Below are 115,343 nucleotides of genomic sequence, written 5' to 3'. Positions count from 1 at the left end.
GGCGACCGCGACCATGATCTCGTTGGCGCGCGGTGCGTCGTTGATCTGCACTTCCATGCCGTCGAAGTGACTGCGCACGAAGGCAGCATCCTTGTGCCCGAGTGGAATATCCAGCGTCGTGCCCGGACCGCTACGCTTCTTCGAGGATGGGATCAGAGCAGCGCCCTTGCCCAGCACTTTGCGCACCGGCGCGCCCATCTTGGGGTGGAGGATGGCGGCGGCATGCTCCAGCTCGCCGTTCTCGCCGACGGCGGCTGCCTTGCCGTAGCTCTGCGCCTTGGCGCCATCGATGCCGAGCGCGGCCACCGCACGCTTCGACAAGAGCTCACCCAGCTCCTCGCCGATCGCGATCAGCGGCGAAAGATCCTCGACATATTTTCCGGCGAACGGATTCTCGATGACGGCAATCGCAGCCGCACGCCGGGTCGGCGGCGACACCTGCCGGCCCATCTCCATCTGCGTCTCTTCGACGACGGTGACGATCTTGCGGATGATCGCGCTCATGATTGTGTCCTCAGGCTCTTCCCTGTTCAGGCGTGAACCGCGTTCTCCAGCTGACGCGGGCGCGTTTCCTGCCGTTCAATATCTTTCGGTCCGATGACAAGCATATCACCACAAAGCTGCAACACGGCACCCTCGATCAGTCCGCGATCGAACAATTGCCGTGCACGTTCCGCGCCAGATTCGAGCGCGACGGCGATCTCATCGTGAGACAACTCGCCGACATCGCGGGTGACGAGGCGCACGCCCAGATCGGAGTCGGGTTGAAGCTCGTTCGCAGGCTTCCGGATGATGGCGGGATGCCCGGGCAGATCGACGGCATTCGCGATCACCGTCGCCGCCGCATCGGCCTGCGATGCAGTCGCCGCAAGCACCGTCACGGCATCGGCGATGCCGAGCGAAAAGCTGCGGCCGTGGCGTCCGCTGGTCGCGACGCCACGCCACGGGTCATCCGCATCGATCCTCATCGTCCGCATCACGCCGTCGCGGTCGGGCCGGTCCATCAGGCCGACGGAAAAATGCGTGCCTTCAGCGAGATGAAGCGCGATGTCGCCACCGTTGTTGACGTAAGCGCGATCAAGCGTCGCAGCGCGCAGCATCGCGTCCAGAATCTCCTCGGCCACGCTGCCGGCAACAGCCGCCATCGGCGTGATGAAGCAATCAGCGGCATAGGGCGCGACAGCGGCGTGCATACGACGCGCGACGGTGCCGGTCAGCGAAGTCCGCGTCGCAGCATCCGCACGCAGTTCAGTCAGTTCCGCGCATAGCTCGTCGAGAAGCCCGGTGAACCGGCGCGCCGCAGCCTCATAGGCCGCGCGCACCTCGTCCGCACGTCCCCTCGCCTCCACGATCAGATCAATCGGTCCATCCTGCAAATGCAGCCGCCGGCCATCAGACAGCAATGCGATTTGCGGACGCCTCGTCATGTCCGGCGCCCCGGAATCGGGTGACGCCAGGGCAACTGGCGGACATCGTCGCCGTTCTGCACCTCGGAGAGCGGCTTCACATAATCCATGTGGCCGCCGAGCGCGGCGTAGTCGGACAGCTTCATCGTGAACTCGATCGGCGCGACCAGCGCCGGCGTCGGCACATAACCGAACGCGCCTGACGGCATCTGCGTCACGTCGACCATGTAGGTGATGCCGCCGCCGGGCCAGACATAGACCGGCGCGCCGCCGCTGGTGACGCGCGTCAGCGCATCCTTCACCGAACGCGTCAGTCGCACCGGATTGTCGGTGACACCGGCACGCAGCGAGCCGCCGGCGCCGGCCATGAACAGCACGGTGCACAACGCGGGCTCGCAGTTTTCCTGGATGCGCTCGACCGAGAACTTCAACTCGGCCGGCATCTCTGTCTCGATCGGCTTCAAGGCTTCGTCGAGCACGTAATACGACGAATGCTCGCCCGTGGTGGAGACCATCAGCATGGTCAGACCGGGTCTCGCTTCCTTGGCATCGAACGGCCCCAGGATCGCCAGCGGATCGGAAATGTTGGTGCCGCCCCACCCCGTGCCGGGATCGGCGACCTGGAAATAGCGGCCCGGCGTCGAGCGCCGGCCCTTCATCTTGATGCCGGTGTCGGCGATGTCGAGAAGCTTGCCGGCCTGATGCTCCGAGAGCACCCCGGTGATGTGGTCGTCGACAACGACGACCTCGTCGACCTTGCCGTGCCATTGCTTGGCGAACATGCCGATCGTCGCCGAGCCACAGCCGACGCGCATGCGCTCTTCTTTCATGCCGTTGACGATCGGCGGCTGCCCGGCCTGCACCACCACGGTGGCGCCACCGTCAATGGTGAGCTCGACCGCCTTGCAATTGGCGAGATCCATCAGCGTGTCGCAGGTGACGCGGCCTTCCTTCTTGGAGCCACCGGTGAGATGATGCACGCCGCCGAGCGACAGCATCTGCGAGCCGTATTCGCTGGTCGTGACGTGGCCGACCGCCTCGCCCTGTGCGCGGACGGTCGCGGTCTCCGGACCAAGATAGCGGTCGGTGTCGATTTTCACCTTGATCCCGCAATAGGAGAAGATGCCCTCGGTGACCACGGTCACCATGTCGACGCCGTCGACCTCAGCGGAGACGATGAACGGCGCCGGCTTGTAGTCGGGATAGGTCGTGCCTGCGCCGATCGCGGTCACGAAGGTCGAGGGTTCGTGGACGATCTTGCCGTCCCAGTCTTCGGTGCGACTGAAGGGAACGAGCTTGCCGCCGTGCGAGACCGTGCGCTCCAGGATCACATGCGGATCGACACGGACGAGCTTGCCGTCCTGATTGGCGTAGCGGTCGCAGGCGCCCGCTGCGCCCGGCTTGATGTAGCACATCACCGGACAAGCATCGCAGCGGATCTTGTCGATGACGGCGCTCGTCGTTTCAGTCACCATGTCGGAGCCGGCGGCCAGTGCGGTTATCATTCGTATACGAACAATGTTGCGCGCGGTCCCCTGGCGCTGTCAAGCGGCGGTGCAGCGCAAAAGATGCGGCTGCCGCATAAAACCTCATTTGCCTATCGGCTCTGTCCACAAAGAAGGCAACCACGCTGCAGTGCGGGATGCACCGCTTGCACGTTTGTGTACAAACGGTATCGTTCGCCACGCAGAGTTACGCGCGCTTGGGAACGAGGATGACGCAGACACCGATCCGCCTCACCGTGAACGGCAGGATCCACGAAGTCACGGCAGAGCGCCTGACGCCGCTGCTCTATGTGCTGCGCAACGATCTTGCGCTCAACGGCCCAAAATATGGTTGCGGCCTCGGCGAATGCGGCACCTGCACTGTCCTGATCGACGGAGTCGCGGCGCGCTCCTGCGTCATTCCGGTGAGCGGCTGCGCCGGCCGCGACATCGTGACGCTCGAAGGGCTTGGCACCCGCGACAAGCCTGATGTGGTGCAACAGGCCTTCATCGACGAGCAGGCCGCACAATGCGGCTATTGCCTCAACGGCATGATCATGACCACCAAGGCGCTGCTCGCGGTCAATCCGCGGCCCACCGAACAGGAGGCGCTGGCGGCGCTGCGCTACAATCTCTGCCGCTGCGGCACCCATGTCGAGATCCTGCGCGCGGTGATGCGCGCATCCGGCCAGCTCACCGAGGCCGCGGACTGATGGCCTCCCCTGTTTCGAACGGAGATGAGCGGCCGTCGGGTTCGCTCGTCGTCGCCCGCACCGTGGACGAGGTCACATCCGAGACCTTCGTCCGCATCACCGCGGACGGGGCGGTCACGGCCTATAACGGCCATGTCGATCTCGGTACCGGCATCCGCACCGCCCTTGGCCAGATCGTCGCCGAAGAGCTCGACGTCTCCTTTGCGCGCGTCGTGGTCGTGCTCGGCGACACGTCGGTGGTGCCGAACCAGGGCGCGACGATCGCCAGCGAAACCATCCAGATCACCGCCGTGCCCCTGCGCAAGGCCGCGGCGCAGGCGAGGCACTTCCTGATTGAACGCGCGGCCGAGCAGCTGGAGCTGCCGGCCTCCGAGTTGCGGATCGAGGACGGCCTCGTGCGCGGGCGCGACAATCGCAGCGTCAGCTATGGCGAGCTGATCGGCCGCGAAGAGCTCCGGCTCGAGCTTGCCGACGATGTCGCAGTCAAACCTGTCGGCGACTACGCGATCGTCGGCCAGTCGACGCCGCGCGTGGATCTGCCCGCCAAGGCCACGGGCGAGCTGACCTTCGTGCACGACATCCGCTTGCCGGACATGCTGCACGGCCGCGTGGTGCGGCCGCCCTATGCCGGCGTCGATGCCGGACCGTTCGTCGGCACCAGCCTGCTCGCGGTCGATGAATCCTCGGTGCGCGACATTCCCGGCCTCATCGCCGTGGTGCGCATCGGCGACTTCGTCGGCATCGTCGCCGAACGCGAGGAGAATGCGATCCGCGCGGCAGAGCGGCTCGAGGTGAGCTGGAAGCCGACGCCAACCCTCACCGACCTTGCCGACGTCGAAACCGCGTTGCGCGCCAATCCATCGACACCGCGCACGCTGATCGACAAGGGCGACGTCGACAAGGCGATATCGGGCGCTGCCAGGCCGATGCAGCGCAGTTATCTCTGGCCGTATCAGATGCACGCCTCGATCGGCCCGTCCTGTGCCGTCGCCGATTATAGCGACGGCAATATCCGCGTCTGGTCGGGCACGCAGAACCCTCACGTGCTGCGCGGCGATCTCGCGCTCCTGATCGAACGTCCCGAGAGCGAAATCGAGGTGATCCGGCTCGAAGCCGCAGGCTGCTACGGCCGCAACTGTGCCGACGACGTCACCGCCGACGCGCTGCTGCTGTCACGCGCGGTCGGCCGGCCCGTGCGCGTGCAATTGACACGCGAGCAGGAGCACGCCTGGGAGCCCAAAGGTACCGCGCAGCTCATCGACGTCAACGGCGGGCTCGATGCCGACGGCGGCATTGCCGGTTACGATCTCGCCACGCGCTATCCCTCGAACGCCGCGCCAACTCTGGCGCTGCTGCTGACCGGCCGCATCTCGCCCGAGTCCGCCGTGCTTCAGATGGGCGACCGCACCGCGATCCCGCCCTACGACTACGACCACATGCGTGTCGTCGCCCACGACATGCCGCCGATCGTGCGCGCCTCCTGGTTCCGCGGCGTCTCGGCACTGCCGAACACCTTTGCGCATGAATCCTATATCGACGAGGCCGCGACCGAGGCCGGCGTCGATCCAATCGAATATCGCCTTCGCTATCTGAAAGACGAGCGGGCGATCGACCTGGTCAATGCAGTGGCCGAGCGTGCGGGTTGGACGCCGCGGCCGGTCCGCGAGGAGAAGAACGGCGAAGTCGTGCACGGGCGCGGCTTTGCCTACGCGCTTTATGTCCACAGCAAGTTTCCCGGCTATGGCGCGGCGTGGTCGGCCTGGGTCGCCGACGTCGCGGTGAACAAGACGACCGGCGATGTCAGCGTCACGCGCGTCGTCGCGGGACAGGACTCCGGCCTGATGATCAATCCGGACGGCGTGCGCCACCAGATCCATGGCAACGTCATCCAGTCCACCAGCCGCGCGCTGATGGAGGAGGTTTCGTTCGAGCGCGGCGCGGTGGCGGCACGCGAATGGGGCGCCTATCCGATCATTCCCTTCCCCGACGTGCCCAAGATCGACGTGCTGATGCTGCCGCGTCAGGATCAGCCGCCGCTCGGCGTCGGCGAATCCGCCTCGGTGCCGAGCGCGGCGGCAATCGCCAACGCGATCTTCGATGCTACCGGCGTGCGTTTTCGCGAGCCGCCGTTCACGCCTGAGCGCATCCTGAAAGGGCTGCACGGCGATGCACCGGCGACACCACAGGCCCTGCCCGCTCCTGCGGCGCCCAAACCGTCTCGCATCTGGGAAAATCCCTTCGCCAAACGCGCCGGCATTGTCGCAACGATCGCGGCCGTCTGCACCGCCGCGGTCGGAATTGGCGCTGCGTTATTGCCGGGGCGCGCCATCGCGCCAATCGCGCCACCGGATGCATCGGTCTACTCCGCGGCAACGATTGCGCGCGGAGAGCTGCTCGCTGCGCTCGGCAATTGCGCGGAGTGCCACACCTCGACCGGCGGTGCGCTCAACGCCGGCGGTCGCGCGCTTCAGACGCCGTTCGGCACGATCTACGCGACCAACATCACGCCCGACGTCGAGACCGGCATCGGCGCCTGGTCCTATCCGGCCTTCGAGCGCGCCATGCGCGACGGGTTGCATCGCGACGGGCGGCAGCTCTACCCCGCCTTCCCCTACACGCATTTTGCGAAGACCAGCGACGCCGACTTGCAGGCGCTCTACGCCTACCTGATGGCCCAACCCGCGGTGCGCGCGACACCGCCGGCGAATGCGCTCGCATTTCCGTTCAATCTTCGCCCGCTGCTCGCGGGTTGGAACGCGCTGTTCCACCAGACGCGCGAGTTCAAGCCCGATCCCGCCAAGTCCGAGCTTTGGAATCGCGGCGCCTACCTGGTCGAGAGCCTCGGCCATTGCAGCGCCTGCCATTCGCCACGCAACGCGCTCGGCGCCGAGCAGCGCGAAGCCTATCTTGCCGGCGGCTTTGCCGAGGGCTGGGAGGCGCCGGCGCTAACCTCACTCTCGCAGGCACCGATCCCGTGGAGCGAGGATGAGCTTTTCGCCTATTTGCGCACCGGCCATTCGCGCTATCACGGCGTCGCGGCCGGCCCGATGGCGCCGATCGTCCGGGACCTCAAGGCCCTGCCCGACCAGGACATCCGTGCGATGGCGGTCTACCTCAACTCGTTCAACGACGCTGCCGCCGATGCGCCTGCTCTCGCAGCGAGGCTCGAGAGCGCAACGCAGGTCACCGTCGCCTCCTCCACAGGCGCGCGGTTGTACCTGGGCGCCTGTGCCGTGTGCCACGAGGTCGGCGGCCTGCCGCTGTTCGGCACCCGCCCCTCGCTCGCGCTGAACAGCAACCTGCACAGCGGAACGGCGGACAATCTCGTGCAGGTGATCCTGCATGGCATTACTGACCCCGCCTCCAGCGACCTCGGCTACATGCCCGCATTCAACGCCAGCATGAGCGACGCGCAGATCGAGGAGCTCGTCACGTTCCTGCGCAGGCAGTTCGCGCCGGACAAGCCGGCATGGACCGGCGTCCGCGAAACGATCGCGCGGGTGCGTGGGTCGACGCACTGAGGTAAGACGAAGGAAGGCGTATAGCTCGCCTGCGGCCATCCTTCGAGACGCCCGCCTACGGCGGGCCCTCAGGATGAGGACGGAATGCTTGGCAGCAGTTCAATAAGGCAAAGCTGCCGCTTAGCCTCATCCCGAGGAGACCGCGAAGCGGTCGTCTCGAAGGACGAGGCGCTTGCCCAGACCTCGCCCAGCTCACCTGCTTTAACTCACCCGTGCTTCATCTCCACCGGCGGCGTGCCATGGGTGTGGAACGACTCGATCGTCTTCAGGCCCCAGGCCTGGCCCTTCTTGCGCTCCTCTTCGGTCCACACGATCGGCTTCCAATCCGGCGCGAGGATGAGGCGCGCGCCGGCATTGGCGACTTCGACGCGGTTGCCGCCGGGCTCGTAGACATAGAGGAAGAAAGTCTGCTGGATCGCGTGCTTGTGCGGGCCGGTCTCGATATGGACGCCGTTCTCCAGGAAGATGTCGGCAGCGCGCAGAATCTCCTCGCGGCTGTCGAGCGCATAGGTGACGTGGTGGAAGCGGCCGGGCACGCCGGAATGATCGAGGGAATAGGCGAAGTCGTAGCTCTTGTTCGACATCGTCAGCCACATCGCCGCTTCCCGGCCATCATTGAGCACGATCTGCTCGGTGAGACGGCAGCCGAGATAGGTCTCGAAGAACTCGCGGTTGGCCTTGATGTCGACGGCGAGGCAGTTGAGATGGTCGAGACGGCGGACATTGACGCCGCGGGCCGGAAAGCGCTGCGCCTGGTTCTTCAGCGCGGGCCTGAGCTCCGGCGGCGCCTGATACCATTCGGTCTCGTAATAGAGCTCGACGATGTGGCCATCGGGATCGCGGCAGCGGAAGGTCGGCCCCTGCCCCATGTCGCCGTCGATCCAGCCGATGTCGAAGCCGGATCCTTTCAGCGCGGCAACGCGTCGCTCCAGCGCCTGCTGGCTGCGCGCGCGCAACGCCATGTGGCCCATGCCCGAGCTCTTCGACGCCGTGAGCTTGAGCGAATAGCGCTCGTAGTCGTCCCAGCCGCGCAAGTAGACCGACTCGCCCCGTCGTCCGCTGACGGTCATGCCCATGACATCGACGAAGAATTTCAGGCTCTCGTCAGGCTTCGGCGTCAGCAGCTCCATGTGGCCGAGATGGGCGAGATCGAGGATTGGTTCAGGCTGCATGATTTCCTCCCAGGGACGTCGCTACGGTCCGCCTCGCCGGACGGCGCGATTGAACGCGGGGCACAACGACGCGCGCCCCGCACGGCGCCGATGGCAGCGATTTCATTTGTACTAATGTACAAATGATTAGGTCCCGTCAACAAATCAAGCCGCCATGCCCCCTGTAATGGCAACCGGCAGGGGCCGGCGGGTCTTTCAAACCGGCGGTCGCCCGCCTGAATGGTAAAGCCTTCCTTAAGGCCGGCCCGACGCATCGGCCCGGAAAAGCAGCAATTCCCGGCGATTCCGCCCACAAGTATGCATCAGACCAAACCTGTTGGCCGAATTACCGCTGATTTAACGGAGCGGGCGCGCCCGGCGTTTAACCCTTTGTCCAGCGACGGCCGCGCATAGTCCGGAGCAAATCCCTTAGCTCTTGCCGGGTTCATTCATCGTGACATCCTTTGGACGCGTGATTTCGGTTCGCGGATCGCTCGCCCGGGTCGGGCTATTGGCGGCAAGCCAGATGCCGATCTCGGAGGTTCGGGCGACCGTCGGCCGTTTCGTCAGCATTCGCTGCGCCAGCTCCGTCATCGTTGCGATGATCACCGAGGTCTCCTGCGAGAATCTGTCGAGCTCGGACGGCTACATCGCCATCGCCTCGGTCGACCTGCTCGGCGAGATCCTCAACGCCGCGGACAAGGCCAAATTCCAGCGCGGCGTCACCAACTATCCGACCATCGGCGATGCCGTCGACCTGATCACCAGCCAGGAGCTGCGCACGATCTACGCGCCGACCGGATCGGATCAGATCAATGTGGGCTTCCTCCAGCAGGACCGCTCCGTCGTCGCCTATGTCGATGTCGAGGAAATGCTGTCCAAGCATTTTGCGGTGCTGGGCTCGACCGGCGTCGGCAAATCGACCGGCGTCTCGCTCCTGCTCAACGAGATCCTGAAGGCCCGGCCGAACCTGCGCATCTTCCTGCTCGACGTGCACAACGAATATGGCCGCTGCTTCGGCGACCGCGCGCTGGTGCTCAACCCGCGGAACCTGAAGCTGCCGTTCTGGCTGTTCAACTTCGAGGAAATCATCGACGTGCTGTTCGGCGGCCGCGCCGGCGTACCCGAGGAGCTCGACATCCTCGCCGAGGTGATCCCGCTCGCCAAGGGCGTCTACACCCAGTACCAGAACGCCGACCGCATCGGCCTCAAGCGCATCGATCCCAAGCAGATCGGCTACACGGTCGACACGCCGGTGCCCTATCGCCTGGTCGACCTGTTGTCGCTGATCGACGAGCGCATGGGCAAGCTCGAAAACCGCTCATCGCGCATCATCTATCACAAGCTGATCTCGCGCATCGAGGCCGTGCGCAACGACCCGCGCTACGCCTTCATGTTCGACAACGCCAATGTCGGCGGCGACACCATGGCCGAGGTGATCAGCCATCTGTTCCGCCTGCCGGCCAACGGCAAGCCGATGACGGTGATGCAGCTCGCCGGCTTCCCGGCCGAAGTCATCGATTCCGTCGTCTCGGTGCTGTGCCGCATGGCCTTCGACTTCGGCCTGTGGAGCGACGGCGTCTCGCCCTTGCTGTTCGTCTGCGAGGAAGCGCATCGCTATGCCTCCGCCGACCGCAACGTCGGCTTCGGGCCGACCCGCAAGGCGGTGTCGCGCATCGCCAAGGAGGGGCGCAAATACGGCGTCTATCTCGGCCTCATCACCCAGCGCCCTGCAGAGCTCGACGCCACCATCATCTCCCAGTGCAACACGCTGTTCACGATGCGTCTCGCCAACGACCGCGACCAGGCGCTGCTGCGCGCCGCAGTGTCGGACGCGGCCGCGAACCTGCTCTCCTTCGTACCCTCGCTCGGCACGCGTGAAGTGCTGGCCTTCGGCGAAGGCGTCGCCCTGCCGACGCGCCTGCGCTTCAAGGAGGTGCCTCCGCACCAATTGCCGCGCGGCGAGGCCACCATCAGCAGCGTGCCGTCCGTCACCTCCGGCCACGACATGCATTTCGTCAGCGCCGTGCTCGAGCGCTGGCGCGGCGCCACCTCGCAGCGCGACGTGCCCAACGACCCCGTGTTCTCGGCCCCGCCGGCGAAGATGATGTCCAGCGTCGATGCCCCGATGCTGCAACCATCGATGGGACTCGATCCGGACCGCTTCTCGCTGTTGAAGAAGCCGCTGCGCTAAGCTTCGCTCCATCCGCATCGTCATTGCGACGGAAGATCGGGCGTCGTTCATGGCTGGCGCTTCCGTCGCAGCCAACTCGGCCCACCAGATTGAGCCCGCCCCCCGCATCGACTATGGTTACCGGCCCCAAGCCGGAACCATGCCCATGACAAGAGCCGTGCAACGCTTCCCCGCACCCGCCCTCGATACGCTGCCCGACGACATCCGCACGCGGCTTCTCGCCGTGCAGGAGAAGAGCGGCTTCGTGCCGAACGTGTTCTTGACGCTGGCCTATCGTCCCGACGAGTTCCGCGCCTTCTTCGCCTATCACGACGCGCTGATGGAGAAGGACGGCGGCCTCACCAAGGCCGAGCGCGAGATGATCGTGGTGGCGACTTCGGCGGCGAACCAGTGCCAATATTGCGTGATCGCCCACGGAGCGATCCTGCGCATCCGCGCCAAGAACCCGCTGATTGCCGATCAGGTCGCGGTGAACTACCGTAAGGCCGACATCAGCCCGCGGCAGAAGGCGATGCTCGACTTCGCGATGAAGGTCTCGACTGACGCGCAGCGGATTTCCGAGGACGATTTCGCCACGCTCCAGCCGCACGGCTTCAGCGACGACGACATCTGGGACATCGCCGCGATCGCCGCCTTCTTCGCGTTGTCGAACCGGCTGGCGAATTTCACCGGCATGCGCCCGAACGAGGAGTTCTACCTGATGGGACGACTACCGAAGACGTGACGGGCAAGACATGACCGAGCTGGACTGGCCCGAAATCCTGCTTCGCCTCGGCGCGGCGACCCTCGCCGGCGGCGCGATCGGCCTCAACCGCGACCTGCACGGCAAGCCGATCGGGCTGAAGACGCTCGGCATCGTCGGGCTCTCCACCGCAACCGTCGTGCTGCTCGCAGTCCAGTTCACCGAGCCCGGCAAGATGACCGATGCGACGAGCCGTGTGATCCAGGGCATCCTGACCGGCATCGGCTTTCTCGGTGCCGGAGTCATCGTCCACGAGAGCGACCGCTTTCGCGTGCGGGGCCTGACCAGCGCGGCCTGCACCTTTCTCGCCGCCTGTCTCGGCATTGCCTGCGGCGCCGGACAATGGAAGGTCGTCCTGCTCGCGCTGGCTGTCGCCTTCGTGCTGCTCACGATCGGCCGCCGCATCGAGCGCTGGCTGCATCGCGCGCTCGGCGGCAAAGAGGATCCGCACCGGCCGGAGACCACGCCGCCTGCGGGTCCCCGCAATAGCGGCTAGTGATCATACGCCGCGCAATCGCCTCGGAGGCGAGCGCGTGCAAGGCTCCATCGGATCGAAGGGTTCTGGCGAGCACTGCATCTGCCTCAACCCGATCGCCTTGCCGCTCACGTCTTCCGCCGCAGGCTCCAGAGACTTCCAGCGCCCAGAATGGCGGTCACGAGCAGAATCGCAACGAAGGTCTGGATGATCGTGAAATTCAGGGCATCGCGCGCAACGAACAGCGCGGTGACCGCGCCGGCGATGATGAAGAGGATGCGAAAGATGATGCTCATGGCCATGTCTCCAGTCAGCATGACCTTGAGCCCACCTCGCCCTCGACATCGGGACGCAACGCTGCTTCGGCAATCATGCAGGCGGACCATAGCCGCCGGCGGCCGCCGCAAATTTGCGGAAGATCAAGCGTGTCCGGGCCGCCAAGCCGCTAGCGTTTTGTCATCAGCTCGAGCGCCGGGGCGAAACGATCGGCAAATGTCAATGTCTTGGCGTGGTGAACTGCGGCAAACGATGCCGAAATCCCTGCTGAGGCGACGGCGAGCAAGGCAATGGCAAAAACCAGACGGCGCATTCCGGCCTCCTGTGTAAGCTCGATACCCCAAAGAGATGGGGTGGCCCTGTTTCAGGACCGCTTCATGGAGACGGGGAAGTGATTTCGCTCAAGCGACCGTGATGTGGTGCGGTTACTGGTGCCGCTGGGCGCCACGGCCCTAATCATCGTCCGCCGGACCGCACCAGCCGGGCAGATAGATGGCATTCTTGCTTCTGGCCGCGGCCATCGCCTTCTCGATCGCCCTGTCGAAATCGGACTCCACCACCTTGCGCGAGACCTGTCGGCGCAGGAAATCGGCCCACAGAAATTCGGAGAACGGCGTGGTGTCTTTGGCGAAGCCGCCCATGCGGCGCAATTCGCCGGCAAGGCTGCGAAACGGATCGTCCTTGAGGTCGGCGACCGATTTCGGCAGGTCGCGGAACGATCGCCGCTCGCCCTTGGCGTCGTAGGGATAGGCCCAGCGCTTGTTGTCCATGACGCCCCAGAAGGCCTTGCGCTCGACCATCCTGAGTTCGCCGACGATGGTCACCAACACCTCCTTGACGCCTTCATCGTGCAGCGCGCGGCCGAGATGATGATGATCGATCACGTAGTAGCGCGAATCGGGGCCGTAGACGACGGGGATCATGTGCTTGCCGAGCAGATCAGCCTGCTTCTTCTCGTCGTGCTCGCGCCAGCGCTTGCGCTTCTCCCTGACCTCGCGCATGCCGACCGTCATCTGCGTCGGCCGGAGCGACAGGATCGGGACAGGATGCACTCGCGGCTCACGCGTATTGGTCATGATCGACAGGTCCTCAGATGGTCCGGCTTCCCGCGACTATGCCATGGGCCCCGCGGCGAAAAAATGCGTTCGGAAAGGACGCCGAGATCACAAGTCGGTACTGACGGGACGAAGGGACGAACTCCGTGGCCGTTGTGATCCCTGTCGTTGCGGCGCAACCCGCTCCACCGCCGCGACGGCCGGTTCCCGGAGAGTCCCACACCGGCCCATGCACAAATAGTGCAAATGCACAAATGCACGCGAGCATTGAGAAGATTTTCTGCAACGCGCGCGTCACGTATGCTATCTAAATCGCTGCTTCGGAGTGATCCACGCCCCATGAACAACCAGCGGCCCATAAGCTCGGATGACGAGCACCGGGTGCTCCAGTTCAGGCCGCGCACCTCGCCTCCCACGGCGGCCCAGCGCGGCAACGGCACCGTACAACCGTTGCGCGTCGCTCCCGAACGGCTGGACCTGTCGCGCTACGAGCGGCCCCGCGCCGAACCCGACAATTTCCGACAGCGCATGCTTGCCAACATCGCGGCGCTGGCCTTCACCATCGCGCTGACCGCGATCGGGATCTGGCTCGCGGTCAGCATCGCCGACCTGCGCCGGACCCAGGATTGCGTGCTGATGGGTCGCCGCGACTGCGTCAAGATCACGACGCCGCATATTTAGGGACCGGCCCGCCGCTGGCCGCCCGGCGGAAGGGTCCCGGTGGGCATCCCCAGGCCTGTCCCTTTGCGATCCCCTTGGCCTGCCCGGCTCCATTGAACTCAGGGCGGCGCTCCGATATACGGGCTTTCGACCCGGCCAGAGGGGGGTTTGAGGGCGTCATTCGGGGCGCGATGCCCACCCACCGTGCCACTCTGGACAATCTGACAAATACCCGCAATATATCAAAGGCTTAGTGATGTCCTCCACATTCGATCAGGTCGCCACGATCATCGCTGAAACCTGCGACATCCCGCGCGACACGATCACGCCCGATAGCCACGCCATCGATGACCTCGGCATCGACAGCCTCGATTTTCTGGACATCGCGTTCGCGATCGACAAGCAGTTCGGCATCAAGCTGCCGCTGGAGAAGTGGACTCAGGAGGTCAACGACGGCAAGGCGACCACCGAGCAGTATTTCGTGCTGAAGAACCTGTGCGCCCGCATCGACGAACTGGTTGCGGCCAAGGGCGCGAGCGCCTAAGGGCGCAGTCATGCAACTCGAATACTTCCACATGATCGACCGCATCGTCGACCTCAAGGTCGACGAGAAGACGATCGTCGTCGAAGCGCAGGTCCCGAAGGAAAGCACCATCTTCGAGGGGCACTTCCCGGGCTATCCCTTGATGCCCGGCGTGCTGCTGATCGAATCGATGGCGCAGGCCTCGGGCTGGCTTCAACTCGGCGTGTTCAAGTTCGAGCGTATGCCGATCCTGGCCGCCGTGAAGGAGGCCAAGGTCCGCGGCTCGGTCTTCCCCGGCGATCTCATGAGCATCGAGGCGCGCCTCACCCATGAAGGCTCCGGCTATGCGATGACCGAAGCCAAGATCAGAGTCGGCGGCAAGCTGCGCGCCAATTCGGCGCTCACCTTCACGCTGATCCCCTTCCCCAATGCGGATATGCGCTCGCACATGGACGCGATCGCCAAGCGCGTCGGATTTCCGCAACAGGCCGTATCGACATGATTGACACTCCCGCTTCGAAGCCTGGCCAGACCGAGGTCTGGATCACCGGCATTGGGCTCGCCACCTCGCTCGGCGAGGGTCTGGACGCCCACTGGGCCGCGCTTCAGGAGAAGCGCATCAATGTCGACGAGAAGGGCTTTGCGCCCTACATCGTGCATCCGCTGATGCCCGTTGCCTTCGACAGCCAGATCCCGAAGAAGGGCGATCAGCGCCAGATGGAAGCCTGGCAGCGCATCGGCACCTATGCCGCGGGTCTTGCGCTCGATTCCGCCGGCATCAAGGGCAACAAGGACATCCTGTCGAAGATCGACATGGTCGTCGCCGCCGGCGGCGGAGAGCGCGATCTCAACGTCGACAGCGGCGTGCTGACGGCCGAGGCCAAGGGCGCCAACGCACCCGGCTTCCTCAACGAGCGCTTGATGAGCGATCTCAGGCCGACGCTGTTTTTGGCCCAGCTCTCCAACCTGCTCGCGGGCAACATCGCCATCGTGCACGGCCTGGGTGGCACTTCGCGCACCTTCATGGGCGAAGAGGTCGCCGGCGCCGATGCCGCCCGCATTGCGCTTGCGCGCATCGCCTCGGGCGAGAGCGATATCGCGCTGATCGGCGGCTCGCACAATGGCGAGCGCAAGGACCTGTTGGTCCTCTACGAATTCGGCGACTTCAACCTCAAGAACAAGTTCGCTCCCGTGTGGGCGCGCAAGGACCACGCCGGCTTCGCGCTCGGCTCCGCCGGCGCCTTCCTGGTGCTGGAATCGAAGACGCATGCGCAAGCGCGCGGCGCAAAGCCGTTCGCCAAATTGTCGAGCGTCGTCGCGGACCTCGCCAAACGCAAGCGGCCCGGCGACATGGCCGCGACGCTGGAGAAGCTGTGGGCCAAGCTGCCGAAGCGCGAGGGCAAGGGCGCCATCATCACCGGAGCGACCGGTGCGGAGCCCGCGACCTCGGAAGAGCGCGGCTTCCTGAAGAGCCATGCCGACTTTCCGGTGCGCTCGACCGGCACGGTGTTCGGCCACGCCATGGAGACGCAATTCCCGCTCGGAATTGCGCTCGCTGCACTGTCGATCTCGCGTGGTGCGCTGTTCCCGCCGAACGATTCGACCGGCACCGAGATTGAAATGCAGGGGGCGCCCACCCAGATTGTGGTGGTGGGAGCTGGACACTGGCGCGGCGAAGGCATGGCGCTGGTTGAAGCAGTTTAGTTAGCTCAAGCGGGGATCGACATGACTGCAGCACGCGACAAATTCGGGCGCCCCGTCGTCGTCGTCACCGGCATGGGCATCTTGACGTCGCTCGGTGCCGGCAAGGCCGACAATTGGGCGAAGCTCGTCGCCGGCGAATCCGGCATCCGCACCATCACGCGTTTTCCGATCGACGGCCTGAAGACCACGATGGCGGGCACGGTCGATTTCGTCAGCGTCGATCCGTTCTCCTCCACCGCCCTGTCCGAACGGATGGCCGAGATCGCGACGCAGGAAGCGCTGGAGCAGGCCGGCATCGGCGCCAAGGCCGATTTCCCCGGTCCCCTTTTTCTTGCCGTTGCGCCGGTCGAGGTGGAATGGCCGCAGCGTCGCGAACTGGGTCGCGCCGTCGGCCAGCTCGACATCAACTATGACGATTTGCTGCGCATTTCCGGCGGCGGCAAGTACAGCGCCTACCATCATCGCTTCATGTTCGGCTCGGTTGCCGCGTCTCTCGCCGAGACGTTCGGCACCAAGGGTTCGCCGATCTCGCTGTCCACGGCCTGCGCCTCGGGTGCGACCTCGATCCAGCTCGGCGTCGAGGCGATCCGCCGCGGCGAGACCGATGCCGCACTGTGCGTCGCGACCGACGGCACCGTGAACCCGGAAGCGCTGGTGCGATTCTCGCTGCTGTCGGCGCTGTCGACCCAAAACGATCCGCCGCAGGCGGCCTCCCGTCCCTTCTCCAAGAATCGCGATGGTTTTGTGATGGCCGAAGGCGCCGGCGCGCTGGTGCTCGAAAGCTACGAGGCGGCGACTGCACGCGGCGCGAAGATCCTCGGCGTGATTGCCGGCTGCGGCGAGCTCACCGATTCCTTCCATCGCACCCGCTCCTCGCCCGACGGCAAGCCGATCATCGGCTGCATGAACAAGACGCTGGCCGATGCCGGCATGACGCCGGACCAGATCGACCACATCAACGCGCACGGCACCTCGACACCCGAAAACGACAAGATGGAGTTCAACACGACATCGGCCGTGTTCGGCGAGCTCGCGCAGAAGATTCCGGTCACCTCCAACAAGTCGATGGTCGGCCACACCATCTCGGCCGCCGGCGGGGTGGAGGCGATCTTCTCGCTGCTGACGCTCGAGCATCAGCGCATTCCGCCGACGATCAACTACGACATTCCTGATCCCGCGATCCTGTTCAACGTCGTCGGCAACAAGGCGCGCGACGCCCGCGTGACCGCGGTGATGTCGAATTCGTTCGGCTTCGGCGGTCAGAACGCCTCGCTGATCCTGACCCGCGAACCGGTCTGACCGGACGCATGTCGCTGCTTCCTGCGAGCATGAAGGCCCGCGCGCGGGAGGCTGCCAAATCACTCGGCGGAAGCCTGATCGGCGCAGCGACGGTCGCGATGCTGCGCACCACGCGCTATTTCGATCCGGTCAAGACCTCGGACTTTTTCGCGCGCGCCGTGAAGCTGATCGGCCCGCGCCTGCGCGAGCACCGCATCGGCCGCGCCAATCTCACCGCCGCCTTTCCGGAGAAATCGCCGGAAGAGATCGAACGGATCCTGATGGGGGTCTGGGAAAATCTCGGCCGCGTCGGCGCCGAGTTCGCCCACATGGACCACGTCTGGGACTACGATCGCGACCATCCGGAGAAGAGCCGGATCGAGATTCCCCAACGCAGCATCGAGCTGTTCGACCGGATCCGCGACGACGGCAAGCCGGCGCTGATCTTCGCGGCGCATCTGGCCAATTGGGAATTGCCGGCGCTCGCCGGCGTCGCTCATGGACTGGATACCGCGATCCTCTATCGCCGCCCGAACATCGCCTCGGCCGACCGCATCATCCAGGAGATGCGGCAGGTCAATATGGGCACGCTGATCCCGGCGGGCCGCGACGCGCCGCTGCGGCTGGCGCAGGCGCTCAAGGACGGCAAGCACGTCGCGATGCTGATCGACCAGTATCTCACCGGCGGCGTCGAGGTCACCTTCTTCGGCCGCAAGACCCGCGCCAACCCCATGCTGGCGCGGCTCTTGCGCCAGATCGAATGCCCGATCCACGGCGTCCGCATCATCCGCCTGCCCGGCGGCCGCTTCCGCGGCGAGCTGACCGAAGAGATCAAGCCGGTGCGCGATGCCGACGGCAGGATCGACATCCAGGGCACCACGCAGGCGATCACCAGCGTCGTGGAAAGCTGGGTGCGCGAGCATCCGGAGCAGTGGCTGTGGCTGCACCGAAGGTGGCGGTAAGCGCTCAGCAAGCGTGCGTGAGGAGTGGCAGCCGCTTCCTACTCCTCATTGTCATGCCCCGCGAAGGGGCATCCAGTACGCCGCGGCTTCTCCGTATTCGTCAGGCTCTCTGGGATAACTGGGCGATGACGGCGGAGTATCAGGAAAGCGCGCTCCGAACCTCTCCCGCCCTCACTGCTCCGGCAATCCTGCGTCGACCTCGGCCTGAACGACGCGCTCCCAGGCTGCGATACAGACCGGACTTGCGTTCTTCATCGGCGGCGAGACGTTGAGCCTGGTCGAACCGGGCCGCAGTCTCAGTCCCTCCGCAATCGCCGCGCTCGCCTCCTCGCGCCGGCCCGATCGCTGATAGGCGGCGGCGAGCAGAAAGTGCGAGCGGCCGGTCCCCGGTGTGATCGCGATCGAGCGTTGCAGCCAAGGCACCGCCTCCTCGAAGCGCTCCATCAAGGCATACGCCAGTCCTGCGCCGAGCAGCCAGGTCCAGCGCGAGGCCGCGGGCGTATCGTAATGATCGGCCTGCTGGAAGGTCGCGAGCGCGTCGTCGAAGCGGCCGAGATAGATCTGCCCCAGGCCGATCAGATAGAGCGCCGACCCGTTCCACGGATCGAAGCTCAAGGCCTTGGCGCAGGTGACGAGACTTTCCACGAAATGGTTGGTCGCGCTGAGGAAGCGGCAATAGGCCTCGAGTACCGGAATGGAATTCGGCTTCAAACGCAGCGCCTGCTCGAGCGTCGCATTGGCCCTCGCCTCGACCGCGGCCGCCTCCTCCGGGCTGAACCAGACCATCTGGATGCCGCGCATCTGGAGCGATGAGAGCGCGACCGCGAGATCGACATTATCAGGGTCGTCGTCCAGCGCCTTTTGCAGCATGGTCTGCGCCGCGCCGAAGCGCTCGCGCGTGGTCTGGTTGATCGAGGCGAGCGCCTGCTCGACGGCGACCTTGTCGCCGCCCGCGGACGATGCCCGGCTTGCGGACGGCGAGGCGCTGGGCTCCAGCAGTTCGTTGAGGCGGCGCGCCAGCACATGCCCCACGCCGGCGACGAGGCGTGACTGCTGGAGCTCCGCGACCTCGTCGGCGCCGACCGAAGCCGTCGCGACCGATTGAACCTCGCCGCTGCCGGTCCCGATGATGCGGGCTCGCAAGGTCCAGGCCTGATCGCCGCGCTGGAGCTCGCCGCGGATCTCGTAGTCGGGCGATGCGACCGGCAGGGCGACGCTCTCGACCCCTGCCGTCGCGCGCGGCGCGACCACGCTGATGTTCTGGATCCTGGCAAAGCCATCGGTCAGGCGGCCGGTGACCTCGGCTGCCACGGCTGCACCGCGCGGATCGTTGCTCTCGTTAACGATTGCCATCACGGCGATCCGCGGCGGCACGCGCTTGAACAGGAAGTCGGGCCTCAGCACCGGGGCTGCGACCGCAAGCCCGATGATGACGGCGCAGAACGCAGCAACACCACCAATCACAGCCGGACCGCGCAGGTTGAAGACAGAGCGCGGTGTTAGCGCTTGTGCAGGCGCCGCCTTGTCCTCCGCCGGGACCGCTGGCCCGGCCACAACCGCAGCCACCATCTCGGCAAGAGCCGCGCTCACCTCCGGCTCGGTCACGACGTTCGCCGTCAACGAATAGCCGCCGCCGGAGGCGAGCTTGATCAGCTGCCGCCGCTCGTCGCCGAGCGCGGTGCGAAGCTCGCGGATGCATTGGAACAGGCTGTCCTCGCCGACATGGACGTTCGGCCAGACCGCCTCCATTAGCGCCTGCTTGCTCAGCACCCGGCCGCCGCTAGTGGCGAACAGCCGAAGCATCTCGAAGGTCTTGGGCCGGAGCTTGATCGGCGCGCCATCGGCCCCGCGCAGCTCCGCGCGCTGCTGGTCCAGCTCGAAGCCGGCGAAACGAAGCAAGCTATCCCCCAAAGCGTCTCCTAGGGCGGCTCATATAGCGGAAGTCTGCCGAAATAGCCCGAAAATCGGGTCTGAAACGCAAATATCAGAAACTTTCAGAAACTAGCCAAGCCCTTATCAGGACACCACTCCCGCCCGGTGCGATCAATCCGATCGAGGACTCGTGATTGTGCGCCGGGGGAAGTGGTGAGGACGGGGAAAGATTGTTTCAAACCGAGCGACCACCTGCGCGCCGCGCTGCTGACGTCATCGGCGCTGGCCCTGGCCTGGGCGCTGCCGGCCGCGCCAGCCCGTGCGCAGGATGCCACCTGGCTGGCCTCGCCGGGGTCGGGGGCCTACAGCATCGGCGCCAACTGGGACACCGGCACAGTTCCGACCGGAACGGCGTATTTCGGTGCGACGAACACCAACAACCTATGGGTCAGCTACGTCCCGACAATTGGCGGCTGGACGTTCACCACTGGCGCACCGGCCTATACGGTCACCAACAATAACTCGGGTATTGGGTTCAACGGCGCCGGCATTGTCGTCAATGGCGGGAGCGTCACCATCGACAACGCCTTTCAATCCAACCTGTCTTTCCACAACTCCAGCACGGCCGGCAGCGCCGTCATCGTCAATGAGAACAGCAGCTACACGAATTTCTACGACACCAGCTCGGCCGGCAGTGCCTCCATCACCAACTCTGGCTCCGGCCTGTTTTTCCGCGACTCCAGCACCGCCGGCAGCGCCTCCATCATCAACGATTCCGGCATCTTTCAATTTTTCAACGCCAGCTCGGCGGGAACCGCCACGATCACCAACAGCGGCGGCCTGTATTTCTTCGACAACAGCACCGCCGGCAGCGCCTCCATCACCGCCAGCGGCGGTGTGTATTTCTTCAGCAGCAGCACGGCCGGTAACGCCGCCATCACGATCAACTACCACCTGTATTTCAGCGATAACAGCACGGCCGGCAGTGCCGCCATCCTCAACAATGTCGGAGGCTTGGTCGATTTCTCGAACACGACGGGACTCAGCGGCGACCACAAGATCAGCGCCGGCTCGATCGCGGGCGCGGGCTCCTACGATCTCGGTGCCAACGAGCTGACCGTCGGCTCCAACAACCTCTCGACCGACGTGAGCGGCGTCATCGCAGGCACCGGCGGCTCGCTGGTGAAGACCGGAACCGGCACGCTGAAGCTGTCGGGCAGCAACACGTTCACGGGCGGCGTCACGCTCAATGCGGGCACGCTGGGGCTTGCCAACAACAATGCGCTCGGCACCGGCGTGCTGACGACCTACGGTGGAACCGTCGCCTATGCCGATGGGGTCACCATCGGCAATGCGATCGCCCTTCGCGGCAGCACGACGCTCGATGTCGCCGCCGGCAGCGCAACGCAGGCCGGCGTCATTGGGCAAACCGGCGGCGCGTTCGGCCTCGTCAAAACTGGCACGGGCACGCTGACCCTGTCCGGCGACAACACATTCACGGGCGGCGTTACACTCAACGCGGGCACGCTGGGGCTCGCCCACAACAATGCGCTCGGCGCGAGCGTGCTGACGACATATGGCGGGACTATTGCCTATGCAGATGGCGTCACCATCGGCAATGCGATCGACCTTCGCGGCAGCACGACGCTCGATGTCGCCACCGGCGGCGCGACCCAGGCCGGCGCCATTGGAGAAACCGGCGGCGCGTCCGGCACCGTCAAGACTGGCGCCGGCACGCTGATCCTCAGCGGCGCCAACACCTACACCGGCGGCACCACCATCAACGCGGGCACATTGCAGCTCGGCAGCTCCAGCGGTGTCGGATCAATTGTGGGAACCGTCGCCATCGGCGCCGGCGGCACATTCGACGTCGTCAACGCCGGCACGAGCGGCATCACGGGCATCGCGAACGGCGGGACCACGAACTTCCGCAACAGCAACAGTGCCGGCAGCGCCACCATCACCAACGCTGGCACCCTGAACTTCAACGACACGAGCACCGCTGGGGCCGCCATCATCACCAACAGCGCCGCCGGCAACGTCTACTTCAGCAATTCGAGTTCGGCGGGCAGCGCGACCATCATCAGCGACAACAACTACCTGTATTTCAACGATACCAGCACTGCGAGCAGCGCGAACATCACCAACAGCGGCAACAGCAGAACCATTTTCTTCGGAAACGCCACGGCCAGCAGCGCAACGATCACCAACAATGCCCCCCTGTTTTTCTACGACAGCAGCACGGCCGGCAACGCAACGATCACCAACAACAATTGGCTATCCTTCAACACGAACAGCACAGCGGGAAGCGCCGCTATTGCCAACAATAGCTGGCTGTATTTCTACAACAGCAGCACGGCTGGCAGCGCGACCATCACCAACACCAATTTGCTGGTTTTCCGCGACGACTCTACCGCCGGCAACGCCTCCATCACCAACAGCAATACCATCAATTTTGTCGTCAGCAGCACGGCCGGCAACGCAGGCATCACCAACAATGCCGGCGGAACGACTTCTTTCCAGGACAATTCGACCGCCGGCAGTGCGCAGCTGATCAACAACGGGGCCGGCGCAGTCTTCGACTTCTCCGGCAGCGCCGGCCCGAACGGCGACCACAAGCTCGGCGCCGGCTCGATCGCCGGCAACGGCACCTTCTATCTCGGCGCCAACCAGCTCACGGTCGGCAGCAACAATCTGTCGACCACCGTCAGCGGCACGATCGCGGACGGCGGCGCGAGCGGCGGCACCGGCGCTTCGCTGGTGAAATCAGGCAACGGCACGCTGAGCCTGACAGGCGCCAACACCTATACCGGCGGCACCACCTTCGCCGGCGGAACGGTCAGCGTTTCCTCCGATGCCAATCTGGGCGACGCGGCGGGGGGCCTGACCTTCAAAGGCGGGACCTTGCAGGTCGCCGGTACGGCGTTCAACACCACCGCACGCGCCGTCACCCTGGGTGCCGGCGGCGGCACGTTCGACATTGCTGACGCCGCCAACGATTTCGTCATTAGTCAGAGCATCAGCGGCGGCGCGCTGACCAAGTCCGGCGACGGTACGCTGACCTTGACCGGCGCGGCAAGCTTTTCCGGTGCGACGGTGTCTGCCGGCACGCTGGTGTTCGACGGCAACGCGACGGCCGGCAATGCGGCCATCACCAACAACGCGGAGCTGGTCTTCGCCACCAGCGCCACGGCCGGCAACGCCACCATCACCAACACCAATCAGTTGACGTTCTATGGCAACACCACAGCCGGCAACGCTGTTATCTCCAACAGCGGCAATGTGCTGTTCGACGGCAATTCGACGCCGGGCAGCGCGCAGCTCATCAACATCGCATCCAGCGCCGTCATCAACTTCTTCACCCCCGGCCCGAGCAGCGACGGCAAACTCACCGCCGGCTCGATCGCCGGCAACGGCCGCTTCGACCTCAATGGCGCAGAACTGACGGCTGGCAGCAACAATCTGTCGACCATTGTGACCGGCGTGCTCACCGGTGACGGGAGCATCACCGGCACATCCCTGATCAAGGTCGGCAACGGCAAGCTGACCCTGTCGGGCGTCAACACCTACACCGGCGCGACCACCGTCGACGGCGGCACGCTCGTGGTGAACGGTTCGATCGCTTCGTCAATCGGCATCACCGTGAACGCGGGCGGCATTCTCGGCGGCACCGGCATCGTCGGCAACACAACCATCGCGAGCGGTGGCACGCTCGCGCCCGGCAATTCCATCGGCACCCTCACCGTAAGCGGCAATCTGGCGTTCACCGCCGGCAGCTTCTACCGGGTCGAGGTCTCCACGACCGCAGCCGACCGCACCAACATTTCGGGCACGGCAACGCTCACCGGAGCCACCGTGCAGGCAAGGGCGATCCCCGGCAGCTTCCGCGGCCAGACCTTCACGCTTCTGAACGCGACCGGCGGACTCGGCGGAACACAGTTCGCCGGGCTGACCATCACCGGCAGCTTCAGCCCTGCCGCAATCCGCGCCTCACCTACGACCTCGACAACGTCTATCTCGTGCTCGATCCCGGCAAGATCGAGCTGCCCGCTGGCACGAGCGGCAACCAGACCAGCGTCGCCGGCGGCATCAACAACGCGGTCGAGAGCGGTGCGACGCCGCCCGTCGGCTTCGATACACTGCTCAACATGAGCGGCGCGCAGCTCAACCGGGCCCTCAGCGAGGTCTCGGGCCAACCCGGCGCCGCCACCACGCAAGCCACGTTCAACGCCATGCAGCAGTTTCTGGGCATGCTCGATCCGGTCGGCGGCAGCATGGACAGCGAGCGCGGCATGAGCGGTAGCACGTTGGGCTACGCCAACACCGCGCAGGGCGACGCCAGGGTGCGCGAAGCCTACGCCGCGGTGACGCCGCGCGAAGCCAGCGGCGATGTCATCGACCGGCGCTGGGGCGTGTGGGCCTCCGGCTATGGCGGCGCGAGCACATTGAACGGCAACGCCGCGGCCGGTTCGAGCACCACCACCAGCCGCATCTACGGCACCGTGGTCGGCGCCGATTATCGCGTCTCCCCGAACACGCTGGTCGGTTTCGCGCTGGGCGGCGCCGGCTACAATTTCTCGCTGTCGGACAGTCTCGGCAGCGGCCGCGCCGACGTCTTCCAGGCCGGCCTCTATGCCCGTCACAACTTTGGCCCCGCCTATCTCTCGGCGGCCCTCGCCTATGGCTGGCAGGACGTCACCACCGATCGCACCGTGACGGTGTCAGGCACCGACAGGCTCACCGCGAACTTCAGCGCGAGTACCTTCTCGGGCCGCTTGGAAGCCGGCTGGCGCTTCGCACCAATGCCCGCGTCCAGCTTCGGCGTGACGCCCTACGCGGCGGTGCAGGCCACCACCTTCCACCTCCCCGGCTATGGCGAGACCGCCATCGTCGGCAGCAACCAGTTCGCTCTTTCATATACCTCGCAGGACACGACCAACGTCCGCACCGAGGTCGGCGCCCGCACCGACAAGCGCTTTCTCGTCAACGACGGCCTGCTCACTCTGCGCGGCCGGCTCGCCTGGGCGCACGATTCCAATACCAGCCGCCTCGTCAGCGCCGCCTTCCAGACGCTGCCCGGCGCGGCCTTCACGGTCAACGGCGCGCAGCCTGCCGCAGACTCGGCGCTCGTCGGTGGCCGCGCCGAAATGACATGGCGGAATGGTCTCTCGCTGGCTGGCGCCGTCGAGGGTGAATTCTCACGCAGCACGCAGACCTACACCGGCAAAGGTACGGTGCGTTACGCGTGGTAGGTGGTGAAGACCCGCCACGTTTTCGCTGCGCGCCAAGCGTTTCAAAAGTTACTGTGCATGAGATTGTTTTGCAGAATCTCAGTGCCAGAGCCGGTTTCCGGAACGTCTACCGCCCCGTCTTCACCTTGGTCCAGAGCCGGTTGATGATCCGCTGCGTCGCCGGCTCGCGCGCGGTGATAACGAACAGCTTTGCGAGCGTCGCCTCGTCCGGATAGATGTTCTTGTCACCCAGGATCTTCGGATCGACCAGCTTCTGGCTCGCAACGTTGCCGTTGGCGTAGGACAGGAAGTCCGAGTTCTTGGCGGCGACATCAGGGCGATAGAGATAATTGATCAGTGCGTAGGCTTCGGCGACGTTCTTGGCGTCGGCGGGGATCGCGAGATTGTCGAAGAACATCTGCGCGCCCTCCTTCGGGATCGCGTAGCCGATCTCGATGCCGGCCTTCGCTTCGGCGGCGCGGGCACGGGCCTGCATGATGTCGCCGGACCAGCCGACCACGAAGCAGATCTCGCCGGTCGCGAGCGCGCTTAAGTATTCGGACGAATGAAACTTGCGCACGGAGGGGCGGACCTTTGCGACGACGTCCGCGGCCTTCTCCAGGTCCGCCTGCTTGGTCGAGTTCGGATCGAGCCCGAGATAGTTCAGCGCCGCGGGAAAGATGTCGTCGGCGGAGTCGAGCATATGCACGCCGCAGTCTTTGAACTTGGCGAGGTTCTCCGGCTTGAAGACGATGTCCCAGCTGTCGATCTTGGCGTCAGGCCCGAGGATCTGCTTCACCTTGGCGACGTTGTAGCCGATGCCCGTGGTGCCCCACATGTAGTTGGCGGCGTAGACGTTGCCGGGATCGTAGGTGGCGAGGCGCTGGGTCACCACCGGCCAGGCATTGGCGAGGTTCGGCAGCTTCGACTTGTCGAGCTTCTGGAAGATATTGGCCTTGATCTGGCGCTGCAGGAAATAGGCGGTGGGGACCACGACGTCATAGCCGGACTTGCCGGCCATCAGGCGCGTCTCCAGCGTCTCGTTGGCATCGAACGTGTCGTAGACCACCTTGATGCCGGTCTCCTTGGTGAAGGCCTCCAGGACGTCTGGCGCCATATAGTTGGACCAGTTGTAGAAGTTGACGACCCGCTCCTCGGCCCTTGCGGGGACGATGAGCAACGTCAGCGCTGCGGCGAATGCAAAACCAAGGCAAAGCCAGGAAAAGCAAATCCTGGAGCGGCTGACGCTCGTCATCTCGATTCTACCTCTTGCGCCCGCGCACCGCGTCGGACAGCCGCTCCAGGGCGGTGTCGAGCGTCTCGTCCTTCTTGGCGAAGCAGAAGCGCACCACGGAGGTTACCGGGTCCTGCTCGTAGAAGGCCGAGACCGGGATCGCCGCAACCTTGTAGTCTTTCACGATGCGCCAGCAGAATTCCGTGTCGCTCTCGTTCAGCCCGAGCGGTGACAGGTCGACGGTGAGGAAGTAGGTGCCTTGCGACTTCAGCACCGGGAAGCCGAGGCTCTCCAGCCCCCTGGTCAGGCGGTCCCTGCTCCGCGTCAGATCCTTGCGCATCGACAGGAAATAGTCGTCGGACTTGCCGAGCCCGTAGGCGACGGCGGCCTGCAGGTTCGGCGCGGTGGTGAAGGTCAGGAACTGGTGCACCTTGGCAGCGACGCGCAGCAAGGGCGGTGCGGCGCAGACGAAGCCGATCTTCCAGCCGGTGAGCGAGAAGATCTTGCCGGCCGAGCCGACCTTGATGGTGCGCTCGCGCATGCCGGGAATGGTGATCAGCGGGACGTGCTTGTGCTCGTCGAAGGTGACGTGCTCCCAGACCTCGTCGCAGATCGCGATGACGTCGAACTCCTGGCAGTAGCGCGCGAGCAGCTCGAGGTCCTCGCGCGGATAGACCACCGCGGACGGATTCAAGGGATTGTTGAACAGCACCGCCTTGGTCTTTGAATTGAAGACACTTTTCAGCATGTCCTCATTCAGCCGCCAGTGCGGCGGCTCGAGACGGACCAGGCGCGGAATGCCGCCCGCCTGGCGGATGATGGGCAAATAGGAATCATAGACCGGCTGGAAGCAGACCACCTCGTCGCCGGGCTGGACCACCGCGAGGATCGCCGAGGTCAGCGCCTCGGTGCCGCCGGAGGTGACCATCACTTCGCTCATCGGATCGAGCGTGAGGCCGTGCCAGTGGCGATAATGGGTCGCGATTGCCTGGCGCAGCTCCGGCAGGCCCATCATCGACGGGTACTGGTTGTAGCCGTTCAGCGAGGCCTCGGCCGCGGCGCGGCGGATGTCCTCGGGACCGGGATCGTCGGGAAAGCCCTGCCCGAGATTGATGGCATTGTTGTCGCGGGCCGCCTGCGACATCGCCTCGAAGATGGTGACGGGAAGGTCGGCAAAGACCTTGTTCAGGGACGAGCTTTTGGACATCGGGCCGATCAGCCACCGACCTTGCTGGGGAGCCCCGCCGCCTTCCAGCCCAGCATGCCGCCGGCCAGATGCTTGTCGTAAGGAAGGCCCGCCGCCTGGGCCGCCAGCGAGGCCGTCACGGAGCGTTTTCCCGAGCGGCAGGCGAACACGACCTCCTTGCCGGCGGGATCGGGAATCGCCTTGGGATCGAAGGTCGAGAGCGGAACCACGACGCCGTAAGGGTAAGCCTCGGCTTGAACCTCGTTCGGTTCGCGAACGTCGACGAGCAGATAGCGCCCTTCCGCGATACCCTTGGAAACCTCGTCCGGGGTCAGATCCTGTACTTGATTCGCCACATCATCCTCCAACGTCGCAGGCGCATGCCGGGGCGACCCCGGCGGGCGGCAACCTCGCCTCTCGGGAGGCGAAAATCAAGCGCTACAAAGGCTTGAGCCGCGCGGCGCAAGTTAAAGCTAAATCGCAGCGGCTTGAAAGTCCGCCGCGAATCCCCGCCCTAGATGGTCACCTGCGTGCCGACCTCGACCACGCGGCCGGACGGGATCTGGAAATAGTCGGTGGCGTCGTTGGCGGAGCGGCTGAGCGAGATGAACAGCCGGTCCTGCCACCGCGGCATGCCGGAATGGACGGCGGGCTTCAGCGCCCGGCGCGACAGGAAGAACGAGGTCGACATGATGTCGAACTGCCAGCCCAGCTTGCGGGCGATCGCCAGCGCCTTCGGCACGTTGGGCGATTCCATGAAGCCGAACTTCAGCGTCACCTTGGAGAAGGTCGGTGATATCTGCTCCAGCCTGACCCGCTCGGACGGATCGATGCGCGGGGTCTGCGCGGTCTCGATGGTGAGAATGACGTTCTTCTCGTGCAGCACCTTGTAGTGCTTCAGACTATGCATCAGCGCGGTCGGCGCGCTGATTGGGTCCGAGGTGAGGAATACCGCGGTTCCCGGCACCCGCTGCGGCGGCCGCTTCTCCAGCATGGCGACGAGGTCGGCGAGCGGGAACTCGAGCTTGCGCGACTTCTCGAACAAGAGCCGGCTGCCGCGCCGCCACGTGTACATCAGGATGATCATGAGCGCGCCGAGCGCCAGCGGCACCCAGCCGCCCTCGAACACCTTGAGCAGGTTGGCGGAGAGGAAGGTCAGGTCGAGGAACAGGAATGGCGCAATGAGAGCGGCGGCGGCGAATGGCGACCACCGCCAGACCTTCCAGATCACGACAAAGCCCATCATGGCCGTGACCACCATGGTGCCGGTGACCGAGATGCCGTAGGCCGAGGCCAGGGCACTGGAGGAGCGGAACATGAGCACCAGCAGCACCACCGCAACCAGCAGCAACTGGTTGATGCGTGGGATGAAGATCTGGCCGGAATGGGCTTCCGACGTATGGCGAATTTCAAAGCGCGGCAGCAGGCCGAGCTGGATCGCCTGCCGCGTCAGCGAATAGGCGCCGGTGATGACCGCCTGGCTTGCGATCACGGTCGCCATGGTCGCGAGCACGACCATGCAGCCGCGGACAAAACCTTGCGGAAAGAGCTGGAAGAACGGGCTGACGATCGCGCCGGGATCGGCGAGCACCAGCGCCCCCTGCCCCAGATAGTTCAGCGCCAGCGACGGCAGCACGATGGACAGCCAGGCGGTCTGAATCGGCCGCTTGCCGAAATGGCCGAGGTCGGCATAGAGCGCCTCGGCACCGGTGACGGCCAGGAACACCGCGCCCAGCGTCACGAAGCCGATCAGGCCGTGGTGGAGCATGAAGGACACGGCATAGAGCGGGTTCAGCGCGTACAGTACCTGCGGCTGCATGATGATCGGATGGATCGCCGCCGCAGCGAGGACTGCGAACCAGACGCACATGATCGGACCGAAGAAGGCGGCAACGCGGGCGGTGCCGCGGGATTGCACGGCGAACAGAGCGACCAGGATCACCACGGTCAGCGGAACGATGTAAGGCTCGAACTTCAGGGTGACGTCCTTCATGCCCTCGATCGCCGACAGCACCGAGAGCGCCGGCGTGATCACGGCATCGCCGTAGAACAAGGCTCCGGAAATGATGCCGAGCAGCACGATGGTCGTGCTGCCGGCGCCGGCGCCCACCGCACGCTGGGCCAGCGCCATCAGCGCCAGCGTGCCGCCCTCGCCGTTGTTGTCGGCGCGGAGCAGGATCACGACATATTTGAGCGTCACCACGATGATGAGCGCCCACAGGATCAGGGAGAGCACGCCGAGCACGGCCGCAGCCGTCGGCAGGCCGTCGTGCCCGGAAGCCGCCGTCACCGCCTCGCGGAACGCGTAGAGCGGGCTGGTGCCGATATCGCCATAGACGACGCCGATGCTGCCGAGCGTCAGCGCACCGAAACCGGCGGTGGTGTGGGCCTCACCATGCCCATTGACCGCCGCCGTTTCCGGGGCGGTAATCGCTGCGTCGTTTGTCATGGGAGAGCCCAGTGGCCTCTAAAAATGCTTCACTGCACAACGGCGGAGGAGCGCGCGGCTTATAGTCCTGCGCTGTCGGCATAGCCTAGCCCGTTTTCGGGCCCTAGTCATGCAAATCTGCATGACTCGCGTAGTTGCGGTTAGATGGTGACTTGGGTTCCAACTTCAACCACCCGCCCGGTGGGAATCTGGAAATAGTCGGTGGCGTCATTGGCGGAACGGCTGAGCGCGATGAACAAATGGTCCTGCCACAGCGGCATGCCCGACTGCGCCGAGGCCTTCAGCGATCTCCGCGACACGAAGAACGACGTCGACATGATGTCGAACTGCCAGCCCTGTTTGCGCGCGATGGCGAGCGCCTTCGGCACGTTCGGCTGCTCCATATAGCCGAAGCGCAGACGGACCTTGGAGAACTTGTCGCTGATCTTCTCCATCCTGAACCGCTCCGACAGATCGACCCGCGGCGTATGCGCGGTCTCGATGGTCAGGATCACGTTGTGCTCGTGCAGCACCTTGTTGTGCTTGAGATTGTGCAGCAGCGCGGTCGGTACGAAGGCGGGATCGCTGGTGAGGAACACCGCCGTACCCTTGACGATATGCGGCGGCCGCTTCTCCAGGCTCCGGATCAGATCGTCCAACGGCACCTCGATCCGTCGCGTCTTCTGGATCAGAATTGCGGAGCCCTTGCGCCAGGTCCAGATCGTCCCCGCCATGACGACGCCGAACAGCAGCGGCACCCAGGCGCCTTCGAGCAACTTGAGCAGGTTGGCGCTGAAGAAGCTCAAATCGACGATAACGAAGGGGACGATCACGGCTGCGGCCGTCGCCGCGCGCCAGTTCCACAACTTCCAGATCACGACAAAGCCCATGATGCCGTCGGCGACCATGGTGGTGGAGACCGCAATGCCGTAGGCCGAGGCCAGATTGCTGGGGGTGTGGAACAGCAGCACCAGCAGCATCACACCGATCAGCAGCAGGCGGTTCACGCGCGGCAGATAGATCTGGCCCGCGTGGGATTCGGAGGTGTAACGCACCTCGAAACGCGGCAGGAGCCCGAGTTGCACGGCCTGGTAGACCAGCGAATAGGCGCCGGTGATCACCGCCTGGCTCGCGATCACGGTTGCGGCAGTCGCAAGTCCGACCAGCGGCAGCACCAGGCTCTCGGGCACCATGCGGTAAAAGGAGTGTTCGATCGCGCTGGGATCGGACAGCACCAGTGCACCCTGCCCGAAATAGTTGATCAGGAGCGCGGGCAGCACGAAGAACATCCAGGCCGACTGGATCGGCTTGCGGCCGAAATGGCCGAGATCGGCATAAAGCGCCTCGCCGCCCGTCACCGCCAGGAACACGGCGCCGAGCGTCACGAGGCCGATCACGCCGTGCGACAGTACGAACTGCACCGCGTAATACGGATTGATTGCCGCCAGCACGGAAGGGTCGTCGGCGATGTGGACGGCCCCCATCACGGCGATGACGGTGAACCAGACCACCATCACCGGACCGAAGGCCGAGGCGACCAGTGCGGTTCCCTTGCTCTGGACAGCGAACAGCAGCACCAGAATGAGGACGGTGAGCGGCACGACATAGTGCTCGAGCGCGGGGGTCGCGAGCTTGAGGCCCTGAACCGCCGAGAGGACCGAGATCGCCGGCGTGATCATGGAATCGCCGATGAACATGGAGGCGCCGACCACACCGAGCGCGAGCAGGACCCAGCTTCGCCGCCCGAGCGCGCGCTGGCCGAGGGCCATCAGCGACAGCGTGCCGCCCTCCCCGTTGTTGTCGGCGCGCAGCAGCAGCAGGACGTATTTGGCGGTGACGACGATCAGCAGCGCCCACAGGATCAGCGAGAGCACGCCCAGCACGATGACCCGCGAGACCGGTTCGCCGTGGGCCGCGCCCTTGACGGCCTCGTGGAATGCGTAAAGCGGCGAGGTGCCGATATCCCCGAAGACGACGCCGATGCTCCCGAGCGTAAGGGCCCAAAAGCCTGATGTGACCGGCTGCCCATCCTGGGTCTCGGTCGATGTGATGCTCGCCGTCATGGGGGTGAGAAACGCTTCGTCCCTGAATTTGATCCGGCGCCTTTTGACGCTTCCGTCGCGCCTGTCAATCGGCCCAGCACCATAGCAGGCGCCGCGACAGAAGCTGTGACGCCGTGGCAACGTTCATCGCCAGCGCGACGACATGCCTCAGGTAGAATGGTAGCGCAAGGGGGTTACGGCTTCAGATTCGGCGGCAGCGGCGGATCCTCACGCATCAGGGTGATGGTCACCCGACGGTTGGCCGCGAGCGAGGGATCGTCCGGAAACAGCGGCTGGGTATCCGCCTTGCCCGAGACGGCGAAAATATGCGACGGCGGCAGGCCTTCGCGTTCGAGGATCTGGCGCACGGCGTTGGCGCGGTCGGCCGACAGATCGAAGGCGCCGTAGTCGCTGCGGGTCGGTACAAATCCTGCCGCGGTGTGGCCCGCGATGGACACGCGCAGCGGCGTGGCCTTGAGCGGGATCGCAAGCTTCTCGACCAGGCGCCGGGTACGGTCATAGGGCACCTTGGAGCCGTCGGCGAACATCGAGCGGCCGTCCTGGTCGACGATCTCCAGGTTGAGGCCCTGCTTGGTCTCCTCGAACATGATGTGCTTGGACATCTCGGTCAGTTCCGGCATGTCCTGCAACGCTTGGCGCAGCGAGGCCGCGGCCAGCGCGAAGTTGCGGTCGACCTTGATCTTCGCGCCGGACGTCTTGTCGCGGTCTTCCTGGTCCGGCGTCGGCGTGTTGGAGGCGTCCTCGGGCTGGATGTGATCGACATTCTTCAGCCGCGGGCGTGTCGGCAGGCCGTCAGACTCGACGATGCCGGAGTAGCGCGCTTCGCTCTGAACGCCGAACGCCTCGCGCATCGAGCCCGCGACGATCTTCAGCTTGTTGGCGTCCTGCGTGGAGAACGCAACCAGCATCACGAAAAACGCCAGCAGCAGCGCCATCAGGTCGGCGAAGGTCACGAACCAGCCGTGACCGCCGCCGTGAGCATCGCCGCGCTTCTTCTTGGCCATCTCTCAAATCCCGGCGGCGGCCTTAGGCCGGCACCGGCTCTCCCTCGGTGTGACGATGCTTCTCCGGCAGGTAGGCCAGCAGCATTTCGCGCACGAGTGTCGGGCTCTTGGAGTCCCGGATCATCAGGATGCCGTCGATGATCAACGTTCGGTTCGTTTCTTCGTCGAGCAACTTGCCATGCAGCTTGTCGGCAATCGGCAAGCAGATCAGGTTGGCGACAACGGCGCCATACAGCGTCGCAAGCAGCGCGGTGGCCATGAATGGGCCGAGCTTGGAAGGGTCCGACATGTTGGAGAACATCTGCACCATGCCGAGCAGCGTGCCGATCATGCCGAATGCCGGGGCGCAGTCGCCGACGGCGCGATAGATCTTGCTGCCTTCGTCGAGGTGCATCAGGAAGTTGTCGCGGTCGCGCTCCAGATTGTCGCGAATGAAGTCGAGGTCGTAACCGTCCGCAACGTAGCGGATTCCCTTGGCAAGGAACGGCTCGTCAGTCTCGACCTTTTCCAGCCCGACCGGACCCTGCTTGCGGGCGATTTCGGCGATGCGGGCGAGTTCGTCGACGAGGTCGTGGGCCGAAAGGCGGCTCAGGGTGAAGGCAAACTTTGCGCCCAGCGGTACTCCGTGCACCATCGCCGACAATGGAAAGCGGATCATCGTTGCGGCGAACGAGCCGCCGAAGATGACGATCACGGCGTGGATGTCGTAAAACATCCCGAAGCTGCCGCCCATCAAGATCAGCGTCGATACAACAGTGGCGCCCGCGACAAGGCCGACAAGTGTTGCGATATCCATTATCGACTCCAACGCGTACGCGACAACGGCCATCCTGGCCGCTGGTGCGGCCCGACCCCGAACCGCACCGCAAACCCTAGAGCGCCGCCCTTAAAGCCGCGTAAAGGTTAAGTCTGGACAGTGTGCTGCATGCCGCAGCGCCGCTGCGATTGCCGTCCGGCGATAGGAACTTCAACACTTCGCTAACCATTGGCGGGGCGCGCCACGACGTCACATCGGCTGCGGCCCTCCGCCACATCGTGGCCAGGGATCGATTGGTGTCTGGTAGTGGGTGCGGTATGCTCGATCGCGGGAGCCATCGCGATGTTGACGCTTTTCGGTGTTCTCACCGCGCTTCCCGCGGTGCTGGCGCTCCACCTGCTGGAGCCGGAACTCGTCCTGCCGGCTTTCAGCCTCGTGCTCTTTGCCGAGGCCGCCTTCGCGGTGATGGCAGCGCGCTTGATTCACCTCCCGGACAATGCGGAGGACATCACGCTGTGGGACCTTGCCGGCGGCTTCACCCTGATCGGATGCGCCGCCGCAGTGTTCGGCGAGCCGGATCAGGCGGTCCTGTTTCTGACGGAACAAGGCGACCCACGGCCATCGTCGCGGCCGTAGGTCGTTCAATCGCCGTCTAGTGAATCTCCGCCGAACGCTTCAGCGCGGCCTTCAGCTTCTCCAGCGAGAAGTCGGGGCTGCGGGCGATCTCCAGGATCGGCGTCTCGCGGCGGCCGCACAGTTCGGCGGCTTCCGGCAGCTTTGCGGCGACGTCGAGCGGGATCACGATGGCACCGTGCCGGTCGGCGTGGATGAGATCATCGGACTTCACGGTCATGCCGGCGACGCGCACTTCGCCGCCAAAGCTTTCCGCATGCACCCATGCATGCGACGGGCCGATCGAGCCGGCCAGCGCCTGGAAGCCCGGGGCCCATTGCGGGATGTCGCGGATCGAGCCGTCGGTGATGACGCCGAGGCAGCCGAGCGCCTTGTGCACGTTGCTCTGCACCTCGCCCCAGAACGCACCGTAGCCGACGTCGGGACCGTCGATGTCCTGGATCACCGAGATGCGCGGGCCATGGCCGGTGCCGACATATTCGTAGTAGTCGATGCGGCGCCTGGACTGCTCCTCGGCCGGGAGCGATGATTTCAGCACCGAGCGGATCGCAACCGTGCGGGCATAGCCGACGATCGGCGGCAGGTCGGGGAACGGACAGACCAGTTGCTTTGTGGTGTAGCCGATCAGACGCCGCTCGGGCGCCACGATCTCCATGGCATTGCAGATCGTCGGCGTGTCATAACGGCCCAGCGCCTCGAGGACGGAAGCGGGCAGCGGCCCGGTCGCGGAATTGGTCACGGCGTTCTCTCCCAGATGGGCGGCTGTTGATTGCGCGATGCCGCCGGCACATGGGCGATATAGCCGAGATCGGGCCTCGACCCAACTCAGGCAGGCCTCATGGCAGATATCCGCGAGGAGCGCTCAGTGCAGACGTCCGGGCCGGTCGTCCTCGTGCGCCGGCTCCGACGGATTCGACAGCGTCGGCGCCGAAGTCGGTGACGGGACCTCGCCTCCCGCCGGCGCGGCGGCTTCCATCGCACGCGCCTGGTCGCGATAGGATTTGTAGCCGAGCGGCAGGCAGAGCAGATAGAGCACCGTGCCGATCGACAGCACGTGCCAGGGATAGGCGATCAAGAGCGCGATGAAGACGATCACGGCGACGAAGGCCGGCAGCACCAGCTCCGGTGGCACGCGCATGCGCTTGGTCTTGCCCGAGAACACCGGCAAGCGCGACACCATGAGAAACGCGATCAGAAGCGTATAGGCCGCCGTCACCGCCGCAGGGGTGCGGCCGAGCTCGAGGAACGCGATGTAGATCGGCAGCAGCACCGTGATGGCGCCAGCGGGCGCCGGCACGCCGGTGAAGAAATTGGCCGCGAAGGCCGGCTTGTTCGGATCATCCATAGTGGCGTTGAAACGCGCGAGCCGCAGGCCGCCGGAGATCGCGAATACCATCGCGGCGATCCAGCCGGCATTGCCGAGCTCGTGCAGCTGCCAAAAGTACAGCATCAGGCCGGGCGCCACCCCGAAATTGACGAAATCGGCGAGGCTGTCGAGCTCGGCGCCGAACTTGGACTGGCCCTTGATCATGCGCGCGATGCGACCGTCGATGCCGTCGAGCGCGGCCGCGAACACGATGGCGTAGACGGCGAGCGTCATCCGCCCCTCGATCGACAGCCGGATCGAGGTCAGGCCGGCGCAGATCGCCAGCAGCGTGATGACGTTGGGCACCAGCATCCGCACCGGGATCGGTCGAAACCGCCGGCGGCGCACATCGGGATCTCTCAAGTCATAGGGCGTCATGGCTCGTCCTTATCTTAAGGCGAGATATAGCAAGCCCTGTTCCGCTCCGCCATTGCTGCGGAAGGCCCCTTTGGACCGACTATTGGTCAATTGGCACGGAAGGCGCGGCTCGGGTCTTCGCCGGCAAGGTCGGCCAGGATCGTCTCTCCGGCGATCGCGGTCTGCCCTTCGGAGACCAGCGCCTTGGTGCCCACGGGCAGATAGACGTCGAGGCGGGAGCCGAAGCGGATCAGGCCGAAGCGCTCGCCGGCACCGATCGCCTGCCCCTCCTTGACGAAGCAGACGATGCGCTTGGCGACGAGGCCTGCGATCTGGACCACGCCGATCCGCGCCGTCGGCGTCGTGATGACCAGCGAGTTGCGCTCATTGTCCTCGCTCGCCTTGTCGAGCTCGGCGTTGATGAAGAGGCCGGGCCGATAGGCGATGCGATCCACCCTGCCCGCCACGGGCGCGCGGTTCACGTGGCAGTTGAACACGCTCATGAACACCGAGATGCGCGGCAGCGGCCGGTCGCCAAGCCCGAGCTCGGCCGGCGGCAGCGCCATGGTGATCATCGAGACGCGGCCGTCGGCGGGCGACACAACCAGCCCGTCACGCACGGGTGTCACGCGGACGGGGTCGCGGAAGAACAGCGCGCACCAGACGGTCAGGATCGTGCCGATCCATCCCAGCGGCGACCACAGCCAGAACAGGACCAGGCTTGCCAGCGCGAAGCCGCCGATGAAGGGATAGCCCTCCTTGTGGATCGGCGGGATCTGGCGCTGGATCGAATCGAGAATGGACATCGCTATCTGCCGCTCGGGGTTAATGGCGCGGGTCGTCGCGCGCGCTTGTTTAGGCCAGAGTTGGGACCGGAGACAAGGTCAGTCGACCGCTGCAGGCGTCGTCAGGATGTCATCGACCGGCGGCGGCTCCCGGTTGGGCGCCGCGCTGGTGTCGGCCATCTTGGCCAGTTTCTCGCGTGCCGCCTCGGCCTCGCGCTGCCTGTTCCACATGCTGGCATAGAGGCCGCCCTGCGCGAGCAGTTTGGCGTGGGTGCCGCGCTCGGCGATGCGGCCCTGGTCCAGCACGATGATCTCGTCGGCGCCGACGATGGTCGAAAGCCGATGCGCGATCACCAGCGAGGTGCGGTTCTTCGCCACGCGGTCGAGCGCACCCTGGATCTCGTGCTCGGTGTGGGTGTCGAGCGCCGAGGTCGCTTCGTCCAGCACCAGGATCGGCGGCGCCTTGAGAACCGTACGCGCGATCGCGACGCGCTGCTTCTCGCCGCCCGACAGCTTCAGGCCGCGCTCGCCGACCTGGGTGTCGTAGCCCCTCGGCGCCATGCGGATGAAGTGATCGATCTGAGCCAGCCGCGCCGCCTCCTCGACCTCGGTATCGGTCGCATCCCAGCGGCCGTACCGGATGTTGTAGCGGATGGTGTCGTTGAACAGCACGGTGTCCTGCGGCACCATGCCGATCGATGCCCGCAAGCTCGCCTGCGTGACGTCGCGGATGTCCTGGCCGTCGATCAGGATCTTGCCGCCGGAGACGTCATACAGGCGGAACAGCAGCCGCGAGATGGTCGACTTGCCTGCGCCCGACGGGCCGACGATGGCGACGGTCTTGCCGGCCGGCACCTCGAAGCTGATGCCCTTCAGGATCGGGCGCGACGGCTCATAGGCAAAGCGCACGTCCTCGAAGCGCACGATGCCGGCGGAGATGACCAGCGGCTTCGCGCCAGGCGCATCCTTGATCTCGGCCTCGCGGCCCAGCACATTGAACATCTTCTCGATGTCGATGATCGCCTGCTTGATCTCGCGATAGACCATGCCCATGAAGTTCAGGGGCTGGTAGAGCTGGATCATCATCGCGTTGACCAGCACGAAATCGCCGACGGTGTTGGTGCCGTTGCGCACGCCGATCGCGCACATCAGCATGGTCGCGGTCAGGCCCAGCGTGAAGATCACGGCCTGGCCGGTGTTGAGCACCGCGAGCGACGTATAGGTGCGGACGCTCGCCTCCTCGTAGCGCTCCACCGATTTGTCGTAGCGCTGCGCCTCGCGCGCCTCGGCACTGAAATATTTGACGGTCTCGTAATTGAGCAGCGAGTCGATCGCCTTGGTGTTCGCCTCGGTGTCGGAATCGTTCATCTTGCGACGGATGCCGATCCGCCACTCGGTCGCGATGTAGGTGTAGTACATGTAGAGCATGACCGTGATCAGGGTCACGACCACGTAACGCCAGTCGAACTGCCAGAGCAGCACCGCCATCAGCAGCGAGACCTCGACGATTGTCGGGATCAGCTGCAGGATCACCATGCGCACGATGACCTCGATGCCCTCGCGGCCGCGCTCGAGCACGCGCGTCAGGCCGCCGGTCTTGCGCTCGAGGTGAAAGCGCAGCGACAGCTCGTGCATGTGAATGAAGGTGATGGTGGCGAGCTTGCGCACCGCATGCATGGCGACACGGGCGAAGATCCCGTCGCGCCACTGCGTCAGCACCGCCATCAGGATGCGCATCGCGCCGTAGCTCGCGGTGAGCAACAGCGGCGAGGCGATCACCCAGAGATGCCAGTTGTCGGCCTGCACCGGCGCGGTGTTGGCGCCGGTCAGCGCATCCGTCGCCCATTTGAAGCTGAACGGCACGGCCAGCGTGATCAGCTTGGCGGCGAGCAGCAGCACCAGGGACCAGACCACCCGCATCTTCAGATCGGAGCGATCGCCCGGCCAGATATAGGGCCACAGATGCGCCAGCGTGCCCATCAGCGTGGCCCGCTCCAGCGGTCCTCCGGCGGGAGGATCAGGAACGTCGGCGCCGTCGAGCGATTGAGGTCGGTCCATCAAGAAACCTGAAAGCCCGCCGGATGCGGGCGCAACTGCGATTAACGATTTTCGTCCGTCATATAGAGCCTTCCCGATGCCCGCGCACCCCGCCAGATGGCGAATCTTCGATTGTTTATCGTCATTTACCGGTAGATTCCCGGGAGTATCGAATCACCGATTGGGCTTGACGCCTGTTCGCTGCAATGCATCATGGCACCAATGAGCACGATCAAAACCGTCTGCGTCTATTGCGGCTCCGGCCCTGGAACCAATCCCCGCTTCGCCGAAGGCGCCAAGGCGTTCGGCAAGGCGCTCGCCGAGAACAACATCCGCTTGGTCTATGGCGGCGGCTCGCTCGGCCTGATGGGCGCGGTCGCGACCTCCGTGCTCGACCACGGCGGCACCGTCACCGGCATCATTCCCGACTTCCTGCGGATGCGCGAGAACGCGCTGACGCGCGTGCAGGAGATGATCGTCACTCCCGACATGCACGAGCGCAAGCGCTTGATGTTCGAGCGCTCCGACGCCTTCGTGGCCTTGCCGGGCGGCGTCGGCACGCTGGAGGAGCTGGTCGAGCAGATGACCTGGAAGCAGCTCGGCCGTCACGCCAAGCCGGTGCTGCTTGCCAACATCGACAATTTCTGGGAGCCGCTGTTCTCGCTGCTGTCGCACATGCGTCAGACCGAGTTCATCCGCGCGGGCCTTTCGATCGACGTCCTCAAGGCCGATCGCGTCGAGGACATTCTGCCGAAGCTGAAGGCGGCAGTTGCCCAGCTGGCCGAAGCGGAAAAGCAGCTCGCCCCGGAAATGGCGCGCAAGCTGTAAGGCCCTACTCTGCCGGAAACGTCACGGCCTCGATCCGGTTGCCGTCGGGATCGGTGACGAAGGCTGCGTAGTAGCGCACGCGGTCGTGCGGGCGAATGCCGGGCGCGCCGTCGGAGCCACCGCCGGCCGACAGCGCTGCGGCGTGAAACGCATCGACCTCGGCCGTGGTTCTCGCCCGCAGGCAGATGTGCACGCCGCTCTCCGGGGCCACGGGCGGCATGGCCTCGCGCAAATTGATCCAGAACTCCGGATAGGCCTTGCCGAAGCCAACTGTCCGCGGCCGCGTGACGAGGCGCGTGAGGCCGAGCGATGCGAGCGTTGCCTCGTAGAATCTTGCGGCGCGTTCGAGATCGCTGACCCCGACGGAGATGTGGTCGATCATGGTCCTGCCCGTCCCCTATCGCTCGTAGCCCGGATGAGCGAAGCGACATCCGGGAAAGTCTATCGGTGCGGCATATACCGTCCCGGATATCGCTTCGCTCATCCGGGCTACATCTTTCTTACGCCGGCGCACCCGATTTCACGAGCTTGTAGATCACCGAATCCATCAACGCCTGGAAGGAGGCGTCGATGATGTTCGGGGAGACGCCGACCGTGGTCCAGCGCTCGCCGTTCTCGTCCTCGCTCTCGATCAGGACGCGCGTGACCGCGCCGGTGCCGCCGTTGAGGATACGGACGCGATAGTCGATCAGCGTCAGGCCCTCGATGTATTTCTGGTACTTGCCGAGGTCCTTGCGCAGGGCAACGTCGAGCGCATTGACGGGGCCGTTGCCTTCGGCCGCCGAGATCAGATGCTCGCCGGCGACGTCGACCTTGACCACCGCGAGCGCCACGGTGACCCGCTCCCCCAGCGCGTTGTAGCGCTGCTCGACATTGACGTCGAACTGCTCGACCTCGAAATAGTGCGGCACCTTGCCGAGCGTGCGGCGCGCCAAGAGCTCGAACGACGCATTGGCGGATTCGTAGGCATAGCCCGCCGCCTCGCGCGCCTTCAACTCCTCGACGAGGCGCGTCAGCTTCGGATCGCTCTTCTCGTAAGGGATGCCGGCGCGATCGAGCTCGGCGATGACATTGGAGCGGCCGGCCTGATCGGACACCAGCACCTTGCGGTGGTTGCCGACCAGCTCCGGCAACACATGCTCGTAGGTCTGCGGATCCTTCAGCACGGCGGAGGCATGGATGCCGGTCTTGGTGACGAAGGCGCTCTCGCCGACATAGGCGGCATGCCGGTTCGGCACGCGGTTGAGCATGTCGTCGAGCGTGCGCGAGACCTTGACGAGCGTTGCGAGCCTCTCCGCGGTAACGCCGATCTCGAAGGCGTCGGAAAACTCCTTCTTCAATTTCAGCGTCGGGATCAGCGAGCAGAGATTGGCATTGCCGCAGCGCTCGCCGAGACCGTTCAGCGTGCCCTGGATCTGCCGCGCGCCGGCGCGCACCGCGGCCAGCGAATTGGCCACCGCCTGCTCGGTGTCGTTATGGGCGTGGATGCCGACGTGATCACCGGGGATGTGCTTCGTCACCTCGGTGACGATGGCCTCGATCTCATCAGGCATGGTGCCGCCGTTGGTGTCGCACAGCACCACCCAGCGCGCGCCCGCCTCATAGGCCGCCTTGGCGCAGGCCAGCGCGAAGCTCGGGTCTTCCTTGTAGCCGTCGAAGAAGTGTTCGCAGTCGAGCATCACCTCGCGACCGGCGGCCTTCGCGGCTGCGACGCTGTCGCGGATCGAGGCGAGGTTCTCCTCCTTCGTCGTCTCCAGCGCGACGCGCACCTGATAGGCCGAGGATTTTGCCACGAAGCAGATCGCGTCCGCCTTCGCCTCCAGCAGCCCGGCGACGCCAGGATCGTTCGAGACCGACCGCCCGGCCCGCCGCGTCATGCCGAACGCGGTGAACCGCGCATGATTGAGCTTCGGCTTGGTCGCGAAGAATTCGCTGTCGAGCGGATTGGCGCCGGGATAGCCCCCCTCGACATAGTCGATGCCGAGATCATCGAGCATCGCCGCGATGACCTGCTTGTCGGCCAGCGTGAAATCGACGCCGTTGGTCTGCGCGCCGTCGCGCAGCGTGGTGTCGAACAGATAGAGGCGCTCTTTCTTTGCCGAGCTCATCGCGAGCGTCCGTTCTTGTTACCTCCCCCCTTGTGGGGGAGGTCGGCGTCACGCAGTGACGCCGGGAGGGGGGTGCCACACGGGCGGTCTGAGCGCGAGGCTACCCCCCTCCCCAACTCTCCCCCACAAGGGGGGAGGGAGCGGAGAGAGGCTCGCGCCTGGTGAACAAGCTCCTTGCTCATTGCGGCGCTCCCAGCGTCTTCTTCATGGTCGTGTTGGCGAGCCATTCGTCGTTGATGGTGACGCTGTTGCGCTGCTGGGCGGTATAGCCGCGCTTGGCAAAGAAGCCCTGCGCGGTGTCGCTGGCATCGACCGAGAGGCTCGCCGCACCGCGGCTGCCTGCGAGCTTCTCCAGCGCGTCGACCAGCATGGTCGCGATACCCTGCCCTGCCACGGCCGGATGAACGTAGAGCATGCGGATGTGATCGTTGCCGCGCAGCGATGCGAAGCCGACCGGCGAGCCCTCGAGCGTCGCGATCAGGGTCAGGTCGGACGCAAGCTGCTTGCCGAACTCTTCGTCTTCAGCCGCCTGCATCCAGGCTTCCTGTTGCGCCTCGCTATAGTCATCGCCGGTCAGCTCCTCGATGCTGGCGGTGAAGATCGCAGCGAGCACCGGCAGGTCGTCAGGCAGGAAGGGCCGCAGGGCGGGCTTTGGCAAACTCTGTCCCATCGTCTTCACCACATCCCATAGAGCTTGAGCACCAGCGCCAGGGCGCCGGCGAGCAGCGCGATCTTCAGCGCGATGTAATAGAGCCAGTGCCGCGGGAAAGGCGTGTCGGGCCGCTTCATCGCGCGATCTCCCAGGTCGTGCCTTCCTTGGAGTCCTTGATGGCAACGCCCATCGCGGCAAGCAGATCGCGGATGCGGTCGGATTCCCTGAAGTCCTTGCGGCTACGGGCGGCCGTCCGCTCCGCGATCAGGCGCTCGATTTCCGTGGCATCGACGCCGCTCGCCTGCTGCTTGCGCCCTTCCCATTGCGCCGCGCTCTCGGCCAGGAATCCGAGCAGCCGCAACGAGCCCGACAATGCAGCGGCATCGCCACGCAGGCCGTGCAGCGCCGCGATCGCCTGCGGCGTGTTGAGGTCATCGAGCAGCGGCTCGATCACGGACGCGGCCGGCTTGCCGGGCGCGACATCGGCCGCGACGCGATACCAGTCATCGAGCGTCTTGGCACTCTCCTCCAGCGACTTCATGGTCCAGTCGATCGGCGAACGATACTGCGTCTTCAGCATGTTCAGCCGAAGCACCTCGCCCGGCCAGTCCGCCAGCAGCTCATGGATGGTGATGAAGTTGCCGAGGCTCTTCGACATCTTCTCACCCTCGACCTGGAGGAAGCCGTTGTGCATCCAGGTGTTCGCCATGCGCTCGCGATGGAAGGCGCAGCAGGTCTGCGCCACCTCGTTCTCGTGATGCGGAAACACGAGATCGATGCCGCCGCCGTGAATGTCGAAATGCTCGCCGAGATGCTTCCAGGCCATGGCCGAGCACTCGATATGCCAGCCGGGGCGGCCCTGCGCGGCGATGCCGGCCGGCGACGGCCATGAGGGCTCGCCGGGCTTGGACGGCTTCCACAACACGAAGTCGGTGTTGTCCTTCTTGTAAGGCGCGACATCGACGCGGGCGCCGGCGATCATCTCGTCCAGCGAGCGGTTGGACAGCGCGCCGTAGCGCGGCAGCACCGAGTTGGCGGCGTTCATCGCCTGCGGCGAGAACAGCACATGGTCCTCGGCGACGTAGGCAAAGCCACCGGCGACCAGCCGCTCGATGAGCTCGCGCATCTCGCCGATATGCTCGGTCGCACGCGGCTCGACGGTCGGCCGCAAGCAGCCAAGCGCATCGACGTCGGCATGAAACTGCCTGCCGGTCTGTTCGGTGACCTTGCGAATGGCCTCGTTCAGCGGCAGGCCGGGGAAATCCCGCGCGGCGCGGTCGTTGATCTTGTCGTCGACGTCGGTGATGTTGCGGACATATTTGACATGCGCTTCGCCGTAGAGGTGGCGCAGCAGCCGAAACAGCACGTCGAACACGATCACCGGCCGCGCATTGCCGATATGGGCGAAGTCATAGACGGTCGGTCCGCAGACATACATGCGGACGCTGTTCGCATCGAGCGGCACAAAGGTCCGCTTTTCCCGGCTCAGCGTATCGTAAAGACGCAATTCCATGGCAACCCATCCCTCTCGGCCGGGCGTCCAAGGCTCTCAATCCATTTGAGAAAAGACGGCTCCAGCCAGCGAATCGCTAGCTCGTAATCTCGCGGCAAATGGCGCAGATGGCGAGGAGACCGTTCATGGGGCGACATATGGGCTATGAGGCGGCCCCACGTCAAGAGAGCCGCGAAAACGCCGTTTTATCTCCGCAAAGCGCACGGCTCGCCCTGATGGTTCACGATCCCCTAACCATTTGAGGCCATTCTGGAACCGGCGGTTCCTTCTTTTTCTTGACCCGGTATTTTCATGCGATCTGCACTCGCGCTCATTTTCAGCGCCTCGATCCTTGCGGCATCCAGCGCGTTCGCCGACACCCGCGTCTTCATTATCGCCAATCAGGCAGATGGCTACGGCAGCGGCCAGTGCCTGGCCAAGGGCGAGACCTGCGGCGCCTCCATTGCACGCACCTATTGCCAGTCACGAGATTTTGCCCAGGCATCAAGCTACCGCCGGGTCGATCCCGACGAAATTACCGGCTCTGTCCCCAAAACCGGCGCAAACTGCTCTCATGGCCGTTGCGACGAATATGTTGCAATCACCTGCCAGCGCTGAATTCGCTCGGAGCTGGCGGACCTTAGGCCCAATCATTGGCCCCTGAAACGACGTGACGATGCCGCAGGAAGCGGCTATTGGAGGGCGCGCTTCGGCCCCCCAAGAGTCACTTGGAACGTCACATTGGGCCGTGACCTCGCTAGAATGGCGGATATGCCTGAATTGTTGTCCCTGCCCCGTGCCCGCTTCTCCCTTGCCTGCACCGTGCTCCTGAGCGCGGTCGTGCTCGCCACCGGCGCTTTCGCGCAGGCCGGACCGCCCGGGCCGCCGCCTCAGCCCGGCCAGAACGGGCTGGGACCGAACCCGATGTGCGTGCGGCTGGAAGGCCAGCTCGCCGCGCTCGATCGTGGCGGCGGCGGTGACCCCGCGCGCGAAGAGCAGATCCGCCGCTATCAGGATTCCCAGGCCAAGCAGCAGGCCGAGCTCGACCGCGTCACCATGCAGGCCAAGCGCATGGGCTGCGATTCCTCCGGCTTCTTCTCGCTGTTCAACGGCCAGTCGGCGCAATGCGGCCCGGTCAACACCCAGATCCAGCAGATGCGCGCCAATCTGGACCAGATCACCGTCAATCTCGAGCGGCTGCGCGGCGGCGGTCCCGGCGGCTCCAGCCCGGAGCGCGACAACCAGCGTCGCTCGGTGCTGATGGCACTGGCGCAGAACAATTGCGGCCCGCAATATGCCAATGCCGCGCAGTCACAAGGCGGCGGCAACTTCCTGACCAATCTGTTCGGCGGCGGCAACAACCCGAACAATCCGCAGGCCGTGCCGCCCTCCGATCTCGGGCCGCAATCCGGCACCTACCGCACCGTCTGCGTGCGCACCTGCGACGGCGCCTATTTCCCGATCTCCTTTGCCACCGTTCCGGCGCGCTTCCCCGACGACGAGAAAACCTGCAAGGCGCTGTGCCCGGCTGCCGAGGCCGTGCTCTACACCCATCGCAATCCCGGTGAAGACATGAATTCGGCGATCTCCATCGGCGGCCAGCCCTACACCGCGCTGCCGACCGCATTCAAATTCCGCAGCGAGTTCAACCCGTCCTGCTCCTGCAAGGCGGCGGGCCAAACCTGGGCGGATGCGTTGAAATCGGCCGACGACAAGGCCGCGGCCGAGCAACAGGGCGACATCATCGTCACCGAAGAGAGCGCCAGGAAGATGCAGCAGCAGCGTCTCAACAAGGGCACGCCTGCGAACGCGAAGAAGGGCGCAGCTCCCGCGCCGACGACGGCGAATGCGCCGGCCGCGGCACCGCCGGCGGATACAGGCACCGCTGCGAGCTCCGAGAACAAGCCGATCCGCTCGGTTGGTCCCACGTTCCTGCCGCAGCAGCAGAAGTAATCACGTTTCGATGAGGTCAGGTCCCTCGGCTCGAGCGTTCCTTCTCCCCTTGTGGGAGAAGGTGGCGCGAAGCGCCGGATGAGGGGTTCTCTCCGCGCTCACACGTGGACATGAGAGCTCGCGGAGACAACCCCTCACCCGACCGAGTTCGTTGCAGCGGCGGTGCTGCCCTCTCCCACAAGGGGCGAGGGCGCAATAATGCCCATCTCGCTCGCGGCCACGACAATCCGATCCTACCCCTCGAACGCGTCGATCGATGCCTGGCTCCCGCGTGACACCAGCGTCTCGTCCGCCGCAGGCACCTGCTCGCCCTTGTCGCGAAAACGGTTGGTGATGGGATAGCGGCGGTCACGGCCGAAGTTCCTGGCCGTCACCTTCACGCCCGGCGCGGCCTGGCGGCGCTTGTATTCGGCGACGTTGAGGAGATGGTCGATGCGGGTGACGACCTCGCGGTCGAAGCCGGCGGCGATGATCTGCTCCAGCGGCTGCTCGCGTTCGACCAGGCGCTCCAGGATGGCGTCGAGCACGTCATAGGGCGGCAGCGAGTCCTGGTCGGTCTGGTTCTCGCGCAGCTCCGCGGTCGGCGGGCGCGTGATGATGTCGGGCGGGATGACCTCGCCCGCAGGGCCGAGCGCGCCTTCCGGCTTCCAGCCGTTGCGCAGCGCCGCCAGGCGAAACACCTGCGTCTTGTAGATGTCCTTGATCGGGTTGAAGCCGCCATTCATGTCGCCATAGAGCGTGGCGTAGCCGACCGACATTTCCGACTTGTTGCCCGTCGTCACCACCATCAGGCCGGTCTTGTTGGAGATCGCCATCAGCAGCGTGCCGCGGGTGCGGGCCTGGAGATTCTCTTCGGTGATATCAGGCGGCAGATTCTTGAAGATGCCGGACAGGATGGCATCGAAGCCGTTCACAGCTTCGGCGATCGGCAAAACCTCGTAGCGGATGCCGAGATGGCCGGCGAGCTCGCCGGCATCGGCGATCGAATGTGGCGCGGTGTAGCGATAGGGCAGCATCACGCCATGCACCTGGTCGGCGCCGAGCGCGTCGACCGCGATCGCCGCGCACAGAGCGGAATCGATGCCGCCGGAAATCCCGAGCAGCACGCCGGGAAAGCCGTTCTTGGTGACATAGTCGCGCAAGCCCAGCACGCAGGCGGCGTAGTCGGCCTTGTCGCCCTCGGGCAGTTCGGCGATCGGGCCGGTGCAGCGCCAGTCGTCGCCGTTACGGGTGAATCGCAGAGTGACGACGCTCTCCTCGAAGGCCGGCAGTTGCGCCGCAAGCGAGAGATCGCCGTTGAGCGCAAAGGAGGCGCCGTCGAACACCAGCTCGTCCTGGCCGCAAGCCTGGTTCAGGTAGACCAGCGGAAGTCCGCTCTCGGTCACGCGCGCGACCGCGACCGACAGGCGCACGTCATTCTTGTCCCGGGCATAGGGCGAGCCGTTCGGCACGAGGATGATCTCGGCGCCGGTCTCCGCCAGCGTCTCGACCACGTTCTCGTAATCCTCGGACTCCTCCAGCCAGATGTCCTCGCAGATCGGCACACCGATGCGCACACCGCGCACGGTGACGGGCCCTGCGGCAGGGCCGCGCGCAAACAGCCGCTTCTCGTCGAACACGCCGTAGTTCGGCAGGTTGCACTTGAAGCGCAAGCTCGCGATGCGGCCGCCGTCGAGCAGCGCGCAGGCATTGTAGAGCCTGCCCTCCTCGACCCAGGGCGTGCCGACCAGCATGGCCGGACCACCGTCCGCGGTTTCGCGCGCGAGGCTTTCGATCGCGGCGCGGCACGCGGCCTGGAAGGCCGGCTTCTGCACCAGGTCCTCCGGCGGATAGCCGGCGATGAACAATTCCGGAAACAGCACGAGATCGGCGCCATCGGACTTGGCCTGCGCACGCGCGGCACGCGCCTTGGCGGCATTGCCCTCGATATCGCCCAGGGTCGGGTTGAGCTGGGCGAGCGTGACCGCGAATTCATTGAGACGTTCGGTCATCGAGCTCTCTCCGGCACCTCTCCCGAAGGGAGAGGTCGAATTGCATCGAAGGTGAAGAGACCTCGGACATCCACGCGCAATGGACCTTCTCCGCGAGCTACAGGAACCCCAATCGCTCGATGATGGCGATGATCCAGAACGCGCCTGCCATCAGCAGCGCAACGCCGACCGCGGCCGAGCCCATGTCCTTGACGCGCCCGATCTGCTTGTCGTGGTCCATCGTCAGCCGATCGGCGAGCTTCTCGATCGCGGTGTTGAGCAGCTCGACGACCAGCACGAACGCGACGGAACAGACCAGCTCGACCGCGCGCATCGCGGTCGCGCCGATGAACCAGGCGAGCGGCACTGACAGCAGGAGCGCAAAGATCTCCTCACGGACGGCCTGCTCCGATCGGAACGCAAAGGCCAGACCGTTCCGGGAATTGATCGTGGCCTTCCAGATCCGCAGCAAGGTTTTAGAGCCCCGCTGCGACCGGAATCGGCTGTGCCTTGCCGGCGCGCTCCTGCTTGAGGAGCTCCGCGATCAGGAAAGCCATGTCGATGGATTGCTCGGCATTGAGACGGGGATCGCAGACCGTGTGGTAGCGGTCGTTGAGGTCCTCGTCCGTGATCGCGCGGGCGCCGCCGAGACATTCGGTGACGTTCTGGCCGGTCATCTCCAGATGCACGCCGCCGGCATGGGTGCCTTCGGCCGCGTGGATCGCGAAGAACGACTTCACCTCGGACAGGATGCGGTCGAACGGCCGCGTCTTGTAGCCCGACGTGGAGGTGATGGTGTTGCCGTGCATGGGATCGCACGACCAGACCACGACCCGGCCCTCGCGCTTCACGGCGCGGATCATGTTCGGCAGGTGCTCGCCGATCTTGTCCGAGCCGAAGCGGCCGATCAGCGTCAACCGGCCCGGCTCGTTGTCGGGATTGAGCACGTCGATCAGCTTCAAGAGCTCGTCGGCCTTCAGCGAGGGGCCGCATTTGAGCCCGATCGGGTTCTTGATGCCGCGGAAATATTCGACATGGCCGTGATCGAGCTGACGGGTGCGGTCGCCGATCCAGATCATGTGGCCCGAGGTCGCGTACCAGTCGCCGGTCGTGGAATCGACGCGGGTCATGGCCTGCTCGTAGCCGAGCAGCAACGCCTCGTGACTGGTGTAGAAATCGGTGGCACGCAGTTCGGGATGGCTTTCGAGATCGAGGCCGCAGGCACGCATGAAGTTGAGCGCGTCCGAGATGCGGTCGGCCAATTCCTTGTAGCGGCGGGACTGCGGCGAGTCCTTGAGGAATCCGAGCATCCATTGATGCACGCTGCCGAGATTGGCGAAGCCGCCGGTGGCGAAGGCGCGGAGCAGGTTCAGCGTCGCCGCCGACTGGCGATAGGCCATCAGCTGGCGCTGCGGATCCGGCACGCGCGCTTCCCTGGTGAAGGCAATGTCGTTGACGATGTCGCCGCGATAGCTCGGCAGCTCGACGCCGTTCACCTTCTCGGTCGGCGATGACCGCGGCTTTGCGAATTGGCCGGCAATGCGGCCGACCTTCACCACGGGGACTGCGCCGGCGTAGGTCAGCACCACCGCCATCTGCAGCAGCACGCGGAAGAAGTCGCGGATGTTGTTGGCGCCGTGCTCGGCAAAGCTCTCGGCACAGTCACCGCCCTGGAGCAGGAAGGCGTCGCCGGCCGCAACGCGCCCCAGGGCCTTCTTCAGATTGCGCGCCTCGCCGGCGAACACCAGCGGCGGAAAGGTCGCAAGCTGCGCCTCGACGTCGGCCAAAGCCTTGGCGTCGGGATATTCGGGCACCTGTAGCACCGGCTTGCTGCGCCAGGACTCGGGCGTCCATCGCTCGGACATTGCAATCTCTCCGTGAAGCAAAAAGCACAACCTGATCTGTGGGTTGCGAGGGCCGCCTTATACACAGGCTGGCTTCCGACCGCCAGTTGTAAATCCATTTCGTACCGCAAACCCTTGCGGCCAAAGCCGAATTCGCATTTGTTTGGCGCCGGCAAGAAATAGGCAGGACACAAACCGCCCATGGACGCGGCACTGGACGACGTTTTCATCGACGAGATCAGCTTCCCCGCGACCGACGGCTATGCGCTGACCGGCACCCTGTTCCTGCCGCGCGGCGCCAAGCGCCATGCCGTCCTGATCAATTCGGCGACCGCCGTGCCACGCAAGATCTATCGCGGCTTTGCCTCATACCTCGCCCATCGCGGCTGCGCGGTGCTGACCTACGACTATCGCGGCATCGGGGACTCCCGGCTGCCGGCGATGGTCGGCTACAACCGGCCCAAATCGCTGGCCGGCTTCAAGGCCTCGATGTCCGACTGGGCCGAACTCGACGTCACCGCCGCGGTCAGCTGGATGCGCGAGCGCTACAACACCCTGCCGCTTGCCTATGTCGGCCATTCCTTCGGCGGCCAGGCGCTCGGACTGATTGCGAACAACAGCGAAATCTCGCGCGCCGCGTTCGTGGCCTCGCAGGCTGCGACGTGGCGATTGATGACCTCCCCGGAAAAATACCGCGTCGTCGCCTTCATGAACCTGATTGGGGTACCGCTGGCCCACGCGCTGGGCTACGCGCCGGGCTGGGCCGGCGTCGGCGAGGATTTGCCCAAGGGCGTCTTCCTGCAATGGGCCGAATGGGTCTCGAGCCCCTGCTACCTCTTCGATTCCAAACTGCCGGCGCTGGAGAACTTTGCGAGGTTCAAGGGCGAGCTGCGCGCGCTGTGCTTCTCCGACGATCCCTGGGCCACGCGGCCTGCGGTCGAGTTGCTCACGAGCGGATTCACGGCGATCAGACCGGAGGTGCTCGACGTCAAACCGTCCGACGTCGGCGCCAAGGCGATCGGCCATTTCGGCTTCTTCCGCCCCGATCACCGCCACACGCTGTGGCGCGGCGTCGCCGAATGGATTCAGGGAGAATGAGGCTGCGTCATCGGATGATCGTCGTCAGAGACGAGTAGCGCCTGTTCGGCTTGGCTTCGCCCGGCGCGAACTGCGCGAAGGCGTCGCTGACGCGCACCGCCGGCGGCGTATCACCGGCGAAGCGGAATTCCATCGGCCGCGGCGCGTAGAAGCTGGCGCGGTAATATGAGTCGTCGAAGCGTGCCTCGCCGACGCCGAACAATGCGTCGCAGACGAACAGGAGCGCGTAGACTCCTGCGACCGCTGCGATGATCTCCTTGAGAATTGACATGCCGATGCCCTGCCCTTTTGCGGGCAGGATGCAGATCGGTTCCAAAATCGAGGTTTAAGACTCAGCGGTTCTTGTCCGCTGGGTTTGCCGCCGCTGAACGGATAGCAGACAATTTTATCGATCCGGAGGCCGAACGCCCGCTGCAGTCGGCGGCTTTACTGCCGCGCGCTGAGAAGGCAGGCTGCAAGTTCGGTCCGGTTGTGCACGCCGAAGCGCCGGCACAGATTCGCGACGTGCTCCTTCACGGTCTGGTCGGAAATCCCCATTTCGCGGGCTATCTCCTTGTTGGTCTGGCCACGGCAAACCCGGATGGCGACATCCGCCGAGCGCGGCGGCAGCGATGCCGACAGCATCCCGGCCGTCTGGGGCTGAGGGCCCGGGCTACGATCGGCTTGCAGCTCCCCCGCATTCATCATGTTGGTCAGCGCCAGCGAGCCGGCGCGGCATAGCATCTCCATGCGCAATCGTGCCCGCGGCGTATAGGGTGCGCCCGTCTCCGTCGTCGCAGTGAAGAGCACGCCGATGATCTTCCGGCCGCACCACAGCGGCCCACCCATATTGTAGGCGAAGCCCCATTCATGCAGCATCTCGAAGCTCGGGCTGTGCCGCCATTGCTGCGGGCCGATCACGGTTTCGCCGTCGACCGCGCAGCCGCGGGTCATGATGCAGTCGAGCACGGGGTCGTGCTTCCAGAAGCCGGCCTTGTAATTGTCGAGCAGACCATCGGCGACGTGGCGGCTATAGACCAGCGCGGGCTCGATCCCGTCGAGCAGATAGAGACCGACGGTCGGCGATCCCGTAAGTTCGGTGATTGCTGAGCAACAGGCCGCGCCCAGTGCACGCACCGAACGGCTCTCGGCGATGGACATCAAACGATCCGCCAGCTGGCCCTCAGGCAGACGGTCAAACTGCTCCTGCTCGGCCCTCACCGCCACTCCTCGCGCGACGTGCGCCATTTCGTTTTGTTATAGGCTTAAAACTTCTTCTTCACCCGTTCTCCGGTCAAGCGAAAAGAAGCGGCAGAACCGTGCTTCTCCGGCTCAGCTTTACGGCACAGCAGCAACGGCGATCCCCCCATGATGGGGGATTGCCGGTCTGCCCGCTTCATCCCTAGCATTCGCCCATCGTGATCGCGTGACGACATCACGCGGTTCCGACGGGGTCACGTCACCATCGCGAACTGTGCTCACCCGCGCGCCAACGGCCTTGGCGCGCGACGGCTGAGCTTTGCCGACGGACGCCGTTCCCGCGGTCCCGATCCTTCCCGCCGATCGCGCGGCGGAGCAACAGCTTGACGTGGAGATACCGACCATGAGCCTTTCCATGCAACGCGCCGCCAGGCCTTCCACGACGCCCTCAGTGGCCGAGTTCCACGCACGCCTCGACGCCGTGCTGCCGCTGGTCGAGTCCCGCGCGGCCGAGGCCGAGGCGCAGGGCTATCTCACCGACGACGTCGTCACCGCGCTTCGCAAGGCCGGCATCTACACGATGCTGTTTCCCCGCGAGGTCGGTGGCGCAGAGCTTCTGCCATACGACGCCATGACCGTGATCGAGCGCCTTGCCTATACGCATGCATCCGCCGGATGGTGTGCGATCGGCAACAACATGGAAGGCACGACGCTCGCCATCTATGTCGAGGACCAGGGCATCAATAAGGTCTTCGCAAAAGGCGCCGACATCACCATCGCCGGCAACGGAGTCCCGCGGGGCTTCGCCCGTCCGGTCGACGGCGGCTACATGATCCGCGGCAACTGGGCCTATGGCAGCGGCATCCAGCATGCCGAATGGGTCCATTCCGGCTGCTTCGTCACCGACGCCTCCGGCAAGGACATGGTGTTCGGTCCCAACGGACAGCCCAAGATCGTCGTCACCCACCATCCGCGGGCAACCATCAAGCTGATGGGCAATTGGGACGTGCTCGGCCTGCGCGCCACCGGAAGCTTCGACTACACGCTCAGCGAGGGCGACGAGCTGTTCGTGCCGACACACATGACCTACGATTTCGACATCGGCGCGCCGCGTCGCGGCGGGGTGCAGGGCGCGCTGGGGCTCGCGGGCTATAGCGCCTGGTCGCACTCGAGCTGGGCAGTCGGGGTCGGCCGCCGCATGCTCGACGAACTCGTGAAGGTCATCGTCCCGCGCCAGGATCCCTTCGGCAAGTCGTGCGAGAGCGCCAGCTTCAAGTTCCAGTTCGCGCAGGCCGAGGCTCGTTTTCGCGCGGCACGTGCGCTGGTACACGAAACCTGGAAGGAGGTCTCGGAGACCTGCGCCGACGGCAAAAGTCCCTCGCTGGCGCAGATGACGATGATCAAGCTGTCGCTGCGCCACATCCACGACGTCCTGTCCGACGTCTCGACCTTCGCGCACCGTGCAGCCCGGGGCGCCTCGCTTCACAACACGCCGATGCAGCGCTTCTATCGCGACATCCACTCAGGCACCCAGCACATCCTGATGGCCGACCAGATCGTCGAGGAATGCGGTCGTGCGCTGCTCGGCCTTCCCGGGCCGGACGCGCAATGGACAGTGTTCGGGGTGACTGGCTGAGCGCGCAGGAGAGTCGGCGTGAACGGATCCCGCATCGTTGGCTTCTGCGGCAACAGCTGGCGCCCGGCAAAATCGCGCGTGCTCGTTGAAGCCGTTGCGGCCGATCTCCTGACACAACACGCGCTCAAGACCGACATCCTCGACCTCGTCGATGCCGGCCAAGGCATCGCCGCGTTTACCCGCAACGGGCTCGACGACCGCGCGCGCGACCTCGTCGAGGCGATCGAGCATGCCGATGGCCTGGTGATCGGTTGCCCGGTGTTCCAGGGCTCGTATCCCGGCTTGTTCAAGCATGTCTTTGACCTGATCAAGCCCGGCGTGCTGCGCAATCGCCCGGTGCTGCTGACAGCGGTCGGCGGCGGGCTGCGCCACTCGCTGGTGGTCGAGCATCAGCTGCGTCCATTGTTCGGGTTCTTCGAGGCCTGCACGGTGTCGACCGCGATCTATGCGAGCAGCGACGAACTGGCGTCGGACAGACCCCTGGCGCCGATGATTGCCGCTCGCCTCGCCAACGCCGTGGAACAATTCGCAGCGCTCGTCGGCGACCGCCGGGCCAACGCCGCATGACCCCTCTTCCGCTGCGGTGCCCAGACAGGCTGCCTTCAACCGGAGACATCCATCATGCTTGAGACCGCCAAACCCTCGCCCGACCTGACTGGCTTTGCTCGCGCGGAATACGACATCAACGGCGTGCGCACCGTCGTTCACACCATCGGAAGCGGCCCCCCGCTGGTGTTCCTGCACGGTACCGGAACGTTTACCGGCTTTGAGATGGCGCGCGACTGGGCGAAGCGGCACACCATCATCATTCCTTATCAGGCCGGTTTCGGCGACTCCGGCGATGCGGTCTGGATCGATACGATCGAGGATCATGTCCTGCAGACTACGGACTTGCTCGACAAGCTGGGGCTCGCGAAGTTCGATCTTGCCGGATTTTCGCTCGGCGGGTGGCTCGCCGCCGAGTTCGCCATCCGCCAGCCGCATCGCGTCCGCAAGCTGGTGCTGGTCGCGCCCGCCGGCCTTGTGGTTGCGAGCGCGCCGGCCCCTGGCCTGTTCGAAATCGCGCCACAGGATCTGCCGGCCTATCTCGCGAACGATCCTTCAAACGCGCTCCGTTACTTTCCCAAGTCGCCGGATCCTGCATTCGATGCCCGCCTCGGGCGCGAAGTGACCGGCTTCGCCAAGCTGATCCGCAACGATCCACAAGGAAATCCGAAGCTCGCGCACTGGCTGCACCGGATCACAATGCCGACGCTGGTCTTGTGGGGCGCCTCGGATCGCCTGCGACCAACGGCGCAAGCCGAAGCCTGGAAGGCGGGGCTGCCCGATGCGCGCGTGACGCTGGTGCCGGATACCGGACATCTTGTGTTCGAGGAAACGCCCTCCGCTGCGCACCACGTCACCGACTTTCTTGCCTAGTAGCTCAGACACAGAGGACACCACCATGATCGAGATGCCGCCGGGCGTAACCCCTGCCAAGGACGGTTTTGGGAACATCGTCTGGAACATTCTGGGCCAGACATACACGCTCAAGCAACACTCCGAGGCGTCGATGGCCTGGCATGCCGTGTTCCCCCACGGCACCTTCGTGCCGCCGCACGTTCATCCGACCCAGGACGAGTTCGTCTACGTGCTGAGCGGCCGCTACGATCTCTGGCTCGACGGCAAGGACTTGGTGGCGACCGCCGGGGACCTCGTGCGCATGCCCAAAGGCATTCCCCACGGCATCTTCAACAAGTCCGGCGAAACCGCGACCAGCCTGTTCTGGGTTGCGCCGACGCGATCGCTCAAGGAGCTGTTCGAGCGCATCCACAACCTGCCCGATCCGCAGGAAGTCGTTCGGCGTGCCGCCGAGCACGAGGTCAATTTCCTGCCGCCCCCGGCCTGATGCTCGTCTCCCGCCGAAAGCCGAAAGCTCCAACCGCGAGGATCGATCGTGACGACCAACTGGACGACCATTTCCGAGAGCGACCGCCGACGGATTGCCGCCTGGCAAAAGGGCATGCTGGCTCTTGCCATTTTCTGCGAGATATTCCTCGCGGCCGACTGGTACGCCTTCGCGGCCGTGCTGCCGTTCGTCTCCGAGAGCCTGAAACTCAATCCCGCCGAGGCAGGTCTGGCGCAGGGTATCTTCGCACTGACCTATGGCGTCGGCATGGTGGTGTGGTCACCGGTGAGCCGCTCCATGACGGCGCGCAACATGCTGCTGATTGGCCTTGCTGGCACCGGTCTCGGGATGATGCTTCAGGTGTTCGTCCAGACCTATACCCAGCTCGTGCTGCTGCGGCTCCTCATCGGCTTCTTCGACGCCGGCATTTTCATCGGCAACATGAAGCTGATCTTCGGCTGGTTTCCGCAGAGCCGGCGCGGCTCTGTGGTCGGAATCATCCTTGCGGCCTACAGCCTCGCCATCACATTGGATTTCGCACTCGGCATTCCCCTGACCATTGCGACCGGATGGCGGACCTTCTTCGCAGTACTGGCGGTCGGCACCTTGATCGTCGCCGCGATCGACGCCCTCGTCGTTCGCAATAGCCCGCGCGAGATCGGCATCGCCGACTTCACCTGGGGCAATGAGACGCCTCAGAAGCACCTGCCTCTTGGCGAAATCTTCCGCTCGAAATGGATCGCGGTCGGTGGTTTCGGCATCGTGGCCTGTACCTTCGCAATCGCCGGCTCGGCCACCTGGGTGGTGCCCGCTTTCATCGCCGTGCAGCACATGCCGCCGGAAGCCGGCGCCATAATAGGCACCGTGATGGGGTTGTCGCAGGTTCTGTTCCTGGTGATCGGCGGCTACATGTCCGACCGGCTCGGCAAGCCGTTCATGATCAAGCTCACCGCGGGGCTCGCCTTCCTGACCGCCCTGATGTTCCTCTGGAGTGTCGTCACGCCGATGCCGTTCGGGATGCTCGTGCTGTTCGCAGCCCTCAGCGGCATCGCGCTGCTCGGCGGCGGTGCGATCTTCGCGCTGCTCAGCGAAAAATACTCCGACGCGCTTGCACCGGCGGCGATCGGCTATGCGGAGGTATTCGGCATCTTGTCGGCTTTCGTGGCGCCCTGGATGATGGGAGCCATCATCAACGCCTCTTCCGGCGCGTTCACCGGGGCTTTCGTCGCCTTCGCCGTGATCGAGTTGATCATCGTCGGCCTCCTGCTGATCCTCGCCCGCGAGGACGTCAGGCAGGGAGCGGTCGTCGGCAGTCCAGCCGAATGAATAGCTTGGAGCGGACGGGACCGTACCCCGCGAGCTCCCGGGCAGAAACCATGAACGGACGCCGGCACCTCCCGTCAGAGGGTCGCCCCCTCAGCCGTGGCCGGCCTCCTTGCGATGGCCGCTCTCGCTGAGACGGTCGACCCAGGCGATGCCGATCGCCGAGACGATGAAGGTCATGTGGATCAGGACCTGCCACATCACGCCGGTCTCGGTGAAATTGCTGCGGGTGGTGCCGAGATTGCCGGCCTCGATGAAGGTCCTGAGCAGCGAGATCGAGGAGATGCCGATGATCGCCATCGCGAGCTTGATCTTGAGCACGCTGGCATTGACGTGACCGAGCCATTCCGGCTCGTCGGGATGGCCGCTCAGGTTCAGCCGTGAAACGAAGGTCTCGTAGCCGCCCACGATCACCATGATCAGCAGGTTCGAGATCATGACGACGTCGATCAGCCCGAGCACGACCAGCATGATCTGCTGCTCGCTGGCGTCGAACGAGTGCGCGACCAGGTGCCAGAGCTCCTTCAGGAACAACAGCACATAGACGGCCTGGGCAACGATGAGGCCGACATAGAGCGGCAATTGGAGCCAGCGCGAGCCGAAGATCAGCTTCGGAAGCAGGCCGACCGGCGGCAGTGGCGCGGCCGGCGCCGAAGGTGCCTTGGGTTCAGACGTCATTGATCACTCCGGGTTGCAAGCAGCATGCGCCTCAGAGACTCGCGATGACAGGCGCGAGCTCGAGCGAGCCCCGATAGATCATCTCGAAGGCGACGTAAATGATGATGGCAAGGCCGACATAGGCGACCCAGCGCTGCTTCTGGAGCACGCGGCCGAGCAGATCGGCGGCGACACCCATCATCGCGACGGACAGCAACAGGCCGAAGGCGAGGATGTAGGGATGCTCGCGCGCGGCGCCCGCGACCGCGAGCACATTGTCGAGCGACATCGAGACGTCGGCGGCGACGATCTGCACCGCCGCCTGACCGAAGGTCTTTCGCTGTGCCGGCGCGGCATCCGCGCCGCCGCCATGGCTGAACGCGAGCTGCTCCGAATGCGTGGACTGCTCGCGCAGTTCGCGCCACATCTTCCAGCAGACCCAGAGCAGCAGCACGCCGCCGGCGAGCAGCAGTCCGATGACCTGCAGGAGCTGGGTCGCGACGCCGGCGAAGGCGATACGCAGCACGGTGGCGGCGGCGATGCCGACGATGATGGCGCGGCGGCGCTGCTGAGCCGGCAGGCCCGCCGCGGCGAGGCCGATGACGACGGCGTTGTCGCCGGCGAGCACGAGATCGATCAGGACGACTTGAAACAGCGCGGTCAGCGCCTCGGCGGTGATGAATTCAGTCATGTTTGATCATTTTTCGATGTCGACGGATCGAGCCAATGCGGCTTGCGGCGCTCGATCCAGTCGAAGACCTTCGAACGGGAGGAGCGCAGCGCCGGCACGTCCTCGGCGAGCAGCGCGAGGCCGAGCGGCAGCATCCAGACGCCGAGCAGCGGCAGGAAGGAGAGCACGCCGCCGGCGACCAGCAGCGTCCCCGAGGGGATCCTGACCCAGCGGCTGGACGGCTTGAGCAGATAGGTGAAGGTGTCGCCCATGCGCGTCGGCAGGCGGTCGACGAGCTTGGCCAGGCGCGGGTCTCCACCGGCGATCTCGCCGGTGGTGCCCACGGCTTCGGTGGTGCGCTCGTCCGAAACTGTGCTCATGCTTACTCCTTCAGGGCGGCCTGGAGCGTGGCGTCCGCTGCACTGGGCACGACCGGCTTCGCGCGCGGCAGCACCAGCGTCAGCAAGCGCAACAACTTGATCGCCTGGACTTCGTGGGGATGGACGTCCTCATCTGCGGCAGCAACGCGCTCCGACAGCTCCATCAAATGGGACGAGAGCGGCAGATTCGAAACCGGCCGCAGCGTGTCGATCACGACGTTGGCAAAATCCGGCTCCTCGAGCCGTTCGGCGAGTTCATCGAACATCGCATAGAGCCGTTCGTCCGAAATGTGCGGCGCCAGCTTGCGGTCCCTGATGAAACGGATCACCTCGTCGCGCTCGACCGGCGAGACGCGCCGGTCGGCAACCGCAACCAGCGCGCCCACGATCACCAACGCGACCGCCGCCTGCTCGTTCAGGCTCGACGGCTCCGTGATCTCGATTTCCATCGGATTTGAAGTTCTGGCGTCAGACATCGTAGCTCCCTTAACTTGCGAAATGGCCGCACGGAGCTGCGATCGGGACGAATAGTCGGAGAGAACGAACAAAGGCCCGACGATCGGCCGATCCATCGCATTCGCGCGGGACAGGTCATCCGACATCACGAGGTTTGCCGACATGGTCGGCGTCCTCGCCAGAGGGGCCCGGATTCTTGTTCTGCTCAGAGATAAAGGTGGCTCTGTCGGAATCAAGGCAATATGACTGCGACCAGCCGCCGCATCGGTTCCATAGCGATGAAACCGCGTCCGCGGCGCGTTGCAACGCTCTTCGCGTTGTGGCGCAGCGCCGGGATCCGGAAGGCGATACGCTCCGCCTATCGCGCAAGCGGCGGCGACATCGCAACCGTGTCACGATTGATTGCTACATATATCTTGGGAATGAGCGTCTGCTCTGCCATAGCGCTCGCGCAAGCTTCGGCAGCGAAAATGTCGTCCTTGAATCCGATGAGCGCGGAGAAGCGCATGAATCGCACCACATCCTGCACCGGCTGCGGCCATGCGCTCGTCCCGATGCTGACGGCCAAAGGCCGCGTGGAACCGAGCTGTCTCTGGTGCGAAGGCCTCGACGCCCGCGCGCTGGACATGGCGAAGTGGGCGGATAGCCCGTTCGGCAAGCCCGAGCGGGGCGTCCGTCAGTCGTTCGAATGAACGGCTTGAGACACTGAGCCGCCGGACATTTGCCTGTTGTCGCCGCGAGCTGCCCGGCTGCATGCCCTCGCAGGACATGCCGACAAATTAGACAAGATGCGTCGCTCCACCGAACTTGCGGACCTCCGTGGAAAGGTCAGGCAGGTCGGCGAACCCGTTGTCTAACCTCTGGTGCAATCTCGCTTTTCTTACGCGGCGCGTGCGGGCGGAGAGCCTGCGCGCGCACTGCGCGGCGACTGGCCCAAAATTCGCAAGACAGCATCTGGCCCAATTCCCTGCCCGCCCACGAATAGAGAGCGGAAAGTTGCGTGCGCCCAGCTCCGGGATGGACGGCCCCAGATCGGAGAATGCCATGAACGTGCATGCTGCCGGAGATCTCAAATTCACCGGTCTCACCCATCCGAACGGCGCGCGGCTGCGTCTCAACGACCAGGACTTCGTGGCGATCGATCGCGACCGGGATGCGAAATTCGAGGCGACGTACCGGCCGCAGGCCCTCTACAACCGCGCCAACGAAGGCTTTCACGCCAACAACGAGACCTTCCTGCTGCACGAGGTCGCGACCAATCTGCCGATCTACCGGCCCGACACCGGCCCCACCGATTTCCACCTTCATCTTCCGCCGGGCGGCTTTCAGCTCGTGCTGGTCACCTCGGGCGCGTTCACCTTCGACTATGATGGGCGCTTCTACAATGTCGGCCCCGGCGCGGTGATGCTGCAAAGCGCGATCGTCCATCGCCAGCTCTTTTACACCTGGTCGGGACTGTCGACCGAAGAGAACCTGAAGACGCCGCAGACCGTGGTGCCCGACCCGATCTCGATGGGCTATTCGGGCAAGTTCCTCGAAGCCTTCATCACCGATCCGACGACGTTTCCGAACCCGACCATCGTCGGTCCGGACCAGATCAACGAGGCCGAGACGCCGCGCGTGGCCTGGAGCCACCCTCTGCACGACCGGCCGGCCGATGCCGGCTTCTGGCTTCAGGATCCCCTGGCGCTGGACGCGCTGTTCAGGCCGCTCACCGATGGCTCGGTCAAATCGACCATGCCGGTCCACGTGCGCGATATCGGCATCGAGATTCCGAGCGGCCATCTCGTCGCTGGCCACATCATCGCAACCGACCCACGCGGTCAGTCGCTGCTGCCGAAGAGCACGTCGATCGCCGCCGACGCGAGCTGTTTCGCCAAGGGCGAGGTCGTGATCTATCGCGTCATTCGCGGCACGGCCGAATTCAAGAGAAAGACCGGCGAGAGCTTCGAACTGTCGGTCGGCGATGTGGTGACGGCGGGCAGGGATTCCATCAGCCTCACGGCTGTCGGCGAAAACACCCAGGTGCTGCGGCTCGGCCTGCTCAAGGGCATGAACGAGCTGCGCAGCTGGACGCCGACGCAGCGTGACGAGATCGACGGCCTCGCCGGTCAGATCATCACCCACAAGGACGTCCGTCCCCTGCGCACCGAAGGCAAGCCGGTCGGGTATCTCTACGGCTGAGCGGCCGAGCTTACTCCGCCGCCTGACGCACGTGGCGCGCGGTCGGCGTGCGCATCGTGACGAGCTCTTCGGCCGCGGTCGGATGCAGCGCGATGGTCGCGTCGAAATCCGCCTTGGTCGCCTTCATCTTCACCGCGATCGCGACAGCTTGCGTGATCTCGGCGGCGGCATCGCCGACGATGTGGCAGCCGAGCACGCGATCTGTTGAGCCGTCGACCACGAGCTTCATCAGCATGCGGGTGTCGCGGCCCGACATCGTCGCCTTGATGGGGCGGAACGTCGTCTTGTAGATGTCGACGTGGCCGAACTGCGCGCGCGCCTCGGTTTCCGTCAGACCGACCGTGCCGACCTCCGGCTGCGAGAACACGGCGGTCGGGATGTTGGCGTGATCGACCCTGACCTCGCGCTTGCCGAACACGGTGTCGGCGAAGGCATGGCCCTCGCGGATCGCGACCGGCGTCAGGTTGAAGCGGTGGGTGACGTCGCCGATCGCATAGATGCTGTCGACCGAGCTCCTGGAGAAATGGTCGACGGCGATGCCGCCATTGTTCGGGTTGATGGCGACGCCGGCCTTCTCCAGCCCGAGATTGGCGACGTTGGGATGGCGGCCGATGGCGAACATCACCTGGTCGGAGCCGATGCTCGATCCGTTCGACAGATGGGTGGTGAAGCTCTCGCCGTGGCGATCGACCTTGGTCACCGTGCAGCCGGTGAGAATGGTGATGCCCTGCTTCTCCATCTCGCTACGGACATGGGTCCGGACATCCTCGTCAAAACCGCGAAGGATGTTGTCGCCGCGATAGATCACGGTGACGTCGGAGCCGAAGCCGGCGAAGATGCCGGCGAATTCCAGCGCGATGTAGCCGCCGCCCTGGATCACGATCCGCTTCGGCAGCCGCGCAAGGTGAAACGCCTCGTTGGAGGAGATCACGTGCTCGATGCCGGGAATCGCGGCGCCGTGGTTGGGCGCGCCGCCGGTGGCGATCAGGATGTATTTTGCGGTGATCTTCCTGTCGTTCTCGAGCAGGCGGACGGTGTGCTTGTCCTCGATCACCGCGCGGCTCTTGACGATCTGCGCGCCCGACTTCTCGACATTCGTCGTATAGGCCGCCTCCAGCCGCGCGATCTCCTTGTCCTTGTTGGCGATCAGCGTCGGCCAGTCGAAGCTGGCGGGCGGAACGGTCCAGCCGAAACCCGCGGCGTCCTCGAGGTCCTGACGAAAATGCGAGCCGATCACGAACAGCTTCTTCGGCACGCAGCCGCGGATCACGCAGGTGCCGCCCATGCGGTACTCTTCCGCGATCATCACGCGGGCGCCGTGCCCGGCCGCGATGCGGGCGGCACGCACGCCGCCCGAACCACCACCGATGACGAAGAGGTCGACGTCGAATTCAGCCATGGTCCACTCCGACCTCTTTCAACAATCTCTGATCAAATAGGATCGATCAGATCTCCTTGCCACGCTTGCGCATCTCGGCACGGAAGGCGCCCATCACGGTCTCGGAGAAGTTCTGGGCCCAGGAGTTCATGAAGGCCATGCTCAGCCCGATGGCGCGCGGCTCGGCCTCGATCAGCTTCTTGCCAAGCGGCGACTTGTAGAAGGTGACGAGATCCTTCAGCTCCTGCTCGGTGAACTCGCTGGCATAGATCTGGGCCATGCCTTCGCCGATCTCGTTCTGGCGGCCGTTGAGCTGCTGGGCCACGATCGGGGCAACCTCGTTGAGGTCCTTCTGGTAGTTGAGGTTCTGCTGGATCAGCGCGATCTTGGTCTTCTCGACGACGCCGGGCACGGCGCCCTGATACATCGCCGTGGCGTTCTTGATCTGCAGGATCTCCTTGGCCGCTGCGATCGCCGCCGGCGAGGATTTCGGCTGAGCCGGTGCCGCGGCGGCCTTGGGGGCCGGCGCCGGCTGCTGCGCCATGGCCGGGGCGGCCGACAGGGCCAGTCCCACAGCGAGAGTCGCGGCCGGCAAGAATTTCAACACGTTCTTCATTCCAGATCTCCTTTCGGCTTGCGCCGTTCAATTACGCGAATTCCTTCGCCGCCCGCCAGTACGGCCGAGCTGGCCAAGCCGATGAACAAACCATGCTCGACCACCCCGGGGATGGCGCTCAACGCCTTGGCGAGACCGGGGGGATTCACAATACGTCCGAGCTGGGCATCGACGATCCAGTGGCCACCATCGGTGACGAAAACGTGGCCGCCCTTGTCCTTGCGGACCGCCATTTGCCCGGAAACGCCGCATTCGGCAAATGCCTTTTCGATCGCGCGGCGCGTTGCTCCGAGCCCGAACGGGATAACCTCGACCGGCAGCGGAAACTTGCCGAGCGTCGGCACCCATTTGGTGTCGTCCGCAATCACGATCATGCGATCCGAGGCGGCGGCCACAATCTTCTCGCGCAGCAGCGCACCGCCGCCGCCCTTGATCAGATTGAGCTCGGGATCGATCTCGTCGGCGCCGTCGACGGTGATGTCGAGATGGTCGATCTCATCCAAGGTCGTGAGCGGCACGCCGCAACGTTCCGCATCAGCGCGCGTGGCTTCGGAGGTCGGCACGCCGATCACCTTGAGCCCGGCGGCGACGCGCTCACCGAGCAGCTCGACGAAATGTTTGGCGGTCGAGCCGGTGCCGAGCCCGAGCTGCATGCCGTCGCGCACCTCCTCGAGGGCGCGCGCAGCAGCCTGCCGCTTCAACTGGTCCATATTCACGTGTGCGCCTGCCCTGGATTCGGAGGATGAGCCGCCGATCGCGGCCGCTTTCGGCGGCCTATGTAGCCTCGTTTTCCTCGCGGGAACAGGCCTATAAGGTGATCTTATGGGCCCGCCCCTTGCGTGGATGCGACCGGGCCGGTAGCGCTTGGACCATGACCTCCCCTCACACCATCGTCTTCGATCTCGACGGCACGCTTGTGGATACGGCGCCCGACCTGATCACCGCGCTGAACTACGTGCTCGACCGCGAAGGCCTGCCGCCCGTGCCGATAGCCTCCGCCCGCAACATGATCGGCGCCGGCGCCCGCAAGCTGATCGAGCGGGGGCTGGAGGCCGAGGGCCGCACTGTCACCCCCAAAGACATGGACCGGATGACCGCAGATTTCATCGCCTATTACGCCGACCATATCGCGGTCGAATCCCGCCCCTTTGAGGGGCTCGAAGCCGCACTCGACCAGTTCGCGGCGCGAGGCCATCGCCTCGCGGTCTGCACCAACAAGCTGGAATGGCTGTCGAGGCGGCTGCTCGACCAGCTCGACCTCAGCCGCCGTTTCGCGGCGATCTGCGGGGCGGACACTTTTGGTGTCCAGAAGCCCGATCCGACCATTTTCCGCGAGACCGTGGCCCGGGCCGGCGGAGACGTGAAGGCCAGCATCATGGTCGGCGATGCCGGTACCGACGTCGGGGTCGCCCGGCGGGCCGGAGTGCCCGTGATCGGGGTCAGCTTCGGCTACACCGACGTGCCGATCGCCGAGTTGAAGCCGGACCGGCTGATCCATCACATGCGCGATCTGCCGGCGGCCGCGATCAGCCTGATGACGGCTTCACCCGTCGCAACCGGCTGATACAACTCGGTTATTCTCGCGACGCCCTGCGTTAACCATCAATTATCTATGCGCCACGCGCCAATTGCCTGCCCCAAACGACACTCCTAAGGTCGCCCCGGGGATGTGGCGGTTCGTCGCAATAGAAGTGGATGGTTCATGCGTCGTGTCATCGCGATTGCGCTAGCGGGAGCGAGCCTGGGTGGCTGTTCCTCGATGTCCTGGGACATGTTCAAATCAGCACCGCCGACCGTCCAGGTCAGGCTCGAATCCAATCCGCCCGGTGCTGACGCCACCACCTCACTCGGTCAGGGCTGCAAGACCCCCTGCTCGGTCTCAGTTCCCGCGCCCGATGCACCCTTCACGGTCGCTTTCGCCCTGCCCAAGTACCAGCCGGCGAGCGTCCCGGTGAATGTGGTCAAGAATCCTGGCGATTTCACCACACCCGCCTCCGTCACCACCGATCCGAATCCGGTGTTTGCGGAACTCCAGACGGCGGTCCCGCCGAAACCGGTCCGCAAGCCGCACCGGACGAAAAAGCCCAAACCAGCCGCGCCCGCCGCAGCACCGGCCGATGCGGCACCCGTAGCGGCCTCGCCGTTCCCCGATCCGAATGCGGACAAGCGCTGATCTGCCTCTACCACCCGATTGTCCTAGCCGCGTCCGATGCTTAGATTGCTTTCTCAGCACCGCTGAAGCAAAGGTGCGCCCGTCGCCGTAAGTGACAAGGCATTTGGTATGAACGGACTTTCTGCGAGCCCCCGTGCCGCGCTGTCGGGCGCGATGACCGATCCGTTCGGGCGGACCATCAGCTATCTGCGCGTCTCGGTCACCGACCGCTGCGATCTGCGCTGTTTCTACTGCATGTCGGAAGACATGACGTTCCTGCCCAAGGCCGACCTCCTGACGCTGGAGGAACTCGACCGGCTCTGCACGGCCTTCATCGCCAAGGGCGTGAAGAAGCTGCGGCTCACCGGCGGCGAGCCGCTGGTCCGCCGCAACGTGATGACGCTGGTGCGCTCGCTGTCGCGGCATCTTTCGACCGGCGCATTGAACGAGCTGACGCTGACCACCAACGGCACCCAGCTTGCAAAGCACGCGCGCGAGCTCGCCGATTGCGGCGTCCGCCGCATCAACGTCTCCCTCGACACGCTCGACCCCAGGAAGTTTCGCGAGATCACCCGCTGGGGCGAGATCGACAAGGTGCTCGAGGGGATCGAGGCCGCGCGCGCCGCAGGCCTTGCGGTGAAGATCAACGCCGTCGCCCTGAAGAACCTCAACGAGGACGAGCTGCCGGAACTGATGCGCTGGGCCCACGGCAAGGGCATGGGCCTGACGCTGATCGAGGTCATGCCGATGGGCGAGATCGGATCGGGTCGGATCGACCAGTATCTGCCCCTGTCGCTGGTGCGCGCCCGCCTCGCCCAGCAATTCACGCTGACGGATCTGCCCGAGAGCACCGGCGGTCCGGCCCGCTATGTCAGCGTCGCCGAGACCGGCGGCAAGCTCGGTTTCATCACGCCGATGACCCATAATTTCTGCGAATCCTGCAACCGGGTGCGCATCACCTGCACGGGGACGCTGCACACCTGCCTCGGCCACGAGGACGCCTCCGATCTGCGCAAACCTCTGCGTGCATCGAGCGATGACCTGCTGCTTGCGGATGCGATCGACCGCGCCATCGGGCTGAAGCCCAAGGGGCACGATTTCATCATCGATCGCCGCCACGACCGCCCCAGCGTGTCCAGGCACATGAGCGTCACCGGCGGCTGACACCGTCGGATTACGGGCCTTATTCCCCTTAACTACCAACAAACTTCCAATTGACTGCCGGCACGCCCGCTGGTTTGGTGCCTGCTGCCTCAAGCCGTTGCGGCGAGACAAGCCGCGCGCCGCGTCGGCGTAATCAAGACGGCTGGGGTGAAATCGGGGGAGGACCTATCGTTGCAAGCGCTCCTTAAGCTGAGCCAAGGGATCGACGCGTTCACACGCTGGACGGGCAAGCGCCTCGCGTGGTTGATCGTGCTCGCCGTGATCATCTCGGCGGTCAATGCAATCATCCGCAAGACGTTCGATACGTCCTCGAATTCATGGCTCGAGCTGCAATGGGTGCTGTTCAGCATCGTCTTCCTGCTCTGCGCGCCCTGGACGCTGCTCGACAACGAACACATCCGCATCGACATCGTGAGCAACGCGCTGCCCAAGAAGGCTCGCAGCGTGATCGACCTGGTCGGTCACGTTTTCTTCCTCTTTCCGATTTGCATCGTCATGATCATTACCGGAGTGCCGTTCTTCCAGCGCTCCTTCCACATCAACGAGCAATCCGGCAACGCCGGCGGCCTGCCGCAATGGCCCGCCAAAGCCCTGATCATGATCGCGTTCGCTTTCCTGCTCGTGCAAGGCATCTCCGAGCTGATCAAGCGCATTGCGGTGATGCGCGGATTGATACCGGACCCGCATGAATCGCAAGTATCGGCGCTGGAGGCGGAAGTCGAGCATCTCGTCGAAGCGATCGAGAAGAAGTAGCCGTTGGCGACGGTGTAGGGGAAATCATGACCGCATTCATCATCGCCAATATGGCGCCCATCATGTTCGCGTCGCTGGTCGTCGTGCTGCTGCTCGGCTATCCCGCGGCATTCTCGCTCGGCGCCGTCGGCCTGTTCTACGCCGTGGTCGGCGTCGAGCTCGGCCAGTTTCACCCCGACTTCCTCCAGGCCCTCCCCGAGCGCGTCTACGGCGTGATGAACAACGACACGCTGCTCGCCATCCCGTTCTTCACCTTCATGGGGCTGGTGCTGGAGCGGTCGGGCATGGCCGAGGACCTGCTCGACACCATCGGCCAGTTGTTCGGCACCATCCGCGGCGGCCTCGCCTATGCCGTGATCTTCGTCGGCGCCCTGCTCGCCGCGACGACGGGCGTGGTGGCAGCTTCCGTGATCTCGATGGGTCTGATCTCGCTGCCGATCATGCTGCGCTATGGCTATGATCGCCGCGTGGCATCGGGCGTCATCGCCGCGTCCGGCACGCTCGCGCAGATCATTCCGCCCTCGCTCGTCCTGATCGTGATGGCCGACCAGCTCGGCAAGTCGGTCGGCGACATGTACGAGGGCGCCTTCATCCCCGGCCTCGTGCTCGCGGGTCTCTACGCCCTCTACGCCTTCCTCGTCAGCGTGATCTTCCCGGCGGCAGCACCCGGCCTGCCGAAGGACGCCATCGGTTTCCGCGAAGACAATGGCGACCGCGGCCTGGTCTCGCTCGGCATGCTGTTCCTCGCGAGCTGCGTGTTCGGATGGTTCATGATGCGCAATTCCGAGACGCATGGCGCCGATTACGTCGTGCTCAGCATGTTCTACGGCATCGTCTTCGCGTTCGCCGTCGCCGTGGTGAACTGGGCGATCGACAAGCTGACCGGCTTCCGCTTCCTCTCGAAAATGGCGCAGCAGACAACTTTCGTCATGGTGCCGCCGCTGTTCCTGATCTTCCTGGTGCTGGGCACCATCTTCATCGGCATCGCGACCCCGACCGAAGGCGGCGCGATGGGTGCCGCCGGCGCCCTCCTCCTCGGCGCCGCGAAGCGGCGGTTGAGCTGGGACCTGATCCGGCAAGCCACGGAATCGACCGCCAAGCTGTCGGCTTTCGTCGTGTTCATCCTGGTCGGCGCCCGCATCTTTTCGCTCACTTTCTATGGCGTCAACGGACACGTCTGGGTCGAGCACCTGCTCACCTCCCTGCCCGGCGGCCAGATCGGCTTCCTGATCTTCGTCAACGCGCTTGTTTTCGTGCTGGCCTTCTTCCTCGACTTCTTCGAGCTGGCCTTCATCGTGATCCCGCTGCTCGGACCTGCCGCCGAGCACCTCGGCATCGACCTGATCTGGTTCGGCGTCATTCTCGGCGTCAACATGCAGACCTCGTTCATGCATCCGCCGTTCGGTTTCGCGCTGTTCTATCTGCGATCGGTCGCGCCGAAGGAGCGATACACCGATCGCCTCACCGGCAAACGGATGGACCCTGTCACCACCGGCCAGATCTATTGGGGCGCGGTCCCATTCGTCGTCATCCAGATCATCATGGTCGGACTGGTGATCGCATTCCCCGCGATGGTGATGCACTACAAGGGCGTCCAGTCGAACATCGACCCCAGCACGATCAAGATCGAGGTGCCGCAAATCGAGCTGCCGCCGCTGGATCTCGGCCCGCCGCAGAAGTAGCAAAGGATGGCGGGACGCCTCTTCCCCTCCCCTGGAGGATGATCACGCCGCCTTCTCCGCCGGCCGAAACCGCAGCGTGAACTCCGCGCCGGCGCCGGGGAGGTTTGCCACCGCAACCGTGGCCGCGTGATCGTCCGCCACCGCGCGCACGATCGAGAGTCCCAGTCCCGCGCCGTCGCTGCGCCGGCGGTCGGCGCGCCAGAAGCGCTGGAAGATCAGCTCGCGCTCGGCTTCCGCGATGCCCGGGCCGCAATCGCGCACGCGCACCGAACCGTCGTCGCGCACCTCGACCTCGACGCAGGTGTCCTTCGCGGTGAACTTGATGGCGTTTTCGGCGAGGTTGAAGATCGCACGCTGCAGCATCTCCGAATTGCCGCGGATCATGACCGGTGCGTCGGTCCCCTTCAGAGCGATGTCCTTGTGCTGCGCGATCGCGAACGGGGCGATCGAACCGACCACCTCGGCGCAGACCGCGCGCAAATCCGCGGTCTCCCCGGGATCGAGCACCAATGTGTCGAGCTCGGCGATCTCCAGCAACTGGGCGACGAGGCGGCTCATGGCCTCGATGTCGGCAAGCAGCGCCTGCCGTGCGGCGCGGTCGTCGAGCGTCTCGATCCGGGTGCGCAGGATCGCGAGCGGCGTGCGCAGCTGATGGGCGGCATCCGCCGTGAACTGCCGCTGCACGCGAAAGCCGCCCTCGAGGCGATCGAGCGCCTGGTTCACGGCTGTGACCAGCGGCATGATCTCGCGCGGGATCTGCGCCGTCGGCAGGCGGATATCGGTACGCGCCGGGCCGATATTGCTGGCCTCCTCCGAGGCCCTCCACAGCGGCGCAATCGCGCGGCGGAAGATGATGATGTCGGTGGCGAGCAGGACCAGGAGGATCGGGATGGTGATCCACCCCACCCGCCGGAAGAAGTTCGAGACGATGTCGTCGATGATGACGTCGCGGTGCGCGAGGTCCTCGGCAACCTGGATGCGGACCGTCTTGCCGGCAATATCGCGGGTGACGCCTGCGCCGGAGATCGTCTCGGAGAAGCGCGATGCGGCCGCAGCGGCTGAGCGACGGTGCGAGGAGAACAGCAGCCGCCCGTCAGCGTCGCGAATGTCGAACTGGTAGCGGCCGTAAGCGTCCGAATAGAGGCCCTTCAGGCTGTCGGGCAGGTTGAAGCTCAACGTGCCGTCCGGCTGCGCGACGATACGCTCCGCCAGCACCTCGGCCTGCGCGCGCATGGCGTCTCGATGCAGCTGATCGATCTCGGAATTGAGCAGCCAGAACAGCACCAGCGGCAGGAAGATCGCGACCACCGCGACCGCGACGATGTGCAGGAACACGATGCGCGAGATCAGCGATCTGAACGTGAGCGATCTGGCATGGCCCCCGGCGGGCACGCTATTTCTCCTCGGTCATGAGATAGCCGACGCCCCGGATGGTGTGGATCACCACCCTGGCGCCGTGTTCAGCCAGCTGCTTGCGCAGCCGCGAGACGTAGACTTCCACCGCGTTGGAGGCGACCTCGCCTTCAAGCCCGAAGATGTGGTCCTCGACGTTTTTCTTCGGCACCACCCGCCCCTGCCGGCGCAACAGGATCTCAAGCACCGAGCTCTCGCGCGCGGAGATGATCCGCGGCTCGTCGTCGATGAAGATCTGGCGGCTCTCGGTGTCGTAGACGAGGTTGGCGAGGCTGAGCGAGCGGCCGAGCAACTGGCCGGGCCGGCGCAGGATGGCCTCCAGCCGCGCCACCAGCTCCTCCATCGCAAACGGCTTTGCGAGATAGTCGTCGGCGCCGCTGCGCAGGCCGGTCACGCGGTCCTGCAGGCCGCCGCGGGCCGTCAGCACCAGGACCGGCAGCGGCTCCATCTGCCGGCGCAGCTCGCGCAGCACCGACAGGCCGTCGTCGTCGGGCAGGCCGAGGTCGAGGATCATCGCGGCATAGTTGACGCAGCTCACCGCCTCGCGCGCCTCGGCCGCGCTGCCGACGATGTCGCTCTCATAGCCGGCCGCGGCCAGCCCGGCAGCAACGAGCCGCGACAGCTCAGCATTGTCCTCGACGATCAGAAGGCGCATCGATATTCCGGTGTCACCGCACGGCTCGCGCCGAAATCTTCGCCGCTCTTTTCCAGCATTCCGGACGGCCGGGCCAGCGAAAAAATGCGCGGTGAGCCGATCGCCCCGATGTCAGGCTCGTGTAAGCCGATCGGACTCGCGCTGACGAGGGCCTGGAACGGCGGGCCGGCATCCGGCGCTGGATCGAATACTCCCTGCTCGATCTAAGCGTCGCCTTCGACGCGCGCAAACGGATTGCCGTATACGGAATAGGCCAGCCAGGTCAGTTCCTTCCGGCTCTTGGCTGCCTCGCGAGCCGTTCGGACGGCTTCCACCAGCACGTTTCCGTCCTTGAGCGAGCGATAGAACGCCTCGGCAAAACTGTAGGCGAGCTTGTCGTCCACCGACCAGAGCGCCCCGACCAGCGCGCCCGCGCCGAGTTCGGAATACGGCCGCAGGAATGCATCGACAAAACCGGCGACACCTCCGCCGATACCGCGTCCCGAGCGCCCGGTCTGGCAGGCATTGATGAAAATGGTCGGTCTCGGTCCGCTTTCCGCGAACCGGGCAAAAGCCTTGACCTGATCCGCCGATAGCGAATCCTGCGCAAAGCTGCCGTCCACCGTGGACCCCGTCATCAACAGGTCGGCCGTCATGACCGCCCGCTGCGCCGCTTCGCCGTGGCAGGCAAAGTGCAGAACGTCGCACTCCCTTGCATTGTGCTGGAGGAAGCCCGTCACCGAGATGCTGTCGGCCGGGACCTCGCGGGGATTGCCGAACAGCTTGGCCAGCATCTCGCGTTCGGCGCCGGCGCCTTCGAGCTGCAGGGCGGGATCGAGATAGGCCGGGATCACGTAGTTGACGCGATCGCTGCGCATCGCAAGTTTCGGACCGGGCCATGGCGTGCTGTGCAGCCAGCGGACCAGCCCCCATTCGGCGAGGAATCCCTTGCCGGCCTGCCCGGACTTCCGATCATTGATGTAAAGCAGCTCCCAGGGAATGAACGGCTCCTCCGAGATGACCTGGATCGCACGGATCGCGTCGCGATGGGTCCACAACGCCTCGCGGACCTTGTCCGGCAACAACTCGTTCGCCATGACAATTCCGTTTGCCTGGAGGCGCGCCAGGAACTGGTCATACAACCGGTTGGTCGCGAGCCAGGACGTCTCGATGCCCTTGAAGATCTCCGCAACGTAGACGTCGCGCGAGAAGCCGCCGGGAAGAGTGCGCGATTCCGAAACTGCAATGTTGGGATCGACGCAGGCAAGGTCGAAGCGCAGCGTCACCTTGCCGCTCTCCACGATCTCGTAGATCCTCAACACCGCCGGCTCGTGCGGGCGTGCCGCCATGGCCAGTCCGACCTGGCTCCGGCGCAAGGTCTTGCTGTCTGCATCGACGAATACGGGAGCCAAGGTGAAGGACGCCAGAATGCGCGGACCCTGCCGCGCTTCGACGAGGATGTCCGCTGCGCCCTCTGCGGTACCTTCCACGACGAACCGCAGCGCCTCCGCCCGTCGTTCCCGCGGCGTGTCGATCTCTGCGCTGGATTCGCCGAGGACCCGGCAGTTTCTGCGCGCGATGACTTCAACGACGATGGCGCGGGACGCATCGATGTTGACCGGGGTATCCGAGGCGCTGGACGTTTGCGTTTCCGCAGCCTGGATCCTCTCGCGCGAAACCGTGACAAACAGCGGGACCGGCTTCCTGGGCGGCGGATGAGACTCGATCTCTGCCGCAAAATAGCACGCGGCGGTCCTTGGATCAGGAGAAGGTGCCAAGGGCGCCATCTCGGCAGCGACAGACGCCTGGCTCGGCACGGGCGATGCAGCCGCAGGAGCCGCACGTGTTGGCACTCGTCGCAGCGTCGTTGTGTCCGACATCGAGTCTACTTCGAGGCTCTCCAGATGGGGAGAGGGCAAGACGGCTCCCAGCGAGTGTTCACCGCGGGACGCCGCTCGCCGCGTCGCCCGGCGCGATACTGTCCGCTGCAGGTCAAATTGCTCGCCGAGGCGAGCTGCGCCGACACCCAGCCATTCACTCAACTTCAGCGGAACGACATCCGCCGCAAAGTAAGTGGTGTGAAAGACGTCGTCCGTATTGCCGAAGGCAAAGGTCGCGTCGCTGGCAAGGCGCGAGCCGCGGGTCCCGAACGAGGTCATCGACGAGGTATCCACCACCAGATCGTTGTCGAGCCGGAACAGGCGATTTGTCACGCGATCGGCAATGAACTCGGCGAACTCCCTCGTCACCCCCTTGCTGGGTTCGACCTGCGCGACGAAATTCGAAGTGATCGCATAATAGGTCGCGAGCTTGTCGAGAGGACCGGCCGCCCCGTTCAATTCCCTGACGAGGTCGCTCGTGGGCCGCATCGCGGCAAGTCCCGGCACCCTTTGCTCGTCGATGGCGACTTCCGAAAACGCCTGGACGAAGCGACCGACGGTCTTGATCCCCTGCGCCACGATGGGGCTCAACGCAGCCCCGCCCGCCAAGTATGAAACCGCACGGACGCCGGCCATGATCCCGTTGGTGTAGAGATCGATCATCGCCGCCCAGTTCTCGGGCTCGGCAAGATGCGTCCCGGCGTTCGTGCAGCCGACGAAGACGGCCTTGCCGAGCCGGATGTCCGGTCGTTGCTCCGCAAGCCGATTTTCCACCACGCGATAGACAAGTCCGCCACGGCTGTGGACGATCGCGTCGATCGACGACCTTTCCGGGATTCCCAGTTCCTGCAACGCCGCAACAAGAGCGTCCGCATTCTGGCCGGGCGTTGCGGTCAGGGTCTTGTGGTCGAAGCCGAGCACGGCGTCGTAGTGCTGGTTGGCTCTCGAAAGAAATGCCTTCCCGCTCTCGGAACCGGCAAGCTGCGCGAAGCCACCCGCGGTCGATGAGAACGTGCCGTGCACCATGAGCAGGATCTTGAGCGGGCGATCTTGCGGCAAGCGCGGCCGCTCCGATCGCGACGGGGTCCATGCTGCCGGATCGAGCCCGGTCATCATCACGATCCCCTCCTCCCGGTCTCCCTCGATATAGTCGGTCGCCGCATCGACGGCCGTTCTGGCGACGAACTTCAGCACATAGGCGCGGACCGGATCGATCAGCTTGTCGGAGACCCAGTCGAGAACCGGGCCACGCTTGCCGCGTGCCGTGGAGATTCCACGGGTGCCGCTGGTTTCCGCCGTCAGCGGGAACACCAGAACCTGTCTGCCGCCGCGTTGCCGCGATGGACGGGCAACCTGCTGCGGGTAGCTCCAGGCATAGACGCCGCCTGCCCCTTCGATCAGCACCATCGCCCGTTCGGACGGGCCGACCTCGACCTCGATCTGCGTCGGCGTCTGCGCGTCCCGTCGCAGGGCGCGCGTACCGGGGCGCGTCGGCGCCATCTCAACTTCGGCCGCGATCGTGAAGTCGGACGCCGACAACGCCCTCTTGAGGTCATCGGCGCCCCTCATCTGGCTGGCGGAGGCCCGGCGCAATCCCCGGCGGGAAGCGTTGTCCTGAACCAACCTGACCTCGACATCGTCGGGACTTTGAACCACGATCCCGTTTGCTATCTCGATTGCAGCCATGTCCTTCCCCCTGTGCAGATGCGTTCTTCGTTACGTCCTTCACATGTCGCGGGGCGCGTGCCCCCTCCGACAGCGCGAGGTCAAGGCTTGACAGTCGACTGCGACGCAGGCGCGGCCCAACCGAGCAGGTTGCCATCGAGCGCCGACGACTTCCGGATCAGCTTGTTGGATTCGATGTAGGCTTCCGCCGTCGAGGGCACGAGGTATCCGACCACGAAGCCGAGAATTCCGAAGGACGCGACGATGCCGGCGTACCACGACAACGGGATACTCGGCATTTCCAGACCAAAGGCCCTGGTAACCAATACGAAGCTGACGAGAAGGCTGAACATCAGCGACGCCATGACCACCGCATGGGCCGCGCCGTCCTTCAGTCTCGCCTCGTGATAATCCAGCCGATCCGCCCTCAGCCGCACGTCGAGAAGAATGCTCAGGACCAGCGTGTTGACCAGGAAGATCAGGGAGAACAGCGAGCTCGCCGCAAACGGATGATTCTTCGCCAGCCAGCCGTCAGCGATCGGAATCGTGCTGTAAGTCAACCATAGTATGAAGTTGCCCGCCAGATACGAGCACGCCCCGAAGACCACGTAAGAGCTCCAGGGCAACGCGTATAGCGAGGGGCGCGCGAAGTTCGTCGCGGCCTTCGGATAGATTGCAAAGAAGATCGAGATCGTCAGCGCTACCGCGTGCGCGAGGGACGAGAGGCCTCCGGCCAGCGAACCAACCGCAAACTTCTTCGGCAGATCGAGGAAGAACAGCGGCGCGACAGAGACCGCGAAGTCGAGGACGAAGATCGTCACCAGGGGTGCAAACGGCAGTGGCTGGGGCAGAACGGTCTGATACCCGAAGCTGGATATCAGCTCCGTCCGGGAATCGCGCCTGTCGACTACCGACAAGGTCGCCTCGGCCAGACGACGCTGGTATGCGACCCGCAAATCCTCACACTCTTCCGCAATGAAATCGGAGATCTCGAGCACCAGCTCCCGCGCGTCGACATCCGACACCATGATGTCTTCCGTCAGCAAGAGGGCCCGCGCCGACCGTCGCAGCATGCGCCGATACTGCCTCTCCAGCTCGTCAAAAGCGGCTTTCCGCGCGCGGAAGAACTTCTCGAAGCGCGGGTTGCCGCGCAGATCGACGAAACTGGTGTGAAGCGAAGCCACCTGCATGATCATGGCCGTCGCGCCGACGGCAAGCACTTCGTCATCCTGATTGAGCGCCTTCTCGATCAGCCTCGCGGGAACGCCATATCCTTCGAGCTCGCGCTGCAACTCCGGCTTTGCCCGCTCCGTCACCCGGATGGGCGAACGCGCGATGGCCACGATGACGGTCTCCACGGCCTGCGGGTAGCGCGCCAGCGTCTGCATCATGGTTCTCAGCAGTCCGATCACCCGAGATAGAATCGGCAGGTGCGGCGCCAGCACCATGAACGCGATCGTCGCCGGTACGGCAACGAGTAGGCCGGCGTCCCGTCCGGGATAGAGCTGATTGGTCAGCCAGCGGACTTGGATGACCATGAACACATAGAAGACCACGGCGATCGTGACGTAGGCGAGGACCGCGAAATAGTAGCGGTCGCGCATTACGGCATAGCGGATCTCCACGGTTTCGAAAGGAGCGTGAAAGTCGATCGCGCTGACGATGCAGATCGCGATCGCACCGAGGCCGAGAGCAACGACGGACGGGTCAAAGCCGTACATTGATGAACATCCGCTAGGGTCCAGCCCGGTCCACGAAGATTTCACCATCGAGGCCGCGCATGTAGAGAACCGGAGAAATCCATTCGGCGAAGTGGCGCGCCTTCAATTCGGCCCTCGTATGCGCCAGGGCGGCCTGAATCGAGACGTTGTCGGCGAGATAAGTGTAGAACGTATCGGCGAACGCGAGCCCCATGTTGTCGCTGATCTCGAACTGCATGGCGATCACCGCAGGGACGCCGCCCTGAATGAGCTCGGCAGCGGTGCTCGAGAACAGGGAACCGTCGGATTGCGCTCCGCTGCAGGAGTTCAGCACGACGAGGCTCGGCGTTTGGCCGGGCTGGGTGAGGAACACTCTCAACGTATCGGCGTACAGCCGAGTCCCGCTCGATCCGCCCTCTTCCTGCACCACGATGAAGCCCATCTGCCGATCCGGATCGTGTCCGCCGTGACCGATAAAGTGAAACAGATCCCACCGTTTGCCATCATCTCCCCTCAGGAAACGACGGTTGAGATCGCGCGCCTTTGCCGAAGGAATCCAGGACAGCTTCAGTCTCTTGCCGTCGTTCAGTTCGTTCAGCGCCCTCTTGATCGCGACCTGCTCGGCGTCGACCTCGATCTCATCCAGGGGGAATCCGTTCAGAACCTTGACCCTCGCCGCCATGCCCAACACCCGTATCGGCCTTGCCGCGCTCATCCGACGTTCTTCGCCATAGTCGTCGACGGCACGCGTGAACGGTGTGCTCTGGGAGGTCGTCACATAGAAGCGGTGCTTCTTGTCGTACATCGTTTCCCAGGGCACGTAGGCGAGCGCTGGATCGTTGACTCGCAAGCGGATCAGGAACGGCTCGTCGTCTCTTCGCGCTGCCTGGAAACATTCCTGATAGAGTTCGAGGATCTTTCGCTGAAAGATGAAGTCGAACAGTTGCGAACCGATTTCCTGGACAATTCGCTCGTCCGATCCCGAGGTCAGAGCTCCGGCAGCATCACGGATGGCGGGTCTTGCTTCATGGCCGTCATTTGCCGCGGCCGCATCCGGGTTTCGCGGGCGTAGCGCGGCCTCGGCGCTGCGCGCGGCAGGGCTCTGGAGAATCGCTTCCTGCAGCGGTCTCAGGTTCTGGCGAAAACTCGGCTTGAGCTTCTCGACCTCGATCTCGCGGCTCGACGAATTGTATTCCGCAACGATGCGGCAATGGTCTTCGCCACAATCTTCAATGGTCAGATTGAAAACGACCTTCGCCACGACGCAATCCTCAGCCGCGCACTGTCAGCGCAAAAGGCGCCTTGCAAGAAAGTCCCTGGCGGCCAGCAAGGCCCACACGGCATATGGAGGGCATCGCGCCGCGGTATTCCCGCGCTCCGCACCTGAGAAGCGGTGCAGGCCGCAACCCGAAATTTTGGCAGCCGGCTTTCTGCCGGCCCAGGACGCACACGCCGAGTTCGGGCGGGCTTTCGTCTTGGCCTGCGCGGCCCTTGTCGCAGCGGCGCACCGCACGGCATCGGTCGGCGCAATCAAGGAAAGCTCGCTAGCTTCCCGTAATTTCTAGCGAATTTCTCTCGACGTGACTGTGAACCGCTTCACACCTCTCGCTTTGGTGATCACTGTGAAGGACCGGCAGCGGCTCCATCTGCCGGCGCAGCACCGACAGGGCAGTTGTCATTGCATTCCCGATAACGGTGGCTGGGCTGCTCGGCGCGCCCACGAAAAAAGTGGGCCTGGACAAGATCAAGATCCCGGGCATCGAGTTGCCACCGCCACTCCATTTCGGCCAGCCGAAGAATTGACCCCGGAACATTCGCTTCTGCACGTGGTTGAATCCGGGCTGAGGATCAGCGCCTGGAGGAGCCGGATGCCTTACTTCCCTTCTGGCCAAGACCAAGACTTCCGCATCTGCAAGGTGCTTGCCGACGTCTTTTGCGCGATCTTGCTCGGCACCTTCTCCATCGTCTTTTTCGGCTGGCTCGGCGGCATTGTCGCCGTCGTGATCCTCGAAGCCGGCCTGCTCGGGCTCGATTGGCTCATGCCAAGCACGAAAGACGCGGCGGGCGTCGTTCGCTGACGGTTTTGCCCAATGCTTGGAAACCGGCCGGTAGCGGACCTCGACAAGAGCAAGCTCGGCCGCTGAAGCTAGCCTCGTCCGGTGAAGTGCGCCTGAAACGCCGCTCTGAGCTCATCCAGCTGGTCGTTCGTCGCCCCTGACCGTGCGTCGGCCCTGTTCGCAGGCACGTCCATGTATGCGATCGGCTGAGCGAACTGGCACGCCGTGAAGTCGTATCTCTTGCCTCCGATCCGGTTGTAGAAATGATCGCCGGCCGGAAGAGGCGTCTTCAGCAAGACACCACCGAAGAGTTCGTGAACGAGCAGCGACGTGACGTTGCATTGCCCTGCCGCCGGATTGCTCGTCGTCCATTGGCTGCTCGTCGATGACGACCATGCCTTGCGCAACGCGTCCTGGACTTGATCGGGGTCGAAGCTCAGTGGATTTTCTCGGGTGCGGCCCCGAGGCCGAATTCGGATTATGCGACAATGAGCTTCTACCACTGTTTTGCCCGACGCATCAAGCAGCTTCCGTATTTCCGCAAGCATTGGCGTTACGCCGCCAAGTCATTGATAACGCTCTCTCCGTCTACTGTGCATGGGGTTGTTTTCGATGTTTTTGTTCTGGACGACCTTCGAGCGCTGCAACGACAACGCCCCGGAGCCTTCGCTCCGGGGCGCTGCCTGCGACGGATAGCGCGATCAGCTCTGCGAGCGCCGCGCCATGAAGATGTCGTAGCCGACCTCGGCGACCTGGAACCATGAGTAGCCGTCGCTCGTGAACTTGGCGAGCGAGTCGTGCACCTTCTTGAAGTTGGGGTTGGTCGCGGCGACTTCGGCGTGCAGCTCCTTGGCGGCCTTGTAGCAGGCATCCATGATCGACGGCGAGAAAGCATGCAGCTTGGTGCCGCCCGCGAGCAGCTTCTTCAGCGCCAGCGGATTGGCATTGTCATAGCGTGCCATCATGTAGTTGTTGGCGTAGTGGCCGGCCTGCTCCAGCACGCTCTGGTAATATTTCGGCAGCGCGTTCCACTTGTCGAGGTTGACGAAGGCCATCAGCATCGGTCCGCCTTCCCACCAGCCGGGATAGTAGTAGTGCGGCGCGATCTTGTAGAAGCCGAGCTTCTCGTCGTCATAGGGGCCGACCCATTCGGCGGCATCGATGGTGCCCTTCTCCAGCGCGGGGTAGATGTCGCCGCCGGCGAGTTGCTGCGGCACGACGCCGAGCTTCTGGAGCACGCGGCCGGTGAAACCACCAATGCGGAATTTCATGCCCTTGAGATCGTCGGGCGTGTTGACCTCTTTCCTGAACCAGCCGCCCATCTGGCAGCCGGTGTTGCCCGCGAGCAGCGAGACGACGTTGTAGCTCTTGTAGAATTCGTTGAGCACGTCGCGGCCGCCGCCCAGCATGTACCAGGCCTGGTTGATGCGCATGTTGGGACCGAACGGCACGGCCGAGCCGAAGGTGAAGGTCGGGTCCTTGCCGAAATAATAGTAGGACGCCGTGTGGCCGATTTCGCAGGTGCCGTTCTGCACGGCGTCGAGCACCTGGAGGCCCGGCACGATCTCGCCGGCCGCGAAGATCTGGATCTGGAATTTGTTGTCGGTCGCCTCCGCGACCATCTTGCACATCATCTCGGCGCCGCCAAACAGCGTGTCGAGCGATTTCGGCCAGCTCGTCGGCATGCGCCATTTGATTTCCGGCATCGACTGCGCGATCGCGGGAGCCGCGAGCGTGGCGGCGCCGGCCGCACCAAGTCCTGTGACCTTGATGAAGTCTCTTCTCTTCATGATTTCCTGCCCTGATGTACCAGTGATTGTGGGCCTTCTTGTCGAGGCTTGCCGCCAGCATGACGCAAGCCACGGCCGAATGCCATCCCGATCGCACTGCGGCAAAGAAAAAGCCCGGCCTCGCGAGCGAGGCCGGGCGATTTGGTCCTGCGACTTGAGCCGCAGATCAGCCGCGCGTGCGCGAGCGGATCATGAAGCTGTCGTAGGTATATTCAGCGACCTGCCACCACAGATATTCGTCGGAGCGGTAGGCCTGCATTGCGTCGATCGACTTCTTGAAGTCGGCGTTCTTGGCCGAAATCTCGGCCCACAGCTCGTTGGTCGACTTGAGGCAGGCTTCCAGCACTTCGTTGGTGAACGGGCGAAGCTGGGTGCCGCCGGCGACCAGGCGCTTCAGCGCGGCCGGGTTCTGCATGTCGTAACGCGCAGCCATCCAGGTGTTGGCGTTGGCCGTCGCGTTGGTGAGGATCGCCTGGTAGCTCTTCGGCAGCGCATTGAACTTTTCCAGGTTGGCGAAGGCATGGACGGTCGGACCGCCTTCCCAGAAGCCAGGATAGTAGTAGTACTTGGCGACCTTGGCGAAGCCGAGCTTCTCGTCATCGTAGGGGCCGACCCATTCGGCCGCGTCGATGGTGCCCTTCTCCAGCGCCGGATAGATGTCGCCGCCGGCGAGCTGCTGCGGCACCACGCCGACCTTCTGGAGCACCTGGCCGGCGATGCCGCCGATGCGCATCTTGAGGCCGGACAGGTCGGCAACGGTCTTGATCTCCTTGCGGAACCAGCCGCCCATCTGGGTGCCGGTGTTGCCGCAGGGGAAGCCGATCACGTTCGACTTCTTGAAGAACTCGTTGGCGAGCTCGTTGCCGCCGCCCTGATAGAGCCAGGAATTCTGCTGGCGCGCATTGAGGCCGAACGGCACCGAGGCGAAGATCGCAAAGGTCGGGTCCTTGCCGACGTAGTAGTAGGAGACGGTGTGGCACATGTCGACAGTGCCATTCGAGGTCGCATCGAGCGCCTGGAGGCCGGGCACGATTTCGCCGGCGGCGAACACCTGGATCTGGAACTTGTTGTCAGTCATCTCGGCGACGTACTTCGCCACCTGCTCGGCGCCGCCATAGATGGTGTCGAGCGACTTCGGGAAGCTCGAAGTCAGGCGCCACTTCACCTCGGGCGAGGACTGCGCGATCGCCGGCGAGGCCACTGCGGTCGCCGCCGCGCCTGCTGCCGACACTTTCAGAAAATCACGACGCTTCATCTTCAGGTCTCTCCTTGCTGGGGCGTTTCCCCTTAACTTCTCTTGTGCCGCCGCTCATCCCGGCGACGCGTCGATGTCGCGTCGAACCGAAGGGGCTTGACTGCCGTGCGCCTTTAACACGGACCGCGCGGTTACGGAACGCGACAATGGCATGACGGGGCTCTACAAAAGTCGCATGTCCCAGGGGCCCGCCGCCGGCCGGTTCAGGCTGCGGCAATGACGCCCTTCAGCTGGTCCCGGACCTGCCCTGCGATGGCGCGGTAGATCGCCGCATGAGGGCCGTCCGGCTCGCTGTCGACCACGGGATTACCGGCATCCGAAGTGGCACGAATCGCCATGTGCAGGGGGATCTCGCCCAGGAATGGCACCTTGAGCTTTTCGGCCTCGTGCCGCGCCCCGCCATGGCCGAAAATGTCCGACTTGGTCCCGCAATGCGGGCACTGGAAGTAGCTCATATTCTCGACGATGCCGAGGACGGGCACGTTGACCTTCTTGAACATGGCAAGGCCCCGCCGCGCATCGATCAGGGACAGGTCCTGGGGGGTCGAGACGATCACGGCGCCCTTGAGCGGCACGTTTTGGGCCAGCGTGAGCTGGGCATCGCCGGTGCCCGGCGGCATGTCGACGACCAGCACGTCGAGCTTGCCCCATTCGACGTCGCGCAGCATCTGCGTCACCGCCGACATCACCATCGGACCGCGCCAGATCATCGCGGTCTCTTCCTCGACCAGGAAGCCGATCGACATGATGGCGAGGCCGAAACGCCGAAGCGGAATCATCTTGCGTTCGCCGTTCAGCTCCGGCTTATCGCGCAGACCGGTCAGGCGCGGCACCGACGGGCCATAGATGTCGGCATCGAGCAGCCCGACCTTGAGGCCGAGGTCGCGCAGGCCCAGCGCCAGATTGAGCGCGGTGGTCGACTTGCCGACGCCGCCCTTGCCGGAGGCGACCGCAATCACGGCTGCAACGCCCGGGATTTCCGATTGCCGCGCCATCGGCGACTGGCCGCCCTGCGGCGGCTTGTGGGCATGGGCCGGCTGCACGCCAGGCGTGCCGCGGCTCGGCTGCGGCGGTGGCGGCGGCGCGGAGCCCGGCTTGCGCTCGGCGGTCAGCGCCACCATGACGGTGGTGACGCCGGGGATGGCACGCACCGCGGCCTCCGCTTCGGCGCGGATGGATTCCCAGGCCCTTGCCTCGGCAGCATCGACATTGATCGAGAAGAACACCTTGCCGTCGGACGCGCTGATCGCGCTCAGCACATTGGCATTGGCGAGCGCGACCCCGCGGGGCGACTTGATCCTGGCGAGGCTGTCGAGAACCTGTTGTTGCGTCACGCTCAAAGTGCATCTCCTGGACGGAGCCTGATCCGGACCCGGAGGGCCGCGCCAGCGCAAAGCGGGAAGCGGCTTTCCGGCAAGGCCAGGCTCGAGACTTTAGGATGCCCCATTAGAGCGGAAACGCCCAAAAGGCTACTGCCTGCCGATATCGTCAGCCTTTTCCGCGGGCGCCGCCCCCTGCTCCCTGGAGGCCTCGTAATTCAGCTCGATCATGACGCCGTTGGGGTCGTGGACGAAGATCTGCCAGAGATCGCCGCCGGGCACCTGGCGGGCCTCGAACTTCATCCCCTTGGATGCCAGCCGCTGTTTCATGCCGTCAAAGCCGCGACTGACGAAGGCGACGTGGTGGACGACGCCGGAATCCGGCTTTTGTGGCTCGGCGGTCGCAGAAATGTCGACGAGGTGCACCACCGGTTTACCCTCGCTGTACATCCAGGCGCCCGGGAAGGCGAAATTCGGCCGTGCGCCTTTTTCCAGGCCCAGGACGTCCGCGTAGAAGCGGACGGTCTCGGCCAGATTCCGGGTCCGGATGTTGAAATGATCGAGGACGCCAACGCTCACGCCGCCCATGCTCTCGCTCCCTTTTTTGAAGTCCTTGGGTCCGCCATCCTAGCACAGGGGGCCGCCAAACGAAGCCGTTGCCCTCCGGCCTCAAGGGTTTATGGTGCGCCTCCAATCCGCCCTCACCGCGGAACCCAGGCGCCCCTCGCCTGGCAAGAACCGTAAAACCCAAACTACGGACAAGGTACCACAGATGGCTAAAGTCGCTTTCCTCGGTCTCGGCGTGATGGGCTTCCCCATGGCCGGACACCTCGTGAAAAAAGGGGGCCATGAGGTCACCGTCTACAACCGCACCGCGGCCAAGGCGAAGGAATGGGCGGACAAGTTCGGCGGCAAGACCGCAGCGACCCCGAAGGCCGCCGCCGAGGGCCAGGATTTCGTGATGTGCTGCGTCGGCAACGACAACGATCTGCGTGCGGTCACGATCGGCCCCGACGGCGCGTTCGCCGGCATGAAGAAAGGGGCGACCTTCGTCGACCACACCACCGCCTCCGCCGAGGTCGCGCGTGAGCTGGACGCAGCTGCCACCAAGGCTGGCTTCAAATTCGTCGACGCCCCGGTCTCCGGCGGCCAGGCCGGCGCCGAGAACGGCGTGCTGACGGTGATGTGCGGTGGCGCGCAGGACGCGTATTCGGGTGCCGAGCCGATCATCACAGGCGCCTATGCGCGGATGTGCAAACTGCTCGGGCCCGCCGGAAGCGGCCAGCTGACGAAGATGGTCAACCAGATCTGCATCGCCGGTCTGGTGCAGGGTCTTTCCGAGGGTATCCACTTCGCCAAGAAGAGCGGCCTCGACGTCGCCGCAGTGATCGAGACCATCTCGAAAGGGGCCGCGCAGTCCTGGCAGATGGAAAATCGCTACAAGACCATGAACGAGGACAAGTACGATTTCGGCTTCGCGGTCGAATGGATGCGCAAGGACCTCTCGATCGCGATCGCTGAAGCCCGCCGCAACGGCGCCAACCTGCCTGTCACCGCGCTGGTCGACCAGTTCTATTCCGAGGTCGAGAAGATGGGCGGCAAGCGCTGGGATACGTCGAGCCTGCTCGCACGCCTGCAACGCTGAGGCTCTGTGGCGGCCTCGTCTACGTCCAGGGCCGTACAACATCGTATGTCGTCGCGACCCGGCCGCGGCGACGTTCAAAACGCGCTAACCGAGATTATCATAAACTACTGGGGTTGCTTAGCGTGATCGCCGCCATCCTCCTCGTTGCCTGCGCCGGCGTCGCGCCGGAGCTCCGACCCGGAATCGCCGGGATCGCCGCGGGTGGTGCCTGCCGGCGAGGATCCCGCCTCATTGCTCGCCTGCTCCCGGTCGCGCTCCTGATCCTGCTTGCATCACCGTCGCAGGCGCTCGCCGCATCGCTCGACGGGGCGAGCATTCGGCCGCAATGGGCGCTCCCCTTCGCCGGCATGCTGCTGTCGATCGCGATATTTCCGCTGGCGGCGCCTCACTTCTGGGAGCACCACCAGGGCAAGATTGCTGCAATGTGGGCGGCCCTGATCGTGCTGCCGCTAGCCGTCTGGTACGGCCCGCTTCCAACCGTCCAGACACTCGTCCATACCGCGCTGCTCGAATACATCCCCTTCATTCTGCTGCTCCTCGCTCTGTTCACTGTGGCCGGCGGAATCGTGGTGCGCGGCAATCTTCACGGCTCCCCGGTTCTGAATACGCTGCTGCTCGCTCTGGGCACTCTGATTGCGAGCGTCATCGGCACGACCGGCGCGTCGATGGTCATGATCCGGCCGGTCCTCCGCGCCAATGACGACCGGCGGCACAACGCGCACGTCGTCATCTTCTTCATCTTTCTGGTGTCCAACATCGGCGGCTCGCTCTCACCCCTGGGAGATCCGCCGTTGTTCCTGGGGTTCCTGCGCGGCGTGGACTTCTTCTGGACGACGACGCACCTGTTCCCCCAGACCACGTTCGTGGCCTGGATTCTGCTCGCCCTGTTCTTTTGCATCGATACTTATCTTTATCGCAAGGAAGGCCGCGTCAAACCGGACCCAACTCCGGACAATCCCTTGCGGATCAGCGGCGGCCTCAACTTCGCTCTGATGGGAGTCATCATTGCCGCGATCCTCTTGAGCGCCAAGCTCGACCTCGGCGGATTTGAGGTTCTCGGCACGCACCTCCAGCTGCAGAATCTTCTGCGCGATGCCGTAATGATCGGCGTCGTGTTCGCATCTCTTGCCGTCACGCCGAAGGAGGACCACGACGCGAACGGCTTCTCTTGGGGCCCCATGATCGAAGTGGCTAAGCTGTTCGCCGCCATCTTCATCACCATCATTCCCGTGCTTGCGATCCTCAACGCCGGCAAATCCGGCGCGTTTGCCTTCGTCGTGAACATGGTCACCAACGCCGACGGCACGCCGAACAATGCCGCCTATTTCTGGTTGAGCGGCCTGCTCTCATCCTTTCTCGACAATGCGCCGACCTATCTGGTCTTCTTTGAGCTTGCTGGAGGCGACGCCAAGCATCTGATGACGAACGGCGCCGTCACCCTGGCCGCGATCTCCACAGGTGCGGTGTTCATGGGCGCAAACTCTTACATCGGCAACGCGCCCAACTTCATGGTGTACGCGATCGCGCGAGCGGGCGGCGTCGCAATGCCGGGCTTCTTCGGGTACATGGCCTGGACCTCCGTCCTGCTGCTGCCTGTGTTCGCGTTGGTCACGCTCGTTTTCTTCAGGTGAAGGGGCTGCGGGTTCCGCGAGCCGAGGTCGGAACCGGGCATTGGATTAACGCCGGGTTAACGTAATTCTTTAGCTCCTTAAGTCAGCTCTTAAGGATTTCTTGCCAGAGATAGACAACGCAGAAGTCCCGCGCCCGGCGTGGGCAGGAATTGTGTTGTTTGATGAGTAACCCCGCTGAAAAGCCCGAGGTTGTGCAGCTGCCGGCCGAGCCGGTGAGCGCGCCATCGGCGAGCAGCCGAAGGGCTGCGGCGCAGCGGGTGCGCGAGGCGCGGGACAAGTTAACGTCGACCAGCGGAACCCGGCCGGCTTTCGACGCCGAGATGCTGCGGCAATACGCCCAGACGCGGCTGTCCGCCTCCTATGTCGTGATGCTGCTGGTGGTTGCCACCGGCGTGCTGTTCGGGCTGTGGATGCAGCCGGTCCCGGCCGCGGCCTGGACCGTCGGCATGCTCTGCATCCACAGCGCCATGATCCGCAGTTGCCGGCGCTTCCTGACCGAGCCCGCCTCGCCCGCGGCGACGCGCGCGTGGCGGACGCGCTTCGTCGTGCTCGACCTGCTCTATGGCCTGTGCTGGATGGCGATCCTGATCCATCCCGTGCTCGACATGGTCACGGAAACGCTGATGATGTTCCTGATGCTGCTGGTGATCGCAGTATCGAGCATGCTCGCCGCCAACCTGCCGATCGCAGCCCTTGCCGCCACGGCGCCGGTCGCGGTCGCGATGGCGCTGAGCTTTGCGGTGACCGGTTCGCTGGACAACTACATCCTGGCCGCACTTGCGCTTGCGGCCGAAGGCTATTTCGTCCTGCTGGCGCACCGCCTCCACTCCTCGACCTTCGCCACGCTGGAAGCGCGCGCAGAGAAGGACGCGCTGATCGGCGAGCTGGAACAGGCCAAGGCGATCTCCGACGAAGCGCGCCACCGTGCCGAAGCCGCCAACGTCGCCAAGTCGCGCTTTCTCGCGCAGATGAGCCACGAGCTGCGCACGCCGCTGAATGCCATCCTCGGCTTCTCGGAGGTGATGAAGAGCGAGATTTTCGGCGCGCATCAGGTCGCCGTCTACAAGGAATATTCCGCCGACATCCATAATTCCGGCGTGCACCTGCTCAACCTCATCAACGAGATCCTCGATCTGTCGCGGATCGAGGCCGGCCGCTACGAACTCAACGAGGAAGCGGTGTCGCTGGTCGGCATCGTCGCCGACTGCCATCATTTGATGAAGCTGCGTGCCTCGAGCCGTGGCATCACCATCCACGAAGTGTTCGAGCAGGCCATGCCGCGGCTCTGGGCCGACGAGCGCGCGATCCGGCAGGTCGTGCTCAATCTGCTCTCCAACTCGATCAAGTTCACCCCGCAGGGCGGCGAGATCTGGCTCAAGGCGGGATGGACCGCCTCGGGCGGGCAATATCTCTCGGTGAAGGATTCCGGCTCCGGCATCCCCGAGGACGAGATTCCGGTCGTGCTCGCCTCGTTCGGCCAGGGCTCCAATTCGATCAAGTCGGCTGAACAGGGCGCCGGCCTCGGCCTGCCGATCGCCAAGAATCTGATCGACCTGCATGGCGGCACGTTCACGCTGAAATCGAAGCTGCGGATCGGCACCGAGGTGATCGTCACCTTCCCGCCGGAGCGTGTGATGAGTGCGCTTGCCCCGCTGTCGGATGATTCTCCGCCGCTCCAGCCGGAGAATTCCGGCCTGCCCGACGAGAAACGCCGGCCGCGCCACAAGCCGATCATGAGTGCGGGCACAGGCTCTTAACGAGATGCTTGCAGAGATGTCCGACGATCCCTCAGAATGTCCGAATGAGCAAAGAAACACCGTGCGTCGCCGTCTGCATGATCGATCCCAAGACCAGGCTGTGCTTCGGGTGCGGCCGGACCTTGCCCGAGATCGCGCGCTGGCATGCCATGGAAAGCGCGGACCGGCTCGCGATCATGGCCCTCTTGCCGGCGCGCATGACGGAAGCTGGACTTGCGCCGATCGCGGGATCGCCGAAACGCATCTGATCCGCCCGTGGGCCGTCGGGGGCACGCGATGATCCGCTTCCTGCTCGTTCTGGTCATGCTCGCCGGCACGGCAGGTGCCGTGGTCGCCTATGGCGACGCCGACCAAATCGCGCGGGCCAGCCACAAGGTCTCGCACATTTTCCGCGGACAGACCCCCTCCCCTGCGCCGGCCGTACAGATCCCGCGCGGCCAGGGCGGCGAATTCACGTTGCGTGCGAAGATCAATGGCGTCACCGCGCCGATGGTGATCGATACCGGCGCGACATCGGTGGTGTTGACCTGGGAAACCGCGAAAGCAATCGGGCTGCCGCTCGAGATGCTCGAATATGACGTCGACCTGGAGACCGCGGGCGGCCACACCAAGGCGGCCCGGCTCACGCTCGACCGTCTCGCCGTCGGCCATCTCGTGGAGAAGTCGGTGCCGGCCCTCGTCGTACAGCGCGGCCAGATGAAGACCAATCTGCTCGGCATGAGTTTCCTCGACCGCCTCGAGAGCTGGGGGGTGCGCGCCGACACGTTGATGCTCACCGGGTATCCGGAACTCCAGCGTGGACATCGCCGCTCGCGCATGGCAGTCGACTAGCTGACCTACGCCGCCTCCGCCGGCGCGCGCGCGGCGACGTGCGCAATCGCATCGCGCAACACCTCGAGGCCAGCGCCCGGCTTCACCCCTTGCTCGGCCAGATGACGGCGGAAGGCCCGCGCACCCGGCACGGCATGGAATGCGCCGACGAAATGCCGCGTGATCGCATGCAGTCGCGTTCCGCGGACGAGCTGCTGCTCGATGTAGGGCATCATCGCCCCGAGCGCATCCTGCATGGTCGCATGCGGCGCCGCTTCGCCGAAGATCTCCCGATCCACGGAGAGCAGCCGCCACGGCTCCTGATAGGCAGCGCGGCCGAGCATCACGCCGTCGACGTGTTCGAGATGTGCTTTCGCGTCTTCGATGCCGGGAATGCCGCCGTTGATGATGACGGTCACACCAGGCATTGCGCGCTTGAGGCGATAGACGCGGTCATAATCGAGCGGGGGAACGTCGCGATTCTCCTTCGGAGACAATCCGTTGAGCCAAGCCTTGCGGGCATGCACGATCAGCGCGTCGCAACCGGAGGCGACCACCGCATGTGCAAGCGCATCGAGCGCGACCTCCGGGTCCTGCTCATCGATGCCGATGCGGCACTTCACGGTGACGGGAATCGCGACGGAGCGTTTCATCGCGTCGACGCACCTCGCCACCAGATCCGGCTCCGCCATGAGGCAGGCGCCGAAGCGGCCATCCTTTACGCGATCGGACGGACAGCCGACATTGAGGTTGATCTCGTCATAGCCAAACGCCTCGCCGATCCGCGCAGCCTCGGCCAGTTCGCGTGGATCTGAGCCGCCGAGTTGAAGCGCCACCGGATGCTCGCACCGATCGAACCCAAGCAGCCGTTGCCGATCGCCATGGATGACGGCGCCCGTGGTGAGCATCTCCGTATACAGCAGCGCCCGCCGCGTCAGGTGACGATGGAACACCCGGCAATGCCGGTCCGTCCAGTCCATCATGGGTGCAACAGAAAAGAGATAGTCTTGCGATTTCAACTATCATCCTCTTCGCAGTGGCCCGGTTATACTACTTCCGCGAAAATAGTATAGCCACCGGCGATCACCATGCTGCCTATGACTAGCGATACTGGTATCGCGTTCTCCCTAATCCATCCGAGAAAATGAGATGCCTCCACGCCGGGTCATTCGCTGCGCATTGGCGCCATTATGGTGGAACCACTACCCAAAAGGCAGTGTCGGTTTGCAACGGACCGGATTTCGACACCCCCAACGAGGACTAGCCGCTCACACTGACATCTGCTCCCAGATTGCCGGCTGGCCGGTCGTCATTGAATGTAGTGCACTCGCGAACGGATTACCGGACATACGCTTTAGCATCGATTTGCGCTCAATTGCGTCCCTTAACTGCCTTGAGTCCTATCGAGCGATCTAGTGTCGAGCTTCGTCGACCAGACGCCACGCTTGAAGCTCCCGACGTGCAGCGCCACAGCCCCTCGGCCACGAACCGCTGTAAGTCGTGGTTAATACCACCAACAGCCCCAAGGATGCGCCATGGGACCTATGAACCGCAGGCAAATGCTTCAGGCATCCACCACCGCGGCATTAACGGGAGCTTCACTCGTGACAGGATTGCAGGCGCAGGCTTCCGATGACATGCAACAAGCAGACGGACTCACTGTTGCCGCCGAGACTAGGCGCATGATCTGGAATGCGGTCGCGGTTGATGGCGATCGCATCTTTGTCGCCGGCCCGCGCTGGGCCGGCGCCAGCGGACCGGCCGTCGCACTGATTGATGGCAAGGACGCTTTGATCCCCTATCCCGACGCGTCATGGAACGCGTGGCAGCCCGGCGCCGACGTGAGCAACGCCTTTGTTAACGTGAATGCGATCCGGCGCGACGACCGCGGTGGTCTATGGATCATCGACACAGGCTCGCCAAGCTTCGGCGGCGATCCATTGCCCGGTGCCGCCAAGGCGGTGCGCATCGATCTCGCCACCAGTCGCGTCGAGCGGATTTATCCCTTCGGACCTCAAGCCGCTCTTCCCAGCAGCTATATCGACGACATCCGCTTCCATGGCGACCATGCCTACCTCACGGACGCCGGACACGCCGGGCTGATCGTGCTCGACTTGCGCGGCGGAGAAACACGCCGGGCGCTCGACGGTGCCCCCTCTGTCACGGCGCCGACCAACCGACCGATTGTAGTTGACGGCAAGATCGTGCGCGCGCCGGATGGTTCCCCGCTGCGGGTCAACAGCGATCCGCTAGAGGTCAGCCCCGACGGACGCTATCTCTATTTTGGTAGTCTGCATGGGCCCTGGTCTCGGATCGAGACACGACTGCTCGACGATCCCGATGTTCCCGGACCCGAACTTGCTGGCAAGGTGGAAGCCTGGGCGGATCTTCCGCCAGTCGGGGGAACGACAATGGCATCGGACGGTACGCTCTATTTCACCGACTTGGCGAGTGATGCGCTGAAGAAGCGCTCGCCTGACGGCACGATCACAACCATCATCCGGGATTCACGCCTGCACTGGGGTGACGCACCTGCTCTCGCAGATGGCTTCATCTGGCTGCCCGTGCCGCAGATCGACCGTGTGTCGCTCTTCAACAACGGGACCTCCCGGATCGAATGGCCGATCCGCCTGTACCGCTACAGGCTGGACGTTCAGGCGAAGTAAACCTAAGCCACAAGCGCTAACGTACCCATCCCGGCGAGAGTCTCGGTAAGGAAGGAAATCAGCGGTCGCACCAGATCGGCCTCCGCTGTCTCCTCCCCAAGCAGCACGATTTCAGTCATTGGCAATGCCGGCCACGAGTCCGGCGTCGGCACAACCTGCAAACCATCCCGAACGAATGACCGCCCAAGTATTGTAATGCCAAGGCCGCCGGCGGCGGCCGCCTGCACCCCCATCAAACTGCGTGCAGTGCAGGATGCTACCCAGGGCTGTCGAACCGAGTCCAAGGTGCGCGCCATCAACTCTCGATAAGTGCAGGGCGGCTTCAAAAGGACCAACTCCGCTGGCTTGCTAAAGTCTGGTTGATAGTCCGCCGCAGCGAGCCAAACGAGCGGCTCTCTCCAGATCACGCGACCGCGCTGGGCTGTACCATCCTTCTTCGCGATGACCACATCGAGCCCCCCTGCATCGTACACATCCAGGAGATCGCAGCTCAGCCCCGTCATGAGTTCAAGCTGCACTTCAGGATAGAGACGCCGAAACCGTGCAAGCAACGCCGCCAACTGGCGTGGAATAAAATCCTCGGAGATACCAAGGCGAAGTGAGCCGACCGTGGCCGGCTCGCGCATGCTTCGGACGGTGAGATCGTTCAGTTCGAGCATCTGCCGCGCCGTCACCAGCAGCCGCTCTCCGTCCCGTGTCAGGCTCAGCGAGCGGCTCGTCCGTTCGAAGAGCTTGCACCCGACAAGTTCCTCCAGCCTGCTGACCTTCTGACTTACCGCGGATTGCGATCGGCCAACGACACCAGAGGCTGCTGTGAAACCGCCGGATTCGGCCACAGCGACGAAGGCACGGAGAAGTTCAATTTCCAGGTCTGGATAGCGCATGGACTGCCCATTTGATTATCAAATAGATGCAATCATAACTATGCGTTTGTCTTGCTCCCGCAAGTCCCACATTTTGGCGCGGCTGCGACAACTTTTCATAACAATGACCAGACACCCCTTTGATGATTTGCGCATCGATTCGATCCCGACCGACCCGCTTGCGGATATCCTAAGCGCGTTCACTGTCGTTCGCACCGAGGTTGTGCGTCTTGACAGCGACGTCCCCTTTGAAACACGCTTCGATGCGGACGAACGCTTCACCTTCGGCTTCGTAATTGCGGGCTGCCACAGCATATGGCTGGACGGAGAAACGTTGCCGGTTCGCCTGACAGCAGGCGACTGTTTTTTGCTGACCGGCGCACGCGCTGGCCGCGCCTTCAACATCGAAGGCGGTCGAGAGATTCACCGCGCGGACCATAGTGGCGGTTCGGGCGCCGTCATGCGCACCGGATCGATGAATGACGTTGTCGTCGTCGGGCGTCTCACTCTCGACAAGCAGGGCGCCGCCTGGCTCAGGGTGGCGTTGCCGCCGCTTATTCGCCTCGCTGCCGAAGTTGCGGCAGCGAGGCCGACCGGTCTGATCATCGAACTCCTGAGGTCTGAAAGCGAGGCTGATGCTCCAGGCAGGCGCCTGATCACGAGCCGTCTGGCGGATGTGCTCCTCGTTCAAACGATCCGCGCTCATCTCGCCAACAATCCCGACGCAACCAACTGGCTTGCGGCACTTACCGACCGGCAGCTCGGTCGCGCCATACGGAGATTTCACGCCGATCCCGCGGCTGATTGGACAGTGGCGTCGCTGGCAAAGGCGGCGGGAATGTCGCGCTCCTCCTTCGCCGAGCGATTTCGCCGCCGTGTGGGACTCTCACCTCTCGACTACGTCACGCGCTGGCGGATGCACAGGGTACGGAGGGAACTGCTGCAAACGAGCTTGCCCTTTGCAACCGTCGCCTATCGAAATGGCTATGCCTCGCGTACCTCGTGCAGTCATGCTTTCAAGCAAGTCTTCGGCTACTCGCCCAGCGAACTTCGTGCTGGACAGAAACTCACGCTTTCGCGAGCGGACGGTGCAAGGCCGCCGCTGTCGGAGCCAAACGACGATTCATTTTCGCTGTAGTGGTCAATTTCCGGCACCCCCGTGATGGTCGGTCGCTAGGTTCCCGACAGATTGCGCAAGATGATCAACTGGACGATCTTGTCGCGATGCATTGAGAAGTAAAATACGAGAACAAGAGGCTCCGGAAGACCGCGCCTGTCAAAATTTCCTTGGACATGCGCCGTCAGAATGCAATGTCCGTAGTGGTCAACGTTACTGACGACCTGGATGGCAAGCTGTTCGCCGACAATGTCGCGAATTACCCATTCGCGAATTGCCTCCTTTCCCCAGTGATCGCAGAGCTGGTCATTGACCAACGCGTCATCGACGAATGTGTCCAGCAGAACCTCCAGGTCTCTGGAATTCGTCGCACGCACGAATGCATCTACTGGGCGCGGAAGTTCCGAAAGCTGATGGCGTTCGATCAAAATCCGTTCGATCCGTTCATCATCCAGATGAAATATCCAGTCGAAAGGCGTGCTTTCTCCGAGTGCGCCGCGTCTGACCAGCACGGTCAAGACAACGATTCCTTTTTCCCGCCAACAGCTGATGGGGTGAAGCTGGACAGCCTCTCGCCCTAAAAAGGCGCGCAGCCAGGCGGCTCTCTCGTCGCCTCGAAGTTCTCGTCCCGCATCCACAAGAACGGAATCGTTCTCCATCGCCGAGACCAGTCGACCAACGTCGTTGACCTGAGCGGCACGAAGACATTTGTCGACTCGGGAGGGAAGACTCCAACCAGACATGCCCGCACCATCAGATCCCGCGCCACCAGGCTTGCGCCCTCTCATTATGACAAGTGGGAGGCCCACGGTCGTGCTGATCGGTGCAAATCATTGTAAAGGCGCGCATCGACACCGGCCATTCGGCTGAGCATCGCGCGGCTCCGGCACCGGAACGCACCCACCAAGCCGCTCCCCTGCCGACACGAAGATCACGCCAGACTGACAGCGCTTAGCGCCTCTTTGCGCTGCTTAGCGAGCATTCGACGCCACGCTCTGCGACATTGCAGGCGAAGAGCTTGGACGCACCCTTCGGGCGGAACAGGCTCTCCAAAAGATACCATGCAGGAGCTTGCGTGATGAAATCTGCGCCATTGATCAAGAATATCCGGACGCGCGCTGTACTCGTGCCATTGCGGCGTCCGGTGATTGCCGGCATCGGCCGGTTCGAGTTGTGGCCGCTGGTGCTCGTCGATCTCGAGACCACGTCCGGCATCGTTGGGCACAGTTATGTGGCGCCGTACCGCGCGGCGGCCATCCCGGTCGTTGTTGCCGCCCTGGGCGATCTGCACGACATGCTGAAAGGCACGCCTGTGGCGCCGTTTGATGCATTCGAGTCAGCTGCCAAGGCCCTGAACGTTGTCGGTTCGGCCGGCATGTCGATGATCGCGGTATCTGCGGTGGACATGGCGATCTGGGACGCGCTGGCGAAGGCCGCCAACCAGCCGTTGGTCAGATTTCTCGGCGGCACTCCCGGTCCCGTTCGCAGCTACGACAGCAACGGCCTATGGCGGCACGAAGTAAGCACGCTGGCCGGCGAGGCGCGCGAGCTTCAACAAGAAGGTGGCTTCACCGCTATGAAGCTGCGGCTCGGTAACGAGCACCTGAAAGACGACGTCGCCGCGATCAACGCAGTCCGCGAGGGCGTCGGCAGCGACATCGATTTGATGGTCGACTTCAATCAGGCCCTCGGCCTCGGCGACGCCATTCGACGCTGTCACGAGCTTGATGAGGCAGGCCTCTACTGGTTCGAGGAGCCGATCGCGTATGACAACACCCGCGGATATGCACAGCTCGCTGCCAAAGTACGCACGCCGTTGCAAATGGGCGAGAACTTCTACGGTCCTCGCGATTTCTTCGCCAATCTGAGCGCCGGTGCGATCCATTACGCCATGGCCGATCTAATGCGTATCGGCGGCGTCACCGGCTGGCTGCGCGCGACGAGCGTCGCAGCAGCGACGGGCGTCCAGCTCTCCAATCATCTGTACCCCGAGATTTCCGCTCACTTGCTCCGTGTGACGCCGACCGCGCATTGGCTGGAGTGGGTCGATTGGGCGAACCCGATTCTCGAGGAGCCGCTTCAGCCGCGTGGAGGCCGCGTTCATGCCTCCGACCGGCCCGGCGTCGGCATCAGCTGGAACGAGAAGGGCGTCGCGAAATATGCCGTCAAGGTTTGATGGCGCCTCTCACAGATCGAGCGAGATATTCCCGATCCACCACCCTTCCGGCGCACGGAGACGAATAAATGGCCTATCAGACGATCAATCCATCCACCGGCGAAGTCGTGAAGCGCTTCGCGGAAATCTCGGATGCTGACCTCGAGGTGGCCGTGGCCGACGCCCAAGCCGCTTTTGAGACCTGGCACCGGCAACCTGTCAAGCATCGGGCAAAAATTCTCACCGCCGTCGCGGCCAAGCTACGCGAGAATTCCGAAGAATATGCACGATACCTGACCCTCGAGATGGGAAAGCTCATTGCCGAGGCCCGTGGCGAGGTCGCTCTCTCCGCAGCCATCATCGATTACTATGCGACGCGTGCGGAGGCATATCTGAGGCCGCAATCCCTACCAGAGGCGCCGGGCGCCATCGTCGAAGCACTGCCCATTGGCATCATCTTCGGCGTCGAGCCCTGGAACTTTCCATACTATCAGCTCGCTCGGGTCGCTGGGCCACAATTGATGGTCGGCAACGTCGTGATGATCAAACACGCGAGCAATGTCCCGCAATCGGCACTTGCATTCGCTCGCTTGTTTGAAGAGGCCGGAGCGCCCAAGGGGCTCTATACCAACCTCTTCGCCAATTTCGAGCAAGTCGGACGCCTCATCGACGATCCGCGCATTCGCGGCGTCACCCTCACCGGCAGCGAACGTGCCGGCGCGATCGTCGCAGAGCGCGCCGGCCGCAATCTCAAGAAATCCGTCATGGAGCTCGGCGGTAGCGATCCGCTCATTGTGCTCGAGGATGCTCCTTTCGAGGCGACGCTCGACAATGCGCTTTGGGGCCGTATGAACAACACTGGACAGAGCTGCGTCGCCGCCAAACGGATCATCGTGGTCGGAAGAGAGCGGGGCGCCGCATTCCTCGAGGGTTTCAAGGCACGCATGGGCGCGCTCAAGCCCGGCGATCCCGTCGATCCGAACACGACGCTCGGCCCCGTCTGCTCGGAGCAGGCCATGCACCGGCTGCTCGAGCAGATCGAGGCCGCCAGGAAGGGCGGCGCCGAAGTCGTTCTCGGAGGCGGCCGCGTGAAGCGGCCCGGCTTCTATGTCGAGGCGACGATCCTGACCAATATCAGCAGAGACAATCCGATCTTCCGGCAGGAATTGTTCGGCCCGGTGTCAAGTTTCTACGTCGTCGATAGCGAGGAAGAGGCGATCACGCTGGCCAATGCGACCCCGTATGGCCTCGGCGGCTCCGTCTTCACGGCGGACCTGAGGCGCGGCCGACAGGTAGCGGGTCGGATCGAGAGCGGCATGGTTTTTGTCAATCATCCGACCTGGACCGCACCCGAACTTCCCTTCGGCGGCATCAAGAACTCCGGGTACGGCCGTGAACTCTCGGAGCTGGGCTTCGGCGAATTCCTCAACCGGCGGCTCATCAGTATTTCGCCCGTCGGATCGCCACCGCCCGGCGTCAACCAGGGCGGCTAACCACAGCGCATCAACCAGGAGATCCCAAGATGAAGACAGTCCAAGAAGCATTCTTCGATGTCGCTCGCAAGCTGAAGCTGACCACGATCTTCGGCAACCCCGGTTCGACCGAAGAAACTCTGCTGAAGAACTTTCCTTCCGATTTCCGCTACGTGCTCGCGCTGCAGGAAGCGCCCGCCGTTGCGATGGCGGATGCCTATGCCCAGGCCACGGGCGAGGCCGTGCTGGTCAATCTGCACACCGCGGCCGGCATGGGGAATGCGTTGGGCAATATCGAGAGCGCCTGGTACAACCGCGCGCCGCTGATCATCACAGCCGGTCAACAGACCCGCGAGATGTTGCTGATCGAGCCATATCTCACCAACGTGCAGCCGCTGGAAATCCCCAAGCCGTTCGTCAAATGGGCCTATGAGCCTGCCCGTGCGGAGGACGTGCCGGCCGCGCTGATGCGTGCCTATGCGATGGCGGTGCAGCCGCCAGCCGGGCCGGTCTTCCTGTCGATCCCGATGGACGATGTCGACAAGCCCTGTCCGCACCCACCGCAAATCCGGACGCTCAGCCGTCGCCTGGGGGCGGATCAACAAAACCTCGCCTCTGTCATCGAAGCGCTTTCCTCCGCCAAGTCGCCCGCGCTTGTGATCGGCGGCGCCGTCGACCAGAGCGGCGGTTGGGATGACGCCGTCCGGCTTGCCGAAAAGCTGCGTTGCGAGGTGTGGGCCGCGCCCGCTGAGGGCCGGCCAGGCTTTCCCGAGACCCATCGGCTCTATCAGGGCATGCTGACCAGCGCGATCGGCCCGCTCGGCAAACAACTGTCAGGGCGTGATGTGATCGTCGTGATCGGCGCGCCGGTCTTTCGCTACTATCCTCACGTTCCCGGCGACTACATTCCTGCGGGATCTCGCCTCTTTCACATTACCGACGACCCAGCCGAGGCTGGCCGTGCACCGGTGGGAGATAGCGTCCTTGCCGACCCCGGACGGGCCTGCGCGGTGTTGGCGGATCATGTCTCGCCGCCAGATCGGGCACTACCACCGGCACGGAGCCCGCTGCCGCGACCGGAGAGCGCGACGAAGATCACGGCCGACTTCCTGTATCATTCGATCAACGAGGCGCGACCGCAGGACAGCGTTGTGGTCCAGGAATCGCTTTCGACACTGAAGATGCTGCGCCAACGCCTGCCGACTAGCCGGTCACGCTCGTTCTTCTCGATGTCGAGCGGCGTTCTTGGCTACGGCCTGCCCGCCGCCGTCGGCGTCGCGCTTGCCGAGCGCGACAAGGGCGGCGACCGCAAGATCGTCTGTATCGTCGGCGACGGGGCCGCCAACTATGTCATCCAGGCCCTCTGGACGGCTGCACAGCACAAGTTGCCGATCCTGTTCGTCATCCCTCGCAACGGCGCCTACAATATTCTGAAGTCGTTCGCGCACCTGCTCGAAACTCCCGGTGTTCCCGGCCTCGATCTGCCGGGTCTTGATTTTGTCTCACTCGCTGCCGGCTACGGTGTCATCGCGGAGCGGGTTTCCGATCCGGCGTTGCTGGCAAGCGCTCTCCGCTGTGGCATGGCGAGCCAAACTCCGCACCTGATCGAAGTGGAGATCGATCCGGTCGTCCCGCCCCTCATCTGACTTCCCAACCCGCGAAGTCCATCAGGAGGTCAACATGAAGGCAATCGGCTATCTTGTTCCGCAGCCCATCACGGCAACGGACGCTCTCGTCGAGCTCGAGTTGCCCATCCCAGCACCGAAGCCACGCGATCTGCGCGTGGCAGTGAAGGCGATCTCGGTCAATCCGGCCGACGTCAAGCGTCGTGCCAGCAGCCCGCCGCCCAAGGGAGAGGCCTGCATCCTGGGTTACGATGCGGCGGGCGTCGTCGAGGCTATTGGCTCCGACGTGACGATGTTCCGGCCAGGCGACGAGGTGTTCTATGCAGGCGCCATCGATCGGTTCGGCACGAATGCCGAACTGCATCTGGTCGACGAGCGCCTCGTCGGCAATAAACCCAAGACACTGAGTTTTGCCGAGGCCGCCGCGTTGCCGCTCACCTCGATCACCGCGTGGGAGTTGCTGTTCGACCGTCTGGGCGTTCCCTATGGCGTCAAGACGCAACGCGGCACGCTGCTGATCATCAACGGGGCCGGCGGAGTCGGATCGATTCTGACCCAGATTGCGCGGCGTCTGACCGGACTTACCATCATAGCAACGGCATCCCGACCGGAGACGATCTCGTGGTGCAGAAAAATGGGCGCACATCACGTGATCGACCATCGTCAGCCTTTTCGCGAACAGTTACTGGGCTTCGGGATTGCGCAGGTCGAGTATGTCTGCGGTCTGACCGCAACCGGAAAGCATCTTCATTCCATAGAGGCAGTGATGGCGCCACAGGGGCGCCTGGCGCTGATCGACGATCCCGATGCGCTGGACATCGTCAGTCTCAAGCGCAAGTCCATATCAGTGCATTGGGAGTTGATGTTTACCAGATCACTCTACCAGACCCCGGACATGATTGCGCAGCACCGACTCTTGAATGAAGTCGCCGCTCTCGTCGACGATGGTGTACTCCGCTCCACGATGACGGTAGATGCGGGCGCCATCAACGTCGCGAATCTGAAGCGCGTGCACGCGCTGGTCGAGAGTGGTCGCGCGATCGGAAAGACAGTGCTTTCCGGCTTTTGAGGCGACCGGCCACGACCAACCGAAATGCATATCTCACATCAAAGAAGCTTCATCGAAATGAAAAACTCTCCAACGGCTGTCTTCGCCGCCGCCATTCTGGTCCTGGCCGCATGCTCGCCCGCATCTGCCCAGAAGATGCCTGCCCCAGCCCAGTCGGGACCTCCGGTCGTCACGGACGCACCTGATCGTGGCACCTTGCCGACCGTGAGCGGCCATACCGCCATCGTGCCCACGCTCTACCAACTCGACGCACAGCCAATTGAGCAGATCTCGCCGCTTGTCCAGCGCCAGTATTTGAGCGGCACGCAGTCGACCTTTGTCAAATGGACAGTGAAGAAAGGTGGCGTATTTCCGCTGCATCATCATGCCAGCGAGCAGATCACGTGGATCACCGAAGGGCGGTGCGAGGTTTACTCCCAGGGCAGAAAGTTCGTGATGACGGCTGGCACCGTTCTGGTCATCCCGCCGAATACGCCGCACGAGTTCGTTTGCACCGAAGACACAATCGATATCGATTTCTTCGCGCCGCAGCGCCAGGACTGGCTCGATGGCGCGCCTTCCGTCGCTGCGGGAAAATGACCCGCCCCATCTCCCCCGCCGGGCACGAGCCAACAATAGCGGCAAGGACGTGAAATGACGGACAATACAAGCAGCGTAGTCCGAGTCGGTCACATCGATCTGTCTTTCCACGACGCCGGTGCGCGGGAAGTCGAGGCGATCTTGAAGTCTCACGGCCACCACGTCGATCGCTCGGCGGCACCGCATGAGGAGATATTCCAGCGGATGCGCCGCGGCGAGATCGATATGCTTGTTTCGGCGTGGCTTCCGGCAAGTCACGGCGACTATCTCAGACGATTCGAGCAGGAGGTGCGAAAGGTCACCGTCCTGTATGAACCCTACTGCATCTGGGGCGTACCGGAATACATCCCAGCGGAAGTTGCCGGTGTTGCGGACCTCCTAAGACCAGAGGTTTCGGCCCGAATGGAGAAGTTGATTCAGGGTATCAATCCGGGGGCCGGCATAAGCCGCTTCTCGAAGGCCATCATTGAGCAATACGGCCTGGCGGCCGCGGGCTATCACTTCGAGGCCGGGACAGAGCAGGATAGCTTCGGCCGGTTCGAGCGCGCGGTGGCCGAACGCCGCTGGGTCGTCATTCCGCTTTGGCATCCGCAGGCGCTGCATCATCGTCATAAGATTCGCGCGCTTGAGGAGCCAAAGGGGCTGCTCGGCGGAACCGACAAGGCGACCCTGATCGTGCGTCACGATGCCGAGGTACGGATCGGCGCGCCCGCGCTCGCCGAATTATCGCGCCTGACGATCGGCAACGCGCGCATGAGCGCGCTCGACGATGCGCTGCGCCGCACCACCGGCTTGGATTCCCCGCCACCCAAGCGAGGACGATGACACTATCTCTCCCAACGAAAGTAGTTTCTCGCTCACCTCAGTCAGGAACCGACACATGACCCATTCCAAGCTTCTCCAGGACACACAACAATTGACTTATGCCGGCGCTGCGATCGCCATCGCGGCCGCAGTCGCAAGGTCGAAGAAAATCGCGGCGCCCGAATGCATCGCTGTTGTCGATGCCGGCGGCAACCTTCTGGCCTTCGCAAGGGTCGAGGGGGCCGCAGTGCTCGCCCGCGAGCCCGCTGTCGCCAAGGCTGCCACGGCGGCTTCCCTGGCGATGCCGACAGGTGGCATACCGTTCGAATTTGGTGCCAATCTCGGCCTCGCGAGCCAAGGCGGTATCGCTAATCTCGGCGGCGGCTTTCCCATCATCTTCAACGGCCGCGTCCTCGGCGCCATCGGCGTCGGGTCTGGCACCACCGAGCAGGACGTAACGGTGGCCGAAGCCGGGCGCGATGCCGTGCTCGCCGCTCTCTCGGCCCAAACCGATTGACAGGCGGCCCACCCATTCCGGAGCCGATGATGAGCCGTCTTCCACGCCCAACTGCGGCATGCTTCGCTCTCCTTCTAGCGTTGCCTGTCGCCGTATGCGCCCAAACCCATGGAGAGATCATGAATACGTTAGCTCGCGCGCCAACAGATCGTCCGATCGGCGACATCGAGCCGGTTTTCGAATTTCGGGACGACATGCCCACCGGGGTTACCGTCGCCCGCAACGGTCGCATCTTCGTCAACTTTCCACGATGGGGAGGCGAGGTTCCCTTTACGGTCGCCGAGATCCGCGGCCGAAAGATCGTTCCCTATCCCGACGCGAAGATAAATAAGTTTGATCCAAAGCGTCCGGGCGAGACGCTTGGCAGCGTGCAGAGCGTCGTCGTCGACGCGGCGAACCGGCTCTGGATCCTCGACACCGCGGCTCCCTCCTTCAGCACGCCCGTGCCCGATGGCGCCAAGCTCGTCGCCGTCGATCTCGCGACGGACAAAGTGGTCAAGACCATCGTGCTGGCGCCGACGTCCGTGCTGAAGACCACCTACATCAACGACGTGCGCTTCGATCTGCGGAAAGGCAAAGCGGGCTTCGCGTACATCACCGATTCCTCGGTCTCGGGTCCGGGCGCGATCATCGTCGTCGACCTCGACAGCGGTGAAAGCTGGCGTAAGCTGAGCGGCCACGCTTCAACGTCGGCCGACCCCGCGTTTGTTCCCGTGGTCGAGGGCGAGACCCTTGCAATTCGCGAAACGGGAAAGGCGCCTGTTCCCTTCACCGTGGCATCCGATGGTATTGCTCTCTCGGCGGATGGCGCGACGCTATATTATTGCCCGCTGTCGAGCCGGCATCTGTACTCAGTCCCGACCGCCCTGCTGCTCGACCGAGCGGTCTCCGAGGCCGACGTGGCGAAGGCCGTCATCGACCTCGGCGAGAAAGGCGCCTCAGACGGCCTCGAAGCGGACGACAAGGGCCGCATCTATGCCGGCGACTACGAACGTAACAGCATCCGGCAGCGTCAGACCGACGGCGAATGGAAGACCATCGCCCATGATCCGCGCATTCTATGGCCGGACACACTTTCTGTGGCCAGCGACGGGTATCTCTATTTCACAGCCAATCAATTGCATCGGCAGCCCCAATTCCACGAAGGGAGGGACCTGCGCGAGAAGCCCTACTCCCTGTTTCGCGTGAAAATCGACGCGGGTCCGGTGCTCCTCAAGTAGCGGACGAGCAACGATCGGGCGCAACGATCGGGACGGCCAAATGCCGCCGTCCCGACGCTGCCCACCATTCCGGTCGGGAGGTGACGCGCATGGGCGGCTCCGCCGTCTTGAATCCTGAGGTCGAGCGAACTGATGCCATGGGCTCGTATTCGCACCAGCACGTCACCTGGCCCCGGCGCGCGACTTATGGTCGTCACGCGGAATGGACGGCCTTATTTCTCGAAGATGGCGGCTTGCATTGTGCCTGTCATGCCTAGCTGCGACCGATTGAGTGTTGAACCTCTCGCCGCAACCTTGCCACTTCCACAAGGCTCGCGCCTCGCAATCCCTCGCTGAACTGTTGCAGCGTGCTGGCGAGCAGTTCGTCTGCTTCGCGGTTGCGTCCCTGGGCGAGCCAAAGTCGCGCCAACGGAACGGCTGTCCTCATCTCCCAGCCCCTGGCGCATTGCTCACGGGCCATCGCCAACGAGCGTAACAGCGACTCCTCGGCAAGGGCCGCATCGGGACGCGGCTGAGCCAAGAGTATCTCTCCTTGCGCGCGCAAGAGATCCGGAAGCTCATAGGTCTCGCCCCGCTCGGTTGCCCTGACGATAGCGCCGTCAATGATATTTGCCGCCTCCTCTTCCTGGCCGCTGACGGCCAAGCCCTCGGCTAGCGCACGTTGAAACGCGGTCATGAACATATGGTGCTGTTCCTGATGGAGAGCGGCTAGGGCATCACGCAGCATGGCGACGCCGGATGCTGCGCCTCCCCGGCACACCGCCAATTCGCCCCTGAATCCACACCCAATGGCATGGTAGGAAACAAGCGAATGCTTCGCCGCATGAGCGACAAGGCGCTTCACACGCCTATTGGCAAGCTCGTAGTCCGCATCCCATAACGCAACCGATATTGTATAGAACAAGGTCGCGCATAGGCTTACGGGATGCCCGCAGCGCTCCGCCTCTTCGATTCCCTGACGCGCTGTCCGTTCAGCTTGTTCCGGGAAGCCACGCAGCCATAGGACACGAGCCAAGACCGCGAGGCTGCGAACACGATGATCGTAGCCAAAAACATTGATCTCGAGCTGCCCCAGCGAGGCCGCCCGTCTGAATCCGATCTCGCAGTGGTGCTGCGCTCTCCGCTGATCGCCGATCAAATGGTAGGCGGTACCGCGCATCCATTCGGCAGCCACCATGGCGTCTAATCGGTCGAGGTTCGCCGCCAGGACGGCGCTCCGTTCGGCCGCTTCTGCGGCGCCGGAAAACTCGGCAACGCGGATCAGAAAGAGATGCAGCCCGGCATGGAAATACAATTGGTCCTCAGGCGTCCCGACCGTTTCGGCAAGGTCAAGCCCTCTTTGGAAGGCATGACGAATATCCTCCCGCCCTCCTCTGGTGAACATGATCGAGACTGTCAGATATCGCCAGAGCACGAGTTCAGGCACGCCTCCTCGATCGGAGGTCTCCAGCGCGGCCAGCGCGTGTTCACACCAATGCCGACACTCGCCGAGCAGCGACATGCGCAGAAATAGCGGTGCAGCACCGACCGCGAGTTCGCCTCCAATCTTGCTGTCTCCGCCAGGGGAAAAACACCACTCGAGCGCCGCTCGAATGTTGCCCATATGGAGCCTGTACGAATCCGGTCCCGGTCGATCGAAGTCGGCGATCGACCGCGATCGAAGCATGTCGCAATAGTATAGGGCATGCCGACGGGCGACGATATCGTACTCCCCCGTCTCCTCAATCTTGAACATCGCGTAAGACCGCGTGGTATTCAGCAGACGATAGTAGCTCTTGCCGCCGACCGTCGAAATCCCGATCAGGGACTTGTCGATCAAGCCTGCCAGCGCCTCGGCGGCGTCCTGCTCCAATACCGCCTCGTCGGCCACAACTACCTGTGCTGCATCGGGCGGAAAGAACCCGGCAAAGACCGACAATCTGCAGAGAACGTGCTGCTCGTGTTCGGACAAGAGATGGTAGCTCCAGTCCAACAGAGCCCGCATGGTCTGGTGCCGCGGCAAAGCACTGCGCCTGCCTTCCCAGAGCAACTTGAATCGGTTTTCCAGGAGGTCGGCAGTCCCCTGAATCCCGTATGCACCGACCCGGCTGGCCACCAGCTCGATCGCGAGCGCCAACCCGTCGAGCTGCCTACAAATGCTCGCCACGGCCGGCGCTTCGTCGTCGCTGAGTTGCAAGCGATATCCTCCGGCGGCCGCCCGCTCCATGAAAAGCTGGGCGGCAGGCCAGCCGACTACGCAATCCGCCGTCAGGTCGGCGCCGGCGGGAGGCGCATCAAGCGGATGCAACAGGTAAACGTGCTCGTCCTCAACACGAAGCGTTTCGCGGCTGGTCGCAAGGATGAACACGTCGGAAACACTGGCGAAGATTTTCTCGGCGAGCGGTGCGACCCTGTCGATCACGTGCTCGCAATTGTCCAAGACCAGCATCGTCTGCTTGCCGGCAAGAACAGAAACGAGGCTTTCGAAACAGTCCTGCGAACCCGTGGACAAACCAAGCACAGACTCCACCGCGTTTCCGACGAGGGAGCCATCAGAAATCGCGCTGAGGTCGACGAAGTAGACCGCTCCGTCGAATTTATGGAGGAGCGAGTGGCATACAGCCGTTGCAACCGTTGTCTTACCCAGGCCTCCTGCCCCCACCACGCTGACGAAGCGGTGCTCAAGAAGGAGCCTTGAGAGCTCCAGGACGGTCTCGTCGCGCCCGACCATGCGCTCCAAACGCGGTGGCAAATGGCAAGTGGGAACCGAGGAATGGCGCAGAACGGGATTGGCTTGCGGTTGCGCCGCCGGGATTCGCCTAACAGGTGCTACGAAGCAATAGCCTCTGCCAGGAACGTTCGTCACGTAACGAGCGCCATCACGGCCATCGAGCAGCGCCTTGCGAAGATTCGTGACGTGAACGCGAAGGTTCGCATCTTCCACCAATAAGTCGGGCCAGACCTGATTCATCAGGTCTCGCCGGGAAACGGTTTCCCCGGCCCGCTCGACGAGTGCAATCAGGATATCGAGCGCGCGACTGCCAAGCGCTACAGGTTTATCGTCTCGGTATAGGATACGTCCGGCGGACGAGAGTCGGAACGGTCCAAAGGACAAGAATTCCTCCGCCCTCATAACCAAATTATCCGCCATGAACGTTTCACCTGTGCGGATCGGGCCACGCTGATGTGCCCGAAACTCGGCCGGGGAGCTGCACTTGGGTTGGCTATGTTGCGCTTTGTCATTCGGCACGAAGTGGTCCTGGCCTTCCAAGTATTATTTGACGTCCTGGAGCAAAAGGCACCTAGGTCTCTGAGGGTCCAAGGATGGTCTCCTAACGTCCGACAAGCGATGTCATCGCAAGCATTGGACCTGCCGCCGGCTGTGAATAGACGGAACGCGCCAGAAGCCCGGGGGCGCAATCTGGATCATGCCGGGGAATACGGATTGGTGCGCGAACAGCTTTGGTCCGAGCCGCAGTGAGGGCCTAGAGGGCCAAGACAGGTTCACACTGCCGCTGCAGGATGCCTTGAGAGCTCTGCTGCCGTTCATGAGCGTTGTCCACATTGCTTCTCTGTCCTCGAGGGATAGCAGGAGCTTGGGTGGTACCGCTTCAGTCAAATGACTGACCAGGTGACTGCCCCCGGTCGGGTCCGATCACACCGCGGATTGGGGCGACCGGTTTAATGCTTCTTGCAGACCGGCTCGCGTCGCGACTCCAAGTTTCGGAAAGATCCGGTAAAGGTGAGAGCCGACGGTCCGGTGAGACAGATAAAGACGTGCGCCGATTTCCTTGTTCGAAAGTCCGCCGGCCGCGAGTTCCGCAATCTGCAGCTCTTGGGACGTCAGCGCGTCGAGCGCGAGCCCCTCCTGCGGACGGCTGGTTTCACCTGCAGCGCGCAATTCTCGTCGTGCCCGCTCGCTCCACGGCAGGGCTCCCAGGGCATCGAGGATGTCGCGCGCCGTTCGCAGAGGCGCGCGCGCGTCCATGACTCGTCGCTGACGCCGCAGCCATTCGCCGTAGGCCAGGAGCGATCGTCCGCGTAGGAATGGCCAGTTCTGCGCGATAGTGCCGAGCCCCTCCTGAAAGAACGCCTCTACGCGGTCCGGTGCGGCAAGCAGCGCCCTGCTGTGGGAGAGCATCATCTGGACCCACGGCACCGCCACAGGGCCCGAACGTCGCTCGACCTCCGCGATGAACGAGGAAGCCACGGCCTCTTGTCCGCAGGAAATCGCCGCCTCGACGAAATCCACGAGGCTGAAAAACTGAAGGCTGGTGTTGAACGCCGGATCACCCGGTATGTGGAGCCGTCTGAGGTGTTCGTAGGCCTCCGCGGATCGACCGGCACCGAGCGCGGCGGCGCCTCGCGCACTCTGAAGCAGAGCCAACAGGAAATTCACACTTGGTGAAAGAATCAACCGCTCTGCGCGCAACGCGTGAGCCTCGCATGCATCGAATTTGCCCCGAAGCGCGGCGACAGTCGCCAGCACGATCGTCCCGGCCGCAATCCAGACCGTCGCCCCAGTTTCCTCCGCAAATCGGATCGACTCCTCGGCCGAACGAAGCGCGCCCATTAAGTTACCCGTTTCCATCTCGGCCCAACCTCTGGCGAAGAGCACCCGCGCTAAATCACCAAGCCGCCCCTGCTCGCGAAACTCCGTACTCGCCTGATTCAAATAGTTGAGGCCGAAGTCGAATGCGCCGACGGTATTGGCCGCAAGCCCCAAGGTCCATGCCGCCACCGGGTCTGCCACACCAGCATCCGCATGTGCCGCGAGCCGTTGATGCACGGCGTGTCCGTGTCGGAGCGGTTCGACATAGGCCGCGATGGCGATCAGTCGCGCGTCGCTCGCGGGCAATCCCGACTGCTTCGCGGAGGCGAGAACGCCCTCCCGCACCTTATCGCTCGCGTTGCCCCACCAGCAGCGCTGAGCCGCGCGCCACAGCAGGTTCTGTGCGACGTCGTTTGCGCCGTCAGTTCGCGCATCAGCGGCAAAGTGGACCAACACGGGAATCCGGCCGGGATCAATCGCTGTGAGAGGCTGGCTCAGCTCGCGGATCAACGCGACTTGTGCCCGCAGGCGCGGTTGCGGCTGATCCGGACCCGCCGCACGGAGCAAGCGCTCCACGGTCGCAGGCTGGCCCAGATCGGCGGCGAGCCCAGCCGCACGCAGGAGCCGTTCGCTTCTTGCCATCACCGTACCGCTCAGTCGCGCTGCATTCTCCAGCGCGGGTATTGCCATTGCCAGGGCGCCGCGATGGTGCGATCGAGTGGCAGCGTCGTCGAGCTCCTCAGCAAGAGTATCGTCGGGCCCAAAGGTCGATGCCAAACGATGCCAAATGGCTCGGTCCGCTTGATCCCTCATGAGCCGCCCCAATGCCGCGTGGACATCGTGGCGCATCACGGGGCTAGCTGACTGATGAACCGCCGAGCGGACGAGTGGGTGGCGAAACCGCACCTCACCCCTGTGAATCTCGATCAGCATCGCGGAGGCCGCCGGCGCGAGGGTGTCAAGCCCGGTGCTTTCGCCAAGCAGTATTTCGCCCGCGTCGAACACCTCGCGGAGCGATCTGCTGTCATTCTCCGCCATCACCAGTAAAAGCACGCGGGTGGCTGTCGGTAGAACGGCAACCCTGCTGAGGAACGCGCGCTCCAAGCGATCCGTGAGCGGCAGCCATGGCGCCTCGATGGTCTCCGTCGTGCGCTCGCCGCGCGGCAATTCGACGAGTGCCAGAGGATTACCCGCAGCCTCGCTCAGAAAACGACGACGCAAATCCGGCGAGAGGCCGGGCGCCGCGGCATCGAGTAGGCGTTCGGCAGCCGCCGCGCTGAGCCCTGACAGCCGATGCCGCAAGACGCCCGAATACGGAAACGACACGCCCAATCCTTCGCGCACGGCCATTAGGAGCACGATTGGATCAGAGCTCAATCGACGGGAGATGAACGCCAGCACATCGCGACTGGGTTGGTCGATCCATTGCACATCATCCGCAAGCAGCAGGATGGGCCTGCGCGCTGCACTCGCCGTGAGAAGATTGAGCGTCGCTAGGCCGATAAGGAATATATCCGGTGTGGCTGTGCCATCGCACAGGCCGAAGGCAGCTTGCAACGCCGACCGCTGGCGTGGCGGCAGCGATTTGAGCTGCTTCAGCATCGGTCTAATCGCCTGGTGGAGCGCACCAAAGGGCAGGTGCGCCTCGGATGGCACCCCACTGAGGTGGATTACGTGCATTCCATGCGCCACAGCTCGATCCTGCGCAAGCTCGAGCAACGTGGATTTTCCGATGCCCGGTTCGCCACTGAGGACCAGCGCGGCGCCACCGTCACGAACGCGGTCAATCACCCCGTCGATGAGGGCAATGTCGTCCTCGCGCCCGCATACAACCGGTGCCCCCCCGAACGGCCGACGTCCGCCATCTTGTTGCTGTCGCTCTGACCAAAGCGCATCGATAGCGAGTTGTGTCATACCCCTCACTCACATTTGTTAACCAGCACCAAAGCAATCGAGCGATGACGAGCAGGCGCTTCCGCACTTAATCGTCTCCGATCGTCCAGACTAATTCTTCAGCACGAAGTTTGCAGGCTGAGAATATCCCGCACAGCCGAATTTTCTATTCGAATGGAACGATCCTGACGAGATCGTGAGAACGTTAAGATCCGGCATTGCGACTCAAAGATCCCCCCAGACGAAGGGAGGTAGAGATGCGAACCGACACAATGCCGGCCTGCGGTCTTCGCCGATGCGCGCTATACGATCAAGGAGGGCGAGGCTCGTGTTCCATCGAGTGGTGTAGCAGCCGTGGTGGGTCACCGCGCGAGTTTGGGCTTAAGCGAACCCGATCAGCCTGCCACGGCGGGTAGGCCGACGATGAAATCATCGTTAAGGAAGCGATGGTTCGCAGCTGCGGTCATCCGCGCCACCGATCTCCGCATCGGTGTGCTGGCCGTTCCATTCCGGGATTTCGACGCCTGGCAAAGCGTGTTCGGGCATCCTCCAACAGCCGATCGTGAGCGAACAGTTGCGGATCTCTGCGATACGGAAGCGGAGATCGCGACCTTCAGCGGCCAGCGAAGCACTCAAACGCTTCAGACCGGACCTGATAGCCGCGATGGCAGCGGGATCGCTGACGCGAAGACGTTATCGGCATCATAGGTTTCCTTTGCGCGCAGCAATCGCTCCCTGTTGTCGCCATAGCTTGCGGTGGCGCGCGAGATCGCGGATCGTGCCAGTAGATTGGGATAACCGCCAGGGAGCGCGGTGGTGAAGCCCTCCCGGCTACGCCGTGCCCATTGCTGATGCTTGACCACGTCATCCAAATCTTTTTCGTCAGTAACGGCGGCGATGATCTCGATCAGCACATGATCGCGGCGCAGCGTGAATGCGGTTTTGTCTGGCGCAATTCGAGAGGCTGCTCCTTTGAATTCATGCGTCACCAGCACGCACCCCGGCGAAGGCGCGCTTGCTGAGGCGCCGACCAACGCGTCGATGCTTGCACGATCGAGCGCCGGCACGGAGCAGGTTTCCATGGTAGTCCGTCGACCATTGACGATCTGCGCATCAAACGCTGCGAGCAGTGCTCCGTTGGATTGTTGTTCGATCCCACCTGCGATGAGAGTGCCAAGTTTTCTATAGGGAGCGAGACGTGCTTCGCCTTTGGCTGGATCGCCGCACCAAGTCGGCATTACCAGTACCACCGCCATACCAGATGGATCGGCCATTAGCACGACTTGTACGGACAACTCGTCGGGCGCTTCTGCAGCAAGCGCCGCCGTGCCTGTCAGCACAGTTGCTGCCTCTGCGGCAGGATAGACCAGCGTACCGGACCACAAGGCCTGACATTTATGCAGCGCGTGCTGCATTCTGGTGACGACACCGAAATTGCCGCCACCTCCACGCAGGGCCCAAAACAGTTCTGGATGGTTCTCACCATCGGCGGTTACGATCCGTCCGTCCGCAAGCACGACCTCTGCGGCGAGCAGGTTGTCGAGCGCTAGGCCACAGCGCCCAATGAAAGGTCCATAACCGCCGCCGAGCGTCAGGCCCGCCATGCCAACGCAGCCAAAGGAACCAGCGGCGACTGCGCTGTGCTGCCGATCGGTGACGGCGGCGATATCGGCAGCCAATGCGCCGCCTCCCATCGCCACACGATGATTGCCGGGCATGATCGTGACCTGCCGCATACCGCCGAGATCGATCACGATGCCATTGCAGAGTGCGCGGCCGGCCCAGTCGTGCCCACCGCAGCGAACAGAGACCGGCAGGTCGTGCTCGCGCGCGATGCGGATTGCGGCCTGGACATCGTTGGCCGTCTGGCAACGGATGACAGCACGGGGCCGGGTTTCGAGGCTGGGCTTTGCCCAGATCCGCAGGGCCGCGGCATAGCCGCCGCTGCCGGGCCAGAAAATTCGATCGGCTAGATCGGGCGCCAGTTTCAGCGCCGCTTGTTCGGACAGTTTGCTCACAGGTGATCTCCCATCGGTACTCGCGCGGTGATGTGGGCGCGTGCCTCATCTATCGAGTGATGTGGCGAGCGATCGTGAACAATCCTGCTGTTTGAGGAGCCGATCAGGGCCCAATATCGGACGGGGCGACGCCGTGAACGCGCCGGATCCAACGCGACAGATGGCTTTGGTCGGAAAAGCCGGTCTCGGCGGCGACATCGGCGAGCCGGGTCCGCCCCTCACGGATTCGTGCAACCGCCGCCCGCAGTCGAAGGTGAACGACATAGCGATGTGGGGTCATGCCGACGCTGCGTGCAAATGCGCGCGTGAAGTGGAACGGGCTTCGGCCAGAGACACTGGCAAGTTCGGCGACCTCGATCGGCTCGGCCAAATGTTCGCTGATATATTCCCTGATCCGTCGCAGGGTCGGCGCCCCGATAACGCCGCGCAACGAACGAACGGGCGACGACGTGTGACTCTCGACAAGGCGGCCCATGAAGTCGTCGCTGGTCTCACTCCAGAACAGCGGGCCGTTGGGATAGCCAGCCCGCGCCTCCGCGATCAACCGCACAACAATTGCAAGCAGCTGCGTATCATAACCCGATAAGCGTTCCTTCAACCGATCTTGCGGGGCATCTGCTTCCGCAGCAACCAAGGTGAGCTGGCTGGGTTCAACCGCTAGCAGCACGGTGTCCATGTCCGCTTCGGATTCCGCCGAGCAGTCAACACCAGCGGGGCAGATCGCCAGTGCGCCGGCGCTCGGCTCGTGCACGAGGCGCCGCTCTCCTATCCGGCAATTCAGCCGATGGCACGGCAACATCTGGAGGAAGACCAAATGCTGCCGCGCCGTTCCCTTGAACCAGGCGGCCTGAGCGAAGCGCGCTCGCAGCAGCGACACGCCCCTTTCACCGCGCGGCACTGCAGTCGTCAGTATGGTCGGCGCACCGTCGCGCTGCGCCCATTGGACTTCGCCGAATTTCATAACGTGCCAAACGTGATGTCTGGAATCATGCTGCAAAAAAGATGATGATTCACGACACGATCGGTCAAATGGCTGTGAGCCAGCGGATGCTGATAGTTGGGAGCGAAGCCAACGTTGACCGCTTGAAGAGGAAGGCACTCTCCGACGTAATTCATTCACCTACGCCGCTTTGGGTTCGAAGCCGCCTCTTCGGCTTCACACTGCGCCACTCCGATCGCGTCGAGCACCGGAGCACGTTGGCGGCGCAGCTGGCGCGATCACCTGCTCAGGCTATTGGCCGAGTCTGTTGGCGGCCGCAAGGCGAAGCGCTAAACTACTGCCATACTGTCCCTCGTGACAGGCGTGTGGTTCTATCGCTTCGCGTCGAACTTGGTCACTTTGCCCAGGCGAATTTGAGTTCAGTCCCACCAGTAGAGCGCTAACCGCCGCAAGGCCCACTCGCGATGTTCCACGTGACGTTCTCCACATCCACACCTGATGAGATCTTCGCGGTGGGAGATATCCCCGCGTGCTGTCGGCAACGCAAGTCTGTTCCAATCCGTTCGGCCAGCTTGATCATGTCGACTGTAACAGGATTTTTCTTGATCTCCCGGTGCACACGTCGTGCACACGCCGCCTTCTAACTAATTGATAATACTGACCTCTCGTTCCAATCCATCATGGGCAAGCTTGGGCTAGCTCCAGCAGTCGATATCCAATTGCAGCCAAGTAGCGAAACCTTTGTCCATTACCTAGGGAGCGAAGCTCAACAAGGATGTGGTGCGGGGCCCTAATTAAAAAGACTGAACTCTCGCTCCAATCCATCGTGCGCAAGTTGAGCTAGCTCCAACAATCGATATCTCAGCTGGAGAAGCAGAGAAAGGTGAAGTACCTGAAGATCACCTCGCTTGCTCAGCCTTGACCATTGTGGCGTTGGCGGGTCAGCTAGGACTTGGCAGAGCGCGCGGATATCGCGGGATGCCGTGACACAACGGGACTTGCGATCCCATACAGGAATTGATCCACGATCATGTCCGCGAACTCTGCCGGCCCGATCCCTCCCTTGGGATCGTACCAAGTGTGGCTGAAGTTCAGTGTGCCAAAGAGCATCATGGCGTAGACCTTCCGCGTCCGCTTGACGATCTTGCCCTGATTATCGAGCTGGAGCAGCAGGCCGGAAACCAGATCGACAATCCGGCGCTCCAGAGATTTGATCGTCTGTTGGTCGTCTTCGGCGAGGAACGTGAGATCGTTGAGGATCAGGCGCTGTTCTTGCGGCGAACGCGCGTTGAGATCGACGATGGCACGGATCGCCGCGCGAAACTGATCAGGCGTCTCGGCATGTTTCGCGATCGCGTTCTCGACGTCCGCGATCATCTGGCGCACGTGCTCGTCCAGGATTGCGAACAGGATCGCCTCCTTGGACTCGAAGTAGTGATACAGCGCCCCGCGGGACAGCTTGCACGCCTCGGCAAGATCGGCGATCGAGGCGCGCATATAGCCGTATTCGGCGAACAGGCCGCGGGCCGCCACGATGATTCCGCGGTGGATGTCGTCGTAGTTCTCGGAGCGCGTCCGCGCCATCGGCCTCTCTCGCTCAAACGAACGCCGCCGAATCCGGCGACCCGCTCCTCTATACAACCGCTTCGGCCATCGCGCTCAACCCGCGGACACAAGTCCACCAGAACCGTAGCCACGGCGTCCAAAAATTTGATCCAGATCAAAAAATAATTTGAACGGCCGGTCGGATTATAATATCGTCCGATCTCGTCAGGCAAGCAATTCAGGCACGCGGGACCAACCCGGCGGCATCAGGGAGGTTGTGCGTGGACAGTCGGAAGGTCGATGCTGTCGTGATCGGTGCCGGCGCTGGCGGCCTGTGCGCTGCGGCGCGGCTGGCGCATGCCGGGCTCTACACCGTCCTGGTCGACGATCACGACAAGCTGGGCGGCCGCGCCTCCACCGAGGAAATCGACGGCTTCAAGGTCAATATCGGCGCGATCGCGATCGAGTTCGGCGGCGTGTTCGAGGAGACGTTTCGCACCGTCGGCGTCCCGCTCGACATTCGCGCGCCGGAGCCGGCAAGCTCCTTCTTCATCGACGGCAAGCTGATCGACGTCGGCCGCGGCGGCTGGTCGCTCCTGCTCGGGCAACTGACCAAGCAGGCCTCCCGCATCCTCGAGAAATTCGCCGACGCCCGCTCCGGCAATCTGCCCGACGGCCGGCAATCGACCGAAGACTGGCTGAAGGGCTACACCAGCAACGCCACCGTACATGCGCTCTTCCGCAATCTCTGTGCGGCGATCTTCGCCTGCAATGCGGCCGAGCTGCCGGCTCGCGCCTTCCTCACCTATTTCACCAGCAAGGGCGCCTTCAAGAAGTTCGGCTTCTGCCCGGAAGGGACAGTCGGCGTCTGGAACAGCCTTGCGACGGCGGTCGGGCGCAATGGCGAGGTCTGGCTTGGCACACCGGCCACCCAAATCCACACGACGAACGGACAGGTGAGCGGCGTGACTCTGCTCCGGGACGGCAAGCCGACGCGGATCGACACCGATCTCGTCATCAGCAATGCCGGCCCGAAGACAACCGTCGCGCTTGCCGGCGAAACCGCCTTCCCCGCTGATTATGTCACGAGAGTCAGGAACGATCTTCGTCCGGCCGCCAACATCGTCATCAATGTCGCGAGCCGCGAGCCGCTGCTGAACCATCCCGGTATCGTGACGTTCGGCAAGACGCGCCGGCTGTGCAACATGGCGAACCTCTCCGCCACCTGCCCCGAGCTCGCGCCGCCCGGCTGGCATCTCTATGTTGCCTATGCCGTGCCGGTTCCCGCGCTCGGCGTGTTCGACTCCGATGCCGAAATTGCGCTCGCACTGGCCGATCTGCGCGAGCAGTTCAGCAATTTCGATCAGGCCAAGATCCTCTCCATCCGCGTGATGCGCGGCGACTGGCCGGCGCAACGGAGCTGCGCCGGCTACGACCTGCCGCGCGAGACCGGCATCGAGGGCCTGTGGTGCGTCGGCGATGCGGTCAAGCAATACGGCAATGGCGGCACGCAGGCCTGCGCCGAGACGGCGAAGATCGTCACCGACGCCATCCTCGCCACGCGGCCGCCTGCGGCCCAGGCGAGCCGGATCTGATCGATGCCGACCACGATC

General features: G+C 64.1%; 100 protein-coding genes (1 of these 100 cut by a window edge). 47 read left to right on the top strand and 53 right to left on the bottom strand.

The window, feature by feature from the left end; genetic code table 11:
* The 3 genes in view from FJV43_RS32500 to FJV43_RS32490 are tightly spaced (at most 26 nt apart) and all read right to left on the bottom strand, a layout consistent with a single transcriptional unit that may run on beyond the window.
* A protein-coding gene (locus tag FJV43_RS32500; RefSeq protein WP_024338309.1) for an amino acid synthesis family protein crosses the window boundary here: on the bottom strand, positions 1–504 show its 5' portion. The gene continues 81 nt to the left of window position 1, outside the view; the window shows 504 of its 585 coding nt (coding positions 1–504); the start codon lies at positions 502–504; the stop codon falls past the left edge of the window.
* A gap of 26 nt (positions 505–530) precedes the next feature.
* Positions 531–1,427 carry a UPF0280 family protein gene (locus FJV43_RS32495; RefSeq protein WP_239623067.1) on the bottom strand — a complete coding sequence of 299 codons (897 nt, stop codon included), beginning with the start codon at positions 1,425–1,427 and terminating at the stop codon, positions 531–533.
* The gene (locus FJV43_RS32490) at positions 1,424–2,881 is read right to left on the bottom strand and encodes a 6-hydroxynicotinate reductase (RefSeq protein WP_239629713.1); all 1,458 of its coding nucleotides are present in this window, start codon (positions 2,879–2,881) and stop codon (positions 1,424–1,426) included. The genes FJV43_RS32495 and FJV43_RS32490 overlap by 4 nt, the downstream gene beginning before the upstream one ends.
* Positions 2,882–3,120: 239 nt before the next feature.
* On the opposite strand from FJV43_RS32490, the gene FJV43_RS32485 reads away from it, so the two are divergent.
* On the top strand, positions 3,121–3,603 hold the full coding sequence (locus FJV43_RS32485) for a (2Fe-2S)-binding protein (RefSeq protein WP_239623066.1): 483 nt from the start codon (positions 3,121–3,123) through the stop codon (positions 3,601–3,603).
* On the top strand, positions 3,603–7,124 hold the full coding sequence (locus FJV43_RS32480; protein ID WP_239623065.1) for a molybdopterin cofactor-binding domain-containing protein: 3,522 nt from the start codon (positions 3,603–3,605) through the stop codon (positions 7,122–7,124). The genes FJV43_RS32485 and FJV43_RS32480 overlap by 1 nt, the downstream gene beginning before the upstream one ends.
* A gap of 206 nt (positions 7,125–7,330) precedes the next feature.
* Here the strand turns inward: FJV43_RS32480 and FJV43_RS32475 are convergent, their stop codons facing one another.
* Positions 7,331–8,296 (bottom strand): catechol 2,3-dioxygenase, encoded by a 966-nt coding sequence (locus FJV43_RS32475; RefSeq protein ID WP_239623064.1) that lies wholly within the window; start codon positions 8,294–8,296, stop codon positions 7,331–7,333.
* Positions 8,297–8,729: 433 nt separating this feature from the next.
* On the opposite strand from FJV43_RS32475, the gene FJV43_RS32470 reads away from it, so the two are divergent.
* The 3 genes from FJV43_RS32470 to FJV43_RS32460 all read left to right on the top strand — a co-directional run bounded on the left by FJV43_RS32470 (position 8,730) and on the right by FJV43_RS32460 (position 11,707).
* Positions 8,730–10,469 carry a DUF87 domain-containing protein gene (locus FJV43_RS32470; protein ID WP_239623063.1) on the top strand — a complete coding sequence of 580 codons (1,740 nt, stop codon included), beginning with the start codon at positions 8,730–8,732 and terminating at the stop codon, positions 10,467–10,469.
* 145 nt (positions 10,470–10,614) lie between these two features.
* Positions 10,615–11,193 carry a peroxidase-related enzyme gene (locus FJV43_RS32465; protein ID WP_239623062.1) on the top strand — a complete coding sequence of 193 codons (579 nt, stop codon included), beginning with the start codon at positions 10,615–10,617 and terminating at the stop codon, positions 11,191–11,193.
* A gap of 10 nt (positions 11,194–11,203) precedes the next feature.
* The gene (locus tag FJV43_RS32460; protein ID WP_239623061.1) at positions 11,204–11,707 is read left to right on the top strand and encodes an MgtC/SapB family protein; all 504 of its coding nucleotides are present in this window, start codon (positions 11,204–11,206) and stop codon (positions 11,705–11,707) included.
* Between the two features lie 107 nt (positions 11,708–11,814).
* Here the strand turns inward: FJV43_RS32460 and FJV43_RS32455 are convergent, their stop codons facing one another.
* From FJV43_RS32455 to FJV43_RS32445, 3 genes are all read right to left on the bottom strand, one after another.
* A complete protein-coding gene (locus tag FJV43_RS32455) occupies positions 11,815–11,982 on the bottom strand; it encodes a hypothetical protein (protein ID WP_239623060.1) in 168 nt (55 codons plus the stop codon).
* A gap of 149 nt (positions 11,983–12,131) precedes the next feature.
* Positions 12,132–12,275 (bottom strand): hypothetical protein, encoded by a 144-nt coding sequence (locus FJV43_RS32450; protein WP_239623059.1) that lies wholly within the window; start codon positions 12,273–12,275, stop codon positions 12,132–12,134.
* Between the two features lie 139 nt (positions 12,276–12,414).
* Positions 12,415–13,038, bottom strand: coding sequence for a ParB-like protein (locus FJV43_RS32445; protein ID WP_239623058.1), 624 nt, complete (start codon positions 13,036–13,038; stop codon positions 12,415–12,417).
* A 318-nt stretch (positions 13,039–13,356) separates the two neighbouring features.
* Between FJV43_RS32445 and FJV43_RS32440 the strand changes: the two genes are divergently transcribed.
* The 6 genes from FJV43_RS32440 (at position 13,357) to FJV43_RS32415 (ending at position 18,144) form a co-directional block, all read left to right on the top strand.
* Positions 13,357–13,698 carry a hypothetical protein gene (locus FJV43_RS32440; RefSeq protein ID WP_061877688.1) on the top strand — a complete coding sequence of 114 codons (342 nt, stop codon included), beginning with the start codon at positions 13,357–13,359 and terminating at the stop codon, positions 13,696–13,698.
* Positions 13,699–13,933: 235 nt separating this feature from the next.
* A complete protein-coding gene (locus FJV43_RS32435; protein WP_007592476.1) occupies positions 13,934–14,221 on the top strand; it encodes an acyl carrier protein in 288 nt (95 codons plus the stop codon).
* 10 nt (positions 14,222–14,231) lie between these two features.
* Entirely contained in the window at positions 14,232–14,702 is a 471-nt protein-coding gene (locus FJV43_RS32430; RefSeq protein ID WP_035673180.1) for a 3-hydroxyacyl-ACP dehydratase FabZ family protein, read from the top strand.
* Positions 14,699–15,904 carry a beta-ketoacyl-ACP synthase gene (locus tag FJV43_RS32425; protein WP_239623057.1) on the top strand — a complete coding sequence of 402 codons (1,206 nt, stop codon included), beginning with the start codon at positions 14,699–14,701 and terminating at the stop codon, positions 15,902–15,904. Before FJV43_RS32430 ends, FJV43_RS32425 begins: the two co-directional genes overlap by 4 nt.
* A gap of 21 nt (positions 15,905–15,925) precedes the next feature.
* A complete protein-coding gene (locus FJV43_RS32420) occupies positions 15,926–17,203 on the top strand; it encodes a beta-ketoacyl-ACP synthase (protein WP_061877691.1) in 1,278 nt (425 codons plus the stop codon).
* An 8-nt stretch (positions 17,204–17,211) separates the two neighbouring features.
* Entirely contained in the window at positions 17,212–18,144 is a 933-nt protein-coding gene (locus FJV43_RS32415) for a lipid A biosynthesis lauroyl acyltransferase (protein WP_239623056.1), read from the top strand.
* Positions 18,145–18,315: 171 nt separating this feature from the next.
* Here the strand turns inward: FJV43_RS32415 and FJV43_RS32410 are convergent, their stop codons facing one another.
* Positions 18,316–20,043 carry a winged helix-turn-helix domain-containing protein gene (locus FJV43_RS32410; RefSeq protein ID WP_239623055.1) on the bottom strand — a complete coding sequence of 576 codons (1,728 nt, stop codon included), beginning with the start codon at positions 20,041–20,043 and terminating at the stop codon, positions 18,316–18,318.
* A 186-nt stretch (positions 20,044–20,229) separates the two neighbouring features.
* Here FJV43_RS32410 and FJV43_RS32405 point away from each other — a divergent pair, with 186 nt between their 5' ends.
* Positions 20,230–24,168, top strand: coding sequence for an autotransporter-associated beta strand repeat-containing protein (locus tag FJV43_RS32405; protein WP_239623054.1), 3,939 nt, complete (start codon positions 20,230–20,232; stop codon positions 24,166–24,168).
* Positions 24,165–25,268, top strand: coding sequence for an autotransporter outer membrane beta-barrel domain-containing protein (locus FJV43_RS32400; protein WP_345946210.1), 1,104 nt, complete (start codon positions 24,165–24,167; stop codon positions 25,266–25,268). Before FJV43_RS32405 ends, FJV43_RS32400 begins: the two co-directional genes overlap by 4 nt.
* A gap of 106 nt (positions 25,269–25,374) precedes the next feature.
* On the opposite strand, the gene FJV43_RS32395 is transcribed toward FJV43_RS32400, so the two are convergent.
* The 7 genes from FJV43_RS32395 to FJV43_RS32365 form a co-directional block, all read right to left on the bottom strand.
* A complete protein-coding gene (locus tag FJV43_RS32395; protein ID WP_239623053.1) occupies positions 25,375–26,502 on the bottom strand; it encodes a polyamine ABC transporter substrate-binding protein in 1,128 nt (375 codons plus the stop codon).
* 7 nt (positions 26,503–26,509) lie between these two features.
* A complete protein-coding gene (locus tag FJV43_RS32390; RefSeq protein WP_239623052.1) occupies positions 26,510–27,688 on the bottom strand; it encodes an aminotransferase in 1,179 nt (392 codons plus the stop codon).
* Positions 27,689–27,696: 8 nt separating this feature from the next.
* Positions 27,697–28,023 carry a rhodanese-like domain-containing protein gene (locus FJV43_RS32385; protein WP_061877747.1) on the bottom strand — a complete coding sequence of 109 codons (327 nt, stop codon included), beginning with the start codon at positions 28,021–28,023 and terminating at the stop codon, positions 27,697–27,699.
* Positions 28,024–28,181: 158 nt separating this feature from the next.
* On the bottom strand, positions 28,182–30,116 hold the full coding sequence (locus FJV43_RS32380) for a potassium transporter Kup (RefSeq protein ID WP_239623051.1): 1,935 nt from the start codon (positions 30,114–30,116) through the stop codon (positions 28,182–28,184).
* Positions 30,117–30,256: 140 nt separating this feature from the next.
* On the bottom strand, positions 30,257–32,158 hold the full coding sequence (locus FJV43_RS32375) for a potassium transporter Kup (RefSeq protein ID WP_061877698.1): 1,902 nt from the start codon (positions 32,156–32,158) through the stop codon (positions 30,257–30,259).
* A gap of 173 nt (positions 32,159–32,331) precedes the next feature.
* Positions 32,332–33,162 (bottom strand): flagellar motor protein MotB, encoded by an 831-nt coding sequence (locus FJV43_RS32370; RefSeq protein ID WP_061026303.1) that lies wholly within the window; start codon positions 33,160–33,162, stop codon positions 32,332–32,334.
* A gap of 22 nt (positions 33,163–33,184) precedes the next feature.
* Complete coding sequence (locus tag FJV43_RS32365) at positions 33,185–33,958, bottom strand: MotA/TolQ/ExbB proton channel family protein (RefSeq protein ID WP_239623050.1); 774 nt, start codon at positions 33,956–33,958, stop codon at positions 33,185–33,187.
* Between the two features lie 303 nt (positions 33,959–34,261).
* Here FJV43_RS32365 and FJV43_RS32360 point away from each other — a divergent pair, with 303 nt between their 5' ends.
* The gene (locus FJV43_RS32360; protein ID WP_239623049.1) at positions 34,262–34,555 is read left to right on the top strand and encodes a hypothetical protein; all 294 of its coding nucleotides are present in this window, start codon (positions 34,262–34,264) and stop codon (positions 34,553–34,555) included.
* A 16-nt stretch (positions 34,556–34,571) separates the two neighbouring features.
* Here the strand turns inward: FJV43_RS32360 and FJV43_RS32355 are convergent, their stop codons facing one another.
* The 4 genes from FJV43_RS32355 to FJV43_RS32340 form a co-directional block, all read right to left on the bottom strand.
* Positions 34,572–35,291 carry an RraA family protein gene (locus FJV43_RS32355; protein WP_239623048.1) on the bottom strand — a complete coding sequence of 240 codons (720 nt, stop codon included), beginning with the start codon at positions 35,289–35,291 and terminating at the stop codon, positions 34,572–34,574.
* A gap of 123 nt (positions 35,292–35,414) precedes the next feature.
* Positions 35,415–36,296: a phosphatidylcholine/phosphatidylserine synthase gene (locus tag FJV43_RS32350; RefSeq protein ID WP_239623047.1), complete on the bottom strand. Its 882-nt coding sequence runs from the start codon at positions 36,294–36,296 to the stop codon at positions 35,415–35,417.
* Positions 36,297–36,382: 86 nt separating this feature from the next.
* Positions 36,383–37,081 carry a phosphatidylserine decarboxylase gene (locus FJV43_RS32345; RefSeq protein ID WP_239623046.1) on the bottom strand — a complete coding sequence of 233 codons (699 nt, stop codon included), beginning with the start codon at positions 37,079–37,081 and terminating at the stop codon, positions 36,383–36,385.
* A 78-nt stretch (positions 37,082–37,159) separates the two neighbouring features.
* The gene (locus tag FJV43_RS32340) at positions 37,160–39,118 is read right to left on the bottom strand and encodes an ABC transporter ATP-binding protein/permease (RefSeq protein ID WP_239623045.1); all 1,959 of its coding nucleotides are present in this window, start codon (positions 39,116–39,118) and stop codon (positions 37,160–37,162) included.
* A gap of 201 nt (positions 39,119–39,319) precedes the next feature.
* Here FJV43_RS32340 and FJV43_RS32335 point away from each other — a divergent pair, with 201 nt between their 5' ends.
* Positions 39,320–39,925 carry a TIGR00730 family Rossman fold protein gene (locus tag FJV43_RS32335; RefSeq protein WP_028179969.1) on the top strand — a complete coding sequence of 202 codons (606 nt, stop codon included), beginning with the start codon at positions 39,320–39,322 and terminating at the stop codon, positions 39,923–39,925.
* Between the two features lie 4 nt (positions 39,926–39,929).
* On the opposite strand, the gene FJV43_RS32330 is transcribed toward FJV43_RS32335, so the two are convergent.
* From FJV43_RS32330 to cysS, 4 genes are all read right to left on the bottom strand, one after another.
* Positions 39,930–40,307 (bottom strand): VOC family protein, encoded by a 378-nt coding sequence (locus FJV43_RS32330; protein WP_239623044.1) that lies wholly within the window; start codon positions 40,305–40,307, stop codon positions 39,930–39,932.
* Positions 40,308–40,425: 118 nt separating this feature from the next.
* Entirely contained in the window at positions 40,426–42,033 is a 1,608-nt protein-coding gene (gene cimA, locus FJV43_RS32325) for a citramalate synthase (RefSeq protein ID WP_239623043.1), read from the bottom strand.
* Between the two features lie 178 nt (positions 42,034–42,211).
* On the bottom strand, positions 42,212–42,703 hold the full coding sequence (locus tag FJV43_RS32320; RefSeq protein WP_239623042.1) for a GNAT family N-acetyltransferase: 492 nt from the start codon (positions 42,701–42,703) through the stop codon (positions 42,212–42,214).
* Positions 42,704–42,818: 115 nt separating this feature from the next.
* Complete coding sequence (gene cysS / locus FJV43_RS32315) at positions 42,819–44,198, bottom strand: cysteine--tRNA ligase (RefSeq protein ID WP_239623041.1); 1,380 nt, start codon at positions 44,196–44,198, stop codon at positions 42,819–42,821.
* Positions 44,199–44,489: 291 nt separating this feature from the next.
* Between cysS and FJV43_RS32310 the strand changes: the two genes are divergently transcribed.
* Entirely contained in the window at positions 44,490–44,795 is a 306-nt protein-coding gene (locus FJV43_RS32310) for a hypothetical protein (protein WP_239623040.1), read from the top strand.
* Positions 44,796–44,939: 144 nt separating this feature from the next.
* Entirely contained in the window at positions 44,940–46,130 is a 1,191-nt protein-coding gene (locus FJV43_RS32305) for a DUF2865 domain-containing protein (RefSeq protein WP_239623039.1), read from the top strand.
* A 233-nt stretch (positions 46,131–46,363) separates the two neighbouring features.
* On the opposite strand, the gene FJV43_RS32300 is transcribed toward FJV43_RS32305, so the two are convergent.
* The 3 genes from FJV43_RS32300 to FJV43_RS32290 all read right to left on the bottom strand — a co-directional run bounded on the left by FJV43_RS32300 (position 46,364) and on the right by FJV43_RS32290 (position 49,965).
* A complete protein-coding gene (locus tag FJV43_RS32300) occupies positions 46,364–48,121 on the bottom strand; it encodes an NAD+ synthase (RefSeq protein WP_239623038.1) in 1,758 nt (585 codons plus the stop codon).
* A gap of 97 nt (positions 48,122–48,218) precedes the next feature.
* The gene (locus tag FJV43_RS32295) at positions 48,219–48,572 is read right to left on the bottom strand and encodes a diacylglycerol kinase (RefSeq protein ID WP_028179961.1); all 354 of its coding nucleotides are present in this window, start codon (positions 48,570–48,572) and stop codon (positions 48,219–48,221) included.
* Positions 48,573–48,576: 4 nt separating this feature from the next.
* A complete protein-coding gene (locus FJV43_RS32290; protein ID WP_239623037.1) occupies positions 48,577–49,965 on the bottom strand; it encodes a 3-deoxy-7-phosphoheptulonate synthase class II in 1,389 nt (462 codons plus the stop codon).
* Positions 49,966–50,145: 180 nt separating this feature from the next.
* Here FJV43_RS32290 and FJV43_RS32285 point away from each other — a divergent pair, with 180 nt between their 5' ends.
* Complete coding sequence (locus FJV43_RS32285) at positions 50,146–51,042, top strand: alpha/beta fold hydrolase (protein ID WP_239623036.1); 897 nt, start codon at positions 50,146–50,148, stop codon at positions 51,040–51,042.
* A gap of 7 nt (positions 51,043–51,049) precedes the next feature.
* On the opposite strand, the gene FJV43_RS32280 is transcribed toward FJV43_RS32285, so the two are convergent.
* Positions 51,050–51,313, bottom strand: a complete 264-nt coding sequence (locus FJV43_RS32280) for a hypothetical protein (protein ID WP_239623035.1) — start codon at positions 51,311–51,313, stop codon at positions 51,050–51,052.
* Between the two features lie 155 nt (positions 51,314–51,468).
* A complete protein-coding gene (locus tag FJV43_RS32275) occupies positions 51,469–52,182 on the bottom strand; it encodes a LuxR C-terminal-related transcriptional regulator (RefSeq protein ID WP_239623034.1) in 714 nt (237 codons plus the stop codon).
* Positions 52,183–52,624: 442 nt separating this feature from the next.
* Here FJV43_RS32275 and FJV43_RS32270 point away from each other — a divergent pair, with 442 nt between their 5' ends.
* Genes FJV43_RS32270 through FJV43_RS32250 form a run of 5 tightly spaced genes read left to right on the top strand, consistent with a single transcriptional unit; the run spans position 52,625 to position 57,071 of the window.
* Positions 52,625–53,857 (top strand): acyl-CoA dehydrogenase family protein, encoded by a 1,233-nt coding sequence (locus FJV43_RS32270; protein ID WP_239623033.1) that lies wholly within the window; start codon positions 52,625–52,627, stop codon positions 53,855–53,857.
* 18 nt (positions 53,858–53,875) lie between these two features.
* Positions 53,876–54,424, top strand: a complete 549-nt coding sequence (locus FJV43_RS32265; protein WP_239623032.1) for an NAD(P)H-dependent oxidoreductase — start codon at positions 53,876–53,878, stop codon at positions 54,422–54,424.
* A 54-nt stretch (positions 54,425–54,478) separates the two neighbouring features.
* Positions 54,479–55,276 carry an alpha/beta hydrolase gene (locus tag FJV43_RS32260; RefSeq protein ID WP_239623031.1) on the top strand — a complete coding sequence of 266 codons (798 nt, stop codon included), beginning with the start codon at positions 54,479–54,481 and terminating at the stop codon, positions 55,274–55,276.
* Between the two features lie 25 nt (positions 55,277–55,301).
* A complete protein-coding gene (locus tag FJV43_RS32255; protein WP_239623030.1) occupies positions 55,302–55,745 on the top strand; it encodes a cupin domain-containing protein in 444 nt (147 codons plus the stop codon).
* Positions 55,746–55,793: 48 nt separating this feature from the next.
* Positions 55,794–57,071: an MFS transporter gene (locus FJV43_RS32250; protein WP_239623029.1), complete on the top strand. Its 1,278-nt coding sequence runs from the start codon at positions 55,794–55,796 to the stop codon at positions 57,069–57,071.
* Positions 57,072–57,161: 90 nt separating this feature from the next.
* Here FJV43_RS32250 and FJV43_RS32245 read toward each other — a convergent pair whose 3' ends face one another.
* The 4 genes from FJV43_RS32245 to FJV43_RS32230 are packed head-to-tail and all read right to left on the bottom strand — an operon-like array spanning position 57,162 to position 59,251.
* Positions 57,162–57,746, bottom strand: coding sequence for a TIGR00645 family protein (locus FJV43_RS32245; protein WP_239623028.1), 585 nt, complete (start codon positions 57,744–57,746; stop codon positions 57,162–57,164).
* 31 nt (positions 57,747–57,777) lie between these two features.
* Positions 57,778–58,416, bottom strand: coding sequence for a TerC family protein (locus FJV43_RS32240; RefSeq protein ID WP_239623027.1), 639 nt, complete (start codon positions 58,414–58,416; stop codon positions 57,778–57,780).
* Complete coding sequence (locus tag FJV43_RS32235; protein ID WP_239623026.1) at positions 58,413–58,775, bottom strand: hypothetical protein; 363 nt, start codon at positions 58,773–58,775, stop codon at positions 58,413–58,415. The genes FJV43_RS32240 and FJV43_RS32235 overlap by 4 nt, the downstream gene beginning before the upstream one ends.
* 2 nt (positions 58,776–58,777) lie before the next feature.
* Complete coding sequence (locus FJV43_RS32230; RefSeq protein WP_131873294.1) at positions 58,778–59,251, bottom strand: TerB family tellurite resistance protein; 474 nt, start codon at positions 59,249–59,251, stop codon at positions 58,778–58,780.
* 222 nt (positions 59,252–59,473) lie between these two features.
* Here FJV43_RS32230 and FJV43_RS32225 point away from each other — a divergent pair, with 222 nt between their 5' ends.
* A complete protein-coding gene (locus FJV43_RS32225; protein ID WP_239623025.1) occupies positions 59,474–59,923 on the top strand; it encodes a hypothetical protein in 450 nt (149 codons plus the stop codon).
* A gap of 352 nt (positions 59,924–60,275) precedes the next feature.
* A complete protein-coding gene (locus FJV43_RS32220) occupies positions 60,276–61,415 on the top strand; it encodes a glucuronate isomerase (RefSeq protein ID WP_239623024.1) in 1,140 nt (379 codons plus the stop codon).
* 10 nt (positions 61,416–61,425) lie between these two features.
* Here the strand turns inward: FJV43_RS32220 and gor are convergent, their stop codons facing one another.
* Genes gor through rpiA form a run of 3 tightly spaced genes read right to left on the bottom strand, consistent with a single transcriptional unit; the run spans position 61,426 to position 64,125 of the window.
* Positions 61,426–62,814 carry a glutathione-disulfide reductase gene (gene gor / locus FJV43_RS32215; protein WP_239623023.1) on the bottom strand — a complete coding sequence of 463 codons (1,389 nt, stop codon included), beginning with the start codon at positions 62,812–62,814 and terminating at the stop codon, positions 61,426–61,428.
* Between the two features lie 46 nt (positions 62,815–62,860).
* On the bottom strand, positions 62,861–63,409 hold the full coding sequence (locus FJV43_RS32210; protein ID WP_239623022.1) for a DUF2059 domain-containing protein: 549 nt from the start codon (positions 63,407–63,409) through the stop codon (positions 62,861–62,863).
* Positions 63,406–64,125, bottom strand: a complete 720-nt coding sequence (gene rpiA / locus FJV43_RS32205) for a ribose-5-phosphate isomerase RpiA (RefSeq protein ID WP_194387931.1) — start codon at positions 64,123–64,125, stop codon at positions 63,406–63,408. The genes FJV43_RS32210 and rpiA overlap by 4 nt, the downstream gene beginning before the upstream one ends.
* 155 nt (positions 64,126–64,280) lie before the next feature.
* On the opposite strand from rpiA, the gene FJV43_RS32200 reads away from it, so the two are divergent.
* From FJV43_RS32200 to FJV43_RS32180, 5 genes are all read left to right on the top strand, one after another.
* Positions 64,281–64,973 (top strand): HAD family hydrolase, encoded by a 693-nt coding sequence (locus FJV43_RS32200; RefSeq protein ID WP_239623021.1) that lies wholly within the window; start codon positions 64,281–64,283, stop codon positions 64,971–64,973.
* Between the two features lie 138 nt (positions 64,974–65,111).
* Positions 65,112–65,582 carry a hypothetical protein gene (locus FJV43_RS32195; protein ID WP_239623020.1) on the top strand — a complete coding sequence of 157 codons (471 nt, stop codon included), beginning with the start codon at positions 65,112–65,114 and terminating at the stop codon, positions 65,580–65,582.
* Between the two features lie 108 nt (positions 65,583–65,690).
* The gene (moaA, locus tag FJV43_RS32190; protein ID WP_028179687.1) at positions 65,691–66,725 is read left to right on the top strand and encodes a GTP 3',8-cyclase MoaA; all 1,035 of its coding nucleotides are present in this window, start codon (positions 65,691–65,693) and stop codon (positions 66,723–66,725) included.
* Positions 66,726–66,896: 171 nt separating this feature from the next.
* The gene (locus FJV43_RS32185; protein WP_239623019.1) at positions 66,897–67,478 is read left to right on the top strand and encodes a TRAP transporter small permease subunit; all 582 of its coding nucleotides are present in this window, start codon (positions 66,897–66,899) and stop codon (positions 67,476–67,478) included.
* A gap of 26 nt (positions 67,479–67,504) precedes the next feature.
* Positions 67,505–69,160 carry a TRAP transporter large permease subunit gene (locus FJV43_RS32180; protein WP_239623018.1) on the top strand — a complete coding sequence of 552 codons (1,656 nt, stop codon included), beginning with the start codon at positions 67,505–67,507 and terminating at the stop codon, positions 69,158–69,160.
* A gap of 42 nt (positions 69,161–69,202) precedes the next feature.
* On the opposite strand, the gene FJV43_RS32175 is transcribed toward FJV43_RS32180, so the two are convergent.
* The 5 genes from FJV43_RS32175 to FJV43_RS32155 form a co-directional block, all read right to left on the bottom strand.
* Positions 69,203–70,552 carry an ATP-binding protein gene (locus tag FJV43_RS32175; RefSeq protein ID WP_239623017.1) on the bottom strand — a complete coding sequence of 450 codons (1,350 nt, stop codon included), beginning with the start codon at positions 70,550–70,552 and terminating at the stop codon, positions 69,203–69,205.
* 1 nt (position 70,553) lies between these two features.
* The gene (locus tag FJV43_RS32170; protein ID WP_239623016.1) at positions 70,554–71,228 is read right to left on the bottom strand and encodes a response regulator transcription factor; all 675 of its coding nucleotides are present in this window, start codon (positions 71,226–71,228) and stop codon (positions 70,554–70,556) included.
* A gap of 203 nt (positions 71,229–71,431) precedes the next feature.
* The gene (locus FJV43_RS32165; RefSeq protein ID WP_239623015.1) at positions 71,432–74,773 is read right to left on the bottom strand and encodes a CHAT domain-containing protein; all 3,342 of its coding nucleotides are present in this window, start codon (positions 74,771–74,773) and stop codon (positions 71,432–71,434) included.
* Positions 74,774–74,853: 80 nt separating this feature from the next.
* The gene (locus FJV43_RS32160; protein ID WP_239623014.1) at positions 74,854–76,473 is read right to left on the bottom strand and encodes a hypothetical protein; all 1,620 of its coding nucleotides are present in this window, start codon (positions 76,471–76,473) and stop codon (positions 74,854–74,856) included.
* A 13-nt stretch (positions 76,474–76,486) separates the two neighbouring features.
* Positions 76,487–77,713 (bottom strand): CHAT domain-containing protein, encoded by a 1,227-nt coding sequence (locus FJV43_RS32155; RefSeq protein ID WP_239623013.1) that lies wholly within the window; start codon positions 77,711–77,713, stop codon positions 76,487–76,489.
* A 325-nt stretch (positions 77,714–78,038) separates the two neighbouring features.
* On the opposite strand from FJV43_RS32155, the gene FJV43_RS32150 reads away from it, so the two are divergent.
* Complete coding sequence (locus FJV43_RS32150; protein ID WP_239623012.1) at positions 78,039–78,530, top strand: hypothetical protein; 492 nt, start codon at positions 78,039–78,041, stop codon at positions 78,528–78,530.
* A 68-nt stretch (positions 78,531–78,598) separates the two neighbouring features.
* On the opposite strand, the gene FJV43_RS32145 is transcribed toward FJV43_RS32150, so the two are convergent.
* The 5 genes from FJV43_RS32145 to FJV43_RS32125 form a co-directional block, all read right to left on the bottom strand.
* A complete protein-coding gene (locus tag FJV43_RS32145) occupies positions 78,599–78,949 on the bottom strand; it encodes a hypothetical protein (protein WP_239629710.1) in 351 nt (116 codons plus the stop codon).
* A 261-nt stretch (positions 78,950–79,210) separates the two neighbouring features.
* A complete protein-coding gene (locus FJV43_RS32140) occupies positions 79,211–80,299 on the bottom strand; it encodes a TRAP transporter substrate-binding protein (protein WP_239623011.1) in 1,089 nt (362 codons plus the stop codon).
* A 166-nt stretch (positions 80,300–80,465) separates the two neighbouring features.
* Positions 80,466–81,554 carry a TRAP transporter substrate-binding protein gene (locus tag FJV43_RS32135; protein ID WP_239623010.1) on the bottom strand — a complete coding sequence of 363 codons (1,089 nt, stop codon included), beginning with the start codon at positions 81,552–81,554 and terminating at the stop codon, positions 80,466–80,468.
* 203 nt (positions 81,555–81,757) lie between these two features.
* Positions 81,758–82,894 (bottom strand): Mrp/NBP35 family ATP-binding protein, encoded by a 1,137-nt coding sequence (locus tag FJV43_RS32130; protein WP_239623009.1) that lies wholly within the window; start codon positions 82,892–82,894, stop codon positions 81,758–81,760.
* Positions 82,895–83,023: 129 nt separating this feature from the next.
* Entirely contained in the window at positions 83,024–83,461 is a 438-nt protein-coding gene (locus FJV43_RS32125) for a VOC family protein (RefSeq protein ID WP_239623008.1), read from the bottom strand.
* A gap of 184 nt (positions 83,462–83,645) precedes the next feature.
* Between FJV43_RS32125 and FJV43_RS32120 the strand changes: the two genes are divergently transcribed.
* The 5 genes from FJV43_RS32120 to FJV43_RS32100 all read left to right on the top strand — a co-directional run bounded on the left by FJV43_RS32120 (position 83,646) and on the right by FJV43_RS32100 (position 88,737).
* A complete protein-coding gene (locus FJV43_RS32120; protein ID WP_239623007.1) occupies positions 83,646–84,518 on the top strand; it encodes an NAD(P)-dependent oxidoreductase in 873 nt (290 codons plus the stop codon).
* 230 nt (positions 84,519–84,748) lie between these two features.
* On the top strand, positions 84,749–86,149 hold the full coding sequence (locus FJV43_RS32115; RefSeq protein ID WP_239629709.1) for a sodium:proton antiporter: 1,401 nt from the start codon (positions 84,749–84,751) through the stop codon (positions 86,147–86,149).
* A 161-nt stretch (positions 86,150–86,310) separates the two neighbouring features.
* Positions 86,311–87,906, top strand: coding sequence for a HAMP domain-containing sensor histidine kinase (locus FJV43_RS32110; RefSeq protein WP_239623006.1), 1,596 nt, complete (start codon positions 86,311–86,313; stop codon positions 87,904–87,906).
* Between the two features lie 44 nt (positions 87,907–87,950).
* Entirely contained in the window at positions 87,951–88,154 is a 204-nt protein-coding gene (locus FJV43_RS32105) for a DUF1289 domain-containing protein (RefSeq protein WP_239623005.1), read from the top strand.
* Between the two features lie 28 nt (positions 88,155–88,182).
* The gene (locus tag FJV43_RS32100) at positions 88,183–88,737 is read left to right on the top strand and encodes a TIGR02281 family clan AA aspartic protease (RefSeq protein ID WP_239623004.1); all 555 of its coding nucleotides are present in this window, start codon (positions 88,183–88,185) and stop codon (positions 88,735–88,737) included.
* 5 nt (positions 88,738–88,742) lie between these two features.
* Here the strand turns inward: FJV43_RS32100 and dusA are convergent, their stop codons facing one another.
* Positions 88,743–89,699, bottom strand: coding sequence for a tRNA dihydrouridine(20/20a) synthase DusA (gene dusA, locus FJV43_RS32095; protein ID WP_239629707.1), 957 nt, complete (start codon positions 89,697–89,699; stop codon positions 88,743–88,745).
* 621 nt (positions 89,700–90,320) lie between these two features.
* On the opposite strand from dusA, the gene FJV43_RS32090 reads away from it, so the two are divergent.
* A complete protein-coding gene (locus tag FJV43_RS32090; RefSeq protein ID WP_239623003.1) occupies positions 90,321–91,382 on the top strand; it encodes a major royal jelly family protein in 1,062 nt (353 codons plus the stop codon).
* Positions 91,383–91,384: 2 nt separating this feature from the next.
* On the opposite strand, the gene FJV43_RS32085 is transcribed toward FJV43_RS32090, so the two are convergent.
* A complete protein-coding gene (locus FJV43_RS32085; RefSeq protein WP_239623002.1) occupies positions 91,385–92,266 on the bottom strand; it encodes a LysR substrate-binding domain-containing protein in 882 nt (293 codons plus the stop codon).
* Positions 92,267–92,369: 103 nt separating this feature from the next.
* Between FJV43_RS32085 and FJV43_RS32080 the strand changes: the two genes are divergently transcribed.
* On the top strand, positions 92,370–93,383 hold the full coding sequence (locus FJV43_RS32080) for an AraC family transcriptional regulator (protein ID WP_239623001.1): 1,014 nt from the start codon (positions 92,370–92,372) through the stop codon (positions 93,381–93,383).
* Positions 93,384–93,418: 35 nt separating this feature from the next.
* Here FJV43_RS32080 and FJV43_RS32075 read toward each other — a convergent pair whose 3' ends face one another.
* Positions 93,419–94,021, bottom strand: coding sequence for a hypothetical protein (locus tag FJV43_RS32075; protein WP_239623000.1), 603 nt, complete (start codon positions 94,019–94,021; stop codon positions 93,419–93,421).
* Positions 94,022–94,440: 419 nt separating this feature from the next.
* On the opposite strand from FJV43_RS32075, the gene FJV43_RS32070 reads away from it, so the two are divergent.
* The 8 genes from FJV43_RS32070 (at position 94,441) to FJV43_RS32035 (ending at position 102,803) form a co-directional block, all read left to right on the top strand.
* Positions 94,441–95,538, top strand: a complete 1,098-nt coding sequence (locus FJV43_RS32070; protein ID WP_239622999.1) for an enolase C-terminal domain-like protein — start codon at positions 94,441–94,443, stop codon at positions 95,536–95,538.
* 68 nt (positions 95,539–95,606) lie between these two features.
* The gene (locus tag FJV43_RS32065) at positions 95,607–97,010 is read left to right on the top strand and encodes an NAD-dependent succinate-semialdehyde dehydrogenase (RefSeq protein ID WP_239622998.1); all 1,404 of its coding nucleotides are present in this window, start codon (positions 95,607–95,609) and stop codon (positions 97,008–97,010) included.
* A 29-nt stretch (positions 97,011–97,039) separates the two neighbouring features.
* Positions 97,040–98,635, top strand: coding sequence for a benzoylformate decarboxylase (gene mdlC, locus FJV43_RS32060; RefSeq protein ID WP_239622997.1), 1,596 nt, complete (start codon positions 97,040–97,042; stop codon positions 98,633–98,635).
* Between the two features lie 34 nt (positions 98,636–98,669).
* On the top strand, positions 98,670–99,683 hold the full coding sequence (locus tag FJV43_RS32055; RefSeq protein ID WP_239622996.1) for a zinc-binding alcohol dehydrogenase family protein: 1,014 nt from the start codon (positions 98,670–98,672) through the stop codon (positions 99,681–99,683).
* A gap of 24 nt (positions 99,684–99,707) precedes the next feature.
* The gene (locus FJV43_RS32050) at positions 99,708–100,262 is read left to right on the top strand and encodes a cupin domain-containing protein (RefSeq protein WP_239622995.1); all 555 of its coding nucleotides are present in this window, start codon (positions 99,708–99,710) and stop codon (positions 100,260–100,262) included.
* 54 nt (positions 100,263–100,316) lie between these two features.
* Positions 100,317–101,087: a glycine betaine ABC transporter substrate-binding protein gene (locus FJV43_RS32045; RefSeq protein WP_239622994.1), complete on the top strand. Its 771-nt coding sequence runs from the start codon at positions 100,317–100,319 to the stop codon at positions 101,085–101,087.
* 55 nt (positions 101,088–101,142) lie between these two features.
* The gene (locus tag FJV43_RS32040) at positions 101,143–101,583 is read left to right on the top strand and encodes a heme-binding protein (RefSeq protein WP_239622993.1); all 441 of its coding nucleotides are present in this window, start codon (positions 101,143–101,145) and stop codon (positions 101,581–101,583) included.
* A 119-nt stretch (positions 101,584–101,702) separates the two neighbouring features.
* Complete coding sequence (locus FJV43_RS32035; RefSeq protein ID WP_239622992.1) at positions 101,703–102,803, top strand: major royal jelly family protein; 1,101 nt, start codon at positions 101,703–101,705, stop codon at positions 102,801–102,803.
* Between the two features lie 253 nt (positions 102,804–103,056).
* Here FJV43_RS32035 and FJV43_RS32030 read toward each other — a convergent pair whose 3' ends face one another.
* The 5 genes from FJV43_RS32030 to FJV43_RS32010 form a co-directional block, all read right to left on the bottom strand.
* A complete protein-coding gene (locus tag FJV43_RS32030) occupies positions 103,057–105,933 on the bottom strand; it encodes a winged helix-turn-helix domain-containing protein (protein ID WP_239622991.1) in 2,877 nt (958 codons plus the stop codon).
* A gap of 504 nt (positions 105,934–106,437) precedes the next feature.
* Positions 106,438–109,248 carry an AAA family ATPase gene (locus FJV43_RS32025; protein WP_239622990.1) on the bottom strand — a complete coding sequence of 937 codons (2,811 nt, stop codon included), beginning with the start codon at positions 109,246–109,248 and terminating at the stop codon, positions 106,438–106,440.
* 620 nt (positions 109,249–109,868) lie between these two features.
* Positions 109,869–111,245, bottom strand: a complete 1,377-nt coding sequence (locus FJV43_RS32020) for an FAD-dependent oxidoreductase (RefSeq protein WP_239622989.1) — start codon at positions 111,243–111,245, stop codon at positions 109,869–109,871.
* A gap of 103 nt (positions 111,246–111,348) precedes the next feature.
* Positions 111,349–112,206 (bottom strand): AraC family transcriptional regulator, encoded by an 858-nt coding sequence (locus FJV43_RS32015; RefSeq protein ID WP_239622988.1) that lies wholly within the window; start codon positions 112,204–112,206, stop codon positions 111,349–111,351.
* Between the two features lie 924 nt (positions 112,207–113,130).
* Positions 113,131–113,769, bottom strand: a complete 639-nt coding sequence (locus FJV43_RS32010; protein ID WP_239622987.1) for a TetR/AcrR family transcriptional regulator — start codon at positions 113,767–113,769, stop codon at positions 113,131–113,133.
* A gap of 242 nt (positions 113,770–114,011) precedes the next feature.
* Here FJV43_RS32010 and FJV43_RS32005 point away from each other — a divergent pair, with 242 nt between their 5' ends.
* A complete protein-coding gene (locus tag FJV43_RS32005) occupies positions 114,012–115,325 on the top strand; it encodes an FAD-dependent oxidoreductase (RefSeq protein ID WP_239622986.1) in 1,314 nt (437 codons plus the stop codon).
* Positions 115,326–115,343: the final 18 nt, after the last annotated feature.

Source organism: Bradyrhizobium sp. I71 (genome assembly GCF_022354745.1).
GTDB lineage: Bacteria > Pseudomonadota > Alphaproteobacteria > Rhizobiales > Xanthobacteraceae > Bradyrhizobium > Bradyrhizobium liaoningense.
Note: the sequence above shows the minus strand (reverse complement) of the source record. Positions and strands in the feature narration are given on the sequence as shown.

Excerpts from the sequence above, each read along its gene's own strand:
- FJV43_RS32395 (WP_239623053.1), bottom strand. The coding sequence starts at position 26,502 with ATGACGAGCGTCAGCCGCTCCAGGATTTGCTTTTCCTGGCTTTGCCTT.
- FJV43_RS32120 (WP_239623007.1), top strand. The coding sequence starts at position 83,646 with ATGGCTAAAGTCGCTTTCCTCGGTCTCGGCGTGATGGGCTTCCCCATG.
- FJV43_RS32485 (WP_239623066.1), top strand. The coding sequence starts at position 3,121 with ATGACGCAGACACCGATCCGCCTCACCGTGAACGGCAGGATCCACGAA.
- FJV43_RS32435 (WP_007592476.1), top strand. The coding sequence starts at position 13,934 with ATGTCCTCCACATTCGATCAGGTCGCCACGATCATCGCTGAAACCTGC.
- FJV43_RS32320 (WP_239623042.1), bottom strand. The coding sequence starts at position 42,703 with ATGGGACAGAGTTTGCCAAAGCCCGCCCTGCGGCCCTTCCTGCCTGAC.
- FJV43_RS32285 (WP_239623036.1), top strand. The coding sequence starts at position 50,146 with ATGGACGCGGCACTGGACGACGTTTTCATCGACGAGATCAGCTTCCCC.
- FJV43_RS32240 (WP_239623027.1), bottom strand. The coding sequence starts at position 58,416 with ATGACTGAATTCATCACCGCCGAGGCGCTGACCGCGCTGTTTCAAGTC.
- FJV43_RS32305 (WP_239623039.1), top strand. The coding sequence starts at position 44,940 with ATGGCGGATATGCCTGAATTGTTGTCCCTGCCCCGTGCCCGCTTCTCC.
- FJV43_RS32140 (WP_239623011.1), bottom strand. The coding sequence starts at position 80,299 with ATGAAGAGAAGAGACTTCATCAAGGTCACAGGACTTGGTGCGGCCGGC.
- FJV43_RS32420 (WP_061877691.1), top strand. The coding sequence starts at position 15,926 with ATGACTGCAGCACGCGACAAATTCGGGCGCCCCGTCGTCGTCGTCACC.
- FJV43_RS32400 (WP_345946210.1), top strand. The coding sequence starts at position 24,165 with ATGAGCGGCGCGCAGCTCAACCGGGCCCTCAGCGAGGTCTCGGGCCAA.
- FJV43_RS32245 (WP_239623028.1), bottom strand. The coding sequence starts at position 57,746 with ATGACGTCTGAACCCAAGGCACCTTCGGCGCCGGCCGCGCCACTGCCG.
- FJV43_RS32365 (WP_239623050.1), bottom strand. The coding sequence starts at position 33,958 with ATGGATATCGCAACACTTGTCGGCCTTGTCGCGGGCGCCACTGTTGTA.
- FJV43_RS32370 (WP_061026303.1), bottom strand. The coding sequence starts at position 33,162 with ATGGCCAAGAAGAAGCGCGGCGATGCTCACGGCGGCGGTCACGGCTGG.
- FJV43_RS32255 (WP_239623030.1), top strand. The coding sequence starts at position 55,302 with ATGATCGAGATGCCGCCGGGCGTAACCCCTGCCAAGGACGGTTTTGGG.
- FJV43_RS32310 (WP_239623040.1), top strand. The coding sequence starts at position 44,490 with ATGCGATCTGCACTCGCGCTCATTTTCAGCGCCTCGATCCTTGCGGCA.
- FJV43_RS32290 (WP_239623037.1), bottom strand. The coding sequence starts at position 49,965 with ATGTCCGAGCGATGGACGCCCGAGTCCTGGCGCAGCAAGCCGGTGCTA.
- FJV43_RS32440 (WP_061877688.1), top strand. The coding sequence starts at position 13,357 with ATGAACAACCAGCGGCCCATAAGCTCGGATGACGAGCACCGGGTGCTC.
- FJV43_RS32415 (WP_239623056.1), top strand. The coding sequence starts at position 17,212 with ATGTCGCTGCTTCCTGCGAGCATGAAGGCCCGCGCGCGGGAGGCTGCC.
- FJV43_RS32345 (WP_239623046.1), bottom strand. The coding sequence starts at position 37,081 with ATGTCCATTCTCGATTCGATCCAGCGCCAGATCCCGCCGATCCACAAG.
- FJV43_RS32350 (WP_239623047.1), bottom strand. The coding sequence starts at position 36,296 with ATGACGCCCTATGACTTGAGAGATCCCGATGTGCGCCGCCGGCGGTTT.
- FJV43_RS32070 (WP_239622999.1), top strand. The coding sequence starts at position 94,441 with ATGAAATCTGCGCCATTGATCAAGAATATCCGGACGCGCGCTGTACTC.
- FJV43_RS32055 (WP_239622996.1), top strand. The coding sequence starts at position 98,670 with ATGAAGGCAATCGGCTATCTTGTTCCGCAGCCCATCACGGCAACGGAC.
- FJV43_RS32330 (WP_239623044.1), bottom strand. The coding sequence starts at position 40,307 with ATGATCGACCACATCTCCGTCGGGGTCAGCGATCTCGAACGCGCCGCA.
- FJV43_RS32025 (WP_239622990.1), bottom strand. The coding sequence starts at position 109,248 with ATGACACAACTCGCTATCGATGCGCTTTGGTCAGAGCGACAGCAACAA.
- FJV43_RS32495 (WP_239623067.1), bottom strand. The coding sequence starts at position 1,427 with ATGACGAGGCGTCCGCAAATCGCATTGCTGTCTGATGGCCGGCGGCTG.
- FJV43_RS32475 (WP_239623064.1), bottom strand. The coding sequence starts at position 8,296 with ATGCAGCCTGAACCAATCCTCGATCTCGCCCATCTCGGCCACATGGAG.
- FJV43_RS32340 (WP_239623045.1), bottom strand. The coding sequence starts at position 39,118 with ATGGACCGACCTCAATCGCTCGACGGCGCCGACGTTCCTGATCCTCCC.
- FJV43_RS32480 (WP_239623065.1), top strand. The coding sequence starts at position 3,603 with ATGGCCTCCCCTGTTTCGAACGGAGATGAGCGGCCGTCGGGTTCGCTC.
- FJV43_RS32300 (WP_239623038.1), bottom strand. The coding sequence starts at position 48,121 with ATGACCGAACGTCTCAATGAATTCGCGGTCACGCTCGCCCAGCTCAAC.
- FJV43_RS32075 (WP_239623000.1), bottom strand. The coding sequence starts at position 94,021 with ATGGAGAACGATTCCGTTCTTGTGGATGCGGGACGAGAACTTCGAGGC.
- FJV43_RS32015 (WP_239622988.1), bottom strand. The coding sequence starts at position 112,206 with ATGAAATTCGGCGAAGTCCAATGGGCGCAGCGCGACGGTGCGCCGACC.
- FJV43_RS32085 (WP_239623002.1), bottom strand. The coding sequence starts at position 92,266 with ATGCGCTATCCAGACCTGGAAATTGAACTTCTCCGTGCCTTCGTCGCT.
- FJV43_RS32445 (WP_239623058.1), bottom strand. The coding sequence starts at position 13,038 with ATGACCAATACGCGTGAGCCGCGAGTGCATCCTGTCCCGATCCTGTCG.
- mdlC (WP_239622997.1), top strand. The coding sequence starts at position 97,040 with ATGAAGACAGTCCAAGAAGCATTCTTCGATGTCGCTCGCAAGCTGAAG.
- FJV43_RS32010 (WP_239622987.1), bottom strand. The coding sequence starts at position 113,769 with ATGGCGCGGACGCGCTCCGAGAACTACGACGACATCCACCGCGGAATC.
- FJV43_RS32180 (WP_239623018.1), top strand. The coding sequence starts at position 67,505 with ATGACCGCATTCATCATCGCCAATATGGCGCCCATCATGTTCGCGTCG.
- FJV43_RS32260 (WP_239623031.1), top strand. The coding sequence starts at position 54,479 with ATGCTTGAGACCGCCAAACCCTCGCCCGACCTGACTGGCTTTGCTCGC.
- FJV43_RS32270 (WP_239623033.1), top strand. The coding sequence starts at position 52,625 with ATGAGCCTTTCCATGCAACGCGCCGCCAGGCCTTCCACGACGCCCTCA.
- FJV43_RS32335 (WP_028179969.1), top strand. The coding sequence starts at position 39,320 with ATGAGCACGATCAAAACCGTCTGCGTCTATTGCGGCTCCGGCCCTGGA.
- FJV43_RS32450 (WP_239623059.1), bottom strand. The coding sequence starts at position 12,275 with ATGCGCCGTCTGGTTTTTGCCATTGCCTTGCTCGCCGTCGCCTCAGCA.
- FJV43_RS32430 (WP_035673180.1), top strand. The coding sequence starts at position 14,232 with ATGCAACTCGAATACTTCCACATGATCGACCGCATCGTCGACCTCAAG.
- FJV43_RS32170 (WP_239623016.1), bottom strand. The coding sequence starts at position 71,228 with ATGCGCCTTCTGATCGTCGAGGACAATGCTGAGCTGTCGCGGCTCGTT.
- moaA (WP_028179687.1), top strand. The coding sequence starts at position 65,691 with ATGAACGGACTTTCTGCGAGCCCCCGTGCCGCGCTGTCGGGCGCGATG.
- FJV43_RS32200 (WP_239623021.1), top strand. The coding sequence starts at position 64,281 with ATGACCTCCCCTCACACCATCGTCTTCGATCTCGACGGCACGCTTGTG.
- FJV43_RS32165 (WP_239623015.1), bottom strand. The coding sequence starts at position 74,773 with ATGGCTGCAATCGAGATAGCAAACGGGATCGTGGTTCAAAGTCCCGAC.
- FJV43_RS32235 (WP_239623026.1), bottom strand. The coding sequence starts at position 58,775 with ATGAGCACAGTTTCGGACGAGCGCACCACCGAAGCCGTGGGCACCACC.
- FJV43_RS32110 (WP_239623006.1), top strand. The coding sequence starts at position 86,311 with ATGAGTAACCCCGCTGAAAAGCCCGAGGTTGTGCAGCTGCCGGCCGAG.
- FJV43_RS32040 (WP_239622993.1), top strand. The coding sequence starts at position 101,143 with ATGACCCATTCCAAGCTTCTCCAGGACACACAACAATTGACTTATGCC.
- FJV43_RS32360 (WP_239623049.1), top strand. The coding sequence starts at position 34,262 with ATGTTGACGCTTTTCGGTGTTCTCACCGCGCTTCCCGCGGTGCTGGCG.
- FJV43_RS32280 (WP_239623035.1), bottom strand. The coding sequence starts at position 51,313 with ATGTCAATTCTCAAGGAGATCATCGCAGCGGTCGCAGGAGTCTACGCG.
- FJV43_RS32220 (WP_239623024.1), top strand. The coding sequence starts at position 60,276 with ATGAACGTGCATGCTGCCGGAGATCTCAAATTCACCGGTCTCACCCAT.
- FJV43_RS32275 (WP_239623034.1), bottom strand. The coding sequence starts at position 52,182 with ATGTCCATCGCCGAGAGCCGTTCGGTGCGTGCACTGGGCGCGGCCTGT.
- cimA (WP_239623043.1), bottom strand. The coding sequence starts at position 42,033 with ATGAGCTCGGCAAAGAAAGAGCGCCTCTATCTGTTCGACACCACGCTG.
- FJV43_RS32455 (WP_239623060.1), bottom strand. The coding sequence starts at position 11,982 with ATGAGCATCATCTTTCGCATCCTCTTCATCATCGCCGGCGCGGTCACC.
- FJV43_RS32210 (WP_239623022.1), bottom strand. The coding sequence starts at position 63,409 with ATGAAGAACGTGTTGAAATTCTTGCCGGCCGCGACTCTCGCTGTGGGA.
- FJV43_RS32125 (WP_239623008.1), bottom strand. The coding sequence starts at position 83,461 with ATGGGCGGCGTGAGCGTTGGCGTCCTCGATCATTTCAACATCCGGACC.
- FJV43_RS32030 (WP_239622991.1), bottom strand. The coding sequence starts at position 105,933 with ATGGCGGATAATTTGGTTATGAGGGCGGAGGAATTCTTGTCCTTTGGA.
- FJV43_RS32375 (WP_061877698.1), bottom strand. The coding sequence starts at position 32,158 with ATGACGGCGAGCATCACATCGACCGAGACCCAGGATGGGCAGCCGGTC.
- FJV43_RS32490 (WP_239629713.1), bottom strand. The coding sequence starts at position 2,881 with ATGGTGACTGAAACGACGAGCGCCGTCATCGACAAGATCCGCTGCGAT.
- FJV43_RS32160 (WP_239623014.1), bottom strand. The coding sequence starts at position 76,473 with ATGTACGGCTTTGACCCGTCCGTCGTTGCTCTCGGCCTCGGTGCGATC.
- FJV43_RS32100 (WP_239623004.1), top strand. The coding sequence starts at position 88,183 with ATGATCCGCTTCCTGCTCGTTCTGGTCATGCTCGCCGGCACGGCAGGT.
- FJV43_RS32460 (WP_239623061.1), top strand. The coding sequence starts at position 11,204 with ATGACCGAGCTGGACTGGCCCGAAATCCTGCTTCGCCTCGGCGCGGCG.
- FJV43_RS32080 (WP_239623001.1), top strand. The coding sequence starts at position 92,370 with ATGACCAGACACCCCTTTGATGATTTGCGCATCGATTCGATCCCGACC.
- FJV43_RS32135 (WP_239623010.1), bottom strand. The coding sequence starts at position 81,554 with ATGAAGCGTCGTGATTTTCTGAAAGTGTCGGCAGCAGGCGCGGCGGCG.
- FJV43_RS32105 (WP_239623005.1), top strand. The coding sequence starts at position 87,951 with ATGAGCAAAGAAACACCGTGCGTCGCCGTCTGCATGATCGATCCCAAG.
- FJV43_RS32380 (WP_239623051.1), bottom strand. The coding sequence starts at position 30,116 with ATGACAAACGACGCAGCGATTACCGCCCCGGAAACGGCGGCGGTCAAT.
- gor (WP_239623023.1), bottom strand. The coding sequence starts at position 62,814 with ATGGCTGAATTCGACGTCGACCTCTTCGTCATCGGTGGTGGTTCGGGC.
- FJV43_RS32195 (WP_239623020.1), top strand. The coding sequence starts at position 65,112 with ATGCGTCGTGTCATCGCGATTGCGCTAGCGGGAGCGAGCCTGGGTGGC.
- FJV43_RS32230 (WP_131873294.1), bottom strand. The coding sequence starts at position 59,251 with ATGTCTGACGCCAGAACTTCAAATCCGATGGAAATCGAGATCACGGAG.
- FJV43_RS32050 (WP_239622995.1), top strand. The coding sequence starts at position 99,708 with ATGCATATCTCACATCAAAGAAGCTTCATCGAAATGAAAAACTCTCCA.
- FJV43_RS32390 (WP_239623052.1), bottom strand. The coding sequence starts at position 27,688 with ATGTCCAAAAGCTCGTCCCTGAACAAGGTCTTTGCCGACCTTCCCGTC.
- FJV43_RS32225 (WP_239623025.1), top strand. The coding sequence starts at position 59,474 with ATGACTGCGACCAGCCGCCGCATCGGTTCCATAGCGATGAAACCGCGT.
- FJV43_RS32035 (WP_239622992.1), top strand. The coding sequence starts at position 101,703 with ATGAATACGTTAGCTCGCGCGCCAACAGATCGTCCGATCGGCGACATC.
- dusA (WP_239629707.1), bottom strand. The coding sequence starts at position 89,699 with ATGATGGACTGGACGGACCGGCATTGCCGGGTGTTCCATCGTCACCTG.
- cysS (WP_239623041.1), bottom strand. The coding sequence starts at position 44,198 with ATGGAATTGCGTCTTTACGATACGCTGAGCCGGGAAAAGCGGACCTTT.
- FJV43_RS32065 (WP_239622998.1), top strand. The coding sequence starts at position 95,607 with ATGGCCTATCAGACGATCAATCCATCCACCGGCGAAGTCGTGAAGCGC.
- FJV43_RS32465 (WP_239623062.1), top strand. The coding sequence starts at position 10,615 with ATGACAAGAGCCGTGCAACGCTTCCCCGCACCCGCCCTCGATACGCTG.
- FJV43_RS32425 (WP_239623057.1), top strand. The coding sequence starts at position 14,699 with ATGATTGACACTCCCGCTTCGAAGCCTGGCCAGACCGAGGTCTGGATC.
- FJV43_RS32045 (WP_239622994.1), top strand. The coding sequence starts at position 100,317 with ATGACGGACAATACAAGCAGCGTAGTCCGAGTCGGTCACATCGATCTG.